Origin of the sequence: Fulvivirga ulvae (genome assembly GCF_021389975.1) — a bacterium.
Classification (GTDB): Bacteria; Bacteroidota; Bacteroidia; order Cytophagales; family Cyclobacteriaceae; genus Fulvivirga; species Fulvivirga ulvae.
Genome location: NZ_CP089981.1, coordinates 4,631,740 through 4,747,082, shown reverse-complemented (window position 1 = coordinate 4,747,082; position 115,343 = coordinate 4,631,740). Strand labels below are relative to the sequence as shown.

Below are 115,343 nucleotides of genomic sequence, written 5' to 3'. Positions count from 1 at the left end.
TACTCGTCTGGATGAAGAAGTGCTGGATGACACTATTGACGAAAGTAAGGATGAACTCACCTGGGTTCCTAAACACACCGGTAACTTAGGCCTTACGTACACATCCAGATATTTTTACCTCAGCACTGTAATTCACCATCAGGGAGAAGTAAACAGAAGAACTTCTGACATTACGACTGAAACTTCGTTATTCAGGCCTGAATCTATTGATGCCTGGACAGAAACGGACCTGAAACTTGCTTATACCCCTACAAATAAGATTGAGGTTGGTCTGTTGATTAAAAACCTGTTTGATACGGAAGGACAGCTTGTGAAGAACAATGCTTACACTTTTGATTACAACAGACCGGAAAGAAGTGTACTGTTTGATATAAAATGGACCTTCTAATGGATCAGGTGATATTCCGCAAACGGATTAAGCTGGTGCAGGTTACTAATGGTGAGCTGCACGTTGCAACCTTTATTTACCGATTGTTTATTTCACCGGTTTTGAGGCTGATTCTTTCAAAACGGCCTCGAACAACTCCGAGAAAAGAAAAGTTGGGATCAGGCGGAATTTCTGGGAGCTACTAAATTTTCACCTCATTGCTGACAGAAAGTTGTTAATAGTAACCGGCTAAAGCAGTAAGCAAATCAGGGTGAAATAGCAATGGGACAGTTTTATCATGTTTCACGGGTAGGCTTTACATTGAGAGTTCTTGTTTTTCCGATTCATTCACTCCACAGATTTTACGCTTGTTCCAAAAGTTGTAACCCCTAAAAAACCCAAAGGCGAGTAAAACTCGCCTTTGGGTTGGCTAGTGTATACAACGATGAACATCGTCATAAATCACTGTACAGCCTCCTGTCACTAAGAGATAATGATCTCAGTCGTGTAATATAAATTTACTCAAATTGATTTAAGAACTCAACATAATCAGCATTTAATTTTTCACCTCATCTACTCAGTTAAACCACCACTTTTCTGAGTTTTACCGAAAGATCTTTATAGACGAGAACCATATGATTATCAGGAATTTTTTTCCAGTCCTGAGCAATATCGGTCAGCTTTTCTGAAACTATCATCACTGACTTATCTACACCCTCGGAAGGGACCATATAACAGACTCCGTCTTCACACACATATTTACTTCCTTCAGAGTAATACAGGGTAAGCGGTTTTACATCCTTGCCTGTGGTATACCGGAGGCCAACCATCCTTTCTCCATCTACAAAAACCATGTTGAGGTATGCCGGTGCGGCAATGCCTTTGAGCCGCATCATTTCTTTTAAAGTAACTATCATTTGCTCGAACGAATCAGCCACATCATCAGCAGTAAAATCTTCCTTTTTCTGAGACAAGTACTCTAAAAAGAGGGCAAACAAATGTTCCGAATCCGTTTGCCCTTTTAACCAGAGATAGCGCTCATCTGAGAGTTTGTCTTTTAATGAACGTTTGATCTTATCAAACTCTTCCACACCTCCATTGTGGGCCATCAGGTAGTTTCTATAATGGAAGGGATGGCAATTAGACTCAGACACATCACCAACGCTTGCAGCCCTGACATGGGCTATCAGACAGTCTGACTGCACAAGTGAAGCCAGGTATCTCAGGTTGCGGTTGTTCCAGGCCGGGTATATGGATACGAACACTGCCGGCTGACGGGTGATGTGCTTGTGGTACCAGCCAACACCAAAACCATCCCCATTAAGAGGTTCCTCGATTTCTTTAGCCTCAAAACTCTGCTTGATCATGGAGTTATCCGGCTCATAAAGGAACTTATCCATTAACACCGGCTGACCAAGGTATGCTAATAATCTGCACATAATTCAGCATCATTTAATCTATATAAGTTAATGCTAAATTTTGATATTATAGCCGGCTCAGGTAATACTTTTTTACAGACTTCTTTGCTAACCGATGTACACTTCCAGCAACTCCAGGTTATTTTCGGGTTGTATTTTAATCTCTTTTAGAACTGATGGCACAAGAAATACATCTCCCTGGGTAATGGGCTGCTCTCCTCCATTGTATTTGATACTTCCCTGCCCCTCAGTGCATATGTAAATAACGAAAGAGTCTACCGCCGAATAATCCAGAACTTTTAACTGACTCAGACTAAACTTATTAGTGGTAAAATAGGGCGACTGAACAAGTGTAGATCGCTGGTTATCATGAAGCTCATAAGGTGTTTTATAATTTTCATGAAAAGTATAATCGAGGGCATCCAATGCCTCCTCCACGTGCAATTCTCGCTTGTTGCCCTGGGCATCTACCCTGTCAAAATCATATATTCTGTATGTCAGATCAGAGGTTTGCTGGATTTCCGCAAGCATAATACCCTTTCCGATAGTATGGATTCGTCCTGCAGGGATGTAAAAAACATCACCTTTTTCCACTTCTACCCTATTCAGGATTTCATCCAGGGTGCCTTTGCTGAAATAGTCATTATATTGCTCCTTATTCAGGGGACGGTTAAACCCGGCAATTAAAGAGGCTCCATTATCGGCCTGCATAATATACCACATTTCAGTCTTCCCCATGCCGTTGTGCCTTGCCTTAGCCAGGGTATCATCGGGATGCACCTGTACAGAAAGGTCTTGCTGGGCATCAATAAACTTAATAAGTAACGGAAACTCTGTACCAAAGGCAGACACCACTTCAGACCCCATGATTTCATCAGGAAACTTCTTGAGCAGCTCATCTAAAAGCATGCCTTTAAATTCGCCATTTGCAATTTCAGATATGTTGCCCTTTACGGTTGAAAGCTCCCAGGTCTCACCACAATTTTCCAGCGGGCTAAAATCTTTTTTTAGTATTGTTTTTATTTTATTTCCGCCCCATATCTTTTCCTTGAAAATGGTTTTGAATTTTAGTGGGTAAAAGCTATTCATCTGTTTCTGTTTATCTTATGCAATATTTCCGGGTAAGGCCGAAATTTACGTATCTTTTAATAATCAACAACAAACTTCATTATAATCTGCCTATTTTTGCGGTAAATTTTTAACTGATGAAGCTGGCAAAACTCAACGGGAAGGCAGAAATTTTTCATACTATTCAGGGAGAAGGAAAGAGCATCGGGCGTCCAAGTATTTTCATTCGCACTTCGCTTTGTAACCTTCACTGCTCATGGTGTGACACCGATTATACATGGAACTGGACAGGCACACCCTTCAGGCATGATAAAGATGTAGAGCCTGGTTATGAAAAATATGCTAAAGCCGAGTATATTGCTGAGCTTTCAGTAACTGAGATAGCAGCGGAACTGGAGCAAATAAATTGCAGAAATGTGGTATTGACCGGCGGAGAACCACTACTACAGCAAGCAGAGCTTGCTGAGCTTATGCTACTGCTTCGGAGAGCCAACTCCAACTATCGCTTTGAGGTTGAAACCAATGGTACTATTATACCCACCAACGCATTTGATAGCCTGGTGAGTCAATATAATGTCAGCCCGAAATTGTCAAACTCAAATAATTCCACAAAACTGCGTGAAAAGCCTGAAGTTTATAACTTTTTTGCCGGTAATACCAGGGCGGTTTTCAAATTTGTAGTAAGCGACACCGGAGATTTGGAAGAAGTGCTTACCCTTGTCAGCAGATATGACATAAAACCTGGTAATGTATATTTAATGCCCGAAGGCACATCTCCTGAAAGACTTAAAGAAAAACAACAGTGGCTGATAGAAGCTTGCAAAAAATATAATTTCAATTACACTGACCGGCTCCACATACACATCTATGGTAATAAAAGAGGTGTATAACATAACAAAGGCGAAGAGGCGTTTTACCATTTACATATAAAGCCTCGGTATAAGGAATGTCGCCAATATCCAGAATATAAGGCATAACAGTCCTCCCACCTTCAGAAAGTCTATGAAGCGGTAATTACCCGGTCCATATACCATGGCATTGGTCTGGTACCCCACCGGCGTCAGAAAGCTCGTATTTGCCCCGAACAAAATGGCGATAACCAGGGGCTCCGGTGGCATTTCAAGCCCCGAGGCTATCCTGATAGCAATAGGGACAAGCAAAACAGCAGTGGCCTGATTGGATATAATACCTGTAAGCAATGTGGTAAGCAGGAACAGCCCTGACACAACAAATGCAGGAGAAGTGCCCGATGTAAGCTCTATGAAGCCTTGTGCTATCAATGCATCTGCACCGGTTTTATTCATGGCTGTACCCAACGGAATAATGCCGGCCAAAAGAAATACCACCTTCCACTCTACATTCTGGTAGGCTCGTTTCAGCGTTATACAGCGTGTCAATATCATCAAAGTAACGCCAATCCAGGCTCCAATAAGTATGGGAAGGATATTGGTAACGGCAAGTATAATAACACCGAGAAGTATGGCAACCGATACGGCCAGCTTATCTTTCTGGTATAAATGCTTTTCTATTTCATCTTTAGCAATCCTTTGAATCGTGATCCAGTCATTTTTAGAGTAAAATGTTTTGGGTTCACTGTCTCCATCCATCAAAAGTATGTCACCCAGACCTATCTTATGCTCTAATAGTTTCTGATCGCCTATAATTCCCCCTTTTCTGACAGCCAGAGGATAGGCATCGTAAAATCTATGAAAGTCTACATCTTTAATTTTTCTGTCAATAAGATTGGAATTAGGTACCACCAAAGCTTCGAAAAGATTTGTTTCGATATTTTCATCAGTGTTTCCCGTTACTGCGCGATTGTTGGTGATTATTTTCACGCTGGGGTTATTGCTGAGTTTGATCAGCTCTTTAATGTTAGCTTTAACGACCAGAATGTCATTTTCCTGAAGCTTTCCTACATGTATGGATGAAAAAGTGGCCTCTCCCCGGATTACACGCAATACATTGAGGTCCCGAGTGGGAGCTAACGGCCCGCCATTAAGGCTTTTACTGATCAGTGTGGAACCGGGTGGTATAACTATTTCTGTAAGGTAGTTGGCCGGTCCATGTCCGTCATCAATTACCTCCTCCTGGTTACTGTCTTTTTTAAGCCAGTGTCTGCCTATCAGTATCATATAGAGCATGAGGGAAAGAAACAAAATCCCTCCCATAAGGGTAAGGTCAAAGATGCGAAGTTTGGCAAGTCCATAACTCTGCCCTAAGGAATTGATCAAAAGGTTAGTTGAGGTTCCAATCATGGTGGAAGCACCTCCTATCATGGCTGCAAAAGATAGAGGAACCAGCAATACAGATACCTGAATACCTGTTGACCGGGCTATTCTGAACATTACGGGAATAAATACGGCTACTACAGCCGTGGTATTGATAAAAGCTGAGGCAAAGGCAGAGATTAACATAATTACAATAAGTGTAAACCATTCATACCTGCCGGTAAGGCTGACCATTTTATCACCAAGCAACTCCACTGCCCCGGTATTTTTAAGGCCTTCACTGAGAATGAGCAAAGCCAGTACAGTAGTGGTGGCGGTGTTACTAAAGCCTGAAATACCCTCTTCGGGTGTTAAAATACCTGTGCCCATCAACGATACCATAACCAACAGGGCGGTAAGGTCCACTGATATAACCCCAGAAGTAAAAAGCACCAATGCGCCTAGTACAATGGCAAATAATAAGATAATTTCAAAGGTCATACACTCACTTCCTCAATATTTTTTTCTTAAACCTGAAATACCTTGTAGTACCATAGACTGCCATTGATATGCCCAGGATCAAAAAAATCAGTGAAAGGGCTGAAAACAGCCACGAAACAAAAAATTTAAAAATAAAGGCACTGATCCCCACCAGGGCCAGAGCCCCCCCTGTAGTAAGACATCAATGTCCTTTCATTCGCCAATTGGGTCCTGATCCTGGCAAAATAATGTCTTCTATCCCTCATAACTTTTCTTTTGCATAGAATATAATAAATTGCACGGTTAATTTTACTAGTTTAATGCAAGTATTAACCTACACCTATTATTTATGTTTAGTGAAATCTCAGATGCATCGGAAATAGTGGTGGACAAACTCCAGGGTTGGCTGGAGGCTCTCATTGTAATGCTACCCAATCTTGTGATTGCTATTTTGGTGATTGTTATAGCCTATATCATCTCTAAAGTAGTAAGTAATGTACTCAGCCGTGTACTGCACCGGCTCATGCAAAACGAATCGGTAATAACTCTTATCCGGTCTATTACCTCATTTATAATTGTGGTGATTGGCCTGATGATAGCCCTGGGTGTACTCAATCTTGACAAAACGGTTACTTCAGTATTGGCCGGTGTGGGTGTTATAGGCCTGGCTCTTGGTTTTGCTTTTCAGGATGCCGCCTCAAATCTCATCTCCGGTGTGATTATGGCTGTACAGAGCCCTATTAATGTTGGTGATATTATAGAATCAAATGATGTCTTCGGAACAGTTAAGGAAATTGGCTTAAGGGCTACTATAATATACGATCCGCAGGGTCAGGATGTGGTTATTCCAAACAGGTTGATCTTTCAGAACCTGTACAAGCATTATACTATAAACGGCAGCAGAAGGATTGATCTGGAATGTGGCATTTCTTATGGCGATGATCTTGACAAGGTTGAGGAAATTTCTTTAGCTGCCATCAAAAAAATACCATACTTACAAGCGGGAAAGAGTGTTGAGTTCTTCTATAAAGAATTTGGGGACAGCTCCATCAATTTTGTGGTAAGGTATTGGGTAAATTTTAAACGGCAGCCCGATTACCTTCAAGCTCAAAGTGACGGTATTAAAAATTTAAAAAAGGCATACGACCAAAATGGTATCACGATTCCATTCCCGATCCGTACACTCGATTTTGGCATAAAGGGAGGAGAAAAACTTTCTGAGGTTTTAAAAAAGAATTAACCGAATTATTTCAATATTTTTTTAAAACCTTCAAAATCAAGCGGGTTGGATGAAATACCAGCTCTGAACACCTCTACAGTTCTTGAAAATTGTATGTTGTAATAATCCTGGCCGCGATAGTATTGTACAAAAAAACCTAATTCGGATAGCCAGCCGGGGTAATAAAAATATGTAGCCTCGGCGATCAGCCGTTTACTGATATTATCCGCTGTGGCATTTCTCATATCTCCAAAGATCCAACCGGAATGAAGTCTTAACCTGGAGCGTGAGAAGAATTTTGACCACTGCTTTTCTGGCTCTCCCATCGGAATTTTGAACAGATTATACGTAAGGAAAAACCTGTAGAAACCATAGGTATCTCTGAGTTCTTTTGCTGACAATTTTGACGGATACATGCGGAAAGCGGCCCTCAGGTTAGTATAATAGTTCTTCTGATTTCCCTTGTTGCGTTGCTTAAAGGTGGAAAATGCCACTTCCAGATAGTTGGTGGAAAAGTTACCGTTATCATAGTTGATCTTTCCGGTGTCATTTCCAAGGCTATCTTGCACATAAAAGTTTTCAGCGTTGCCATTGGAATGATGCCCCACCGAAACCTCCCAGAAAACCTGATCCAGGAAGGTTTTACTAAGGAAGGACCCTTCGCCGGAAGGAATCTTTCTATAGTAAGTCAGTACCGGATTGTAGCTTGGGGGCAGAATGGGGAAAGATTTTTTGTCCCTCATCCTGATGGTAATATTCAGGTTAAGCTCCAGTGCCCAGTTTATCTTTTCTTTTTTGAGAAAATAGTCGCCTGAGAAGCGTGCCTCAGTGACCATGTCCGGCAGGTTACCGATGCCATCATAGAACGTAAGGTAAGTGAGTTGCCGGTTGGCATATATTAAAGGCAAAAATTCTGTTGCCTGGTCAGCAGCGGTAGTATCTTTCTGCCCATAGCAAAAGTTTATGACATGCATTATTCCAAAAACCAATAACAATTTCTTCATACAAACCCCTTTAGAACCGATATCGCCAGCGAACATTCTACCTTCTAACTGATGAATAATAACTTTGTTCATTACCAGGCACAATTACTCCGTACCTGGTGTAAACTATTCACTTACTGCCGTGTTGATCTAGTATAGATCCGAAATAGTATGCTCTTATCAATTTCATCCATTTTTCTTGGGGCAGCTTTAGCATCGTTTATTGCCAGAAAATTCACTAAAAATGTAGGGATTCTCCTGGCTATCATACCCCTAAGTTCACTTGGCTACTTCTTAAGCTTGTATGAAAAGGTTAGGCACGGAAAAGTATTTACAACTTTTTCACCTTGGGTTGATGCCCTGAATATCAACCTTTCATTTTACCTGGATGGTCTTAGCATGCTATTTACCCTGCTCATTCTTGGCATAGGGGTACTGGTATTGGTATACTCTAATGGTTATATGCGGCATCATGATGGCAAAAGTAAATTCTATAGTTACATGATGCTCTTTATGGGGGCTATGCTCGGCCTGGTACTGGCAGGTAACCTTATTACACTTTATGTATTCTGGGAACTCACCGGCATAACCTCTTTCCTTTTAATCGGTTTAAAACATACTCAAAAAGCTGCCCGTGCAGCGGCCTTGCAGGCTTTACTGGTCACTGAACTTGGCGGACTTGCATTACTCACCGGGTTTATTATTATTGGCAACATCAGCGGTAGTTATGAGATCAGTGAGTTGCTAACCGGGCATGAAGCTTTGACAAATAGCCCGCTGTACACTCCTCTGCTATTGCTCGTTCTACTCGGAGCATTTACCAAATCAGCCCAGTTTCCCTTTCATTTCTGGTTACCATCTGCCATGAAGGCTCCTACTCCCGTAAGTGCATACCTGCATTCAGCAGCTATGGTCAATGCAGGCATTTACTTATTAGCAAGACTTAATCCTGTGCTGGGTAATACTGAAATGTGGCAAAACGTTGTCACCTTCTTCGGAGGCATCACTATGCTGGCAGGCGCTTATCTCTCACTTACACAAAAGGACCTGAAAGCTATATTGGCCTATGTGACTATAAGTGCACTAGGCATACTTATGATGCTCATAGGCATTGGGACGTTCCTTTCCGTAAAAGCCGCATTGCTCTACCTGGTAGTGCACGCTTTATACAAAGCCACTTTATTCATGGTGGCCGGCACCATTGATGAAAAAACCGGTACTCGCCATATCGATCAACTGGGTGGTTTATGGTCAAAAATGCCTGTTACTATGGCAATCTCTGTGCTTGCACTACTATCAATGGCCGGCCTTCCTCCTATGCTGGGCTACATAAGCAAAGAGTTTATCTATGAAGCCGGCCAGCAAGCCCCGGGAGTTTCTGGTTATGTGCTTGTATTTAGTATACTCGCTAATGCATTTATGGTGGCTGTCTCTATTCTTTTCGGGTATAAGATTTTTTTCAAAAAAAAGAGCTGGACCAAACCCATATATGAAGCAGGATATACCTTTTGGGCAGGCCCTGCATTGCTGGCTGCCCTTAGTCTTATACTTGCATTGTTTCCCCAGCCTTTGGAACCACTGCTGGAAGCATCTGTAGGAGCTGTAAAAGCAACCCCTATCCGGGTAGACCTAAAGCTCTGGCATGGTTTCAATGTTGTATTTATACTTAGCCTGGTCACAGTGGCTATTGGCATATCACTTTTTTGGAGCAGAAAGTTGGCGTTACCTCTCTTTGAAAAATTAAACAAACGCCTGTTCTATATTGATCTGGCTCACGTCTTCAACAAGACTATCGATTATCTTATAACTATTGCAAAAAAGAACACCAGCTTTTTCCAGCACGGATACTACCGTATTTATATCATGGTGATCTTTATAGTGGCATCAGCACTTGTCTGGTATCAGCTATACAGCACATGGACATGGCAGTTTACGGCAGATCTCTCCCCGGTTTCCTATTATGCTTTGGCTATTATCATTATTATATGCATTGCCGGTATAGCAGTGGCTGTTTCCAGATCCAGGCTGGCAGCTATTATAACTATTGGTGTGGCAGGGTTTGGCATAGCTCTTTTATATATAATTTACGGGGCAATAGACCTTGCCATTACCCAGATTTTCGTTGAAGTTTTAACCTTGGTGCTCTTTATAATGGTGTTCCACAAACTACCGGTATTTTCAAAACATTTATCCCGGACTTCCAAAGCCCGTGATGCCTTTATAGCTTCGACCGTGGGCATTTTAATGGCTGCCCTGGTGATCAAAGCTGACCATCTTAACTTAAGCTACCCCGTATCCAATTATATCGCACAAAACAGCTTCAAAGAGGGGCATGGAAGGAACATCGTCAATGTAATATTAGTAGACTTCAGGGCATTTGACACTCTGGGGGAGGTATTAGTGATCAGTATAGCATCGCTGGGTATTTTCAGTTTGCTTAAAATAAAAAAGTCCAAAACATCACATTGAAAAAGCTTATGAATTCTATAATATTAAAAATAACAGCCCGATATCTAAAACCGGTTTCCATAATATTTTCCATCTATGTTCTCCTCCGCGGCCACAATTCACCCGGGGGTGGTTTTATAGCCGGACTCCTTGCCGGCTCGGGTATACTTTTCTATAACCTCACCTACGGTATTGACGCCATCCGTAACACCTACGTTAAACCTCAGACTTATCTCATACTTGGTCTGGTTATTATTCTAAGCAGTGCTACTATGGGTTTCTTATTCCTCAAACCGCTGCTAACGGGGATCTGGCACACCCTTGATCTCGGTTTTCTTGAGTTGAATCTGGGCACTCCTTTGCTATTTGATGCTGGCATTTATCTGCTGGTAATAGGAAGTCTCTTAACCATTACGTCATCAATTATGGAGGAAATCGAATGGAAATAGCATTTGCAATAGCAATTGGAGTTCTATATGCCGTATCTGTATATTTACTATTGAGGCGGAGCATAGTAAAACTTATCCTCGGCATAATGCTCTTAAGTAATGCCACAAACCTGCTTTTGTTTACTTCCGGAGGCCTGAGCAAAGGCCAGCCTGCATTTATTGAAAGAGGAAGTGAAGCGCCTGCACCGGGAATGGCAGACCCCCTGCCTCAGGCATTAATTCTGACTGCTATAGTAATTGGTTTTGGTATCATTGCATTTACACTTGTGCTTACCTACAAATACTACAGCAAAACCGGAACGGAGGACCTTGACCAGGTAAAAGAAACCGATCGATTTGAATGACAGGAATGATAACATTGCCCATTTTAATACCGCTTGTCGCTATCCCCTTTCTGCTTCTTATAAGAAACAACAGGGTCAGGCGTATTATTAGCATTTCAACTACCTTGACACTAATAATAATATCCATTGATTTATTAAACACCGTTCGCCAGGAAGGTATTCAGGTAACCAACATTGGCAACTGGGCCGCTCCTATTGGTATTCCTATAGTCATAGACCTGTACAGTGCTATAATGTTGATTATGGCTGCCATAATTGGCTTTTGCATATCCGTCTATGCCACTAAAAATATTGCAGAACAGCAGGAAAACCATCATTTCCACCCATTGTTTCAGGCCTTGCTCCTTGGCGTAAACGGTTCTTTTATCACCGGCGATATTTTTAACCTTTTTGTTTGGTTTGAGGTCATGCTCATGGCTTCATTTTGTCTGTTAATTCTCGGCAATAAACGTACTCAGCTGGAAGGTGCCATAAAGTACATTACGATGAGCCTTATTTCGTCTTTTTTGTTTGTGGCAGGGATTGGTTTGATTTACGGTGAAACAGGCACGCTCAACATGGCAGACCTTGCCCGTATTATAAAAGAAGACGATACCATGTTGATGAATACGTCGGCGATGCTGTTTTTCATAGCTTTTGGTATCAAAGCCGCAATATTTCCGTTTTTCTACTGGCTTCCTGCATCATACCATACACCGCCAATTGCTATAAGTGCCTTATTCGCCGGGCTCCTTACTAAAGTAGGTGTGTACGCCATGGTTCGTTTTTTCACTTTGTTCTTTGTTCATAACAATGCTTTTTGGCACACACTTTTATTGATTACCTCCGGTGTCACCATGTTTATAGGAGTTATCATGGCCGCCTCACAAAATGACATCAGACGTATCCTTTCATTCCATATTATCAGCCAGATCGGCTACATGATCATGGGGCTCGGTATATTTACACCGCTGGCTATTAGCGGGGCCATTTACTTCACATTTCACAATGTAATAGCTAAAACAAATACTTTTCTGGTGGCAGGAATTGTCAGCAGCCTCAAAGGATCATATCATATAAAAACCCTTGGTGGGCTTTATAAACATTTCCCATTGGTAGCTTTCCTATTCTTTATACCTGCTATGGCATTGGCCGGCCTTCCTCCCCTTTCAGGTTTTTTTGCCAAATTTATACTGATAAAAGCCGGACTGGAAAGCCACCAGTATCTTATCACATTTATTGCACTTCTGGTCAGTATTATTACTTTGTTTTCAATGATAAAAATATGGAGCAATGCATTTTGGAAAAAAACACCGCCTCATACCAGCACGGCTAATAAAAAACCTGCGATAAGGTTGGTTGTACCCTGTGTATTTCTTTGCTGCATTAGTATAGGTATGGGCATTGGGGCCGATTACTGCTTTAAACTTACTACCCATGCTGCAGAACAATTACTGGATTCAAAACATTATGTAGAAGCAGTGCTGAAAACCTCGAATCATGAAAATACTCGTTAAAGTCTGGCATATCGTAGAGTTTGCATTTTTTTACCTTCACAGGTTCATCAGCTCCAATATAGAGGTTGCCTATGAAATATTAACTCCTGACTTTGGTATGCACCCTGCCATTATCGAAGTGCCGGTTATTGTAAAATCAGATCATGAAATTCTTGCCTTGGTCAATTTGATCACCATGACTCCCGGCACACTGAGTCTCGACATTTCAGATGATAAGGAAAAGCTCTATGTACATGCCATGTATGCAGAAGACAAGGATAAGTTTATAAGTGATATTAAAAAACTGGAAAGAAAAATACAGAAACTACTAAATTGAAATGATAGAATATGCAGCACATATTATAATGGTGCTCCTGGCAATATCCCTTCTCATCAGCTTTATCAGGCTACTAAGAGGGCCTTCGCTACCTGATCGTGTAATTTCACTTGACCTCATATCTTCAATAAGCATGGGTATTATAATAACCTATGTCTTCATAAGTAAAAAAATAGTCTATCTGGATGTGGTTCTTATTGTAGCACTTATAATTTTTCTTGGCACCGTCACCATTGCGAAATATTTAAAAGAAACCAGTATTAAGGATGATTAAAGAATGGATAGCCATTGTATTGTTAGCATTAGGGGCGTTGTTTATCCTTCTGGCCAGTGTGGGCCTCATCAGGCTACCGGATATCTATACCAGGATGCATGCCACCACAAAAGCTCCTACTTTAGGCATAATGCTCATGCTGACCGGCCTATGCATTTACTTTCCATCTTTTCCAACGGTGATCAAATCTCTTCTTATTCTTATATTCATTTTCCTGACCATACCGGTAGCCTCACACATGATCGGACGATCGGCCCACATGATGAATACAAAAAAATGGAAAAGCACCAGCCGGGATGACCTTGAGAAATCCAGAAAAAAACCACAATAAAAACACCCTGGTCTTATAGATTTTTTATCCCGGATCAATTTCATTTTTGAGTTGATAAAAGTAACTTATAGAAAAAGCATGGATTAAATTGTTTCGGTATAAACATAACAAGGATAGTTACAGGCTGGGCTTAAAGTCCGTTCTCTTATTGTGTATCCTAATGCACACTGATGGTACAGGTTTTCTCAAACAATGGCCAGAGGTTAACATAGACAACTGATTAAAGCTCTGGCTTATTTCTTGTCCGCTTTTAAATAATGAGTTTACAGTTAAAGAGATCAGAAGATTTTTCTAAGGGTATAGTTCGCATGATCGATGAGGAAATAGCCAAGGCACACGATATGCTTAAGGGTAATCCTGCACAGAACAGGCACGAAACTATACATGAGTTAAGGAAGATATTTAAAGAGCTACGAGCAATCTTCCGTTTAATCAGGGACGAAATCGGAGAGCATGAGTTTAAACAGGAAAACATCTTCTACAGAGACCTGGGGCGGCAGGTTTCTGAAATCCGCGATCGCACGGCGGTGATTGAGACCGTGGAGCAGCTCCGAGCACAGTACGGAGATGAATTTAACGGCCATGTATTTAAGCCCCTCATTGATTATCAATTGCATGAACGGCAAAAATTAGAAGATGAGTATATCAAAAATGATGTGCCGGGTTACCTGCAGTCCCAGTTACACAACAAATTAAAAGAACAGCGCAGCTGGACACTGAGTGTCAAGGCTTTTGACCAGATAGCCCCTAGTCTAAAGCGGGTTTATAAAAGAGGTTTGAATAGCCTTAAAATAGCCATGATCAGCCAGGCTACGGAAGACCTCCACGAGTGGCGGAAAAGAGTAAAGTATCTAAGGTATCAGATAGATACGCTATCCAGGATATGGCCTGGTATACTCGGGTCACTCGAAGATGAATTACACGACTTGTCGGACCTCCTGGGATTTGATCATGATTTATCAATTATTCAAAAACAAATTTCCGACATGCTGGTTGTATTTGAGGATCCCGTTGACAAGGCGTTGGTAGTAACCATCATTGAACATTACCGGAGCCAGATGCAAAAGCATGCCTTCATCAAGGGTCAAAATTGTTATTACGAAAAACCATCGGTTTTCATAGACCGGATTCATGCTTATTGGTCAAACTATGAAAAGAAAATGTCTGATAGTGAATTGGTTAAAAAAGAAAATCTTGAATACTAAATTTTCAGACAAGTTTTAGCGGTTTTATCGCACCGAAAGATGCCGGTTTCCGTTAAGTATTTATATAGAGTTTTGAAATTTTAAATACCAGAATATTATGATTATTGATATCAGAAGACACCTTAAAGGATTCCCTGAATCCAGTAAGTATATTTCAACCAAGGAAATTGAGGAAAGGGTAAATAAAGTGCTTGCTTATATGAAAATGGAAATTGCAGCGCGAAAAATAGCGCTTAGCAAAATGAAATGATCAGGCAAGAACAACTATTTGATTATACTAACTAAACCGGCTGTAGCCAGCCAGTTTAGTATTTTTTTGCCTAAAAAATTATTATTAGTTTTTCTGTATAACTCCACACCCTACTCTCTTTCCGGCTGCACCTGAAGGCTGCGACACAAAATCGTCTGCCTGGGCATGTATAATAATGGCTTTATTGATAATATTGGTGCTGTCAGGTCCGCCAATTGTCCACCCTGAGACAGTAGCTGTCAATATGCCTTTGCCGTCTTCACCCACTTCAAGGTTAGCGATGTCGCCGGCATGGTATTGGTGATCCACCGCCCGCTTTCCATGTTTAACCTCAGCCGGGTTCCAGTGCCCGCCTGCTGATGTAGCATCCGGGGCGCTACAGTCACCCGTCTCATGCAAGTGCAGTGCATGCTCACCCGGGGTAGCATTTTCTACAGTTAATTTAAAAGTTACATCACCTCCACCCAGATCGGTAAAAGTCGCTTCACCAGTTAATGAACTACCACTGGCACTTGAGATAACGGCTTTGGCAGTATTTAAAACTTCCTCTTCAGCAACAGGCTCCTCAGTTTCTACTGCGGCAACTTCCTGCTCTTCCGTAGCTCCCTCTTCTTCTTTATTTGAGGGACTACATGCAGCCAATAAGGCAAAGCCACCAATTAAAAAGTGCATTTTTAGGTTTTTCATAATATATTTTAGTTAGTTTTTGTTTGATGCCAAATTAAAAGAAATTAAACTCTTATGCATTGAAATTGTATACGAATACACCTTAGCCTCGTTACTTCTCCACTAAATGCTGATATTCTTCCGATTTTCTGATCACATTTTGCACCACCGGGCAGCTGGGCTTTACCATTATGTCTCTGGCTTTGGCATACGCGAGTGCAGACTCTATCAGGTGCCGGGCCACTCCCATACCCCTTGACGGTTCGGGTACGTGTGTTTCCTTAAAATCAAGATGCTTTTCTCCCAGGCGTTCATAGGCAAGTTGTGCCATACCACCTTTTACTTTGGCGAAGAATAGTTTGTTGTTAATATCATGTTGAACATTAAGGTTATGCATAACTTACTTCATTTACATTCTATAACTCTTTCACTGCTGTTGATAATGTTGAGCATAGTCTTTTTGACTATTTCTGATCACCTCAAAAGCTTCTTCCTTCCCATAAATTTCAGCTATTTCGGTTGTTTTCTGAGGCACCTCCCCGGGCATCTGCTTATAGGTTAAAAAGTAGTGTTTCAAGCGGTTGATCAGAGAATCGGGACAGTCTTCAAGTGTTTTCCATTCCTGGTACACTTCATCTCCTTTTAGTATGGCAATAATTTTATCATCTGCCTCGCCCCCATCGATCATTCTAAAACCTCCAATGGGTATAGCCGGCACAAGTATGTAACCCTGCACAATATTCCGTTCGGTAAGCACACAAATATCCAATGGGTCACCATCTCCCCTGATTCCTTTACGGCCGGTATGTTTCTCGCAGATATGTGCCACATTTTCGGCACAGTAGGTCTGCGGTACAAACCCATATAATGCCGGCACAATATTGGAAAACTTCTGAGGGCGATCTACTTTTAAAAAACCTGAATCTTTGTCAATCTCATATTTCACGCCATCTGCCGGGGTCATTTCTATGAATGCATTTACCACATCCGGCGCATCAGTGCCAGTAGGTATCCCGTGCCAGGGGTGAGAAAGATAAGGTTTATATTGTTTTGTTGTCATTTGTAATTATAGATATGCTTTTAGAATTTACTAACACAAGCGAATTACCATTGTTTAATATAATGAGAATTCACAAAAAATATCGTCACCGCCACTTATCGTTATAAATTGTGATTTAACGATAATTATTTTGATTAACAAAATTTGGTTGATCTTTAACGAAAATGTTAGTTAGTTTAGAGTCTTATTTTTTAATCATATCAACGGCGCTTTTATGAAGAAACCCATATTATTTTTACTCATTTGTCTGGCCAGTGCAGGAGTTTCAGCTCAAAATACGGAAGACCAGACACAGATACCGCAACCTCAAAGTCTGAACGAACAGTTTAGAAAACTTAAGGATGATTCAGAGACTTTCAAAACATATAAAGTAATCAAAGAGTCTGACCTGAATGCATTTTGGAAAACAGTACAAGACTCTGTAAGCAATAAGGAGCAAAGGCTCTCTGATGCTCAAAAATTAATCGATGTCCAGGAGAAAGAACTGGCCAAACTGCGGGAAGTAATCAAAGAAAAAGACGTGCAACTAGAGGAAAAAGAGTATGCAGGGACACATATAACTGTTATGGGCATTGATTTTCTTAAAGACAGCTATGTACTTATTAACATTGTGATCATCTCCTTGCTGTTGATAGCCATGGCCATTTTACTTTATAAGTTTAAAGACAATAACAAAATAGCCCGTAAAAAAACTAATGATTACGAAAGGCTTGATAATGAATTTGAAAACTACAAAAGAAATGCACTTGAAAAGCAAATGAAGCTCAGAAGGGATTTACAAACAGCTAAAAACAGGCTGGACGAAATAAGGAGCACCTAACAGATGCTCCTTTTTCTATTATGGATATAAAACCTTTATTAATTAGCCAGGTAAGGCTTTAACAGTTCATTTTTAGGGTTCTTAGATAATTTTCTAAGAGCCTTTTCTTTTATCTGTCTAACTCGCTCTCTCGTCAGGCCAAGGTTCTCACCTATATCTTCAAGAGACAAGCTCGTATTTTCGCTCAAGCCAAAATACTGGCTGATAACGATCCTTTCTCTTTCTGTAAGGGTAGACAGCAACCTGCCAACTTCCCTTCTGAGTGAATCGCTGTATACGATATTTTCCACCTCGTTGCTATCCTCATCTTCCATTACATCAAGCAATGAACTACCTTCGTCTTCAGAGAATGGTTTATCGATGGACACCTGCTTGGTCTGTGACCTAACGGTAGTTCTAACCTCATCAACAGTCATATCCAACAGTTCTGCCAATTCTTCATCGGTCGGCTCACGTTCAAACTGCTGCTCAAGCAAAGAAGAAGCCTGGTCTATTTTAGAGAGTGCACCAATCTTATTGGAAGGTATTCTTACTATTCTTGAGTGTTCAGCCAAGGCCTGGATTATAGACTGCCTGATCCACCATACTGCATAAGATATAAATTTAAATCCGCGTTTTTCGTCAAACCTTTTGGCTGCTTTTACCAAACCAAGGTTACCTTCATTGATCAAATCGTTAAGAGGAATTTTATTTGAGTAGTGGTACTGCTTAGCAACAGATACAACGAACCTCAGGTTCGCTTTTACCAGTTTTTCCAATGCAGCCTCATCTCCCTCTCTGATCCTCTGAGCCAAATCCACCTCTTCTTCGGGTGTCAAAAGCTCATCTTTTGAAATTTCGTTAAAGTACTTTTCAAGGGTCCTACTATCCCTGTTGGTAATAGATTGTGTGATCTTAAGTTGTCTCATTCTCCTATAATCCTATATGTATTTCTAGCTATTTTTTGATATACAACCATTTATAACAATTAAAACGGCAATTCGTTCCCCTACTTTTTGTTTATCATAACTTTTTTCAGCTTTTTTACTGACCCTAATTCAAAAAGTGGCAAAATTTACCGCAATAACCCTCCTTTTCAGGAAATTTCGCATGATACAAAAAAAAATCGAAATGGCTTAGAACTATTTAGAATAATTCCACTATTCACTTTTATTACCTCTTCAGATTTTCTTTTTAACTTTGCACCTTAATCGCCAAAAGATGGTTAAACGTTAATTAAATCATGGCCAAACCTACCCCTGCCAAAATTCTTTTTCCCTTAATTTTTTTACTTACTTTCAGTTTATACTCCACCGCTCAGGATAACGCCAAACATTTCTTTAACAAAGGGTATTACAATATATCTGTGGACAGAACCGCGGCCATTGACTACCTAACGAAATGTATTGAAATAGATTCTATTTATACCGATGCTTTTTTTCATCGGGGCATATGTTTTTTCAAAGAGGGTCAATATGAGCTGGCTCTGGATGATTTTGACCGCGCCTTCGCCCTCAATTCTGACCTCGCCATTATATGGATGTACCGGGGCTTCACTTATAGAAATATGGGAAAAACCGATGAAGCTCTTAACAGTTTTTCCCGCTACATAACCCTTAACCCAAGAGACACTTCTGCATACTCTTATATATTAAGAGGTAAAATGAAGTATGAACTGGGGGATTTCACCGGTGCCGTTGAGGATTATGATATGGCACTCAAGCTTAAACCTTTCGAAGAAAAATACCAGTACTACCGGTTTGTGGCCTTATATGAAAGTGAAATGTATCATAAAGCACTTAGAGCAGCTGACCGCCTTACCAAGATCAACCCGGATTTTTACGGGTACTATTTCTATAAGGGAAATATATATACTAAATTGGACCGGCTGGACTCGGCCATTTACATGTATAATATATCGATTATTAAGAACTACCAGAATGCAGACGGCTACTTCTACAGGGCACAGGCCTACCAGCAAAAAGGCGATCTCAATAAAGCCCTCGAAGATTATAATACGGCCATAGAGCTCAATCCGGATGATGGCTCTTATTATTCAAAAAGAGGCAACTGCAAACTGGAAAAAAGTGACAAAACAGGAGCATGTAAAGACTGGGAGGAAGCTGGCAGTCTTGGATATTACGAAGACTTTGATAAAGTCAAAAAAGTGTGTGAGTAAGATTTGATTTGCTTGTTTAAATTATCAACTTGCCAACTTAAACAGTTTATAGCATGGACAATAGAAAATTTTTACCAATTATCATAATAATAGTTATTGCAGCCGTAGTCTTGATCGGGCTTTCGTCAAGCATATTTTATACAATTGATGCAGGCGAAAGAGCAGTGATATTCTATAAGTTTGGAGGCGGGCTCGATAAGGAAAACGTTCATACCCCGGGTTTTGGCATGAAAGCCCCATGGAACAACCTCCATGTTTACGAAGTAAGGGAGAAGTCCATTGAAGAAAAAATGGACGTATTAGACAAAAACGGGCTAAGCATTAATGTTGATGTTACCTTAAGATTCCACCCTATCTATGATCAAATAGGACATCTCCATGAAAATTTCGGAGTATCCTATATCAATACACTGGTGATCCCTGAAGTACGGTCTGCCGTGAGGCAGGTAATGGGAAGGTTTAGCGCGGAAGAGATCTACTCTACGAAAAGAGGTGAGGTTGAATCCATGATCAAAACAGAGACCGAAAAAAGCCTGAATGAAAATAATTGTGAAATGAGAGCGTTACTTATTCGTTCCATCAACCTTCCTGAGCAGATCAGGTTAGCCATTGAAAACAAGTTGAAGCAGGAGCAGGAAGCACTGGCCTACCAGTTCAGGCTGGATAAAGAGAAAAGCGAGGCAGAAAGAAAACGTATTGCTGCGGAAGGTGAAGCAGTAGCCAATAAAATTATCAATAACAGTTTAACCCCTGAACTGTTAAAAATGCGTGGTATTGAAGCTACATTGGAGCTGGCAAAGTCTCCGAATTCCAAGGTAGTGGTTGTAGGAAGCGGTAAAGATGGAATGCCCCTGATCCTGGGTAACAATTAGATCGAAAGAGGGTTTTTATTTGAACCTTTTTTTAGGTAATTTCACGGTCGATTTTGAATGTACGGAACTATAAACCAAAAATAAAATATGTCTAAAACGGCAGAACTTAAAATAGGAGATGCATCGTATCAACTACCACTGGTTGAAGGAACAGAAAATGAAACAGGAATTGACATTGGAAGCTTAAGAGGTGAATCAGGCCTGATCACTCTTGACCCTGGATTTAAAAACACAGGATCTACCAAAAGTGCCATCACATTTTTAGATGGAGAAAAAGGTATCTTAAGGTACCGTGGCTACTCTATTGAGGAGCTTGCAGAAAAATCGACGTTTATCGAAGTAGCTTACCTGCTTATCTATGGTGAGCTCCCAAGTATCGAACAGTTATCTTCATTTCAGAATGAAATAAAAGTTCATACTTTGGTTCATGAAGACATTAAAAAGATACTGGAAGGGTTTCCATCTAATGCACATCCTATGGGTGTGTTATCTTCTTTAGTTACTTCGCTTACTGCCTTTTACCCTGAATCTCTGGATCCAAACCGTTCTGCCGATAAGGTGAATCTGAGTATCATCAGGATTTTGGCAAAAATGCCAACCTTTGCTGCCTGGGCATATAAAAATGAAGTCGGACATCCGGTAAACTACCCTGACAATGAACTGGACTACTGCAGCAACTTCCTGAAAATGATGTTTGCGTTACCTGCAGAGAAATATGAAGTAGATCCGGTTATTGCCAACGCATTGGATAAACTTTTGATCCTGCATGCTGACCATGAGCAAAACTGCTCTACCTCTACAGTAAGAGTAGTAGGATCATCTCAGGCTAGTCTTTATGCATCTATTTCTGCAGGTATCAATGCTCTTTGGGGGCCTCTTCACGGTGGTGCCAATTCAGCGGTGATCAATATGCTGGAAAACATCAAAAAAGATGGTGGCGATACCAAAAAATGGATGGCCAAAGCTAAGGACAAGGATGATCCATTCAGATTGATGGGCTTCGGACACAGGGTTTACAAAAACTTCGATCCACGAGCCAAGATCATTAAAAAAGCTGCAGACGATGTGCTGGCTAAACTTGGGGTTAACGATCCCGTACTGGACATAGCCAAAGGACTTGAAGAAGTGGCCCTGAATGATGAATATTTTGTAGAAAGAAAGCTTTACCCTAACGTAGATTTCTATTCAGGTATCATTTACAGAGCACTTGGAATACCCGTAGATATGTTCACCGTAATGTTTGCCCTTGGCCGACTCCCGGGATGGATCGCTCAGTGGAAAGAGATGAGGGAGAATCATGAGCCTATCGGCAGACCTCGTCAGATCTATGTAGGTGAAAACCTAAGACCTTATGTAGAGCAAAGCAAGAGATAAAAACATCAATAAGTTTTGATACGAAGAGGCTGGATATTATTTTCAGCCTCTTTTATTTTACAACCAGATTTAACCCCTATAATAATATGTCTACAGAAGAATTTGACAGTGCAGTAAAGAGATCGAAAGAATTAACTAAGCGACCGTCTAATGAAGAGCTCCTTAAACTATACGCCCTGTACAAGCAGGCTACCGAAGGTGACAACAATGAGACTCGCCCTGGTGGATTTGACTTTAAAGCCATAGCCAAGCACGATGCCTGGGCTGAGCTGAAAGGCAAAACCCCGGAAGAAGCCAAAAGTGAATATATCGCCCTTGTAAAAGACCTGGAATCAAAATACGCCTGATGGCAATATTTTATCAACCGGAAATACCTGCCGGAGTACATTCCCTTGACCAGGAAGAATCCCGTCATTGCGTGAAAGTACTCCGTCATACTACCGGCGACACCATTAAGGTACTCGACGGTAAAGGCAGCATCTATGAAGCGCGTATAACCACGGCTTCCCCGAAAGCATGTGCCTTTGAGATCATCAACACCATAACTCAGGATAAACCTGCCCACTACATCCACATAGCCATAGCACCAACCAAAAATCTGGACAGGATGGAATGGTTTATAGAGAAGGCAGTGGAAATTGGCATACAGGAAATCAGCTTTTTGCTCTGTAAAAACTCCGAAAGAAGAATTTTAAAAACAGACAGGCTTGAACGCAAGGCTGTCAGCGCTCTCAAGCAGTCTCAAGGCGCCCATATGCCACGAATAAACGAACTACTGCCCTACCCTGACTTCATCACCAAAGTGCAGGAGAAGCGAAAGTACATCGCTTACGTAGACTTCAGTAATCCGGCCAAACTCTATCACATAGCTCCCCCGGATGACACCTACTGCATCCTGATCGGCCCCGAAGGCGACTTTACAGAAGACGAACTGGAACTCGCCATCCAAAACGACTTCCAAAAAGTAAGTCTTGGCAACAGCAGGCTAAGAACGGAGACTGCGGGACTGGCGGCATGTCATATGTTAAATGTGATTAATGATGGGTAAGAAGCATTGCGACAATTATTGATAAAGCTTCCTGAAGAGCTAAGATCAGATAAAAAAGTTTCCACACATATATTGAGACATAGCTTTGCCACTCACCTGCGAGGGAATAGCACCAGTCTTAGGGAAATTTAGATTTTGTTAAGGCACTGCTCAAGCTGCACTGCTGAGATCAATACGCATGTTGCAATTGACTCTTTGAAAGATATTGAAAACCCCTTAGATTAGGGGAGTATAGTGCGAATATGTGCAACGTTGGACATATACAATTTTTAGCATCAATCACCAGAACTGAAAAATGAATCCAAATTTATATCCTACATCACCTAAACTAGATAACTACGACTTTATTAAGCCATCTTCCGAGTTTAGAAACTCAGTAAGTGGAGTAATAGTAGCGATAGTAATTTTCCTTCTTTTTTACATGATATTAATAGCGATTGCAGCTGTGGTGATGCTAGCAGCCGGTTGGGCTGGGATAACCGTTATAGCAACCAAGCCTAGTTTTATTACCTTGGCTGCAGGGGCAGGGATAATAGCCTTGGGTATAATGTTGTTTATTTTCCTTTTCAAGTTCGTTTTTTCTAAAACCAGAGATGAAAACCCTTTCAGGCTTGAGATTAAGGAAAACGAACATCCCCAACTCTTTTCTTTTATCAGAAATCTTAACAAGGATACGCAGACAAAATTCCCAAAAAAGATTTTCCTATCGCCTGAAGTCAACGCTATGGTTTTTTACAAGTCTAGCTTTTGGAGCTTATTCTTTCCTGTCAGGAAGAATCTGGAAATTGGCTTAGGGCTTGTTAACTCTTTGAATGTAAGTGAGTTCAAAGCGGTTCTTGCTCATGAGTTTGGACACTTTTCCCAAAGAAGTATGAAAGTTGGGAGTTATATCTATACTGTTAATAAAGTAATTTATAATCTGGTTTATGAGTACGATAACTGGGACAACACACTTTCAAGCTGGGCACAAACTGGAGGTATTTTTGGTTTCTTCGCCAGAATAACATTTTGGATTGTAGAACGAATAAGAAGTCTTTTGAAAGTAGCTTATAATCTAATCAACGTTAGTTATATGAAGCTCTCCAGAGAAATGGAATACCATGCCGATTTAATTGCGATCAGTGTAAGTGGAACTGAATCCTTCAAAAGTGCCCTCAGGAAAATTGAGTTTTCGTCTTTCACCTATGATTACACTACCAGATATCTGTACTCATTAGCGTCAAATAAGAAAGCTTCAGAAGACATCTATCTCAACCATTCGTTTACAACATCTTTTATGGCAAGTCATAATAAGATTTCTGTTCAAGACGGAAGCCCTAACATTACTGATGAGGATATTGAAAACAATATCGTAAAGTCCAGAGTAAACATAAAAGATCAATGGGCATCTCACCCGACATTGAAAGAAAGAGAACAGAATATTGCTAAAGTGAGCATTGAGGCTGAATTAAACACTAATTCGGCATGGACAATCTTTACTAATCCCGATGGAGTTAAGAAAGAAGTCACAAGTAATCTTTATAAGATTGGATTTCCAAATGTTGAGTTCAAATCATTGGAGGAAAACGAATTCCAAGATTTTGTACAAGCTGAAATAAACAAGTACAAAATTTCAGAAGACTATAATGGTTTCTATGAAGACAGACATCTATCAACTTTTGAAGTTAAAGAACTAGTCAATTTTGATAGCGCTAAGGGGTTCGAAGAAATTTACTCAAAAGAGAATGTTGAGAAAATAAAGAGGCTGGAATCAAATAAAGTTGATTTGGAAGTTTTACAACAAATCAGTCTCAAGCAAATTCAAACTAAATATTTTGAATTTGATAGTAAGAAGTACAAAAGGAAAGATGCTGGAATACTCATTAATAGTCTAAAAAAGGAAATTGAAGAAGAAGAACAGTTTGTAATTGAGATTGATAAGAACTCATTCATCTACAATTACAATAACTCGAAGAGTACACATAAAGAAAAGGAATTAGTAGATCTATACCAGACTTATTTTCAAGTGCTCAGTACTTTAAAAGCAATTGATGTAATCAACATCAAGTTTCAAAACTTTGCGAACACCTTATATACCAAACCTAGATGGACTGAAGATGAAATCAGGCAATTGGCTGCAGAGTTATCATCACTTGAGAAACAATTTAAGGATTTTCTCAAAGACCAAGTCATTCAAATACTGACGGAACACATTGATTCAGAAGAACAGAAGGAAGCTCTTAGAGAATATACAGAATCGAATACATACTACTCTAAAATTTCAGATTTTGATGAACAATCATTTATCAATCTTTCAAATCTAGTGCATGATGTTTCAGGATCAATTGGAATACGATATGGGAATTCATTGAAGAAAATGACTGACTTTCAGCTTGAACAGAGAGATGTGCTCCATGCTGGTCGTAGCGTCCGCTACTGACCTACGATTGAACAAACGATCTTTATACTTTCAGAAGGATCAAATATCCGCCGAAACAGCAGTTAAAATCACTACTAAACTCACCTTAATTCCAGCATTTAAAATTAAAAAAGGCCGCCCCAAAACACTGGAAACGGCCTCTTTTCTTACCTATTCATTCCTTCCTCACCTATTAATAACAACCCTCCTCTGAGACTTTTGACCGCCCTGCTCTACCAGAACGATATAAACTCCTTGTTTAAGATTTTCACTGGTCTCTACTTTTATGCTTTGTAGCAATTCCTCAGAGGTATAGACCTCCTCGAAATAAACCCTTCCGTATACATCCATCATTCTCACTCTTACAGGTGCCGGGTCTCCGGTGGAAATATTTAGGTTGATGTTTGAATCATCAGTAGGGTTAGGGTAAGCCTCTAACGCTATTCCTTCCGTCAGCACTTTATTTTCAAGTACCACTATTTGATCTGAGACTGTAAATTCGCCATTGAAATCTACCTGCTTTAGTCGGTAATAATTTCTACCAGTGTAAGGAGATTTATCTCTATAACTATAGAAATGGCTGGTGGTTGAGGTACCATTACCGCGAATTTCAGCTATGGTTTCATAGGCTTTGCCATCTCTCGATCTTTGCAGCTCAAAGTAATCATTGTTCAACTCCGAAGAAGTGATCCACTGCAGGATATTCGACTCGTTGTCCACCCTTCCTGCAAAATCAACCAAGGTAACAGGCAATGGGTTATTAGAGAGGTCGGTTCCTCCCAGGGTGAAAGTCTGCTGGCTAAAGCCCACAGAGTTTGATACGAGGTATCCGCTTGTAGCGCTTCCTGCTCTTTCTGCATTGCCTTCTGATGTCCACTCAGAAGCGCCGGAGTTCCACCTCATTACCCTTAGCTGGTTTAGATTACCTGCCACGCCAGACTGGCTGTCCCAATGCAGGATCACCTGTCCTGAACCGCCGCTAACTTCAAGAGACCAGTATTCTGAATCGCTGAGACCGGCATTGGCACCGCCCATACCGTTTGTAGTATTGAAATTCGGACCATACGGTGCTCCCTGTGGGTTGGCATTAAAGTACTCCCCTACCCACACTTGTGAGCCGGTGGTATTGGTATTTTTAACACCGATGTTACGGACCCTGTCATCCTTGCCAACAGGGAAAGTAAAATTACTACCGTTATTGATGAGCTTGCCCATGGGTCCTTCTACGTAAGAACTGTTGGATCCATTGGTTGGGGTTGCATAAGCACTGATGGTACTCAAGGTTAAAAGATTGGCAGACGTGGTGATAAACTTACCATCAGTTAAAGCCAGTTCTCTTGAAACCTCTACATCGCCGCTCAGCACTACTTCCGTGTTATTATCGATCTCCAGGTTATTGAAAGCGCTGCTTCCTGTAAAGTTACCGGTGATCTGCTGCGGGCTGCTGCCTGCCAGTATGATACGGGCATTACTTCCTGAGCCACCCTGAAAACCAGCTCCGGACGCCAGCAATATGTCGCCCAATACACGAACCTCACTGTTGAAACCACCATAGTTGCCGAAGGTAGCTGTACCATTGATAGACAGGTCATTGCAAACTGTCATGTTTTCTCTCAGTTGCCTCTGCCCAGCCCCACTGAATGAGAGATTATATACTGTATCAGGAATAGAAATAGACACGAGCTGATAATCGGCTGAACCTCCGAACTCGAATGTTCCTCCACTGCTACAGTCAGAAAAATCACTATAATTACCAGCGGGCAAATAACCAATATTGTTGGTAGCCATAGTACCGCTGCCGCTGACCTCTCCCAGGATGTGTCCGTCTGTACTGCTTATGTTAAGTGTACCATCGATGACGGTTTTATATGCGGCCCGGTTATCACCATTGGTTGAAACAGTCAATCCTGCCGGGATCTCAACGATAACACCACTCGGTCCACCGGCAGGTATGTTCACACCCGGGCCAGTTCCGTCAGTAACATTTTCCCAGTTATTGACATTGTCCCAGGTATCTGACACATTCACTGCCCTTAAAACAGGGATAGTTGCAGGGAATGCCTCAGGCACCCCAGCGCTGTAGGCACGCGATAAGTCGCTGCTACTGGCAAAAGTGAAATTGATCTGATTACTTGCTGAGTTTACATTACCCGGGAATGTCCAATCATCCGAAGCATCGAGCCTTGCCCCTACATAATCGCTGACGGACTTGCCGTTGGCCACCGAAATATCTGTAGGATCGTAAGTCAGCACCATGGTGGCGTTAAGGTTTGAAATGTTGGAAGAACTCACCTGCCAATAGTACTGAAGTACATTGTTCTGATCATCAATCTGGGCAGAAGGGCCTCCCATTTCAGTATCCTCAATTACGGTCGGATGCCTTGAATCTATAGGCTTAAAGTTAAACTGGGATGTCCCGGCCGCTTTGGTGCTGATATTAAACGCTACAGGGGTGTATTTGGGAGTAGTACCGTTTACTCCAAGAGGAATAAAGAAACTTCCCGAAGTACCTGACATACTCTTCGTAACTCCAAGGTCACTGATAACACCGGTTGTCGCGATCATCCTGTTTATATTGAATGGTGCCCCCTCAATGCTGGAAGAAGCTAGTATTTGAAGCCTTCTGTTCCTGATGTCCAGTATACCATTGGTCAAAGTCAGGTTTCCGGCAAATGATGTATTCAGCAGGAATACCGCACCATTGCTATTATCCAGTTCTAGCCTTCCAAAAGTACCATTGGTACCTGATACCGTCTGTGCATTGGTTCCTGACATCAATATACCTCCCGAAGCACCTGAGCTTGTATGGGCAGCAAAGCTGAATATATCCTGCTTTACCTCTATGGTATTGCCTCCATCTATAAACTGTCCGGATTGCAGGGTCAGGTCATTGCTCACCAGTAGATCTGTTGCCGACTGCAAGGTCACTGATACAGAAGGGTTAATTTGCAGATTATAAAATTCCGTATTTCCTGTAATGCTTTGGGTACTTCCGCTAAAATATGTAGTGTTCCCGTTGGGCTGATAAGTACCGTTATTGGTCATATCTCCTTCAATAAAGAGATCAAGGCTGTTAGCATCAAAAGTCGCTCCTGCTTCAATGGATAAATCACCGTTTAAAGTTAATGGCCTAACCATCAAACTTGCGACTGGATTATTGCCCGAAGAATTATCAACGATCAGATTAGGCAATTCTACGGCACTGTTAATCGTAATCTCCTGCCCGGCATTGGTATCTGTTCCTCCAATGGTTATCACAGCCGACGGATCGGTATAGCTTGTTTCAGGCTCCAGAACGAGTGCTGCAGTACTTCCGGCAGGTTTTTCATTAGCTATTATGAAATCACCCTTATGCAACTGGAATATACTTCCTTCTCCAAGCACCTCAAAAATACCTCTGTTGCTATGCAGACCTCCGGTCTGGCCAACTACCAGTCGTGGAGTACCGGCTCCTTGTTCGCCCATGTTAAATTTCAAGGCACCATCATCACTCAGCAGGCTTCTTCTGATGTGAGACCCAACGATCACTTCCCCGCTTTCCCAAATGTTTAATATAGATTGATTGGACCCTGAATATTCTATGTAGTTGTTATTGCCTCCGTTGATATACGCATGGCCATTATCCCTGACCCTTAATTCTCCGTCCAGCCTTATCCCGGTATCATCACCGGTGACTCTTACAGTAGAGGCCTGCCTTACCACGATCATACTTCCATCGGGAATTACAAAATCATCTCCACCACTGGAAAGCGTAAAATCGAGGTTATCATCAAGCAGCCTTAATCTTCCGGCAATGATTTCAAGAGCCTTTTCAGATCCATCAGTAGGGCCATTAAGTGTGATTTCATCATTAAAGTCGATAAAATCGGCCGTTTCATTTTGCGTATCAATAATAAGCCTGTAAAGCTCCGGCACTGCTCCTGAGGTTACGGTAAAATCCATGTTTTCTCCCCTGATTTCAAGGATAGCATTATTCCCTCCGGAGTTATCCGACCACAGGTCCATGTCGCCATGGATAATATCTATGTTATTCTCAACGATAAGTCCGTGCTCCAGTCCCCCCGGCGTAGTGTTATCTACCGTTATCAGGTTAGCATTGTCCGAAGTATTGAACTTTGCAGTTTCAAGCCTCAGATACCCCGTCCTTACCGTTTGAGAGGAGGCTGATGAAAATAACAGTCTGCCTTTTCTGTTAGTGCCCAGTTGCAGCGTATCCGTAACGGTAAGGTTAGCTTCTACTTGCAATGTACCACCATAATCAATCAATAATTTCCTGGCCTTAATGTCATTTTGAAGTATTAAAGTTCTGTTAAAAGTGGTTGTATTACCACCCAGGATCCTCAATGACGGGAACTCGGTAATATTTGAAGGCACCACAATCTGTCCGTTTTCAGTGAGGTTATACAACCAGCTGCTCTTTTCGTTGGTAGTAAAATCACCAAAATCACCAGTCAGATCAGGGATTTCACCCGCTCCGGTACCCATTTGAAGATGGATCTCCCCATCGCCACTTACTGAACCAAGACTTCCATCCCTGTTTTTAGGGAATGTAAGTCTGGAGAGATTAACATCTTCTACTGTTGCCCCACCCTGTGAATCAAATACAAGGGCAGCTATATCTATATTTACATTTGCGCTATACCTGTGCGTAGCCCCGTCACCTGATGTTACCGTAATGCCCGTGGCACTGGCTCCTCCGCCCGGGTTACCGATATTTCCATAACCAATAACAGCAACATCACCGGCCTGCGGATAAGAAGCCGCTGCGGCTCCTCCATGTTTCAACGCAGCATCTGTTGACCATGCATTAACATTAGTCCAGTTATATTCAACCGCGGTGGTATTGTTGTCATTTCTACGGCTGTAGAATATGTCTGGTGACCCGGAAAATTTAGAAATAGTACCAGCAGTATAGCTGGCATTGATCATGGGGAAGCCCCCTCCTCCACTATTATCAAAGGTTAATATATTGGTTGAGGTGTTAATGTTACCGGATACTTCGGAAGAGCGTGTAAACGGCTGTTCGTTGAGTACAGACCCCGGAACATAGCTAACTTCATTGGCTGCATTATCATCGCTATCACTATAATTAAAAGTATACTGCACTGTAGGCACACTGGTAAAACCACTGTGGCTCACCCTCCAGTAGTAGGTCAATGCATTGCCCGCTGAAGCTAAAGTAGGCAACTCAGTATCAGCTACACTGATCCTTACAAACCCGTCATCACTAAAACCTCCCGAAGGTACGGTAAGTGTTGCCGGCGTATAACGCAAATCAGCATTTGCATTAGTACCCAAAGGGTACAATACCGTACCCACGCCTGTTACCGGCAGTTCCAGTCCTCCATCGGAAGCATTACCGGCAGTCTGGATCATTTTAGACACTGAGAAAGGTGCTCCGGTAAGCACATTGGTTACTGTAAGCTTGTGCGTATTTATGTTAACTTTTCCGGAAATCATTGCCAGGTCACCTACTGCCAATCCTGCTCCGGCCAGATTTACATCCCCGGAAGCTTTGTTGATATTGAGTTTATCAACTGAAGGACTTGTGCCCGCTGTAACGGTAATAGTCTGATCACCAGCAGTATTATTTATGTCAAGAGATCCGAGTGAGTTTCCAACTACGCTGAAAGCAAGATTTATATCACCTAATGCAGAAACCTTATAATCACTATAATCAAAATCCCCTCTTATGACGCTGAAATCGTTGTTGACGATTACTGCTGTTGAACCGGTGGCATATGAGCCATGGGGAGCTATTTCAACCGTACGGTCATCACGGGTTTTGTTGACCACGAGGTTGTAGAATTCCTGCTGATAGGCAGCATCTCTCAAATAAATAATTGAGTTTCTGTTATTATCGAAATAAGTTGTGTTATTTCCTGTAATATATTCTGCACCAGTCTGCATAACACGAAGATTTCCTCCAATATAAACATCCACACCTCTGGCATTGAAAATGGTGGAGTTTTCAATTCGGAGTTGGCTGAGTACCACAAGTGGCTGGGCAGTCAGGGTCTGCCCTAATACAGTACCCCCATCCAGATAAACCTCTGAAGTACCTCCACCTGTCTTAGCCATGTATAAATTAAAAAAAGGTGCGGTTGAAGTAATCTTAAAATTGGTATTGGTCGCCATCTCAAACCTCACATCACCTGCTGTAACACTGGTATTTATAGGATCTGAATTGATAAATATACCACCTGAGTCACTATCTGTTCCATTAGATCGCTGGATGGTCAGCGTACCCCCGGACATTCTGAAAATGTTATCGCGGTAAGGAAGGGTAAATACATAATGACTTCCATCGGTACCCGAACCGGTAAGGTTAACTGATCCGCCACTTTGTATATAAGCGCCCACATGTTGAGCTCCATACACTGAGGTTCTGATCTGACTAACGTTAACAGTGCCTTCTTCCACTCTTATAGTACCCGTTTCTCTAAGAGTAAACCCACTGCCACTGGTAATATTGACCAATGACTGGGTACCGCTAACTTTAAAAGTACCATATACAACAAGCGCTGTGCTTCCGGTCATGGTTAGTCTGCCATTATCCACCCATATTCTGGCGTTAATATTCAGATCATAGTTTCCACTTCCTGTTTTAAGCTCATCAATATAGACGTTAGGGCCAATCCTTATGGTACCCACATGCAATGCCAGGGCATGAGCCGGCCGTGAAGTACCATCGGAAGTACCCGCCTGATTGTTTCTTCCGTAAAGCTCAAAATTACCGGAACTACTGGCCTCAAAAGAAGCCATGTAGGTAGCATCTACACCCTTATCAATGATTATTCTGTAAAAATCAGTGGTACCATAGCAATAGGTATACTGATCGGCATAGTCATTATTATAAGTTACCTCGACCACCCCGGTGGTTGCACTATTTACATAATCAGGACTGGCCTGGTTAGTGAACCTTACCGTTCCATGGTTAGAAAAATCCCCACCAATTGCGAGCTGATGATAGGCATTAGCAGTACCAACGCTGATTTTGCCCGAAGCACCCACAATAAGATCACCCTTAATATCTATATTCCTGACAGTTGTACTGGAGTTATCTCCCACCTTCAACTCTCCGTCAGTCACATTCAGGTCTCCATTTAAGTTCAGATTCGCCAAAACCGTAAGGATGTCATTGGAGGATGAACCTGTAAGGTTAAGAATGACATCATTAAACGTGTAATTTGTACTTAAAGTGTAGGAACTTGTACCGTAGAACTCTACTATCCCTCCATCTGATGTACCAAAACCATTTGTCCCAAGAGTGGTACCCAAAGGAAAATCGGGGTTGGATAACCTTATTTTGCCTGTTCCTTTTATAATATTGAACAAATGTCCGGTAGTATTACCAATTTCAAGAGTAGCTCCGTTTCTGATCTCAACACCCTGGACTTCCTTTGCATTTTCAGAGATGGTAACATCTATACCATTTAGAATAACCACATTATTATCAGGTCCGGGAATCGCTGAATTTATCCTTATTGTTCCGGAGGGGTCTGTAGTCCAGGTGTTGGCATCGTCCCAATTACCTCCAGAGACATAACTGTATAGCGTGGTTACCCCAGGGGTACCCAGAGTGTAGTACCCTGAAGAAAGGTTGGCGTCGGCCACTTCAAATGCTATCGTATTGCCTGCTACCGTCGCATTGGATACCGTAACCAGGGTAAAACTGCTTGCAAGGTCAGGCCTGTATAACAGCTTATAGTCAGTAACTGCTCCCACAAGCCCCATGCCGGCCTCAGTAAAATCAAAACCAATGGTAATATCGATATCTCCTGCATCGACACTCCCCCCCTGCGACCTTTCCAGATACCATGACCTCATCCATCTGCTGGTAGCTGGCACAGCAACATCGGTATTTACTACCTCATTAACAGTACCATCATGCCCTGCTATCACATATTCATCGTTAATATCAATACTGGAATTGGCCTCTTCAAGATAAAGACCTCCGCCCATACCTATCGAACTCGCATATTCATAGCCTGATCCATCTCTGCCAATAGCGATCATATTCTGATCATAAGCTGGATCTCCAGAAGTAAAGTAAGCATTTGAAGCACTACCAAGAGTCAAATCATATTTTGAGCTCAGATAATTATGAACCCTCAATCGTTGAACATCAGATAAGATGCTGCTGAAAACAATAATCTCTGCAATATCTCCTCCATAACTATGACCTGAAGGATTGATCAAATCACCTATTACCTGTCTGGATAATGTTCTTTGTGCATTGAACTCCGCAAATACAATCTGGGTCTGATCATATGTCCACTGGCTGCTGTTATTGTTGGCAAACGGACCAATTTCATCATTACCATTGATAGCATACGCAGCCTGATTTGAACCATTGCCATCGAAGCTCCACCCCCTCAGGTTTCCGCTTCGTGCATCAAGGGCTACATGGGCACCTCCTTGATAGTATCCCCACACCTGACCAAGGTCAGAAGTTTGCTGCAACGATGAGCTGGCTTTATATACCACAAATACTGTCCGGGCAGTGATCCCTCCCACACCTGAATAATCATTATTGAAAGAGTCGTTGCTGCCATCGAACCTGACCACGGGCAAACCGTTAATTTCGCCTGTATGAAATGAGGGTTGTTCTCCTGCCGTAAGCTGGCTGGCGTTGAATCCATTGCCACTCAGGTCGTTCCACTGCTGGACCGGTTGGCCATCCGAAGCCGGAGTAACTCCTGCATCACTAAAAATGCTTTGATCTGCCTGTAGCCAAACCTCTAAGGTGGAGGAACCATCCGTGGTACCTACACCTCCCGGGCCGGTTTGCGCAGTTGTAAAAGAATAAATAAAAGAAGCTAATAAAGCTAGGAATATGGGGCTAAGCTTTTTCATGGGGTTATATACATGTGATAAAATGAAATAATCTACAATCGGGCCACTTAAATAATTACCTGATAATCAATATATTAAATACTAAATACGTCCCAATTTGGGAATACAAAGCAATTAAATTACAAAGTAATAAAATCAACATAAGATTAAATTTCTACATTAGGATAGTATTCAAAATAGCCAAATATAGTAATATTTACCACATTCATCCTATAGTTTGTATGTAACAAATTTATAAGAAAATAATAAATTGTTTAAAAAAATTAAATAATGATATAAAAGACATCTTTGTAATAAATGGAAGAAAAAATTAATGCTGTTAAAATTTAGCATTGCTGAGTCTTTGATTTCATTGCAGAGTCAATAATTTTACAGCTATTGCTTAACTGAAAAATCCGGGATGGTATTAAATTATATATGGGTTGGCTTCTTCCTTATCGCATTTGTTGTGTCTCTTGGCAAGCTGATTTTTTTACAGGACTATGAAGTATTTCCGGCCTTGGTCAATTCTACATTTGACATGGCCAAAACCGGGTTTGAAATTTCACTTTATTTAACCGGAGTGATGTCTCTATGGCTGGGGCTTATGAAAATCGGTGAAAAGGGTGGAATGGTAAATATTTTATCAAAGCTCGTAGGGCCGTTTTTCGTAAGGCTTTTCCCTAATATCCCCCGCGACCACCCTGCGACGGGCTCTATTATCATGAATTTCTCTGCCAACATACTGGGGCTCGACAATGCCGCTACTCCGCTGGGGTTAAAAGCCATGAATGAAATGCAGGACCTGAACCCAGACAAGGATACCGCCTCCAATGCACAAATCATGTTTTTGGTACTAAATACTTCAGGCCTTTCCATCATACCGCTTACCATACTGGTGGATCGCTCTGTACTGGGAGCCGCAAACCCTACTGATGTTTTTATTCCAATTTTGCTGGCTACATTCTGCTCAACTATTGTGGGCCTGATCACTGTGGCCATTTACCAAAAGATCAACCTGTTTGACAAGGTGATTCTCGCCTACCTGGGCGGCCTCTCTTTGATTATTGCCGGTATAGTATATTACTTCATGTCATTGCCTCAGGAGCAGATCGGTGAGGTTTCTACTGTTGCCAGTAATTTTATAATTTTCACACTTATCATAAGTTTTATCATACTTGGCCTGAGAAAGCGGATCAATCTCTACGAAACTTTTATAGACGGTGCCAAGGAAGGCTTTCAGATTGCCATTAAAATCATTCCCTATTTGATTGCCATTTTGGTAGCAATCGGAGTCTTCAGAGCCAGCGGCGCCATGAGCTACCTGATCGCAAGTATTGAATTCCTGGTTTCCCTAACCGGCGCTGATACTGATTTTGTTAAGGCATTGCCCACCGCCATTATGAAGCCATTGAGTGGAGGAGCTGCAAGGGGTATGATGATTGAAACTATTAATACACATGGGGTTGATTCCTTTGCCGGTAAGATGGCCAGCATTTTAAGAGGAGCTACTGAAACAACTTTTTATATAGTAGCAGTTTATTTTGGCTCAGTAAACATACGAAAAACGCGGTATGCCATTACTGCAGGCCTGATTGCGGATTTTGCAGGTATTATTGCAGCAATTCTTTTCGGATATATGTTTTTTCATTAAAATTCATTTAATTATATTTCAATTCTGATTAAACCCTATAAACGTTCTGCGCATGACGAATGACAAAAAAGCACACATACAGAAAACCATCTATGATAATGCCAAAAGCCACTTTCTGGGCAATTTTCCCGATTCTTTGCCTATAGAGCAGGCCTACGTGCATATTGGTATGTATCTGGGATGGGTAATTGAAAATGCTCTTTATTCCGAATATTTTGAAGATGAAGCTGAAATGCAGATTTTCAGGTTTAAAAGAAAGGAAATATCCTGTACAATCTTAAGTGAGATCTGGGATGGCTACCTGGGATATGAGTTATTCAGCAAACACGGCAATATGTTCACCTACTACTATTATGGTGGAGGCCTTTATAAAAATGACTACGACGAAGTGTTGGTGAAAAAACTTCCTTCTATTTACCATGTAAAAGACACATGGGAAAATTATGAGGCTATTAAAACCCGCATTGATACCCGGTTTCAGGACTGGAAAAAACTTACCGGAAATTTATAAGCCTTGTTTAACAAGGCTTTTTTTTATTCTTTTATATTCCCTTTTTTATCAAGTATCAACGATGTAGGAGTCAATGTCCCATTTGTACCTGTATCGTTTATTCCCTTTCTGTTATAATCTACAATGAAATTTCCGGAACTGGCATCATAAAGCAAATTTACCGGTTCAGCCGCCAAATCAACCCCCTTAGTCCAGGAAAGGCCATCGGAACTATATATTTTACTAATAGCCGCCATATACGCTTCCTGCTCCGGTTTAGGGGCATATATTATCACATAATAAATGTGGCCACTTTCATCAGCAAGGCTTTTACCGATTATATTGGTGATATTTTCCCTGTTAAAATACTCCTTATCAAGGTCAAACTTTACAAGGCTTTTAGGGATTCTGGTTTCGTCTATCTTTGCAAAATACCCTTGAACACTTCCTTTATCCGAATAGTATAAGCCTGTAGTACGATCCTCATCAATAACCAACGGAACATACCCAGACTTACCATCCGTGATCTTGAATAACGGAATAGAATCATTTTTATCAATTAACCATCGTGATCGTTCTACCAGATACTCCAGGTCATAATTTTTAGCACGCTTTTGTTCGATGGCATAGTCAAGTTTACTTTTTACAAAAGACTGAAACGACTCCACACTTTCAAATTGCGTTTCTATAAAATACTGATAGTTTTTACTCTCTTCCTGAAGGTTTTTACCTATCAGTATGTTTACTATACTGTCCATTGCATTTAATGCATTGAGACTATGATTTAAAACATCAAGTTTATAAAGCAAATTGATAGAATCCCTGAAACTCTTATGATCTATCAAAAGGGACTTATATTTTAGTTCGGCATCCCTGAGAGAAAAGACGGCAACAGGCAACGGTTCAGGGTCATACTGTGTGAGCTGATCTACAATCAGCTTGGGGGATAGCGCAGCCAAACCAGATGCCACTGATAAAGAATCGCTTAACAGCGTCTTCTCAAGGGCTGTGAGCTTCCGGTCATATGCTACCACTTTTTCCCGAAGTGGGAATATCTCATCTTTCATTATTTTCGCTGACTTTTCAACCCAGCTTCCATAATCCCAGAAGTTAATGATATCAGCCCTGTAATCGGGAGGTGTTTGACCATCCTTTTTATAATCAAGTATTTCTCTCTTAATCAGGGATTGGTCGTAACGGGCACCGGTAATTTTGCCCATGCTGGATTTGTATTTATCAAAATTTTCAACGGCATGCACGTAATCGGCCTTGAGTGCTTCCAGCTCTTTAAGGGTATTGGCATCAGCCCTCAGATACAGTGCCTTTATGGTCGGGCTTTCCCCATAAATGGATTTAAACTTCGCCTGGGCGGCGCCATAGGATTCCTCCATTTTGGAATGGTAGCCAACCACTTCCGATACTTTACTTTTTTGCTCATTAAGACCCTCTATCTTTTTTTCAAGGTCAAACTGAATATCGGCCAGCTTAATACCAAATTTCCCGGTCCTAATATCTCGTCGCTTATAGGCCTGGTAATATTCATCATTGCGTTTCAGCTCTTTTTCGTCAATATACGTGAGAGCATTTCGATAGAAGATTATAGCAGAATCAATATTAGCAGTTAGTATATCCGTTTCCAGGAGTACGTCATTTTTCTTTGCCTTTTCCTGGTACACCATGGCCATCTGAAAGTTGGCATTGGGATGATCGGCATTCTTGTCTTCTTTCAAAAACTGCCTGAGAAAAGGCTCTGCATCATCGTACTTTTTTGTATCCAGTAAAAAGAACAGGTCTTTGTACTTAACACTTTGCGCTTCTGCATAGCATACGGAGATACTAACTGCTATTACAAGTAGAATTGCTTTTTTCATAGATCACCAACTATTTATAAAAAGCAATTTAGTGATTTTTCAATCCATTTGCAGAAATTAACTATTAAATAGGCCTTTTAGCTTATTGAGTTTTTCCTGCAGGTCTCCCTGAGGCAGGTTCTCATCTCTTTTGCTCTTTTGTTTTGGAGGATTTTTACCGAATGGATCACTTTTCATCGATAAGCCAATCCTTTTTCGGTTGGTATCCACCTCCATTACAGTTACGGTCACTTTTTGCTGCACGGTAACTACTTCGGCAGGGTTTTTAACAAAAGAATCAGACAGATGGCTCACATGTACAAGACCATCCTGGTGAACCCCAATATCCACAAAAGCACCAAAGTTCGTAATATTCGTAACGATCCCCGGAAGTTTCATACCTATCTTCAGGTCGCCCATGGTATTAACACCATCCTGAAAACTGAATACTTCAAAGCTCTCACGCGGATCACGGCCGGGCTTGGCCAATTCCTGCATAATGTCGTTAAGCGTAGGCAGACCTACCGTGTCGGTAACATACTTTTTAAGGTCAATCTTATTTCTCAACGTCACATCGTTGATCATGTCATGCACGGAACAGCCGAGATCAGAGGCCATTTTCTCAACGATATGGTAGCTTTCAGGGTGTACTGCCGAGCTATCCAACGGATTTTCCGCACCGCGTATCCTAAGGAAACCGGCAGCCTGTTCAAATGCCTTATCTCCAAGCCTTGAAACTTTGGTCAGCGATTTTCTGTCTTTGAACGGACCGTTTTGATTTCTGTGCTCTACAATGGTTTTTGCAAGGCTTGGGCCGAGACCTGATACATAGCTAAGAAGTTCTTTACTGGCAGTGTTCAACTCTACTCCTACAGAGTTCACACAGCTCATCACCACATCATCAAGGCCATGTTTCAGCGCATTTTGATCCACATCATGCTGGTACTGTCCTACCCCGATAGATTTAGGGTCGATTTTTACAAGCTCAGCCAGCGGGTCCATCAGCCTTCTTCCAATGGATACGGCTCCACGAACCGTTACATCATAGTCAGGAAATTCGTCGCGGGCAACATCCGAAGCGGAGTATACGGAAGCACCACTTTCATTTACCATGATCACTAAAATGCTTTTGGGCAGGCCGAGGTCTCGTACAAAGCTTTCCGTCTCACGGCTGGCCGTACCATTACCGATAGCAATAGCCTCCACATCGTACTTTTCGCATAGGTATTTTACAAGTGCGCCTGACTCTGCTACCCTCTTTTGAGGTTCGTTGGGGAATATGGCATCATTATGCAGTAGCTTTCCTTGTTTATCCAGTACTACCACTTTACAGCCTGTTCTGAATCCCGGGTCTAACGCCAGCACGTTTTTCTGCCCTAAAGGAGCAGCCAGCAGCAACTGTCTCAGGTTATCTGCAAACACCCTGATAGCTTCTTCATCTGCCTTATTTTTAGAATTGATCCTGATCTCTGTCTCCATGGAAGGCTTCAGCAACCTTTTGTAACAGTCGGCAGCGGCTTCTTTCACCTGCTCTGCGGCTGCATTGGCAGATTTAACAAACTGTCTTTTTAAAAGATCAACGGCTACATCATCGTCAGGTGCTACATCAAGGGATAAGATCATCTCTTTCTCACCACGTCTCATAGCCAGCAACCTGTGCGAAGGTGTTTTGGAAATTGGTTCCTCCCATTCGAAGTAGTCTTTGTATTTCTGGCCTTCCTCTTCCTTACCTTTAATCACTTTCGATACGATCACGGCCTCTTTCTCGAACAGGTCCCTCATCTTCTTACGCACTTCCTGATCTTCATTCATCCACTCAGCTATGATGTCTCTGGCGCCCTGCAATGCTTCCTCAGTATTGGCCACACCCTTCTCTTCATCAATGTATTCTGAGGCCAGCTTCTCGAGGTCTGCTGACTCCTGCTCGAACAGCACTTTTGCCAATGGCTCAAGTCCTTTTTCCTTGGCCACGGAAGCCCTGGTTTTTCTCTTTGGCTTGTAAGGGAGATAAATATCCTCCAACTCTGCCAGTGTCTGGGCTGCGTTGATGGATGCTTCCAGTTCAGGGGTCAGCTTCTCCTGCTTTTCAATAGACTTTAATATAGCCTCTCTCCTTTTATCCAACTCCCTGAGCTGTGTTACCCTGTCCCTGATCGATGTAATGGCAACTTCATCAAGGCTACCTGTCATTTCTTTCCTATACCTGGAAATAAAAGGTACAGTGGCTCCTTCATCCAGCAACTCTACTACAGCAAAAGCCTGCTTCTCATTGATTCCCAGCTCTTTGGCTACTATTGAAATATTCTTATCCATTCTAATTATTTATACGTATTATTTTTTGAGGCCGACAAAAATATAAAATTATGAAATAGCCTGCTGACCCATAGGCCTAAAAGTTATTAACATTTTATAAAGTGATTATCAGGTCGGTCAGCAGACATTTAATTTACGAAAAAAGGGAACCTCATTGCAAAATCTTTACGTTATAAGAACTGGTTTTTCGGTTTTTAACTTTATTTTGAGTTAAAACCTTTCTTCTAATTTATCCTGTATGAAAAAGCAACTAAGAGAGTGGGGAATATTTTTGGCCCTAGGTTTATTTCTATATTTTACCGGCTTGTACACTGATGTGGCCGCCCTTGCACAAAGGGCGATTTTAAGCACAGGTCTGATCACCGCAGATACAAAGCTTGAAAATCCTGAAAAAGCTGATTTCAATTTTACACTTCAGGCACTGGATGGCCAAACAGTAAAATTTGAAGACTTTAAAGGTAAAGTGATCTTTCTAAACGTTTGGGCTACGTGGTGCGCTCCCTGCATCGCGGAAATGCCTGGTATTCAGGACTTATACAATAAGATTGACAACAAAGATATTGTATTTGTAATGCTCTCAATGGATGATAGTATTGAGAAGCCAAAAAGGTTTATTGCCAAAAAGGAATATACCTTCCCGGTTTACCTACCTGCCAGCCGCGTACCTGATGTATTCAGGTCCCCTTCCATACCCACCACCTATGTGATATCAAAAGACGGCAAAATTGTTGCGAAGAAGGTGGGAATGGCTAATTATGACACCAAATCGTTCAGGAAATTTCTGAATAAGCAGGCATCAAAGGTCAGCAAGTAAGCGCTGCCTTACCTTTTCAACACCTGTTGTTGCATTTTCTTCATACAGGTAGAGGTTCGATCTTTTTGATACCTGGGGTAATTTCGGGTCTATAACATACTTAGGTACATGATCAGCAACCAGATCGAGCAGGCCTGCAGCGGGGTACACCACCAGTGAGGTGCCTACCACCATAAAAATATCTGCTCCATAAGTTTCTTTGGCGGCAATTTCCATCATAGGTACAAGTTCTCCAAACCAAACGATATTTGGCCTTAGCTGAGAGCCCTTCTCACATTTATCTCCCAGCTTAAGCTCCCATCCATCCATTTCGTAAACCAAATTATCATCAGCAGTACTCCGGCACTGGAATAGCTGCCCATGAAGGTGGATCACGTTTGATGAGCCGGCTTTTTCATGAAGGTTGTCTACATTTTGTGTGACAATGGTTACATCAAAATCTTCTTCCAACTTAGCCAGGGCAAGGTGACCGGCATTCGGTTCTGCCTTTAGGGAGGCCTTTCTTCGCTCGTTGTAGAAGTTCAATACAAGCTCAGGGTTCTTTGCCCAGCCCTGTGGGGAAGCAACTTCCATCACATCATGTCCCTCCCAAAGGCCGTTGGAATCCCTGAAAGTGGCTATGCCACTTTCAGCACTGATACCTGCTCCTGTAAGAACAACTACCTTCATCATAATATTATTTCTTTTTTCTGCCTCCTTTTTTGGCAGGTGTTTTCTCCGCAAGCTCTATGCACTCCTCCAAAGTAAGTTCTTTAGGCTCCTTACCTTTCGGTATCTTCACATTCTTTTTACCAAACTTAATGTATGGGCCATACCTTCCGTTAAGCACCTGAACATCAGGATTCTCATCAAACGATTTTATAAACTTATTGGCATCTGCTTCTCTCTTTTGCTGGATGAGTTCGATAGCCCTGTCAGCCTCTATGCTGTACGGGTCGTCATCTTTAGGGATGGATACAAATTTGCCGTCGTGCCGGATGTAAGGCCCAAACCTCCCTATGGCTGCCTGCATGGGTTTGCCTTCAAACTCACCAATCTCCCTTGGTAGCTTGAACAGTTCCAGGGCATCTTCCAGGGTAATGCTTTCAATAAACTGCCCTTTTCTCAGGCTGGCATATTGAGGCTTCTCATCCTCATCATCCCCACCTATTTGAGCTATTGGTCCGAATTTACCTAGTCTGGCAATTACTTTTTTACCAGATTTAGGGTCGATCCCTAACTCCTTTGACTTGGGTACGGAAGATCGCTCAATATTTTCGGTATTTTCTACTTTGGAGTGGAATTCAGAATAAAATTCACCAATCATTTTATCCCACTCTTTCAACCCTTGCGCTACTTCATCAAAAAGCTTCTCTACTTCTGCGGTAAAGCTATAGTTGGTCACGTTAGGAAAATGTTCGACAAGGAAATCATTCACCACCATAGCCATGTTGGTTGGGAACAGCTTACTCTTCTCCGTACCTACCACTTCTGTCAGCGACTTCGGTGTAACCTTTTTATCCTTGAGTTCCAACACCGTGTATTGTCTCTCAGTACCTTCCCTGTTCTCTTTGATCACATAGTTCCTTTTCTGAATGGTCGAAATGGTGGGAGCATACGTTGACGGGCGTCCTATACCCATTTCTTCCAGCTTCTTCACCAGACTGGCTTCAGTGTACCTGGCTGGAGGCCTTGTAAAGCCTTGACGGGCTTTCATGGTATCAAGTATAAGCTCCTGCCCTACTTTAAGCGGTGGAAGCATTCCCTTTTGCTCTTCTCCTTCGTCTTCATCATCGGTAGACTCCAGGTAAACAGAAAGAAAGCCTTCAAACTTGACCACCTCCCCGGTTGCAACCAGTTGCTGTGGCACGGTAGAGATGCCAATGGTGGCAGTTGTTTTTTCTATCTGGGCATCGGCCATCTGGGAGGCAATTGCCCTTTTCCAAATCAGTTCATACAAGCGCTCTCCATTCCTGTCCACTCCCGGACTGGTAACAGCAAAGTTGGTCGGCCTGATGGCTTCGTGAGCTTCCTGGGCGCCTGATGATTTAGTTTTATATTTTCTGACTTTAACGAAATTGTCTCCGTAAGCTTTTTTGATCTCACTCACTGCACCGTTAACAGCTTCATCCGACAGGTTAACAGAGTCTGTTCTCATATAGGAAATGATACCTGCTTCATAAAGCTTCTGGGCTATGGTCATGGTCTGTGACACGGAGAAACCCAGCTTTCTGCTGGCTTCCTGCTGCAGTGTAGAAGTAGTGAACGGAGGTGCTGGTGATTTTTTGGAAGGCTTCTTTTGCAGATCTATAATGGAGAATTCTGCATCTTTGCATGCCTCCAGAAACTGCATCGCCTCCTCCTCAGTGTCAAATTTTTTCGGCAGCTCCGCGCTTAGCAGCTTTTTGCCTCCAAGGTCAAAGGTTGCCGTTATTTTATAAGAACTGACAGGATCAAATTTCTCCACATCCCTTTCCCTTTCTACTACCAGCCTTACTGCTACTGACTGCACGCGCCCTGCGGAAAGTCCGGTTTTAATCTTTTTCCAAAGGATAGGTGAAAGCTCAAAACCAACAAGCCTGTCAAGCACACGGCGTGCCTGCTGCGCATTAACAAGGTCTATATCAATTCCTCTCGGGTTTTTGATCGCATTCTCAATGGCATTTTTTGTGATCTCCCTGAATACGATCCTTCTTGTATTGTCATCGTTAAGGTTCAGGGCCTCTTTTAAGTGCCACGAAATGGCCTCTCCTTCGCGGTCATCATCACTTGCGAGGTAGATAGTCTCCGCTTCCTTAACCAGTTTTTTCAGTTCTTTTACCACCTCTTTTTTATCGGCGGTGATTTCGTAAGTAGGTTTAAAGCCATGCTCTTTGTCAATAGCTTTGTCTCCTTTTGGCAGGTCACGAACGTGACCGTAGCTTGATGTTACTTTATAATCCTTCCCCAGGTATCCTTCAATTGTTTTGGCCTTTGCAGGAGACTCCACGATGACTAAATTCTTCGGCATATGTTAAAATTCAACTGTTTTGAGAATTTCAAAGATCACTAAAATTTTCAAAAATAAAATTTTTGATCTAATTAAATAATTAGTGAGACATTTGTTAGGTAGGCAAATTAACAACTCTTATTTTAGAAAAGTTATGACTAAAACTTTATTTCTTGCACGCCATGCAAAGGCCTCTGACAAGCAACCCGGGCAGAATGACACAGACCGGGAGCTGAATTCCATCGGGCTTCAAAACTCCACCCGGATGGGCATTAACTTCAGCAACAAAGGTATACAATTCGATATTATTGTCAGCAGCCCGGCGGTCAGGGCACAGGCTACCGCATCCCTCATTGCGGAGCAACTCAAGTACGACACATCTAAAATACATCTAAATCCTGAAATATACGAGGCCTCAACCCGTACTCTTCTGCAGGTGATCAATCAGCTCAAGGATGAGTGGAATACCGTATTGCTGGTAGGCCATAACCCGGCCATCAGCTATCTGGCTGAGTACCTGACCAAATCAGAAATAGGTGACATGACCACATGTGGTGTGGTAAGTATAGAATTCGAGCTTGATCAATGGAATATGATCTCCGAAGGCACCGGAAAAATGGTCAGCTATGAGTATCCTGATTTGCTCAATTTTTAATTAATTTCGTCCCCCAATTTCGATAGAAAACTATGACGGAGAAAGAAGAGATAATTTCCAAGTTCGACCCCAATGCACCCGGTACCTCGGGCAACTTGTTCGGACTGCCTTTTAATAATGATACTGCTGAGCTGATCATCATACCCGTGCCCTGGGAGGTAACGGTATCTTACACCGCCGGCACCGCTGACGGTCCGGAAGCCATACTTGAAGCTTCTGCCCAGGTAGACCTTTTTGTAAAAGACATACCCGATGCCTGGAAACTGGGCATCAGCATGCTCCCGATTTCACCGGGGTTCAAAAGGGAAAATGAAAAATATCGTGACCTGGCTGCCAGGTACATTCAGTGGCTGGAGGAAAACGAGGAGGACTGGATTTCGGATGAGTTAAAGGTAATCCCTTCAACGGTTAATGAAATTTGCGAGAAACTGAATATATACGTTAAGTCACAGGCCTTAAAGCAGCTCGAACAAGGGAAAATGGTAGGCCTGCTTGGTGGTGACCACAGTACTCCGCTTGGTTTGATGTCTGCCCTGAGTGAGAAATACGACAACTTCGGAATATTACAAATAGACGCACACGCCGACCTGAGGAAAGCTTATGAAGACTTCACCTATTCGCATGCTTCTATTATGTACAATGCCATGGAAATCCAGCAGATAACCAAGCTGGTACAGGTAGGCATCCGCGATTTTTGTGAAGACGAGGCGGAATATATTAAAACATCCAATGGCCGGGTGGTAACTTTTTATGATGAAGACCTGAAATCTGCCTTGCTGGAGGGTTATACCTGGGAAAATATATGCAATAACATCATCACCCACCTGCCTGAGCAAGTGTATATTAGCTTTGATATTGACGGCCTCGATCCCAAGCTCTGCCCTAACACCGGTACACCCGTTCCCGGAGGTTTAGAATACCACCAGGTTATGTACCTGTTCAAACAGGTGGTAAAATCCGGCCGCAAAATCATTGGTTTTGACCTTAACGAGGTATCTCCCGGTGAAGATGAATGGGATGCCAACGTCGGTGCAAGGATATTATACCAGATGAGCAATTTGATGGCGGTGTCGCAAGGTAAGTTGAATATGGTGGTGTAGATCACCATACCACGTCATTCAAAACGAAGCGTAGCGGAGAAAATAAGGGGTAATCAGTGATCGGTGAAGAGGTAATCGGTGATTTCAGGAAAGGTTAGTAAAGCGATAACCGGTGACTGACTGGTGAACAGTAAACTGTAAATAAAATTGGATTTTGAATATTTCTACGACGCGACTGTCCCCCTGAGGGGATTATAGGGGTGTTTAAAGCCTGCCTCGGATCCGGGAGATTCCTGATATTTTCATTAGGTGTAGCAATGCGATAAAGTCTTATTTAAGAGAATTCAGGAATGACGGTGTGGGTGACGGTAATTTGGTGCCCAGTCACGGTTTAAAACCTATTACTAAAATATCATCCGTCTGTTCATTGTCGTTTTTCCAGTCTTTGATGGTTTGGTTTAGCTTTTGTCTCTGGTCAACTATAGTTAGTCCCTGGATTTCATGTAGTAATTGTTTGAATCGGCCTACCATGAATTTCTTGCCTTTTTCACCGCCGAATTGGTCTGCGTACCCGTCTGAAGTGAGGTAAAAGGTTTCATCACCTTTAAGGTCAATGATGTGGTTTTCGAAAAGCATTTCGGGCGCAGCCTTCTCTCCTATGGTTCGCTTGGTGCCTTTGATCTCTTTGAACTCACCATGCTGGAAGTAATATAACGGGCGGTTGGCTCCGGCAAATACCACTTGTTTTGAGACATGGTCAATCTTGCACAAGGCTACATCCATACCATGATCGGTATCTGATTTTTCTCTTTGTTTCAGGGCATTGCGTACCTGCTGGTTGAGCTGCATGAGTATTTGGCCGGGCTCATAAATTTTATCCCGGTTGATGATCTGCTCCAGCGATGACATCCCTATCACGGTCATGAATGCCCCGGCTACACCATGCCCTGTACAATCAATGGCAGCAACAATATCCACATCACCCATGTCGGCATACCAGAAGAAATCACCACTAACAATATCCTTCGGCTTATATAAAATAAATGACCTGTCCATCTTCTCCGGTGATACCTGAAACTGCAAAAGGGAACGCTGCACACTTTTGGCGTAATCTATACTTTCGGTGATATTCTGGTTCTTTTCCTCAATTACAAGCTTCTGATGCTCCAGCTTGTTGTTTTGCTTTTCCAGAAGCCGCTTATTCCTCCTTATCTGCTTGTATTTATTCAGGATAACCAGCGTGAGCCCCACCCCTATCACAAGAATGACTATACCAGATGTAATGATGATCTTATCATTACTTATCCGGAGTTGCTGCAGCTGGCTGTCCATCTGAAGCGACTTAATCTGGTTCTCTTTCTTTTCCAGCTCATAGGCACTTTCCAGCTCGGCTATGCGCTGGCTACTCTCCTGATCATAAAGACTGTCTTTGGCCTGATTGTGAAAACGTAAAAAGCTATACGCCAGGAACATATCTCCTTTTGAAAAATAGGTTTCGGCTATGGATTGGTAAATGATCGCCAGCAAGCGTTTATTGTCAGTTTCCTGTACAATAGACAATGCCTCATCAAATATCTCCAGGGCCTTATCATAGCGTTGTAAGGCCTTTTCAACCATTCCTATATTATGCAGGGCATTGGCCTGACCGTTGAGGTCGTTGTTAAACCTCTCCATGTCCAGGGAGCTCTCGTAATACGCCCGTGCCTCACCATATTTCCCTTGATTGTAATAGATATTGCCTATGTTATTGAAAGGCACAAAAGCCTTGGAATTATCTTCTATTTCACCATATATAGTCAGCGAACGCAGGTAGTATTCCAATGCCTCATCATAATATCCCTGCGCTTCAAATACATTTCCGATATTGTTTAATGAACCTACAATCCTGAGTTTATGCCCAATGCTTTCAAACTGATCATTGGCTTTATAGAAATATTGCAGGGCCTTATCATATTCCCTTTTCAGCGAATATACTGTCCCGATGTTGCTGTAGGTATAGGCCAGTGCATCTACAAATTTGTTTTCCTCCTGTATCCGTAGGGCGCGAATATAATTTTCCAGGGCCTTATCCAGCTCACCCCTGTTTTTGAATACTACCCCTATATTGTTGTAGGAGGATGATATACCACTTGCATCTTTTATTTCTTCGGCCAGTGCCAGGGCCTCTGTGGTATAGTCTAACGCTTTAGCTGCATCATTATTTACATATTGCTTGTACAACTCATTAAGTAAGATGACTTTCTGTTTCCCCGAAGCCGATGCCAGTGAATTTTCCAGACTATCAATTGTCGTAACAGGGACAGGAGTTTGAATAAAGAGGGAAAAAATAGCTGAAAAAATAATTGTCATTTAGCTTAGCATTAAATTAGCTACAAATCAGAAGTTAGCAAATATGTAAATAATTTCATCGACGAGCGTTAATAATTTATATCTTAGCGCTCTTACAAAACAGGATTGCCTTTGAAATACTTAGAAAGTATACTTGTAAACTTTGCAAATTGGATATGGGGAATGCCACTTTTGATGCTTCTTATGGGTGGCGGATTGTTTTTTGTTGTTTATTCTCGTTTTATTCCTTTCAAATACTTCTTTCATGCCATCGATGTACTTCGTGGAAAATATGATGATCCGAATGACCCGGGTCAGATCAACCATTACGAAGCGCTTTCAACAGCTCTTGCCGCCACTGTAGGCATGGGGAATATCAGCGGTGTGGCCGTGGCTATAGCTGTAGGTGGGCCGGGAGCCATTTTCTGGATGTGGATCAGCGCCTTTGTAGGCATGGCTACCAAATTTTTCACCTGTACACTTTCTATTTTATACCGCGGCAAGGACTCTGCCGGCGAAATTCAGGGTGGCCCCATGTATGTGATCATGGAAGGGCTTGGCAAAGGCTGGAAGCCACTGGCGGTTATGTTTGCCGTATTCGGGCTTATAGGTTGCCTGCCGATATTCCAGGCCAATCAGCTCACACAGGCTATTCAGGATATCGTGTTAATACCCAATGGCATCAAAGGTAATGTAATAGACTACGGCCCACTTCACTTTGTTGACACCGACCTTTATGTAGGGCTCGTTATTTTGGTTTTTGTTTGCCTGGTAATATTCGGAGGGATCAAAAGAATTGGTAAAGTAGCCGGAAAGATGGTGCCCATAATGGTAGTGTTATACTTCATTTCGGTGGTTATCATTCTTCTGATCAATATCAGTGATGTACCTCGTTACATCGGCATGATTATTACCAATGCCTTTACTGCGGATAACTATAATGGTGATGCTTTACTTGGCGGAGCACTTGGAGGGTTAATCGTACTGGGTGCAAGAAGGGCTGCTTTTTCTAATGAAGCCGGTATAGGTACTGCTCCTATGGCACATGGCGCAGCCAAAACCATGGAACCGGTACGAGAAGGACTGGTAGCTATGTTAGGGCCATTTATTGATACCATAATAGTGTGTACACTTACTGCTCTGGCTATCCTCATTACCGGAGTTTGGCAAACCACCGACAGCAACGGTGTGACGCTTACCGCCAACGCCTTTGAGTCTGCATTTCCTGGATTTGGTCATTATATTCTCATGGTTTGCATTTTAATTTTCTCCATAACTTCCTTATTCTCATACTCTTACTACGGAACCAAGTGTATGAGCTTTTTAATTGGTGCAGACAAAAGCCACTATTACAACTATATCTACGTAGTGACCATATTGTACGGCGCTATCTCTTCTCTGGCCGCTATTATCAGTTTGATAGATTCAGCTTTTGCGTTGATGTCTATCCCTACGGTAACTTCGGCTTTGATACTGGCACCGAAGGTTAAAAAGGCTGCTGATGAATATTTTAGGCGTCTTAATACAAAGGGCTAGCAATATATTGTGGGTAAATGGTAGCCCTTTTCTGGATAATTTTATAATTTGTTATTACACTTACAATTAACATGAAAAAGCTGCTACTGATTTTTATTGGCCTGTGTTCATTCTCTTTCGTATCTGGCCAGGGTTGTAGTGATGCCGGCTTCTGTACTATGGGTGCTATGAGTCCGGGACAGGTCTACACTAAAAAGATCAATTTTAAATTAAGGGCCCTTGAACTCAACCAATACAGAGGTACAACCAGGCTAACACCTGTAATTAACGTTACTACCCTTGATTTTACCTTTGGCATCACTGAAAACACCTCATTTCAGGTAAAGCTTCCTTACCAATGGGTAAAAGGGAACCTGGGAAAAACATCAGGTATGGGAGATATTTCATACAGCTTCACACACAATTTCAAGACTACTGAGAACTACCACATCAACGCTACATTGGGAGGAAAAATACCTTCAGGAAAATCTGATCTGGAAGGTGATGATAAACCTGAATTTACCTCCGACGGGCAGCCTCATGACTTGCCTATGTACTACCAGGTCAGCCTTGGTACATGGGACATCGTAGCTGGAGCTTCTTATATCAGTAAAAAGTGGATGTTTGCTACGGGAATTCAAATACCTGTAAGCCATAACAATCAGAACAACTTCCAATATGAGGAATGGAGCGGGTATCCGGATCCCGGTTATTTGCGAAGTCACCACTTAGCTAATGACCTGAAAAGAGGGACAGACGTCATGCTACGTGCGGAAAGGGCTTTTCACTTCTCCAACCTGGATGTCAGGCTTGGCGTATTGCCTATTTTCAGGATCACCAAAGACGAAATCACCGAAAATGGCGAGCGTGTAAAACTCGACGGTACTACAGGAATGGCACTTTCAGGAATCTTAGGTGTAGCCTATCATTTCAATGTGTATCATACCGCCAAGGTACTTTTAGGCCACAAATTTACTGACCGTGATGTGAACCCCGACGGGCTAACGCGTGAAAATGTGGCTTCCATAGCATACGTAATCCGTTTCTAAGATGCGTAGCCTGATTATCACAACTATTCTAACAGCAGCCGTTCTACATACCTCTTTTGCTCAAAGCACATGTAATGGGCTGAGAGAACTGCTGGATAAAGGGGAAATTGAGCAGGCTGCAGCCTTAGCCCAACAAGTACAAGCTACAGACAATGCTAACTGCAACAATCTGCTTGGTGAAGTATATCTACGAAAAGGCCGTAATGATGTAGCCCTGAACTATTTTGAAACGGCACTTGAGTTATCAAAAAACGGATCGGAAGACCAGGCTGCCAGCCTGAATAACCTTGGGTTGGTCTTTTGGAATACCGGAAGCAGCGCCAGCGCCAAAGAATACATTTCTCAGGCTCTGGCCATACGCAGCAAGCTCTTTGATGCAGGCCATGAAAAGCTGGCCGCTTCATACAACGACCTCGGGTTGGTCTCAACCAACCCTGATGAAGCCCTGGAAACTTACGAAAAGGCACTGGCCATCTATCAGGACATCTATGGGGAGAACCATCAGAAAGTAGCTCAGGCTAAGGCCAATATCGGCATAATATACAGGAACATAGAGATGTTTGGCGATGCCCAGAATTACTTCAATGAAGCGTTAAAGATCTGGCAGAACCTGCACCCTGACGGCCATCCCAATGAAGGCTTTATCCATACCAACCTGGGCAGAACATACCAGTTGATGAATAACCTTGGTGTGGCCAAAGAATATTATGAGAATGCCCTGGCTGTTTATCAAAAACACTATGGGACAAAGCATCCTGAAATAGCCAGAACACTGAACCTGATCGGCAACATCTATAATATTAAAGGTGAATTTGAACCTGCCCTCTCCTATTATCAAAAAGCCCTGATCGCCAATGCTAAGACTTTTGACAACCAAGATCTGGAGGCCAATCCTTCAACGGATGAGTATTTCAATGCCAACACTCTGTTGAATACGCTTTTTTATAAAGCCCAGGCTCTGGAAGACCTTCACCATAACCTTACCCTGAAATTCAAAGATGCAAAACTAAGCCTTACCACCTTGCAAGTGGCCGATACGCTGGTGGACAAGATAAGGCAGATCAGCACCAATGAAGCGGATAAGCTTGAGCTCGGGGAGATTTCTTCTCAGGTATACGAAAATGGTGTCCGCCTTTGCTATTACATGGCTGATGTGGCTGTAAAAAAAGACCCCTATTATGAACTGTCTTTTTATTTTGCTGAAAAGAGTAAGTCATCAGTTCTCCTGGAGGCCATTTCGGATGCGTCGGCCAAATCATTCGCCAACATACCAGATAGTAAACTGACCGAGGAAAACGAACTCAAATCAGAAATTGCCTACTATGAGCAAAAGTTGGCACAGAAACCTGAGGAAGCTGTAGCCTCCAAATACAGGGAAAGGCTTTTTACGCTTAAGCAGCGATACAATACATTTATTGCAGACCTTGAGAAGAATTACCCTCAGTACTTTAACCTGAAGTATAATGTACCGATACCTTCAGTAGCGCAGTTGCAGGAGACATTGAAGGAAAATCAGGCCATTGTCAGCTACTTTATAGCTGATCGCTCCAAAAGGCTGTATGTATATCAGATCAGCCCGGGTAAGTTCAATGCTTACAATGTACAGCAAACTGAGAACTTTGACCGCTACCTGAGTGGCCTTAGGAACAGTCTTTATTTTAAAGAGGATGAGATCTATGCGCTTACGGCGGATGAATTGTATGAAATTCTTTTCCCGGGCTCATTGCACAAATCGGTGGACCACCTCATCGTGATCCCGGCAGGCAGATTAGGCACAGTACCTTTTGAGGCCCTCCTCACCCGCTCTGCCAAAGGTTTTCCTTTAGATTATAAATCACTGGACTATCTGATCAATGACTATGCTATCAGCTACCAGTATGCTTCTGCTTTATATTATCAAAACCATTTAAACCTGAGGCAATCCAATCAAAAACCATCGGCCTTTCTTTGTGCTCCCGTAACATTTTCCCAGCTGGACGACCTTCCGGGAACAAACCAGGAGGTGTCTAACCTGCAACAGATCCTGTCGGGCAAGGGTATAAAGCCCGAGGTATACCTGGAAGCCAATGCCAGTGAGGAAATTGTAAAATCCAAAAACCTGAAAGATTACAGGTATCTGCATTTTGCTACGCACGGGGTGGTCAATGAAAACAATCCGGCTTTATCCAGAATATTCCTCAAGGAAAGTGAGACCAACGATGGCAACCTCTTCTCCGGGGAAATCTATAACCTTCAACTGGGCGCTGACCTTGTAACGCTCTCCGCATGTGAAACCGGCCTGGGCAAAGTCTCAAAAGGTGAAGGCATCATCGGGCTTTCAAGAGCCCTCGTATATGCAGGGGCCAATAACATTGTGGTGTCGTTATGGAGCGTTGCCGATACGTCAACCTCCGACCTGATGATCGACTTCTATGGCAACATTTCAGGCAACGATTATAGTGACGGACTGAGACAAGCCAAATTGAAGATGATCCGGACCGGTGATTTTTCGAAGCCATATTACTGGGCACCTTTTATTTTGATTGGGCAGTAGGTTATCGGTTATCGGCAAACACCGAAAATCCCCTTAAGGGGATTTTAGCACTCCACTGACTACCGACCACCGGTCATGGTCACCGATCACTTCTGACTCCGGTCTTCTGACTTCCAACCTAGCCACTCCAACAGTTTACCGCTCACCAAAAACTACTCATACCTCAACGAGTCCACAGGGTTCACTCTGGCGGCTTTTACGGTCTGGAAGCTCACTGTTATCAGTGCAGACAGTATTACTGCGGCGCCGGCGACTATGAATGTCCAGAGGGCGATGTTGTCGCGATAGGCGAAGCCGTTGAGCCACTGGGTCATGCCGTAGTAGGTTAAGGGCACAGCTATGATAATGGCAATTACTATGAGCTTGATAAAGTCTTTGGACAGTAAAAAGAATATACTGTTTACTGATGACCCCAGCACTTTTCTGATCCCGATTTCTTTGGTCTTTTGGCGGGCCGTGAAGGCCGAAAGACCGAAAAGTCCCAGGCAACCGACAATAATGGCCAGTACTGAAAATGAGGCAAACAGGTTCCCGAACTTTTGTTCGTTTTCATATTGCCTGTTAAAGTAGTCATCGAGAAAGAAGTAAGAAAAAGGATTGCCGGGGAAGGCCTTTTCCCAACTTGCCTCTACATGTTTAATGGTCTCGTCGAGGTTAGTGGTATTTACTTTCATGGAGTAAAATTCACCTCCATAAAGGGTGCAGTAAAATATAATAGGATCTTGAGCTTTCTGGAGCGACTCCTGATGGTAATCGTTCACGACTCCTGCAACTATGGCGCTCCAGTCATAACCAGGCACTACCAAAGTCTGGCCAATAGCATCTTCCGGTTTTTCGAAACCCAGAAGCTTGACCGCAGAGTTGGTAATGATCACCGAAGTGTCGGGATCGTTGGGGTATTGCTCTGAAAAAGCCCTGCCAGCCAGAAGCTCCATACCGAAAACATCAATGAAATTATAGTCCATGCTATTCATGCGAAGGGTCACCACCTCATCGTCCGGACTGCCATAGCGCTTGACTCCGGCCTTATATTCCCTCTTTTTGCCGGGAATGGTGATAGATGTGGAAACTCCCTGAACAGCCGGATGCTGCCCCAGTTGCTCACGGAACACATCAATATTGGATGAAAACGCCTGGCGGTCGCGTGGAGCAACTCCCGGCCGCTCTACCACCAACACCTGATCGATCTCCATGCCTAAGTCCATGCTTTGCATATAAGACAGTTGGTTGTAAACGATGATAGTGCCCGAGATCAGGGCTACTGATGCTATGAACTGGAAAACAACAAGTGATTTTCTTAACAATGCTCCTCTCCCCGAATTTCTCAACTTGCCTTTTAGAACACTAACAGGCCTAAACGAGGAAAGGAAAAACGCAGGGTAAAGCCCTGACAGCAACGTACCTAATACCCAAATCAGTAAACTGCAAAGGATAAACCACCCTTCAAAAAACTGAAAGAATGACAGTGAAAGGCCTGACGTCTGATTGAACAGTGGCATAACCAAAGCGATGATGATAAAAGAAAATAGCAATGCAGCAAAATTTACTATGGCAGACTCAATGAGAAACTGCCTCATAAGCTGACCTTTAAACGCTCCCAGCGCCTTGCGCACCCCCACTTCATTGGCTCTTTCCATGGCTTTGGCGGTGGACAGGTTTACGTAATTCACCCAGGCGATCAGCAGGATGAAGAAAGCTATTAAAGCCAGGGCATAGACATTTCTGCCGTTACCATTGGCTTCTGCTTCATCGGCCAGCTTCGAATAAAGGTGAATATCTGTTATAGGTTGAAGTTTCAGAACGTCCTCCCGGTTGGCCTCAATCAGGTCGGGAGAATACTTGCGGATCAGATCGGGCAGTTTCTGAGCTACCACATCAGGGTCAGTGCCCGGGTTAAGCTTTACATAGGTGTACATGTCCTTCCTTCGCCACGATTCATTGTAACGGGCCGGAGCCCAATCACCACGAGAGTACAGGGTCTCATACGAAAACAGCACATCAAATTTCAAATGGGTATTGGCTGGCAGCGTTTTGAATACACCGGTTACTTTGCATAATTCGTTATTGAAATCATCGTCTTGCAGGTGGAGCATTTTACCGATAGGTTCCTCCTCTCCGAAGTACATCCTGGCGTACTCTTCGGAGATAACTGCTGAAAGCGGTTCGGCCAGCGCAGTTGCGGCATCTCCTCTGACCATTTCATAGCCAAACATGGGCAGAAATGCTGAGTCTGCATACAGGAAGTGCCGGTGTTTGTACATAACCGGGCCGTTGGGTGCATCTTCATAGGTGATCACGAGGTTATTTTTGTAGCCCATGTTGTAAAGCCGTGCATATCCTGCTACCTCGGGAACCTCCTCCAACATGGCCGGGCCTACTCCGGGGTAGTTTTCCGCGGACTCCGTCATCATCTCATTGTTGAGATACTGCTCAAGAGTCACCCTGTAAATGTTTTCGGATTGAGGGATAAACCTGTCGTAGCTCAGTTCAAAATTGACGTACTGTACGATCAGTAAAAATGCGGCAATGCCTATGGCCAGGCCAAGTACATTGACAATAGAAAATACTTTGCTCTTCAGTATGCTGCGAAAAGCAACTTTGAGGTAATTTTTGACCATGGTTGTTGTGTTTTGAGTTTTATAGTAGACCTGCTTAATTAAAAGAAGTTACAAAAAATCCACAAAAAAACTTAGAATTAAGTCTTTATAAAATCAACACAACCTCTGTAAACCAAAGCCTTACAAATGACAGTCTGAATACAAAGATGGCTGTTTGTCTAATTCAAAAAGTACCTGGCCAGGACTTCTCCAACAAAATAAGCAAGGAATGCAGCCAATCCACCGAGTAAGAGTGTTTCCAGTACTCCTTTTACCCACCGGGTGTTGGTGACGATACTCTTCAAATAGCCGACAAACATGAGTGCGATACCAGTGGCTATGGAAGACATCATGAAAAGGTTGTCGGTGGCTATGTTAAAAATAGCAGCAAAAACATAAGCCAGCAACGGGATGATACCAATGATGCTAAACGAAACAAATGTAGCGAAGGCCGTTTTAAAAGGAGTTTTATCATCTTTGGTCATTTCCAGCTCTTCTTTCATCATGGTATCCACCCATATATCTTTATCTGCGGTTATGACTTCCACTACCTTCTCCAGCAATTCGCCCTCAAAGCCTTTGGCAGCATATATTTCACGGATCTCCTCTACCTCCCTTTCTCTAAGGTTATCTACTTCCCAATATTCAACAGCTTTATGCTTTTCAAAATTATCCCGATCGGCTTTGACCGAAAAGAAGTTACCTACTGACATAGAAAAGCCGTCAGCTATCAGGTTGGCAAATCCAAAGATCAGTACCCAGGTAAGGTCAGCACTGGCTCCCGCTGCCCCTGCCACTACGGCAAAGGTAGTGATGGCCCCATCAATACCACCGTAGACAAACTCGGCAATATAGTCTTTGTTGAAGACCCAAACCTTCCCTTCGTCGTGGAGTCTCTTTTCTGAAATCACCTTGCTCATAACCCCAAGTTAGCAAAGTCCCACGATTCCTCATTGCCATAGCAGATGTGGCCTGCTTCAATTTTTAAAGGGGAAGGAATATTGTTGTGGTATAACTGTCCGGTACCCAGCCCCTGATAGCCCAGTGCATTCAGATAGGGCGACATCTGGCAAACCGCATTGAGACCTATGTTGGATTCCAATGCCGAGGTGAGCCACCATCCAACCCCCATAGACTCTGCTATTTCTATCCACTCCTTACAGGAATGTATCCCTCCGACCAAGGTTGGCTTCAAAATGATATATTGCGGCCTGATCTGTTCAAGTAGCTGCTGTTTTGCGTCCTTGCCATACACGCCTATCAGTTCTTCATCCAGGGCGATATCCACAGGAGTGTTTTGACAAAGCCTGGCCATCTCAGCCGGCTGTCCGGCGGCAATAGGCTGCTCTATGGAATGCAACCTGTATTTGCTCAGGGCTTCCAGTTTATCCATAGCTTCGTGCACTTTAAAAGCGCCATTGGCATCGACCCGCAGCGTAATGTCACTTTGATAGTATTTTCTTCTCACATAATCCAGAATATCACATTCCTTTTCAAAATCGAGGCTGCCGATCTTCATTTTAAGGCAATCAAAACCGGCCTCCACCTTATTGGAAATTTGCAGCAGCATAGCTTCCATATGCCCCATCCAGATCAATCCGTTTATCGGTATTCTCATTTCAGACCGTACAAACCTATTGTTAAAGATCACCCGCTTACCACCATTCAGCAAGTCAAGAAGTGCCGTTTCTATCCCAAACCGGGCAGCAGGTAAATCCGCACCGGCAAGCTCATCGGCAATTCGGAATATTTCTTCTTCTGACGTGGGCAAGTCCATGCCATCGAGGTTTTCCAGGCATTTTTCGAGCCGTTCGCCCAGGTCTTCCAGGTCATCTATACTGAGCTTTTTCAAAGGGCCGCACTCACCAAGCCCATACACCTCAGGCCGGGAGGTGTCCCACACCTTTATGATCCATGTTTCTTTCTCTTTTAAAACACCCCTCGAGGTGCCGGCATCAAACTTAAAATTCAGGATATACTTCTGGTAAGATGTTTTTAAGGGCATAACGTGATCAGATAAGGCCACAATTTGATGGATTTATCCCATTTAATCAACAACCTCACCCTATATTTGCAGCATGACAGAAAAAGAACTGCCTCCAATAAGCCTGAACGACTATAAATACGACCTGCCCGATGAGAGAATTGCAAAATTCCCTTTGAAGGAACGGATGAATTCGAAATTGCTCGTTTATAATTCAGACAAAATTGAGCATGCCGTTTTTCGAAGCCTTAGCGACTACATTCCTGAAGATACTGCTTTGTTTTTCAATGATACCAGGGTTATACCCGCACGCCTGCATTTCAGAAAGGAAACGGGGGCACATATTGAGGTTTTTCTGCTCGAACCGCTGCAACCTACGCGCGATGTAGCACAATCCATGTGGATTAAGGGAAGCTGCCAATGGAAATGCATGGTGGGCAACCTGAAAAAGTGGAAAGATGAGCAGGTGTTGGAGCTTGTGCTTCCTATGCACGATCAACCGGTGACTTTAAAGGCCCGGGTTGTAGATCGCAGCACACAAATTATTGAGTTTACCTGGGATGATGATTACACTTTTGTAGATGTTATCCAGGCTGCCGGTAAAATCCCACTGCCTCCGTACATCAACCGGGAGGTAAGTGAAGAGGACAAGGAAAGATACCAGACCATATACTCTCACCACGAAGGCGCCGTGGCTGCTCCTACCGCCGGTCTTCATTTTAGCGATCAGGTACTCGAAAAGCTGCAGCAGAAGGGTGTAACGCTTAACTACCTGACACTACATGTCAGTGCTGGCACTTTCCAGCCCGTAAAGGAGGAGAATGTAATCAACCACCCCATGCACTCCGAGCAAGTGGTGATAACCATGAAAAATATCGATGCCCTGCTGGAGAATCCCAAGGTGGTGGCAGTAGGTACCACATCTATGCGCACGCTTGAAAGTTTATATTGGTATGGAGTAAAAATATTGTTGAAAAATGACACCGGTTTTAATATTGAAAAACTCCTGCCTTACCAGTTTGAGGGGTCTGCTCTGCCCTCAGCTCACGAAGCTTTTGTAGCCGTTAAAAAATTAATGACTGAGACCAACCGGCAAACTTTGATCGGACATACGGAGATTTTCATTTTTCCGGGTTATGAATTCAAGGTATGTAAAGGACTGATCACCAATTACCATCTGCCCGGCTCTACACTTATATTGCTGGTGGCTGCATTTATTGGTGAAAACTGGAAAAAAATATACGAGGAAGCCTTAAATAATGATTATCGCTTTTTAAGCTATGGTGACAGCTCTTTGCTTTGGCCATCAGCAACTTAGAACCCTGCATCAGATATAAGAAAAAACCTTCCGACTTGAGTACATACAAAATAATCGCTATTTTTCACTATCAATCAAAATCAGGACTACTTGTATGACCGAAAAAGTCTGCCATCTACCGGAGGAGTTTAATGACGGCCATCGAACCGTAAGCATTCATTATTATGAAGCAAAGCAATCTTCCCTGAAAAACAAAGTAAGGTTTAGCCAGAATTTACTGTGCCTTTTACTCAAAGGTGAAAAAACAGTTTACAGTGCCACCGCTAAATTCTCTTTTGATCAGAGCCAATTGATGTTGCTACGACCGGGCAACACTTTAATGACAGAAAAAACAACAGTTGAAAATGCTTACAAGAGCGTACTTTTCTTCTTTTCCAACGATTTTCTAAACGATTTTGTAAGGATCAACAACATCCCGATTGACCAGGCCAAAAAAGCTCCGAACTTCGATCGTACAAAAATTCTCGATAAAGACGAGTACATCACCACATTTGAAAGATCCCTTCTGCTGATGGGCAATAAGCCAAGTCCTCCCTTAATTCGGTCTAAACTTAACGAAATACTGCTATACCTTTTTGGCAGATACCCGGATGAACTTACTTGTTTTATAAAAGAAGCACTGAGTCACAACAAGGATGTAGTCTTCAAAAACATTATCGAACGCCCTGATAGCTTTAACCTGTCTAATGAAGAGCTGGCATTTTTGTGCAACATGAGCCTGTCTACTTTCAAAAGGAGGTTTAGGGAAGTATACGATACCACACCGCGGCAATATTATATATCCAAAAGAATGAAAAAAGCAGCATTGCTTCTTCAAAATGATTTACGTCCATCCGAGATTTATTTTGAACTGGGGTATGAAAACCTCTCAGCATTCAGCAATGAGTTTAAAAAGCACTTTGGCACTTCTCCAAAAAGCTACAGGCCGGAAAAGCTGGATCAGGCGGAGTTTATAGGGAGACACTAACTTTTCACCTTTGTGCTTGACGGACAGTTGTTGACAGCAGTTGGCAAAATGAAATAACAATAGGCGCGGTCTACTAATTTTCAAAGATTACTCCACAGATTTTAAGCTTGCCCCGAAAAGTTGAGCCTGTAGAAAAACAGTCTGGACTTTTAGCGCAACTTTTTGAAGCTACAACTTCTCACTTTTGTAAAAACTAAAAAATGATAATTATGAGAAGTATTTTAATCTTACTATTTGTACTTGCAACTGTTATGGCCGAGGCTCAGACTTTTACCCTTAAAAGCAATGAGCTTACCGGACAGGCCACAAAAAAACAGGTATTTAACGGCTTTGGATGCACCGGAGAGAATATATCGCCTCAACTTTCATGGACAAATGCTCCTGAGGGTACCAAAAGCTTTGCTGTTACGATTTATGACAAAGATGCACCTACCGGAAGTGGCTGGTGGCACTGGGTGGTTTTCGATATTGACAAAGACACTAACGAACTGTTATCCGGAGCCGGAGACCCTGCGAAGAACCTTGCCCCTAAAGGTGCCGTGCAAAGTTTGACAAATTTTGGCATGGCAGGCTACGGTGGCCCTTGCCCTCCGGAAAACCACGGCCCTCATCAGTACGTTGTTACAGTATATGCCCTTAAAGTGGATAAACTCGGGCTGGACAGCAAGGCCAACCCTGCAATAGTGGGCTACTATCTGAATCAGAATGTAATAGATAAAGCCTCTATTGTGTTCTATCATAAAAGATAAACTCAAATAACAACCGGCAAGGGCAGTAGGCAAACCAGGATAAAGAAAAACTCTACCAAATACACCAACGCTATGAAAGGTAATTATCTGGAAAGTATCATTAAGCAGTTTGAATATTACAAACTGCTGGGTGAGAAGACTTTTGCTCAACTTACTGATGAGCAGTTGATGTGGGAATACACGCATGATTGCAACAGTATTGCCACTATCGTGAAACACCTGTGGGGCAATATGCTTTCCCGGTGGACAGATTTTCTTATGGAAGACGGCGAGAAAACCTGGCGTGACCGTGATGCTGAGTTTGAAAATAATATTGCTGACCGGCAGGAGCTAATGGACAAATGGAATGAAGGCTGGAAGTGTCTGCTTGAAGCACTTAGGCCTTTAAATGACCATGATCTTGACCGTGAGATTTTTATCCGTAATCAGGGGCACACGGTGGTAGAGGCTATCAACCGCCAGCTTGCCCACTATGCGTACCATGTAGGGCAGATCGTATATATTGGTAAAATAGCCAAAAAAGATAGCTGGCAGACCTTGTCTATTGCCAAAGGCCAGTCCAAACAGTTCAATACTCAAAAATTTGCCGAAGAAAAGCACCGGCAGCATTTTACCGATGAGTTTTTGAAGGGGAAAGAATACAAGGTCTAGCTTCTTTATGAACAAGGTATCCCGTAATATCAGGATACCTTGTTGCTTTATAATCACATATTATCTCAGCCGTTTGCAATATGCACGGCCATTGGCACTTCCTTATGGATTCTGTCGGCTCCATGCAACTGATCCACTTCCCGAACAAACTTCATTCTTTGATCTTTGTCAACCCGGAGTATCATTATTGCCCGTTCAGATTGGGTAACTGCTTTTAGTAAAAAACTAAAAAACAAGTTAAAAACAATCAAATACCTGACAATCAATGACATAAAAATAAACCCCGACATTTATCTGAGTTTGATAACGAAAAAATAAAAAAATCCAATTCGTTTGACTTAACATTGATCTACAATCTATCTTTAACATTTCAGAACAAGCATACACGAACATGTCAAACATAGACCTGGTTATTGAAGAACGCGCCGCCGATATCGGCAACTTCATGGTAGGCAGGCTGTTGCCCTTCCGCCAAAAAAGAGCTGTAGGCCCATTTGTATTCATTGACCACATGGGGCCAACCACTCTAAAAGACCATGAAAACTTTGATATTCCCCCCCACCCTCACATCGGGCTTTCTACCCTGACCTATTTATTTGAAGGAGCCATCATGCACCGCGACAGCATGGGTTATGAGGTAGAAATACAACCCGGCGCTGTCAACTGGATGACGGCGGGCAAAGGCGTGGTACACTCGGAGCGTACCCCAGAATACCTCAGAAATTCTGACAAAAGTCTGCATGGCTTGCAGATCTGGGTAGCATTGCCCAAAGCTTTGGAAAGCTCCGAACCATCATTCTCTCATGTTGAAGCCAAAGATATTCCGCACTGGCAGCAGGATGGTGTATCTATGAAATTGATTGCCGGTGAAGCGTTTGGCCGAAAATCACCTGTTCCCGTACATAGCCAGCTATATTTTTTAGAAATCAAAAGCACCAAAACGGCAACATTATCTATTGGTGAACACCTCTTTGGTGAAAGTGCGCTTTATATACTCGAAGGGTATATCAAAAGCGATGGCCATACTTATGAGCCTAAGCATATTCTGATCGCAAAGGAAAGCAGCCTGTGCGAATTTGAGATTGGTGCCAATAGCACGGTCTACATTTTTGGAGGACAGCCTTTCGAGGAAGAGCGGTTCATCCACTGGAATTTTGTTAGCTCAGACAAAATTCTGATAGAAAAAGCGCGCAATGATTGGAGCGAACAGAAGTTTCCAAAAGTACCGGGAGAAACAGATTTTGTACCGCTCCCTGAAGCTAAAAAATAACAAAAAGCAATTTATAAAAATGGATATTCAACAGTTTAACAGGGAAACCAAAGGCTTTTTCAAAGCTGTAGATAACGGCAAAGAGGCCGGGCGAATGACCTACTCATGGGCTGGTAAGGATAAAATGATCATAGACCATACCGAGGTAAACCCGGAATTCAAAGGTCAGGGCGTAGGCTATAAAATGGTACATGCTGCCGTAGACTATGCACGTGAAAATAATGTGAAGATCATTCCACTTTGCCCCTTTGCAAAAAGTGTATTTGACAAAACCGAAGAAATAAGAGATGTCTTAGTAGGATGACGCGGTTTACTGGTTACTGGTTACTGCTCTCCGTTCACTGTTTACTTGTTTACTGTTCACCGAATACCTGGTCTCAATACTCAGTACTAAAATCTAAAGACTAAAATATGAAGCAAATAGTAGCCTTTGCAGGAAGCAACAGCAGCACTTCTATCAATAAGCAGCTTGTAAAATTTGTTCTGACTTACTTTCCTGATTTTGAAACCAATCTTCTTGATCTGAATGAGTATGAGATGCCTTTGTTTTCGGTTGACAGGGAAAAGACAGGTTTTCCTGAAGCTGTCGGGCATTTTCGGGAGGCCATGAGCAATGCCGATGCTATAGTTTGCTCTCTGGCAGAACATAACAGGAGCTATACAGTAGCTTTCAAAAACGTGCTTGACTGGTGCAGCCGTATTGATATGAACATTTTTGCAGGAAAGCCAATGCTACTCATGACTACTTCACCCGGAGGATATGGCGGCGGTAATGTGATGAACGCAGCAAAACCATTCTTTCCTAAATGCGGAGCGGAAGTCATAGAATCCTTCTCTCTGCCATCTTTCAGACAAAATTTTGAAAACGGCCAGATCATTAATGAAACCCTGAAAAAGGAGTTGGAGGATAAGATTGCAGTATTTAAAAGCAGGCTGTAGTAAAGTCTCCGCGGTCTGTCCCCCGACAGACCATCTACAAAATGCCTTTTATCCAAACAGTTAGTCATATCCATAGCGATGAATTTACTTACGAGGTGGCTGTCAGGGGACAGCCTCCGGGTGTGGTGATCACCTTACAGGAAGCACGAACGGCAGCCTGGCAGAGCTAAACACCGGCTTTACTAAACTTGCAAAAATTTGGTAAAGCTGAACTGTTCAGTAACGCCGGCTGAGGGTAATAGCCTTAAAGCAGAGGTTGCTACCTTTCTGAGCATCGCCTTCTACCGGCAATGGTCTCCTGCCATAATTAAAGATTGTAGCTTCGAATACCGTAGAGTCCTCTGCGAGAGACTCTACTGGAAGTAATATTGCAAAAGTGAAGAAATTCCGCCCCTTCGGGGTTTGCTTCTTATTTGGCTAGTTACAAAGGCTACACCTTTTGCTGATAGATAGCGCCCTCTCAGGGCTGAAGTTGTACTTGTACAGTATCGACACATCTCTATGGCCTTTCTCCTCTCCTCCGTGGTCTGTCCCCTGACAGATCATCCTCTATACATCTCTTTTATTTGCAACCAATTTATGGGTTTACAAGGCGGCTGTCGGGGGACAGTCCCCCAGGTGTGAATGAAAACAGAAGCCATTCCACCATCCACTGCAAAACATGTTATCCACTGCACTGTTAATTTTATATGCAGTCACTCAGACATATGGCCCATAAAGCCGACAAAGCGGTCGATAAGACTAAGATCCGTATCAAAGAAGCACTTAACCTGTTTGACCCGGTCATTATATTTCCATATCATGGTTATGCCAATAGCACCAAAGCCTATATCAATGGCAGAATACTCGAAAAAGAGCGGATGATCCATGAGGATAATGAAGTGGAGGGTTCTCTCTGGAACAATATTTACAAAGTATGGAAACGGTATGAAAGTGATGAAGTACCCGGTGTGGAAATTGAAGGAGAGCTTTATGGACTCACCGCCAAAACAAAAAGCAACGAAGAAGGTTACTTCATGCTGGTTTTTGATTTGGAAGGACAGCAGTTGAAAGATGGATGGCACAAGGTGAAACTACGGATTACTGATATGCCTTATGACCTGAAATATGAAGAAATCGCTGAAAGCGCCATACAGGTTTGCAATCAGCAAAACTGCTTTGGGATCATTTCTGATGTAGATGATACGATCATCAAGTCAGATGCCATGCATACCATAAAAAAACTGCGCATCATGCTCACGAAAGATGCCAAAAGCAGAGTGGCCTTTGATGGTGTAGACCACCTCTACCGCAATTTGACAGCCGATGGCAAAAACCCGCTATTTTTCGTTTCCGGTAGCTCCTATAACCTGTATGATATGTTGGTAAGCTTCTGTGAGCATCAATCCATACCACGGGCGCCATTCTTTCTTCGCAATATCGGGCTTGACCCCACAAAATGGTTTAAACAGGATACGGACGAGTACAAAAAAGAGCATATTGAGCACCTCTTTGAGGTTTTCAATAACCTGTCATTTATCTGCATCGGAGACAGTGGACAAAAAGATCCGGAAATATATCTGGACCTGTACAAAAAGTACCCTGGCCGCATCAAAGCCATATACATCAGGCATGTGCATACAGACCATCGGAAGCAGGCTCTGAAGGAAATGGCCAACTCCACAGACATTCCCTTCCTCATCATGAGCGACTCTAAGGATGCCCTTGATCATGCCACGGCACAAAGCTGGGTTTAGGCAAGCGCTTTACCATGCGAGACATTTTATCATTCATTTTAGTAATTTAGCTCCGCAAGCTAATATACCACCTCTTTAATCATCGATATCGATTATGAGTTTCCTGAAAGCAGAATGGGGAAAGCTGGCACTTGCCAACTATGAAACAGATCCCGGCATACTTAAACGATACGTTCCCCAAGGCACGGAAATTGACTTATGGAATAATACCTGCTACGTCAGCCTAGTAGGTTTCATGTTTGTCAATACGCGTCTGCTCGGCCTCCCTATCCCATTTCACCGAAACTTTGAAGAAGTCAACCTCCGGTTTTATGTTCGCCACAAGCAGAAAGGTGAATGGAGACGAGGAGTAGTCTTTATCAAAGAAATAGTGCCAAAGCATGCCATTACTGTCGTGGCTAATACCATTTATAAAGAGCACTATCAAACCATGCGTATGTCGCATGAGTGGCAGGAGCTTAAAAAATACCGATCGGTATGGTACGCCTGGGAATATCAGAATAAAGTCAATTCTTTGATGATCAAAGCGGACCTGCTGCCGCATGAAATTGCAGCAGGTTCGGAAGAAGAATTTATTACAGAGCATTATTGGGGCTACACTAAGGTAAACAATCATAGTACCATGGAATACGAAGTACGGCATCCACGGTGGAATGCTTACAAAGTCAATGAATACGAGATCAACGTGGACTTCAGAACGATATATGGTGAAGAGTTTGTAGAACTATCCCGGGCAACACCAAAATCGGTGATGCTTGCAGAGGGCTCCGAAATAAGTGTTGAGAAGAAGAGAAAAGTTGAATTTTAAAGCTTTATGGTATCTTCACTTGTGCTATCATATACAGTTCATTCGGTTATATTTGTCAGCCATGAAATGCTATATACTTCTGAGCTTTGTTTTTATACTATCCGTTTCATCCTGCAGCAACGAACAACCTGATAAATACTCTATATCAACCGAAGATGGCATTGTTCAGGTAACACTGCACAAACACAATGACTATAATGAGCTGGTAAGTATGTCTAATGATTCTGTTGTAAGCACATGGCCACTGCGTTACCCTGTATTTGCCTTTCAACATGGCGATATTAACAACGATGGCACCGAAGACCTGGCTGTGGGAGTAATTAAGCGTACAAGGTATGACACCTTGGTACGAAAGCGCCTTTTTCTGTTCCAGGTGCGCAACAAGAGCATCATACCACTCTGGTTAGGGTCATCCCTAAGTCACCCTCTGGTGGAGTTTGGGATCCTCAAAAATGAACAGGGAGGAGCTCTCATCAGAGCAATAGAAAAAGAGCCCGATGGTCAATACCTCATTGCTGAATATGAATGGTATGGGTTCGGCCTTGCCTTGAGAAAATATATCAGGCGTAAAATATCATTGGAAGAAGCTAAAAAATTTCACCTTCATTAAAGATTGTCTTAAATTGAGCCTCAAACTTACTTACAGTATATGACGCTCAATATATTTCGATTCAAATCAATAATAATATGTTGTTTATTCTTTGTTTTTTCATGTTCCCGGCAAGAAGAAAATAAGGAGCAGGATACAACAGGAGAGCAAGATAAAGAACAGGCCGCCGTTGAGAGCAGTGATGAAAGTGAAGAAACTGAAGAATATTACATAGACGAATTTTTACCTGAATTTGATACACTTACGTATGAAGAGCAAAGAGCCCAACTGCCTCCCTTTGATCTGGGGCAGGACCTTTCTGGCAAAACACTGGAAGAGCTCCGTATAATCAGAAATACCATTCCCGCACGTTACGGATACCTTTTTATGAAAGCCGATTTGAGGGGATACTTCCTTTCCAAAGGCTGGTATGTAAATCTTATGCATGCTCGATGGTATGGGAACTGCAAATATAGCGGCCTGCAACCGGCCCCTCCTATCGAATATACTCCGGAAGAAATTGCTTTTATGGAAAAGGTCAAAAACCTGGAAGATCAATGGAAGCAGGAAAATTATATAGAAAAAAACGGACTTAAATATCCTAACGTAAACAATATCATTAACCGCTGGCAGTACGGACAGCTTCCTGACAAGCTGATCACCGCAATGAGGGAGCGTGGGTATGCTATAATACCCAACAATAATGTACAGCTATTTCACCTGTACGAACAAAATGACTACAGCCAGACGCAGAACTTTGTAACCACTGACCTTTACCTGCAATTGTTCCACATGCACTTTTCATTTATGCTGCGCGGACTGGAGGAAAATAAGTTCATACCTGTCCTTAAAGAATTGCTCTCAGGCTACCTGCAGGAAACTGACCGATTGGCCCAAAGCTCATCTTCCGAGGCAAAATCAGCCCTGGAATATAATGCTGCATTCTACGCCATTCCGCTGGCAGTTTTAGAAGATAAAAAGCCTGCCGTACCTCAAAAATACAGTGAAGCAGTATCCACCGAGCTGAACAATATTAAGACTGCATCCTCCTCCCCTTCAAGTTTATTGCCGGGATATAAAGAGTTTGAATTCCCCTATGATCTATTCAAACCCAGAGGGCACTATACCCGCACTGATGACCTCAAGAAATATTTCAAGGCCATGCAGTGGTTGCAAACGGCGGCTTATTGTCTGAAAGATAATACTGATCTTAAAAGAGCAGTGATAGCTGCCTCTGTACTGAACCAGGGCCAAAACAAAACAGGCAAATCATTGCGGAGTTTATACGCTTCCATACTGGAACCCACCTCATTCCTTATAGGCCAGCCGGACAACCTTTCAATATTGGACATCTGCCGTATCATTGACGGAAAATACCAGAACATAGATGAACTATTAGAACCTGAGAGCCTTTCATCCATACTCAAAGACCTTGAGATTCTGGCTGCGAAAAAGAACGTCATCAAACCTAAAGTTGAAATGACATGTCCCGATAAAATCAACTTTATGCCGGCCAGATTCGTGCTGGACAACGAAATACTCCAGGAAATGACTGACCTGGATAAACGACCTTATCCACAGGGGCTTGACGTAATGGCCAGTTTTGGAAGTGAAGCAGCAAAAAATATCTTGCTTGAAGAACAGGATGAGGGCAAAAAATGGGGCCAGTTCCTCCCCTCTCTTCATAAAATGGAAAGCAAATACAGTAATTATGAAGACTGGGATGCCACGGTCTATGCCAAATGGATACAGGGGTTAACTGAGCTCCTTAAGCCGGATGACAAGTACCCATATTTCATGCAGTTGCCCGCCTGGAACAAAAAGAACCTGAATACTGCGCTGGCATCCTGGGCAGAGCTGAAGCACGATGCCATACTCTATGCCGAGCAGCCATTTGCCGTTGAGTGTGGTGGCGGTAGTGATTGCGAACCTCCTCCGGAACCTTATGTGCTTGGTTATGTAGAGCCTAATGTCAAATACTGGAAGTCTGCCCTTGAATTACTTGATCTGACTGAAAACCTTCTGAAAGAGCATGATCTACTGGACAATGGCCTGCAATCGAAGCAGAATGAATTGCGTGATTTATGCAAGTTCCTGCTTACCATAAGCCAAAAGCAGTTAAAAGGAGAAACACTTAGCGAACAGGAATACCGTACCATAGAGCTGATCGGCAGCTCAGTGGACTATATTACCCGCTCCATCATCGGTGTTTACACCTGGGATGAAGTATCCGGCCCCGACAAGGAAATATCGGTAGTTGCCGATATTTACACCAATAATCAGGGCGAAAAAGCAGGGATATTGCATGTAGGTGTAGGCTACGCCAATGACATCTATGTGCTCGTGGAAATTGAAGGCTATCTGTACATTACCAAAGGTGCCACTTTCAGCTATTACGAATTCCCGCAACCACTGAACCAAAGGCTCACGGACGAGCAATGGCAACAAATGCTGCAGAAAGGAAAGCGTTACCCGTTACCTCCATGGATGGATGAGGTGATCCTTGACCTTAACAAAACGATAAAACCTGAAATCCAGGAGTATCTTTATAGTTCAGGTTGCTGATGCCATACAAGTTCTTCCTACTGCTCATTTTACTATCCTCCTGCTCTGCTCCAGATCGCATGGAGATAGTATTTGGCGGAGATGTAATGCTTGACAGAGGAATCAGGGCCAGGATCAATACCAGAGGACTGGAATACCTGACAGAAGATATCAGCGAGGTATTTGATCAGGCTGATTATACCGTCGTTAACCTGGAATGCCCTGTAACTGACCAACACACTCCTTTAACAAAAGAGTATGTGTTCAGAGCTGAACCTGAATGGCTATCCGACCTCCGTGACGCCGGCATCACCCACTGCATCATGGCCAACAACCACAGCTATGACCACGGCCGTGAAGCGTTGGTAATGACCGCTGAAAATTTAAATACCGCAGATCTGGTGCCGGTAGGCTATGGCCTAAGCCAAAAAAAAGCCTGCGAACCGGTTTTGTTGCAAAAAGGTGATATAGAAGTTGCCATTTTCGCCAGTGTCACCCTCGGGCTGGAAGCCTGGATGTATCTGGAAGACTCCCCCGGTATGTGCCAGGCTACTATTTCCGACCTGTCAAAAAACATCCGGGAATACAAAAAGCAATTTCCTCAAAGGCTTGTAGTCGTTACCCTCCATTGGGGTGCCGAGTACCACCAAACCCCTACCTCCATACAGCGCGAAGATGCAAAAAAACTGATCCACGCAGGTACTGACGCCATTATAGGCCACCACCCACATGTAATCCAAAGCTTTGAATATATAGAAGGCAAACCCGTGTTTTACAGCATCGGCAACCTCATATTTGACAACCCCAACCCCAAAACCCATGAAGGGATACTGGTAAAGCTAACTTTTGAAAAAGACAACCAGGAAGTGCAGGTAATACCTTACAAAGCGGATAATAGTAAACCTGTACTGATGGATGAGGATGAGCGGGAGGAATGGTTTAAACGCTCAGTTTCAATGCAAGGAACAAATTATAACGGACTTTGAGGAGCCCCTTAACTTGTATCACAAAAACCCAGTATTTATCTTGAGAATACATTACATTACACTTCAATACCATGAAAGCAGCAAAAAGCATTTTCCACTACCTCAGCTATCTCCAGTACCCCTTCATTATTATAGCACTTTTCTATGCCTATAAGCCTCTTATATCTGACTTAAACACGATTTGGGATGACTTTAATAAAGTGCTGATATTTATGGGATTAGGCATCAGCTTATCAACACTACAGGATACGAAAAAGGTGCAAAACAAGCTTTCAAAAAAAATATGGGAAAATCCAAAATACTCCAGAGTATTCCTGATCTATTTGTTTTCACTCATTATAATTGTAATCGCCTTCGGTTTATACTCTTTGCTATTTACAAACAATAAGCACCTTCAGGAAATTTCCTCCGGGGTTGTGGTCTTTGGAATTGGCCTTATCGGACTTCTTAAAACAGCTATTGAGATGGCTGAAAATCATAGAAAAGACCAAACTATTCCTGAAACGTAAGCCACTGATATATAGCAGTAATACGCACGTGCTTCTCCGTGCACAACCTTATGATCAAACACCACCACTTCATCCTGTACAAACCCTTTGGTTATTTGTCGCAGTTCGTCAGCAATCAAAACAAGCAGAGGAACAAGAAAATGCTCGGAGACCTTTATAACTTCCCCGAGGGTGCCATGGCTATCGGCCGGCTGGATGAAAGTTCGGAGGGACTGCTGTTGGTGACCACAGATGGTAAGGCAAGCGAGCAGGTGCGAAGCAAAGAAATTGAAAAGGAATATTATGCCCAGCTTGACGGCGAAATAACAGATGAGGCCATAGAGCAATTAAAAACCGGGATAGAAATAGGCATGGGAAGCAACGCCTATACCACCTTGCCGTGCAAAGCCTTTCGCCTTGACCTCCCTCCCGACTTTCCACCTCGCGCCAAAAAAATAAGGGACGAAAGGCACGGCCCGACCAGTTGGCTGTCCATAACCATAACCGAGGGAAAGTTCAGGCAGGTACGTAAAATGACCGCAGCAGTGGGCTTTCCTACATTAAGGCTGGTCAGGGTTCGTATCGGAGCTATTACCCTGGATGGATTGGAACCCGGGCAAGCTATAGAGGTAGATAGTTTCGGGGTTGACTCTATCTGATATTACGCAGGCCTCTCTGCTGGTGCTCTTAACTTCGGGATTCCGGATATTTTCTCCGCTGCTCTGCGAAAATTCCGGAAAGACGTGGTATGGGCTCTGCAACGCTTTTGTTATATATATCTGTTATTATTTCCCGGCGGATGTCTCTCGAAGAGGACTCCACGGCATTAGTGTGTAGTCAAAGGCCTCATACACAGCTTCTGGTCCGGGAGATCCTGAATATTTTCTATGAAGCGCGGCAATGATATTCCGTGTATAGAAAGAAAATTTCAGAATGACGCGTAATTTTTTGAAGTCCAATCATACCTAAATCACAGATTACTTCTCACCGATTACTTTTTCGCCTTTACCCATCCTTCCCAGCAGATAACTCAGCATACGCTCTTAACTTCGGGGTGACGCAACACAACAACCCAAACACCCCCCCTCCCGTAAAAACATCATTGTCAATAATCATTTTTAATAGTAGTTTGCTGCATGAAAAAAATACTCCTGATTGTACTTGCACTCATTTTGGTAGTTGCTGGTTATATTTTATACAACACCTTTGCGTTTCCCTCAAAACAAATAACTGTTGAACCTGCTCCTGAAAGCGTAATACCGCCCTCAGCCAAAGAGCATCTGGCTAAGGCGCTATCTATTCGCACCATCTCTCATGAAAACCCTCAGGACTTTGATTCGGCAGCTTTTTATCAATTCCGGGAATTTGTTAAAAACACTTATCCGCTGGCAGATTCACTTCTGGAAGTAACTTACATCAATAAGTTCAGTATGGTATACCAGTGGCAGGGATCAGATCCATCGCTTAAACCGGTGATCCTTATGGGGCACCTGGATGTGGTACCTGTAGCAGCGGAAAACCTCAAAAAATGGAGTGTTGATCCTTTTGCAGGCACCATTAAAGACGGGATAATCTGGGGACGTGGTGCGATTGATGACAAGATCAGCGTAATCGGCAACCTTGAAGCGGTCGAACTGCTCTTGCAGGAAGGTTATAAACCTAAGCGTACCATCTACCTTTGCTACGGGCATGATGAAGAGCTTGGAGGCCTCAATGGGGCTGTAGCCATCGTTAAACATTTGAAAGATAAAGGTGTGGAAGCAGAATTTGTGCTTGATGAAGGCTTTGCCATTACCCAGGGTCTGATACCCGGCACGGATAAAGATGTGGCCCTGATCGGCACGGCAGAAAAAGGCTTTGTTACTTTAAACCTTTCCGTGGCCATCGAAGGCGGACATTCATCCATGCCCAAAGAGGAAACCGCCATTGATGTATTATCCAAAGCCGTAGCCAAGTTGAAGGACAACCCCTTCCCTGCTGAAATCACACAACCGGTGCAGGATTTTATGACCCACATTGGCCCTGAAATGCCTTTTATGCAGAAGATGGCCTTTGCCAATCCTTCTATTTTCAAGCCGATGATCATCAGCTCACTGGAAAAGACGGCTTCAGGCAATGCCCTGGTGAGGACCACAACAGCGCCCACTATAATTCAGGGAGGAATCAAAGAAAATGTAATCCCGTATGAAGCGCACGCCTCGGTCAACTTCAGGATACTGCCGGGCACCAGTATTGCCGATGTGAAGGACTATGTAATCAATACCCTTGCCGATGACCGCATAGAAGTAAAAGAAGGCTCCTTCAACAGCGAAGCCCCGGAATCATCCAGTGCGGATTCCTTCGGGTACCAGACCATCCATACCACTATAAAACAGCTATTCCCACAGGCTGTGGTCACTCCTAATCTCGTTATTGGTGCTACGGACTCACGTTACTACTATCCGCTAAGCAGCAATGTCTACCGCTTTACCCCGTTCTATCTCAATAACGATAACATCACCACGTTTCATGGTATAAATGAACGTATCCCGGTTAAAGACTTTGAAAATGCCATCCGGTTTTATGTTCAACTGATTCGAAATACTTCTGATAATAGCAACTAATGTTTAAATTTCAAAAGAAATACTTTTTCCTGACCATCGGTCTACTGATTACTGAAATACTGATCGCCTTGTATATTCACGACAGGATCATCAGGCCCTACATCGGCGACCTGCTGGTTGTAATTTTGATATACACCTTCTTTAAAAGCTTTCTCAATGTATCTGTTACAAGAATGGCTTTGGCGGTACTTCTCTTTTCCTATCTTGTGGAAGCCGGACAATATTTCGGGCTGGTTTACCTCCTGGGCCTTGAAGACTATAAAATCGCCAGGATCATTATTGGTGTTTCCTTTGAATGGCTGGATTTGATCGCGTATACCGCAGGTATTATCCTTGTACTGACTTTCGACAAACCCAGGCCCATGAAAGCCACAGAACAAAACTGATAACCAAAGTCGCTATGACACTACAGAATTTTAAAATCAGGCAACTCAGTAAGAACGATGTCCATTTATTCAAAAAACTGGTTGAGCTGTTTCGTGAGGTATTTGAAGATAACCAACCTCAGTTAACCGATGCCGTGCAGTTCAATCCCCTGCAAAGGCCGGACTTTATAGCCTATGCTATTTTAAATGAACATGAGGTGATCGGTGGCCTTACCGCATACGAACTTGCTAACTATTATTCAGGTATCCCTGAAATATTCATTTATGATATTGCCATTAAAACCGCGTACCAAAGAAAAGGACTAGGCAAAATGCTGCTTCGGGAAATTATGAAATATGCCGGTGACCAGGGTGCAAAAGAGGTATTCGTAATGGCACACACCGAGGACCAGCAGGCAGTAGACTTTTACACAAAGGCCGGCGGTAAAGACGAAGCCGTGGTTAGTTTCACTTATAAACCAGTGAAATGACCAATCTGCCGTTTGATACTTTCCTCATTATTAATCAATCAATTATACTTATCTTGCATCTTTAAAACAGATGCGTTGAAACGACAGTTACCTGCTATAGTACTCCTTCTATGTATGACGGCCCCCTTTTTGGGAACCTTCACATGGCTGAGTTATGAAAAAAAACAGGTGCGCAGGGTATTAAAAAAGCAGCTTGTCGCAGGTATAGACAGGGATGAGCTGGTGCTTCTAAAATTCACTCCCGAAGAAAGCAGCAAACTACACTGGGAACATGACAAAGAATTTGAGTACAACGATCAAATGTATGATGTTGTAAGCCAAGAGGTAATTGACGGAGTAATCCACTACTGGTGCTGGTGGGACCATGAAGAAACACAACTCAACAAAAAACTCCAAAACCTGCTGACCAATGCCCTGGGTGGGGACATGGAGCGAAAAGAAAAGAAAGACAACACCCTTCGCTTTTATAGCTCACTGTACTGCTCACCGCTCAATGCACTATTGTTTCAATCTATTGAAAAGGATATAGAAAATAACTGGGTTTATATCACAACGGCATCTTTGTATGCCCTGGCCCCTCCAAATCCACCTCCCAAAACAGCCTGATTTTAAGCTAAGGTGCTTCTGATATTTCCACTGTAGCAGTGGTTTGCTGAAGCTATTTCAAAAGCAGCTAACGCATGAATTAGCCATGCTGCTAACGTATGCCTTTCATCTCAGGTGCTCAACCCTCTGAGGTCACGCTCCTGTTCTCGAAAATGAAGTTTGAATGGCATCATGAATTTTTATCTACCCAAAACATTACAATGAAAAAGTTAATTTTCTTGTGTTTGTTACTGGGTGCGTCATGCTATGGATACACCCAGGTAATAACCATTAAAGACAAAAAAACCGGCGAGCCTCTGGAGATGGTCGCCATAATGAGTAAACAACCCAAAGCCTATGCAACGACCAATTCGGAAGGAAAAGCAGATATTTCTTCATTTAAAGATGCAGAAAAGATTGTGATCCACCTGCTGGGCTATAAAAGGGAAACAAAAAGTTATGAACAATTACAAAACGAATCATTCAATTTAAACCTCGCTCATTCGGAGTTCACCATGGACGAAGTGGTGGTATCAGCCACACGGTGGGACCAGTCGGCATCGGAAGTGCCGTCAAAAATAATTGCGATCTCTCAGGAAGAGGTGGCCTTGCAAAACCCCCAGACCGCCGCCGACCTGCTGAATATATCGGGCAAGGTATTTATCCAAAAGAGCCAGCAGGGAGGTGGAAGCCCTATGATCCGTGGCTTTGCCACCAACCGGCTACTTTATAGCGTAGATGGTGTAAGAATGAACACGGCCATATTCCGGGGAGGCAACCTGCAAAATGTAATTTCTCTGGATCCATTTGCCATTGAAAATGCAGAAGTGCTTTTCGGACCCGGATCGATCATCTACGGTAGTGATGCCATTGGTGGTGTGATGAGTTTTCAAACGATTACTCCTCAATTGTCACAATCTGACAATCCGCTCATTACAGGAAAAGCGGTAACCAGATACTCTTCTGCCAACGATGAAAAAACAGGGCATTTTGACATCAATGTGGGCTGGAAGAAATGGGCATCGGTAACCAGTATCAGCTCCAACAATTATGGAGACCTGCGTATGGGCAGCCACGGGCCTGACGAATACCTGCGGCCTTTTTATGTACAGCGACAGGACAGCATGGATATAATTGTTACCAACGACGATCCGCAGCTCCAGGTGCCTTCAGGATATACGCAGATCAATATGATGCAAAAACTCCGGTATAAACCCAATGATAAATGGGACGTTGAATACGGACTCCATTATTCTGAAACCTCGGATTATTCGCGTTATGACAGGCACATCCGCTACAGGGATGGCCTTCCCCGCTATGGAGAGTGGGGCTATGGACCGCAAAAATGGTTGATGAGTAACCTGAACATTAGCTATTCGGGAAAATCCCGACTGTTTGACCAGGCTACTTTAAGACTTGCCCAGCAATCTTTTGAGGAAAGCAGGATCAGCCGTGATCTCAACGATCCACTTCGTGAAACACGGGTCGAGGAGGTGGAAGCATATTCAACCAACCTGGATTTCATCAAATCTATTAGCGAAAAAGCCACGTTGTTTTACGGGATCGAATTGGTAGAAAATGAGGTAACCTCCACAGGCATCAATGAAGATATATCCACAGGCACCAGTTCACCAGGGCCTTCAAGATATCCGCAGGCTACATGGGCATCGTACGGAGTATATGCTTCAAGCCAGTTTGACTTGTCCGAGGAACTGCTTTTGCAGGGAGGTTTGCGATACAACCAGGTTAATATCGATGCCACCTTCGATACACGCTTCTACCCTTTCCCTTTTTCTGAAGCCGAGCTGAACAACGGCGCTTTAACCGGAAGCATAGGTACAGTATACCGTCCTTCCAACACCCTGGTGATCAGTCTGAATGCCGCCACGGCATTCCGCTCTCCCAATGTTGACGACATGGGTAAAGTTTTTGATTCGGAGCCGGGTTCGGTAGTAGTCCCTAATCCTGATCTTGATCCCGAATACGCCTATAACCTTGATCTGGGCATTGCAAAAACTTTTGATGATCTGCTTAAAATAGATGTTAGTGCCTATTATACAAGCTTGCAGAATGCTCTCACCCGCCGCGATTACACCCTGAACGGTGAGGACAGTATCATGTATGACGGCACCCTTAGCCAGGTACAGGCGATCCAGAATGCTGCTACGGCCCACGTTTATGGTGTACAGGCCGGCTTTAAACTTAATTTGCCCGATGGGTTTGAGTTATCATCCGATTTCAGCTACCAGAAAGGTACCGAGGAGCTGGACAATGGAGAGGAAAGCCCTTCAAGACATGCAGCTCCATGGTTTGGTGTAACAAGGCTTGCTTATAAGTTTGACAAACTCAACATGCAACTTTATACTAATTATAGTGGTAAAAGAGAATTTGATGACCTTCCGGAAGAAGAGCAGGGAAAAACTGAGATCTATGCCATTGACGACGACGGCAACCCGTATTCACCGGGATGGTACACTTTAAATTTCAAGGCTAACTATGAACTTACTGACCACCTGTCTGTAAGTGGAGGCCTGGAAAACATCACAGACCAAAGGTATCGTCCTTACAGCTCAGGAATAGTTGCACCGGGAAGGAATTTTATTCTCTCCCTCAGAGCCAACTTTTAATCGCTTTCAGAATCCCGCCGGTATGCCGGTGGGATTCTTTTTGGGTGCTATTGAATCCATTGCTATTTCATTCAGTTTGCCAACTGCTTTTGCGGATAGCCATCAACTGTCTATGCTTCCCCTTAGATTCAGTTTGCCCTGGTAAGCCTCCATACATTTCCGTTTCCCTGGTCTGTAAGTACATATATAGAGCCATCCGGCCCCTGTTCCACATCACGAATACGGGCTCCAAGGTCTATCCGCTCCACCTCTTTTGCCTAACCACCGCTCACAGTCACTCTTACAATGCCTTGGGCTGTAAGCCCGCCTATCAGTGCACTTCCTTTCCATTCTGAAAACATATCTCCCGTATAGAACCGCATACCTGAAGGTGATATCACCGGCGTCCAGTGCATCAGGGCATCGGTAAAACCGGGCTTTGTGGGTGGGTCAGGTATGTCGGTGCCATCATAATTTTCACCCCAGCTTACAACAGGCCATCCATAGTTTTCACCTTTTACCGGTTGGTTAAGCTCGTCACCTCCCCTCGGCCCCATTTCCGCTATCCATAGCCTGCCCGATGCCGGGTCAATGTCAGCACTTTCTATATTACGGTGCCCGTAAGACCAGATCTCTCCCCTGGCATTTTCCTGACCGATAAACGGGTTATTGTCCGGCACTGACCCATCTTTATTGATGCGTACAATAGTGCCTAAATGATTGGAAAGATCCTGTGCCGGATCAAATTTGAAGCGCTCTCCCATGGTAAGGAAGAAACTATTATCGCTATCAAAAACTATTCTTCCTCCGAAATGGTTTTCACCATCCACTTTAGGCTCCTGCCTGAAAAGCACCTCAAAGCCGGTAATGGTATTTCCTTGAAGTTTACCTCTGCCTACCGCTGTGGAGGCCGTGCTGTTGTCTCCGGGTTCGGCATAAGATAAATAGACGTACTTATTATCTGAAAATTCAGGGTCAAGCGCCACGTCCAGTAATCCACCTTGTCCTTTAGCAAACACTTCGGGAACTCCCTGCAACGGTTCTGAAAGCGTATTGTCATTATTTAAAATGCGTAAATCTCCGGCACGCTCAGTTACCAGTAAACGTCCATCAGGCAGAAAGGCCATTCCCCAGGGATGGTCAAGGCCATCGGCCAGATTTTCTACCTTTATTTGCCCTGCCTCAGTTTGTACCTGATCCTGGGAGCAAGCAGAGCCGAAAAAAAGAGCGAATATAAGTGCTATCGACACGTACTGCAACAAGTGTAGCAGCCATTGCTTACCAGACTTTTTCATGGATGTTTATCTGTTTAAATGATCTGTCTTTTTTGAGAATGCTATCACTTAAACAAGGTGCTGCCTGTTAAGTTTAGACAAAAATAAAAAGGTCAATTCTGATATTGCACATAGATGAAACTTTCCTATATTTCCTGCATATTATTAGGGCCAGCAAGGTCTGATAAACTTCCTTTTACTGAGGCAGAACAATTTCAAACAACTTCTGTTTTAGAAGGAAAGAGCCATCAGGCCAAATGCCAGTGGTCTTATTTTAACGTATAGAGGGGTCAGCCCTCCTGAAGTAGAATTTAAATTGTGCTAATATGGGGGTTTTTGATCACTTGCTACAAGAGTTTGAGCTGCCGCTAACCAATGCCGTTCCAATATTTTCCCTGATACTCTTTATTATCTTACTCTCGCCTATTTTATTAAAAAAAATAAAGGTCCCAGGTATTATAGGTTTGATCATTTCAGGAGTTATTATAGGACCCCACGGCCTGAATATACTTGAACAAAACTCAGCAATTAACCTATTCTCAACCATCGGGCTGCTTTACATCATGTTTATTGCTGGTATTGAGCTTGATATTTATGAATTTAAACGAAACAAGTATAAAAGCCTGGGTTTTGGTTTCTTCACTTTTATCATACCCTTGTCGCTCGGCATTCCGGTTTGCCATTATCTACTGGGCTATGGCTGGACAGCCAGCCTGTTGATAGCCAGTATGTTTTCAACACATACGCTTGTGGCATATCCTATTGCTGCCAAATTTGGTATCTCAAGAAATCAGGCTGTAGCAGTTACAGTTGGAGGCACCATACTTACCGACACTGCTGTACTCATCCTTCTGGCTGTAATAGTTGGTTCAGTGGAAGGTGGCCTCAATCCTCAATTCTGGTTAAAGCTGGTAGTATCATTAACCATTTTTTTGTTCATTATCTTCTTCTTAATCCCCAAAGTAGCCAAATGGTTTTTTCTTCACCTCGAAGAGGACAAGACCTCGCACTATGTGCTGATCCTGTCTCTTGTATTTTTGTCGGCATTTCTTGCCGAAGTTGCCGGTGTGGAACCTATAATTGGCGCCTTCATGGCCGGCCTTGCCCTTAACAGGCTTATCCCTCACTCATCTACCTTGATGAACAGGCTGGAATTCGTAGGTAATGCCATATTCATTCCATTTTTCCTGATCAGTGTGGGTATGTTGGTAGACCTAAAAATCCTTTTTCAGGGCCCTACAGCTATTATTGTAGCGTTGACCCTGTCCATCGTAGCCCTGGCCGGAAAGTTCGGCGCAGCCCTGGTAACCCAGAAGGTCTACGGATATTCGGCAAACCAACGCAAATTGATATTTGGCTTAAGCAGTGGCCATGCAGCAGCTACGCTGGCTGTTATATTGGTTGGCTACCGGGCAGATATTATCGATGAAAACATCTTGAACGGAACAGTTATTTTGATCCTGATAACATGCATAATCGCCTCGTTTGCAACGGAAAGTGCTTCAAAAAAGCTCATCCAGGAGCGGAAGGCCTTACCGGATGAAGAACATGAAATTACAGCCCATGAAGAAAATATAATAATCCCTATCGCCAACTTCGATAACCTTGAATCACTTGTCGACCTCGTAATCTTATTAAAAAGCAAACAACGTCCATCTGTCATTCATATTCTTTCCGTAGTGAAGTACGATGATGATGCAGAGCAGAAAATGCAGAAGATTAAGCGCGATCTTAATTATTTTGTCAGGTATGCCTCTGCATCAGAAACAAACCTTAAAACCGTGGTTACTTTTGACCTTAACTCCGCCAATGGCATAATAAGAATCAGCAGGGAGATCATGGCTAATATAATAGTTATGGGGTGGCCCAAGAACAGGACATTCCTAAGCAGAGTATTTAACCAGACAGTTGAAAGTATCATAAACTCTACCGACAAAGCAATTCTGTTTTGCAACATTCACGGTACACTCAACACTACCCGGCAAATTAAAGTACTTTGCCCACCGCACGCAGAACTGGAGCCCGGATTTCATCAATGGCTGAGCAAGATCAATATTTTAAGATCAGAATTGCGCACGAAGCTTTTATTCTTCTGCAACGGGCAAACGCAGGCAGCTATTAAAGGATCCGTCAAAAAGAAAAACCCTCCTATCACCTATTCACCGTTTGTTGATATGAAAGATTTTTTGGTATTGTCTAAAGACCTCAATGCGGATGACCTTTTTGTGGTTATATCAAGTCGTGAGGGGGGTATGTCTTATCAGCATGAATTAAAGAGCCTTCCAAAGAGGATCAATAAATACTTTACCGATTTAAATCTGATATTAATATACCCGGCCACTAAGATAGACGAAGCGGACCGGGTAAAAATATATAACTCTTCAAATAAAGGTAATGAGAGCCACGAAGAGGTGGAATCCATTACCTCTTAGTATTGCTTGTCATTTTACCTCTCTGCCATGTTCGTTGAGGTCAACAATCTGTATTTCAACACGTCGGCTTTCTTCTTTATTGGAGTTATCCGTTTTGGTAGCACCGTACCCTTTGGCGATGATCCTTCTCCTAACCACCCCCTTATGATTAATGTAGTCCAGCACGGCTATGGCTCTTTTATTTGACAGCTCTCTGTTAAATTTCTCATCACCTTCCGCTGAAGCATAGCCAGATATCTGCACCCCAAGTTCAGGGTATTTCTTCAGGGTCTCCAGTATCTTATTAAGCTCTGTATGATAAGAAGGTTGCAACTCACTCTTTGCTACATCGAAGTAAACTTTCACCACGTCCTTCAGCAAAGCCTGATCATATTTGGTAGACCTTTCCTTGCTTCGCATTTTTTGCTTCTCAGCCTCTTCTGTCACATACATGGTTGGCAACGAAAATATAGTTTTGCCATTTACCTCCTTTTGCTCAAACTTGCTTTCATCACTTTCATCATAATAATAAACCCTTGTGGCCGCCTCTACAACCCCGGCCTCATTAAAGTTTACATCTTCAATAGGATTTTTCATATTGATAAGGCTCACCAGGTAATCGATACCGGCCTGGTCTTCAGCTTCAATCAAATCGTTCATCAGGTCATACATATCAATGCTATCGCTTTTAACCAGGGTTGCTTCATGGGTTTTTCTGATATCGGTAACAGCATCCTCGTGAGTGTCGTAGAAAGCATTTTTAACTTCTACCTCCTGTCCCACAACTACTTCAAACTGCTTAATGGTTTTCAGGTATATCTTTTGATACAATTCGTAAAAGTAAGTTTGCCCGGGAATATTGATATTCAGAGTATATGGCAAAAAGCCCTCCGACTCAATGATCATATCGTAGTTTTTAGCCGGAGGTAAAATGATAAGGTAGTTACCCGTTTTGGGGTCCGGCTGGTACACAAAGTCCAGCTTCTTGCCAGACTCTACATCCACTATATAAATGGTGGTAGGCAACGGCTCATTATTCTCCCCGTTTAGTATTCGCCCTTTGATCATGGTAAGGGGTATATTGGCTTCTTCTTCAGGCATATTGATCGAATATATATCCTGGCCACCCTGGCCACCTTTTCTATCAGACGAAAAGTAACCTTTTCTTCCATCAGCAGTAAGCGTGAAGTAATTATCGTTTGCGGTAGTATTTATGGGATATCCCATATTTTCCGGCGTGGTCCACTTGTTATTAAATAACCTCGTTACGAAAATATCTCTGCCTCCCATGGTGTTGTGTCCGTCGGAAGTGAAAAAGAGGGTCCACTGGTCAGGGTGTATAAAAGGTGCATCTTCGTTATACCTGGTATTTATTTCAGGGCCGACATTTACGGGGTCTCCCCATTCTCCGGCTTCATTCTTAACTGATTTGTAGATATCAAGCCCTCCGTATCCACCGGGTCTGTTACTGGCAAAATACAGCGTTTTTCCATCAGGAGTAATACTGGCAGTAGTCTCCACATGTGACCTGGAGTTAATTTTATTACCCATAGTTACCGGAGTTGACCAGTCATTACCTGATTTATCTATGGTATACAGGTTACCAGTGCCTCCGGCTCCTCCGATAAAGATCAGCATTTTTTGTCCGTCAGCGGATATTCCGGCGGTTCCTACGTTGTAATCGGAAGCAATCCTGATCGGCTGCGGCTGCGACCAGTTACCTGAAGAATTATAAGAAATATAAACCTCTTCAATGAATTTATCTCCTGACCTGGTCTTACCAGTGTTAGGACGCAAAGCCGTAAATGCCATAACACTCTCATCGGCAGACACCACAGGATTATACTCGGTATACTGTGAATTGATGATCTGCCCAAAATTAATTACCTCAATGGCCTTTGGGCTGCTCATCATCGACAGGGCATTATTGGCAACTTCAAGGGCACGATTGACCTTTTCAATTTCTCCCTGGTCACCTTTAAGCATTCCTTTGTACTTACCGTAGTACTCCAGGGCTTTTTCGATTTGTTCATTTTTATGATAGGCATCAGCCAGATCATAATACACATGGACAGGTAATTGATCTGTCCCGGCATCTATTGCCTTTTCAAAGTAAGGTATCGCTTTAACCTGCTCTTCAATTTCGAACATATGCTGGTAGCTGACTGCCGTCCTGTAATAAACCACAGGATCTTTAACCCCTGCCTCGATAGCCTCCAGGTACAGCGACAACGCCTCTTTGTAGTTTCTTATTTTAAAATATTTGTCTGCATCGTATACTTTCTTATCCACATTTTGTCCAAAAGTGGTCGTTATGCCAACTAGCATAAACAGTGCTATTAGTAAGGTAACTGATGATCTTTTTCTTTCCATTCCTCTCAATTGTATTTCAATTTTTCTATAATAAAGCAATATCTATGGGATTTCAACATACAAATTTAATCATTTCTATTACATGTGTTTCCATTATTTTTTATCATTACCCGTTGGTTTATTTAATTTATCAGCAAAAAGAATCGTATTTTCGCTGTAAACCAATGGTTATCAGCAAATGATAGTGCCCCCATAGCTACTCATTTTTTGTATAATTGCTATTCCATTCTAATTATTAAATATTAAATTGTAATTTATTCTAGGAATGTAGTATGGGCTTTAACAAAAAAATCCTTGAGGTTTTAAATGTAGAAGAAAATGATGCCGCCAAGATATTCTTACTGCTTGGCATGGGTTTTTTTATCGGTATCTTCCTTGCTACACTGGATGTCGGGGCTTCTACTTTATTTCTGAATAATTTTGACGAGAAGGAGGAGCTTCCGTTGGCTATTCTCCTATCAGGTATCCTTGGTATTGTCACAACTGCCATATACAATTATTTTCAGGGCAGAGTTCCATTTCAAAAGCTGGCTATCGGTTCCCTGTTTTTAATAACCCTGATTCTGGCAGGAATGGAATTTGGTTTTAGAACAACAGAAGATCCTTTGCCATTATATTTCTTTGCGTTTACATTTATAGTACCCTCCAATTTCATTGTGCTTCTTATTTTTTGGGGTTCATTCGGCAGAATGTTTAACCTGAGGCAAGCCAAAAGGGTCATAGGCAGCGTTGATACCGGACAGCTCATAGCATCCATTATAGCTTTGTTTTCCATACCGTTCATGTTAAAATATATCTCCACACAAGAGCTATTGTTTGTCAGCCTGATCAGTATAGTGGGTTATCTTGGGGTGTTCTTTATTATCACGCAAAAACATTTATTTATAAAAAAGGGACATGAGAAAGCACAGAGAATAAACTATCGTATGATTATCAAAGACAAGTACATCGGCCTGATGTCACTCTTTGTCATCATTTCAATGATTGCCGTTAACTTCGTTGATTATTCTTTTCTGAACGTAACCACCACGCAGTTCAATGAAAAAGAGCTGCCAAAGTTTCTGAGTTACTTCGAGGCCACAGTGGTTATATTTAGCTTCCTTTTCCAGACATTCGTTACCGACAGGATCATTGCCATCTATGGACTGAAAGTTTCTTTGCTGATCAACCCGCTGCTGATCTCCATCTTTACCCTGCTGGCCATTCCGATTGGGTATACCTTTGGTTATTCAGGCCTCAGTGAAACATTTGTGATCTTCTTCGTGATCATATCCATGAGTAAATTATTTATAGCTTCACTCAAAGATGCACTGGATGGCCCGGCATTTAAACTGTATTTTCTGCCTATTGACGGGTCAGTCAGGTTCGACGTACAAACCAAGATTGAGGGTGTAATTACAGCTTTTGCAGGACTGATTGCAGGGGGTCTGATTATACTGATCAACAACGTCAGGGTATTCAGCCTGATCCATATCACCGTATTTACGTTGCCAATATTGGCTGTCTGGTATTTTATAACCAGGAAAATGCACCATAACTACAAAGATACCCTGCAGTCTACCCTTATTAAAAATAAAGGCAAGCACGGATTTCAAAAAGAATATTCTTTGGATAAAGTACTTGAGAATGAGATTAACAGCAAGGCCGATGAAAGTGTGCTATATGGGTTGAAATTGATGGAAAAGCTTGAGCCGGCCCTATTCGAATCCTCTATTATCAGGCTTAAAGAAAGTGACTCGGGGAAGATCAAAGCCTACGCTACCGAAAAACTCAAATCGCTCGACATTGAGTTTGACAGAAATAAGGAGCTCCACCAACTGGCCAAAAAAGCGGCCAGCGATTCGGAAGACTCGGAAGTTATATCTGTACCGGCAAATAAGCTGGCCAAGCTCAGTAAATCCATAAAAACTACAGACCGAATACTGGCGGCAAAGCTCCTCAGAAGACTGATCAACGACCATAATATATTTGTGCTGCTGGAGCTGCTCAGGGATATTGACCCTCGTGTAAAGATGGAGGCCATCATTACTGCCCGTAAGGTGAAGCGCCCTGAAACCTGGACTATACTAATTGAACTTCTGGACTCTCCCACCTATAGCAATGCGGCCTCCTCAGCACTTTGCGAAAATGGCGAGGCTGTACTTTTTACACTGGAGAGCGCCTTTCACAAATCCGGTCAAAGCGACCAGGTAATGCTGAAAATTGTACAGATCATGGGCAGAATAGGTGGCCCGGAGGCTATAGAACTACTATGGAAGAAAATAGAATATCCTGATAAAAAAATAGTAAAACAGATATTATTATCATTCCGGTATTTTAACTATCAGGCACAGAGCAGGGAAATCACTAACCTTACAAACCTGCTGGAAAATGAAATTGGCAAGACTATATGGAACCTTGCCGCTTTGATAGAAATACCCGGAAACGAAGTACGCTTTGATCAGCTCAGAAATGCCATTAAGGAAGAGATAAGTAACAATGAAGATACGATATACATGATTTTGTCCATCATGTATGACCCTCAGTCGGTACAACTGGTACGTGAAAACGTAGAGACCGGCACCAGCGATGGCATTGCCTTCGCCATAGAGTTGCTCGACCTCTTTCTTGCCCCGGAATTGAAGCCCAAGCTTTTCCCGCTTATCGACGACATTCCCATCCATGATAAAGTTAATCAGCTTCAAATCCACTTCCCTCGGGAAAGTTACAACCTGATACAGGTACTGAACTTTATCCTCAATAAAAACTACAATCAGATCAACCGATGGACCAAGGCATGTGCTATCCATTGTCTAGTCTACCTCCCTGAGTTCAGGATAAGTAAAGGTTTGATCGCACAGGTGTTTAATCGTGATAAGCTACTACATGAAGTGGCAGGCTGGGTGATGTATCATAAAGATCAGCATACCTTCGAAAAAATATCAGAACGACTGCCGGTCAAAACACAAAAGCTTATACATGAATCTATTCAAAATAACAGAATGCAGGAAGGCATGAAAGATGGATTCTTTCTAGGTATAGAGATGGTTATGTTCCTTAAAAACCTACCGGTATTCAACAATATAAAAGGTATACTACTTTGCGACCTTGTAGATAAAATGCATACAGCACACCTCAAAGGAGGCCAGTCGCTGCCTGTATTAAATGCCGAAGAGGAAGAAATAATTATTGTGGCCTATGGTGAAGCCCTGGTCATGCATGGAGAAAGAGACGTTCAAAGATTAAAGACCGGTGACGTTTTTGGTCATATTTTTAACCTGGAAGAACACATTGAAGCAACACATATAGTAGCCTTTGGAGATGCGGTGATCTTTCATCTTTCCGTGTTTAACTTTTATAATGTTATGGCCAACCATCACGAACTTGCCCAGGGGTTTATCAAAAACATTAATTATAACTACCAACTATCCTATTCATTAAACCAGGAAAATTAAAGCCAGTATGACCTTTAAGATTGACATATTGATTGTATACGCTGATGCAGATAACCAGCCCAATGATCACGGAAAAGGATGGGTTAACGAATTTAAAAGGTTCTTGGAATTAATGCTCATACAGGTACTTGGAGAAAAACCCAATGTACTGCTAAAATCTGAGCATGATAGTGTAACTGCCTCAGATATGAAAGAGGTAGGTACTCTTGTTCCGATCATGTCACCAGCCTTTATTGAATCCGGAGAGTGCCTTGATACCCTGGAAGAGTTTTACAAAACCGTAAATACTGAGCAACAAAGAGTATTTAAGGTCATTAAAAAACCTTTAACTATCGAGGAACAACCTACAAAGCTACGAGACCTTATAGGCTTTAATTTATATAACATTAACCTCGACTCGGGTGAGGCCACCGATTATGAAGACTTTTTTACCCTGGAGGCAGAGCAGGATTTCTGGATGAAAATGGTTGATCTTGCCTATGACATCCATGAATGCCTGATCTTGGTCAAACAAAAAGATTCACGGGCAGGAATAAAGCCTATTTTTTCAAGAAGATCAATATATCTTGCAGAAACCGGGCATGACCTTACAATACAGCGTAATATCATTAAACGCGAATTGCAAAGACATGGCTATAAGGTACTCCCCGACCGTAACTTACCCCTGAACATTACCAAACTAAAAAGTGAGATAAAGAGAGAGATAGAGGAAAGCAGCCTGTCGATACACCTGATCGGAAGCTCTTACGGTGAGATTCCGGAGGGCTCAGACCGCTCCATTGTTGACATCCAAAACCAGCTTGCCGCAGAAAAGAGTGCAACACTTAAAGATAAGTCTGAGTTTTCAAGATTGATCTGGATCTCCCCAAGGCTGCAAAATGCCAGTGAAAAACAACTGGCCTTTATTGAAAGTATTAAGCGGGACCTGTCCTCCACCGAAGGCGCGGAGATACTACAAACACCACTTGAAGATTTTAAGAACATAGTGAGAGAAGAACTGATAGAGGTAGGAATTGATAAGAAGCTTAACCGCCGTGAAAGCGGAAAAGCAGGTCAGAATGGCAAGGCAAATGTTTATGTACTTTACGACAAAACCGATGAGAAAGAAGTTGCCCCTATCAAAAAATTTATTGAGGATTCAGGGTATAACGTTTTGATCCCCTCTTTTAAAGGTGAGTTGCTGAACCTGCGACAACATCACATAGCGAACCTGCGTGATTTCGATGCGGCCATCATCTTTCAAAGCAATGTAAACGATCAATGGGTAAGAATGAAACTACTGGATCTGCTAAAGGCCCCGGGTTTTGGAAGGCGTAAGCCCATTCAGGGAAAAGCCGTTATAAGCACAAAAGACAAAAAAATGGATTGGAGCCCATATAAAAATCATAGCATTATGATCATAGATAGCATTGGTAAAGATGCCCTCAATGATGTAAAAATATTCCTTGAAGATGTTAAAGCGTAGCACGATGAGCGATATCGCGAAAGAAAAACCTAGCTTTACTCCCCGATCAACCACTACTTCAGTTAATCCTTTTCCAGGGTTAAGGCCTTTTAAAATTGATGAGAGCCACCTATTCTTCGGACGGGAAGGTCAAAGTGACGAAGTGCTGCTGAAATTGTCCAAACATCGCTTTGTAGGAGTTATAGGCCCTTCAGGAAGTGGTAAATCATCATTTATCTATTGCGGCGTGTTACCGATCCTATATGGCGGTTTCCTTACAGATACCAGTCCGGACTGGGAAGTTATTGTTACACGACCGGGAGCCGGCCCTATTGAAAATCTTGCAGAATCCCTGCTTCAATCTGATTCATCATACCTTGTAGCCGATCCTGAAGAGAAGAAGATCAAGAAAACCATTGTAACTACCCTCCTCAGGAGTAGTTCACTGGGGCTCGTTGAGGCGGTGCTTCAGTCCAAAAGAAGCCGGGATAAAAATTACCTTATACTTGTGGATCAGTTTGAGGAATTGTTCCGCTTCAAAGACAGTTCCGATGCCGGCACTGTCAACGAAACACTGGCCTTTGTCAATCTGCTGATAGAGGCTATTAACTACGCAGATGTGCCTATTTATATTGGCATTACCATGCGGTCCGACTTTATTGGTGACTGTGCGCAATTCCCGGATCTCACAAAAAAGATCAACGACAGCCATTACCTGATCCCTCAGATGACCCGGGAACAGAAAAGAAGAGCCATAGAAGGCCCGGTAGCTGTAGGTGGTGCAAAAATTACGCAAAGGCTAACGCAGCAATTGCTTAATGATCTGGGAGATAACCCGGACCAGCTCCCCATCCTTCAGCACGCCCTTATGCGTACGTGGAGTTACTGGAGCCACTACAGAGACTATGAAGATGAACTGGTTGACATTAAGCACTATGAAGCCATAGGTACAATGTCGGAGGCCTTGTCGATGCACGCCAATGAGGCTTACGACGAACTTAGTGATGCCCAGAAACATATATGCGAGTCGCTTTTTAAGGCTATTACTGAAAAACGCGGAGAGAATTTTGGCATAAGAAGACCAACAAGACTTGGAGAAATAGCGGCAATTTCTGATGTATCCGAGCAGGAAGTGATCGATGTTATTGACAAGTTCCGGGAGCCCAGCCGATCATTACTTACTCCCGCCCATCATGTGGAGCTTAACTCCAAATCCATCATAGATATCTCGCACGAGAGCTTAATGAGAATTTGGACAAGGTTAAAAAACTGGGTAGATGATGAGGCTGAGGCCGTACAGATGTACCTAAGGCTTTCTGAAGCTGCCAGTATGTACCAGGTCGGTAAAGCAGGTCTTTGGCGTCCGCCAGACTTACAGCTTGCACTGAACTGGCAGGCCAAGCACAAACCTACCCTTATTTGGGGGCAAAGGTATCATCCGGCATTTGAGCGAACGCTGGTTTTTCTCGAATATTCAAAAAAAGAGTTCGAAACAGAGCAGCGTATTAAAGAACTTCAGCAAAAAAGAAGACTTCGTAATGCAAGAATTACAGCACTTATACTGGCAAGTGCCACTGTAATTTCTATTATGTTTCTGATTTATGCTTTTATACAAAAAGCGGAAGCCGACTCTGAGAGGTTAAAAGCAGAACAAAATAAGAATGAAGCACTGGTCCAGGAAAAAATAGCCAAGGAAAACGAGAAGAAAGCTACTGCCAATGCCACACTGGCAAAAAAAGAACAGGAAAGAGCAGAACAGGAAAAAGAGAGAGCTGAGATTCAAAAGGAAAGAGCTGAGTCTGCTCTGGTAGAAGCTGAGGAGCAACGACTGAGGGCCGAAGCGGGTGAAACACTGGCAAAAAATAATGAAAAACTTGCTATTGACGCACAAAAAATAGCAGAAGATAACGCCATTATTGCCATAGAGAATGAAAAGGCCGCGATTGCTGCTAAGGCTAAAGCCGACCGTTTGAGGTATTTAGCTATAGCTAAAGCCATGGCTATTAAGTCGACACAGATGAGAGATGAACAGGCCACACTTAAGGGTTTGCTTGCTCAGCAGGCATACACATTCAATACCAATAATGAAGGCGACAAATATGATCATGATATATACGAAGGGTTATATGAAGCACTAAAATCATTGAAAGACCCTCTGGTAAAAAGTTTGGGAGGGCATGATAAGGGTGTTCGCGCTGTAGTATCCAACCCAAACGGCAACTACATTTATTCTTCTGATACCCAAGGCAAAATTCTGCGATGGAACCTGAAGGAAACAAGCAGAGTGGCCGACACCATCAGAAATAATAAGTCCGGCAGGATCATCAGAGCTCTTGCCGTAAGCAGTGATAACAAATGGCTGGCAGCAGGTGGCGAATTTGAAAAAGACAATAAAGGTTCGTTCCTGGAGCTGTTTGACCTGAGCAATATAAAAAGTGCCCCTAAAAAGATCAGCGGCTTTGAGGGTGATATCTGGAACTTATTGTTCACCCCTGATAATAAGGGATTAATTGCCCTGGATAATGAAGGTAAAAGTATAAAGTATAGCGACCTGACCTCTGTTAACGAGATTGTATCCGTACCCTTCAGGCTTAATGATATTGACCTGAGCAGTGACGGCAAATGGCTGGTAGGAGTTGGAAACAATGGTAAGGTAATGCTCTACGATGTTGAGAATAACTACAAAAGCTCTGAAATCTATAGTAACAACACCCGGCTGTGGGCTGTAGCCATAAGCCCGGTTGATCAGGTAGTAGCCATTGGAGATGAATCGGGGCTGATCAAAACATTTAGGCTTTTCTCCAGTGAACCTGTCAAATCGCTGATTGGCCATATCTCCCCTATAAATGACATCAAGTTCAGTAAAGACAGACGATTCATAGCCAGCGCCTCCAAGGATAAGACGGTAAGGTTATGGAACAGAGAAAATCTGAATGCCCAGCCTATTACACTTTCTGATCACCCCACCTGGGTTTGGACCATAGCTTTTAGCCCTGACGATGAACAGATTCTTGCCGGCACGCAGGAAACGGTAGTACGGGCATGGCCAACCAAAATAGAAACCATGGCGGATAAAATATGTGATCAGATTGAGCGCAATATGAATGATGAAGAATGGAAAACTTATGTGGGTGATGACCCGGACCTTAAGTATGAAAGGACTTGTGAAAACCTCCCATCAAACGAGTAAGTGTATGATTAGAATTTTACCATTAGCAGTATTTTTTTGTTTGATAAGCCTGTATTCCGAGGCACAGACTGTCTGTACCCAAACACTGAGACAGGCCCGTACCGTTTACGATGAAGGGCGTATTCACGAACTGCCCGCTTTACTGGAAAGCTGCCTGAAAAATGGATTTACCGATGATGAAAAAACTGAAGCCTATCGTCTGTTGGTTTTGGCCTATCTATACCTGGACGAGGCAGAAAAAGCAGACGAAGGTATGCTCGCCCTGCTCCGTCACAACAACCAGTTCCAAATCAATCCACAGGCTGATCCGGCTGAGTTTATTAACCTCTATAACACTTTCAGGACCACACCCATTTTTAGTTATGGAGTGAAAGGCGGAGGAAACATCTCCCTGGTTAACGTGATGACTAACTATGGCGTGCACGACCAGCGAAACACTATGGGTGAATATACACCTGCCCCCGGATATGTGGTTGGCGGCATGATAGAGATTATACTGAAAAAGAACCTGACCCTAAGCGGCGAACTCACCCTGGCAGGTTATAACTTGAATTACAACAATAGTTTCTCTAATGTAGATTCAGTAAACCGGTTTATTGAATCTCAGGAGATTACAGAAACACAAACCTGGATAGCCATACCTGTGACGGTACAATATCAGTTTGCAAAGGGAAGGTTTAACCCTTACGTTTTATTGGGAGGATCTGCCAACTATCTGCTGTCATCATCTTTTAAAGGAGAAACCCAAACCAGTATTGAAAACTTTGAGGGAGCCACCGTAGACCTGACAAACCAACGAAATCAGATAAATTTTTCTGCAATTGCCGGAGCAGGCATAAAGATAAAAGTTGGAAAAAACCATTTCATTACTGAGGCACGATTCAACTACGGCATTCTTAACCAGGTTAAGGAAGAAAACAGGCTTAACAATCAGGAGCTTATTTTTGATTACGGCTACGTGGATGACGACTTCAAACTCAACGGTATTTCTGTTTCACTCGGCTATTTGCTACCAAAATATAATCCCAAGAAACTCAATTAAGATTTAATGAATCGACTGTTTATTATATTGATCATAAGCACTTTGGCAGTTTCCTGCGCTAATGAAGAAGATGTTTCTGCCGGCGAGACAGAAACTTTCGTCAAATACTATGGTGGTATTAACTCCGATATAGCCTATGACGTGAAAGAAACCTCTGACGGAAGCTATATACTTTTAGGCACTACCCTGGCCGAAGCTGCAGGCGATGAAGAAATATCAAAAATCAGACTGGTAAAAACAGACGTCGATGGTAATGTGATTTGGGATAGAACCTACCCTGAAAACCAGACAGATGAAACGCACAACAATCTTATGGGGAGAGCAATCATTGAAATCAATAACGGTTACTTGGTAGTGGGCGATAGTATTTATGAGGAAGAAAACCAAGAGCTTACCAAGATGTTCCTCCTTACCGTAGACCAAAACGGAAATACCATTGCAGGCAAGAGTATCAGCTTTAGCGGTGCTTCGCTACATGGTTACACCGTAACGGCTACGGATCAGGGCAACTATTTTGTGCTGGCAACAATTGAAGGAAACACGGCGCCGGAAAACATGTACCTTGCTGAGATAAATAGTTCAGACCTTAGCGAGATCTGGTACCAGACCTATGGTATTGGTGATGATGCCAACATTTCAAAAACTATCATTGTTGATGAAAACAACAACGTAACCTGGGGTGGTACCACCACCCGGAACGGAGAAAATGACATCAGAGTCATAACCACGCCTCCTAACTCAAAAAATGCATTCTTTGATGAAACCATAGGCCTCAATAATGGTAAAAATGAATTGGGGTTTGACATTCAGCGCACCCCATTCGGCTATGCTATTATAGGGTCTACGAACAATACTACTGCCGGTGATCAGGATATTTTATTGACCCGAGTTAGCCAAAATGGTAAGCTATTGGGAACCATAACATTTGGTGGCCCAAGAAGTGATACGGGAGAAGCAATAACAGTAACTGATGACGGAGGTTTAATAATACTTGGCTCAACCGATAGCTATGGACGCGGAGAGCGTGATTTTTATCTTATTAAAACGGATATGTTTGGCACACCTCTCTGGACCGGTGGAGACGCCAACGGCAGAATTTTTGGCAGCGTTAATATGGATACCGGCAGTACAGTACTGGAAACCTCCACGGGGCATATCCTGGTGCTTGGCACTACTGAATTCGGAGACGTTGACACCATGGTACTTATCAAAACAGATAATCAGGGAAATATTTAAAAACAATAAATCAACCCGAAATTGATATTTTTCAACTTTAACTAACTGTGTTTGACCATAGCACGTGTTTATATGAAAAAGGCTTTATATTACTTCATCATCATATTTTTTATTTTCTGCTCCGCGGTGCTAAAAGCACAAACTGTTGACCTTTCATTATCAGCAAGTACAGGGTCAGAAGCTTCCTCAACAGTGATCACCGTTACTGCAACGGCCTCCGCTAATGTCACTGGTGACCAAACCGTGGATGTGAATGTCACAGGAACAAACATCACCGGAACCGACTTCACCCTTAGTGGAACAGCTATAACCATACCCGACGGCACAAACTCAGGTGACATTACCTTTACAATTGAAGAAGATCCCATATACGAAGGACCGGAAACAGCTATCATAACCATATCAAACCCTAGTGCCGGAGTCACGTTGGGCACAACAACGTCTGCAAATGTTGACATAGCAGACAATGAATCCCTTCCGGATGTAACTCTGGGAATTGCCGGCACTCCACTGGCAGAGAATGGTGGCATAGCCACTGTAACTGCAACCATAAGCCCACTATCAGAGCTTGATGTTATCGTGGACCTTGCATTTTCGGGAGCATCTTCGCCAGGTGATTTTACGGCATCAGCAACAAGTATTGTAATTACAGCGGGCAATGCCTCTGCCAACATGACGATAACCGGTGAGGATGACGCACTTGACGAAAGTAATGAAAGTGTAATTGTAGAGGTTAATGCAGTAACAAACGGCACAGAGTCAACTCCCCAGTCCGTAATCGCAATTATTAATGATGATGACCCTCCTGTTAACGTTAATCTGGGCATTTCAGGAACACCTTTGGCAGAAAATGGAGGAGTGGCCATGGTAACTGCAACACTGGCCACCGTATCAGGCAGAGTTATAACTATTGACCTGGCCTTTTCCGGTACAGCAACCGGAAGTGGTACCGACTATGATGCCAGTAGTAATAGTATAGTGATAAACCCCGGAGCCATGTCCGGAAGCATTACTCTTACAGGAGTTGACGATGGCGATGTAGAAGGTAGTGAAAGTATAATAGTAGATATTGATGCTGTCAGCAATGGGACTGAAAATGGCACTCAGCAGGTTACTGCCAGCATCACTGACGATGATGCACCTTCGGTATCATTCGATGTAACGTCAGGTACCGTACTTGCAGCTCCCGTAACTTCCAATATAACGCTTACTTTCAGCGAGGCCATGCAGAAATCAGATGGAAGCACGCTCACCGATAGTGATCTGGCTACAATGCTCACATTAAAATTCGATAATGCCGCAGGTACCGATGTTCCATTTACGGCCACCATAGATGCAGGAAAAACGACAGTCACCATCAACCCAACTGATAATAACCTGGGGAACAACTTTTTCGGATCCAGAAATTACTATGTAGCTATTGCAGGTGGTGCCATAGAAACTCAAGGCACAAATGTTGACCTACCTGCAGATAACTCGACCATTACTGCTGAAGTATTGGGAACACCCTCCAACCACCCGACCGCTTTTAGTATTACCAACACAACGGCAACATCCCTGGAACTGACCTGGACAGGTTCTGCCTCAGGTCAGTTACCCGAATATTACTTAATTGTGGCCCGGGAAACTTCCGGAGGTACATTTACCAGTGTTATTGATGGAACACCGGTTGCTGATGACTTTGACTTCTCAGGAGGAAGTGCTAATGGTGCTGTTACAGTCCTCCACCAGTCAGGCACAAACACATACACATGGACAGGCCTCGACGAATTTACTGATTATACCTTCAGAATCTACCCATTCACCAATTATTCTACAAGCGTTGACTACAGGACCAACGGTATGATCGCCGAAACATCCGGCATTACCGATTGTTCGGCACCTTCCGGGCAAGCCAGTAATATTACCTTTCCAGCCTTTAATGCTAATTCCATCCAGGTAAACTGGACACCCTCCGGCACATCCAGTGGAGCATTGGTACTTGTTAAAGAGGGAGCAGCACCAATCGCTCCAACAAATGGGACCAGCTACAGCGCCAATCCGAATATTACACTAGCAGAAGACATTGAATCCGGCGGTGGCACCTGGGCGGTTTTCCAGGGAGCGGGCTCTTCGGTAACAGTAACCGAACTAAACCCAAGCAATACCTATCAATTTGCCATTTACGAGTATAACAATACCAACCAGTGTTATAACCTTATCAGTCCAGCTAGCGGAAGCCGGGCCACCACCGCATCTGACAACAGTACCACCATTACCAATGGTTCTGGTGCTGTTACCATATCTTCACTGGCAGACACGGAAGGTGAACGTGTTGCCGCCTTTACATTTACCATCACAGATACGGGACCTGACGGAGAACAAACAGATATTTCTCAAATGACCTTCCGCCCGGTAGGTGGCAGTAATGAAATAACTGATTGGACACAGGCCATAGCAGGAGCAAAACTTGGTGACGGTGATGCGGCAGTATATGGTGACCATGGTGCAGCCATCATCAACAGTAACAGTATTATAATCCCAAATATACTAAGAGATGATGCTGGAGGGACCACCAACGAGCTGGGTGAAATATTCGAAGGAAATTCAAAAACTTATACACTCTATATATGGCTCAGATCTAATTTGGGAGGCACTTTACCTGCTACCATAGATGGCCTGCATTTTGCATTTTCACTTTCAAATGTTGACGTGATCACCGATGCAAACCAATCCGGAATGCAGGTGGGAAGCGGAGCCGGTACCTCAACAAACTCTAATGCCAGCGGTGGCACTAATAATGAAGTAACGGTAGTCGCTACCGAACTTCAGTTTGTAAATCAGCCTGGAAATACTTTTGTACAGTCACCTATGACCCCTGCGGTAACCGTACAGGCAGCAGACGATAACAATAACCGCGACCTGGACTACACCGGCTCCGTAGACCTGACTTCAACAGGTACCCTGGCATCAACTCCATCAGCTACTTTTACAGCTGGCTTAGGTACTTATAGCAACATTATTCATAGTGCAGCAGGATCAGGACATACGTTATCCACTACAAACCCGGCTCCTGCTCTCAGCAATGCTACTTCTGCAACTTTCAACATAACAGGTCCTGCAACTGACTCTGATGTAATCGCCAATGCGTCTTTTGTATCTCCTACAGATATTCTTTACACCAACCATCAGGCTGCTAACATTACCACAGCTGCAACAAGTCTGGAAATAGCAAGATTTGATGTAAGAGATGGAGGCAGCACCGCACCAGATGGTGATATTTTCGGTACACAACTCACTGATATCGCATTCACCATCAATAATCCAACCTTTATCAGAAGCGTAGCGCTTTATGTAGACAATAACCTGGACGGAAATTTTGATGATGAGATTGGTGAAGTAGCCCCGGTAGGCAATATGGTAACATTCTCTGCTCTTTCTATTACCGCTCCTGCTGATGGGTCCATTACTTTTGCGTTGCGGGTAAGCTTCACTACTTCTGTAATTGACAATACACAGATTAGCTTCACTGTAGCCTCGGCCACTGCCAGTTCTGCTTCATCAGGCTTTGCCACAGCCAATGCAGGAGGTGCTACATCATCGTTGAATGCAGGCGATAATACCATCGAGGTTGTGGCTACTCAATTGGTTTTTACCACACAACCGCCAGTGCTATACAGGCCTGATGTCAATGTAACTCCACAACCACAGCTTGAGGCAAGGGATGCTAACAATATTGTTGACCTTGACTATAACTCGGCTGTAACCGTCACTAACACTGATGCCCTTAGCATGATTAATTCTCCCACGGCATTTACAAGCGGCACACTTACTTTTCCTGCCAACTTTCAATATACCTCATTTAACAACAACCAACCCAACAATGGTGCTCTGACTATTGCAGATAATCCGGACCTGGGCGCTGTGGCCAATGCCATAAGTAATGATGTATTTATTGACGGTCAGGCACCGATCGCAAACATCGCAGACGATCAGAGCGATAACATCGTTCGAAATATTGATGACGTCAATATCACGGTAACTTTTACTGAAAATCATAACATTGACGAATCAGTCCCACCAGTTATAACCATAGGTACAGTTGTAACCAACAGCGCTATGGTAAAAGTTGACAATAAAACATGGACCTTCTTTTGGAACGTACCCGGATCAATCAACCAAACAGCTCCGGTAACTATTACAGCTACAGATGAAGCCGGGAACAGTGTCTCTTCCTCTACCGGAAGGACAACGTACATTATAGACAACAGTCCTCCCATAGTAATGCAGATCAATCGACTTGATCCCTCTCCTACTAATGCAGCCAGTGTATCTTTTGAAGTTATCTTCAATGAAAGTGTGGTAAATGTAGATGCCTCAGATTTCGTTGCCACGTTAGGCACCGTAGGTACAGTTACCGGGAGCGGAGATACTTATACGGTAACGGTGGATAACCTTTCAACCCTTACAGGCACACTAGAGCTCACCGTACCGGCTGCAGCAACTATAAACGACCTCGCCGGTAATCTGTACAATTCACTTTTTAACAGTGGTGAAACCTATGTAATAGACAGTACGCCTCCCCAATTTTTAACACTGAGCCCTGCTGATAACTCTTTTAACAACCCTACAGGTTCCAGCCTTGTATTCAGGTTTAACGAAGACGTACAGGTTGGCTCTGGTTTTATCAGACTGTTCAATGCTTCTGATGCACTGATACAATCCTTCGATATTTCATTGCTATCCTTCAATGCAGCCCTTAACCAGTTCACAGCCACTCCGCTGCTTCCTCTTGCTCAAGGTACAGGCTACTATATTCAAATGGAGGCCGGAGTAGTCACGGACATTGCCGGAAACGATTTTGCAGGCATCAGTGATAATACAAGCTGGAATTTCACTACCTATGCACCGCCCCAGGTAACAGGTATTTCTTCTTTTGGTTGTGTCGGTGGCACCATAACCATCACCGGATCATTCTTAACAGGTGTGACCACAGTAACTTTTAACGGAACGGGGGGAAGTGTCAACTCTCCTTCTATAGTTACCAATAGTGATACTCAGCTTACTGTGGAGGTGCCTTCTTATTCAGGCTCAGTAACCTCTCTTAGCGGCACGTTGGACCTTACAAAAAATGATGGCTCTGCCCCGGGCTCTAATCCTGAGGTAACAATCACTACCACTCAAACTGTGCAAATAGGACCATCACAGGCTGTGCTTTCAGTAGGTAGTATTAACAACAGTACGGTCTGTACCAGTGGCCCTATTCAAACGTCAACCATAAAAGTTGATATCAGGGGAGGCACCGCACCATATGATATAGTCTACTCCCTGGGTAGCGTAAACGGTTATACAAGCGGAACAGATATCACTGTGGATCCTGCTGCCATAGGGCTCAATACATATTCACTGATATCCGTTACAGATGCAAACGGGTGTAATGTTCCGGTCGGGCAGCTTACCGGTTCGTACAACGTAACTTTAAACCAAAGGCCTACAGTAGAAGCAGGTGGCAATGCGTCCGGCCAGCTTGAGTACTGTCTGGACGATGGACTGGACATCACATTAAATGCAGCAACATTGGGAACGGGTCCATCTTTCAGCGCGAATGCCGGAGGCGTTATCTGGTCTACAAATGGCAGTGGGAACTTTGATGGTGGTACCGCAACAAGTACTAATCTGAATGCGGTATATCATGTGGGCACCCAGGATATTTTTAACAACACGGTTAGCCTTACTATCACAACTACAGGTAACCCTACTGCCTGCTCCGAAGTAACTGATGTGTTAACCATTAATTTTGTTTCAAATGCTACCGCCAACCCGGGAGGCTTTGGGAACGTTCTTGATTATTGCTGGGACGGTTCAAATCCTGCCCAGGTTCAACTCAACGGGACAGTATCAGGGAACTCAACCGGATACCTTTGGGAAACTGTAACCGGTGCAAGTAATTCTCAATTCTCAGACCAGACCATTGCCAACCCTGTTTACACTTTCAGTCCAACAGAGCAGGCTAACCAGTCTGCGGAAGTAACACTAACGCCAACAGGTGGTAGCTGCGGAGCAGGGATAACCTCTAATCTGGTCATTAACCTTATCCCTCTCCCAACTAATTCATTTCAACCTCCTGTTAACAATGAGGTTTGTCTGGCAGAGTCATCGGTACTGTATAAGGTAAGTAATAATAGCGGCAGTACCTATTCATGGACGGTACCAACAGCAGGGGGTACAAGCTTTGTAGGTCAGGGTACCAGCACTATTATTGTAGATTGGGGCACTACTGCTGGCAGTTATAATGTTCAGGTGGTGGAAGAAGATGCCAACGGCTGCCTGAGCAATCCGATTATTTTACCCGTAACTGTTAATGAAGAGCCCGCGGCAACATTTACACCTCAGATCAACCATGCTCAGGGTGAAACAAATAAGTATCGCCTTGCCCTGCTATCCCCACCTGCCAATATTGATACTATTGCAGAAGGCACATTGAACGTGCCTCCTTATATAGAATTTTATAGCAATGACGGCGGTGTGATCAGAGAAAGCGGCAGATGGTGGTTCGACTCTAAAGACCTGACTCTTGGCAGCTATCTCGTAGAGTATGTATATGTTGATAACAACGGATGTGAAACCACTGGTAGTGAAACCTTTGAGGTGTTCGATAACAGCAGCCTCATCGGCAACCTGGACACCGAATATTGTGAAGATGAGCCGCAAACAGCTACGCTTAACCCGTTCCTGAATCCGGGTGAAACACTTCTTTCTATGCATATAAGGATTAATACAACCAGCTCACTCAGCTATGATGGCGGTACTGCAGAGGCAGAACGACTAGGGTTGATAAGCACGAGTGGCACTGCCTTAGGCCCCTTTGTATTTGTTCCTTCCAATGCTGCAGACAGTATTCCGGAGCTGGATAATTCATTGGAACTGGAACTTCGCTACAGGTATATGACCAGTTTGGGAAGCATACAGTCCCGAAGCCAAAAGACAACCGTTTTCAGGGCACCAACACCGCTATTCTCCATTGAAGGAAATCAAAGAGTTTATTGCTCGGCAGACGGCCCGGTGCAACTTATTCCTAATAATGACCTGGCCAGTGGTACAAATACATTCCATTTCACTTCTGATTATGACATAAACGATGGTACAAATACCGTAATTCAGCAAGGGGGCAACTTCTTCTTTCATCCGGAAAATTTCCCGATGAACGTCAACACTTATGTAGATACACTATCCCTTATCTATACATTCGACCAGAATATTGGAAATTCCAAATTCTGCTCCAACAGTGACACTTTGAAAGTTGCCATATTTAACCAGCCTACTGCGCCGGCTGTTAACGGAGATATGTCTCCAACCGTAAGTGCCTGTATTATTGGTACCGATATACCTGAAATAAGAGCTGAAGGTATTACCAATACAGTGCCCGGCGGAGTAGACTTTGCGTGGTTTGAAACCAACGATACCGACGGAACACCCATATGGACAGGCCCGGTACTCGATCAGAATATAATCGCTGGGGTTGGTACTGTTGATCAGTTTTATGTAGCCCAGGTATTCCGCGGCAACAACTGTTTCAGTCCCGCAGTTGAAGTTATTGTTGAAAAACTCGACGCATTTGATTTTACTGTAAATACCAGCTGCATTGAATCCGGTTCGCCTATAACCTTTACAAAAAATACCACAGGAATCAACCTGGAAGGTATAAGATGGAAAGTTAATGGTACCACGGAGAGCACACAAACAGCTCCGGGAATTACAGATAATTTCGATCACTCCTTCACAGCTCCCGGATTGTATACGGTAGCACTGGAAATACAAAGCCAGAATGGATGTGTAAATGAACTAAGCAAAAATGTGGTTATCACACCGCAGGAAGCAGCCAGCAATGCAGATGTATATTTCCAAAACTTCGAATCAAATGACGGCAGTGGATGGGTAGCCAATGGCAGTAATTCCAGTTGGGAATTTGGTACACCTGCTAACCAGGACATAGTACCTGGCGACAACAACGGCAATACCATCTGGATAACCGGCCTAAACGGCCCTTACAACAAAAATGAGCAATCATATTTATACAGCCCATGCTTTGACATTTCTGGTCTGGACCGTCCCATGATTTCCTTTGATAGCTGGACAAACACAGCTGATAAGGAAGATGGTGTAATACTTGAATACTCCATTAATGGCATAAATGGCCCATGGGTCAGACTGGGTAACTTTGATGACGGTATCCAGTCAGGAATTAACTGGTACAACCAGCGGGATATTTCATCAAACCCTGGCAATCAGGCTGTAGGTTTTTACGGTTGGTCTGGGGCTGATAACGGCTGGGTCAACTCTAAACACAGGCTGGACGACATTCCGGTGACTGACAGGTCGAATGTTATTTTCAGGTTCACTTTCAAAAGTACTCCGGGATCTGCAGAAGTTAGTAAACCCGATGGTTTTGCAATTGATAATGTTTTTATTGGCAACAGGACCCGAATAGTACTTGTAGAAAACTTCACAAATACTGCCCAAACCCAAAATACCAGGGCAGAAGCTGATTTCCTCAAAACCTTTAACCCGGGTGGTTTGGCAGAGCTGGTAAAAATAAACTACCATACTGCTTTTCCGGGTGATGACCCTTTTAATGCCACTAACACGGCTGACCCCAGTGCCAGAGCGCTGTACTACAACATAGCGCAAACTCCAAGAGCAAGACTTGATGGTGTGATCAGAGAAGACCTGGGTACCCTGTTTTCAGAATGGGGTGCTAAGGAGTATGGGATAAGGACCTTAAACAATGCACCATTTGATATCAGTATATCCTCAGCTGCAAATGGGGGCGCCGTGGATATTTCCGTTGCGCTCACTGCTCTTGTTGATATTGCTCCCAATTCGGTAGTTCATATTGCAGTAGTTGAAAAATCGGTCGACCTGACGCAGGCAGGACTAACCCAGGTTGCCAGTGGTGAGCAGGATTTTGAATTTGTACTTAGGAAAATGCTCCCCTCAGCCTCCGGTACAAAAGTTTCAAATTCCATAGCTCAGGGGGAAACTATAAATGTTAACCATTCCTGGATACCTCAATTGGATTTTTATAATCCCGCGTCAGTAGCTATCATAGCATTCATCCAGGATGAGGACACCCGTGAAGTATACCAGTCCAGTATTTTAGATAACATCACCATCCCTGATAAAATAACTGGTTTAGACAATTCACCAATAAACATAGGCTTCGAACTCTTCCCTAACCCTGCTCATGACAAGCTTACAATCATATTGCCACGCAGCTTAAAACAACCTGTTATAAAGGTATTTGACATGTTCGGTAAAGTGATATTTGATAAGCAGGCAGACTCAGGCAGGTTTGATCTTGACACTAAGAATATTGCTGCCGGCATGTACCATGTGCAGGTAGAAACAAAAGATGGATACTTTGAAAGGAAGAGAATAATGATCATCCATAATTAAAAACCACTAAAGTCAATACAAAGCGGCTGTTTCGAATCGAAGCAGCCGCTTTTTTTATCCCGTGATTATAATTAATTATAGCCCCATGTAAAAGTACCGCCGACCTCTCATGGAATGGCATGTTGTACTACCAACTCTTTCCGCTGCATTAAAAATTTTATTTTTTAACGAATTTCTCTTTCCTGTTCTGAATATTGAGGTAATATTCTCCAGGACTCAGGTCTGAAATATCGACCTGCATACCTTCCCCTTCTTTTACAAGCTTGCCATAATAATCAGTAATTGAATAACGGGTTGAGTCAGAAAAGGTAAGTTTGGTGGTGGCAACTAAAGGATAAAAAGTGACCGGAGTTTCTGTAGAAGTGTAATCCAGTTCCAACGAATAGATTACAGCCCCTTCAGGATCTTCATAGCGGATCCTGTACCTGTTTTCTCCGGTATAGTGATCAGCCAGTATTGCATACTGATTATTGTCCAAACGCCCCTTGGATAGCAGAGATCTGAATACCTCCCAGCGTTTTCTGCTGTGTTCATAGCGCTCAATAACAAACTGCCCTCCCGGTACCTCTCCGGCCGTAACCCAGCTGATTGACTGGTTGTCAGACTGGCTTGAAACAAATTGAAACCGTTTTGGGGTCTGTATTACCTGTGGGTTGACCACCCGGGGCATACACCCGTCATCGAAGGTTATTCTGATCACTACCAGATCATTGAGTTGCAGGTGGGTCAGGTCGATTTTAAAAGCTGATATTTGAGGGGCATCGAAAAGTTTTCTGTCGTTGACAAATACTTCCCTGGTGCAAAAGGTATTCCTACTATGATTAAAGGGGTTCTGCACAAACACTGACTTACCCTGATATGTACCGGAAAGCACTATTTCCCCGCCATATAGCGGACCACAAATCAAAAGCCAGATACTAAAGAAAACAAACCTTTTCATCAATAGTCAGGTACTATTTAATGAATAATCCAGTGTTAAACAAAAAGAACAGGTATCAATAACCTAAAAAATTAAAGAAAACCCGACCTGATTATAAATGTATCGAAATCACGTGTAATAATCTATTCAAAACGTAAAGATTCAATAGGGTCAAGCTTAGCGGCTTTATTTGCAGGATAATACCCGGATATCAAACCAACTACCACACAAACCACAAGCCCTACTAAAATCCAAACCCAGGGCATAACGAACCCATCAATACCCAGAATACTGGCAAAAAGGTTTCCAATTCCCACTCCAAGTATAATACCTGCCACGCCTCCCAAAAGACACACCACGATTGCTTCAATGATAAACTGCTGACGAATCCTAAGTGGTGTGGCTCCCAAAGCTTTTCTTACTCCTACTTCCCTGGTTCTTTCTGTAACGGAAACCATCATGATGTTCATCAGAGCCACGCATGCACCCAGCAAGGTAATAAAACCTATAACAAACCCGGCAATTCTTAATATACCTGACAGCTCTCCCATGGCATCTGCCAACGACTCACTTTTGGCTATTTCAAAAGAATTCGGCTCCCCAAGCCTGTCCTGCCTGATCTTGCGCATGATACCGGTAGCCTCTCCCATAGCCATGTCCATTTCAGCCGGATTATCAATGCCAACCGTCAGGCTATATTTAAGCATTCTGTCGGACGACATTTTGCTGGCGCTGATTATGGGCATAATAACAGAATTATCAGGCCCGCTTCCTCCCCCGATCTGCCCCTTTTCTTCCAGTATACCTATCACTTTATACTTGCCTCCAAGCATAGATATCTCTGTATTAAGAGGATCTTCGTCATCAGTATAGAGGGCATCGACCACATCAGGACCAATAATCGCCACATTGGTGCCATACTGTACCTCTATATTGGAGAAATTTCTTCCCTTTTTAATATTGAGCCCTTCCAGGGCCACATACTCCTCATTGGCACCTACCACCCATACATTGGGATTAGTCTTTTTAGATGCATGTTTTAGCTCAGCACTCCAGGATACTGATGTTGACAGGCTGACACTGGATGGGTACTTATATACTTCTGTAAACCTGACTGCCTCTTTCAAAGTTAATGGTGGAGCTACCCTCTCTGTTTTTCCCTGTTGCCTTCCACCCCGGTTCCTTTTGGAGTAGATGTCAAAAGTATTTACGCCCAATTCGGCAAGACTGTCTTTTACCGAATACTGGATTCCATCAACAGCCGTAAGGATCCCTACAAGACTGGTAATACCTATGGCCACGATCAATGCTGTAAGAATAGTCCTTAGCAGATTTGCGTTAATCGACTTTAATCCTTCTTTTATATTTTCTTGTAATTCCATGGAAATCCTACTTTTGCGAAACTAAAGTAATTAATAATATCGTTCATACATTTACAAATTATCTGATTAGTTGATAACGCGTTTTATCGGTAATTTAGAAAGTTGAAATTTCAACCCTCCATACAGGAAGGTTATAAAATATAGAATATGGTCCTGTCCGGCCGTTGAATAAACTCGTACACATGAAAAGAATTGTTTTCACCATCCTTCTGTTACTTACTATTTTTAGCCATACCTACGCCAGCTACATCTACATTCCGATGAATGAAAAACAATCCAATCACTTAAAAGCCTATGGTATAGCTTACTGGATACTCCAAAACGACATCGAAGTGGACTGGCTTCTGAATTATGAAGGCGGAAGTTTTATGTGTAAATATTATCAAAAGTTTGAGAATGAATTGATTATCAGAGGAGTTAGCTATCAGGTGATCTCCGATGCGCAGGCAAACTCAATTATTGAAAATATAGCAAGCCCTTCATCCAACACGGACATTATGAAATTGGAGAAGTTTCCTAAAATTGCCGTCTACTCCCCAAAAAGTAAATTGCCTTGGGATGATGCAGTAACCCTTGTGCTGACCTATGCGGAAATACCTTATACTGTGATTTTCGATGACGAGGTTTTGGCAGGAGACCTGCCTAAGTATGACTGGCTCCACCTGCACCACGAAGATTTTACAGGACAATACGGCAAGTTTTATCGTTCTTTTAAAAACATACCCTGGTATATAGAGCAGCAGCGTGAATTTGAAGAATCAGCCCGAAAGCATGGATTTAACAAAGTATCTCACCTTAAACTGGCTGTAGCCAAGCGCATTAAAGAATTTGTGAGTGGCGGCGGTTTCTTATTTGCCATGTGCTCAGCCACCGACACTTACGATATTGCTCTGGCTGCCGAAGGTATTGATATAGTGGAGCGTATGTATGATGGTGACCCGGCAGACCCTACGGCCCAGCAGAAGCTAAACTTTGAAAACACTTTCGCTTTTGATAATTTTAAGATATCCAGAGATCCCTACGAATATGAGTTCTCGAATATTGACAATCAGTTTTCTGAAAGAGGCCTTCGCGAAGAAAACGACTACTTCAACCTGTTTGAGTTCTCTGCAAAATGGGACCCCATCCCCACCATGCTTACACAAAATCATACACGGGTGCTTAAGGGGTTCTATGGGCAAACTACCGGATATAAAAAGAACCTTGTGAAGCCTGACGTAGTGATTATGGGTGAAAATAAATCAATTAAAGAAGTTAAATACATTCACGGCGTATTTGGGAAAGGCTTCTGGACTTTCTATGGCGGTCATGATCCCGAAGACTATCAGCACCTTGTTAACGAGGAGCCGACTGATCTTAACCTGCATCCCAACTCTCCCGGCTACCGCCTTATACTGAATAACATCCTGTTCCCCGCTGCCAAGAAGAAGAAACAAAAGACCTGATGGCGGGCTTCTGGTGGTGATCAATGACTGGTAAATAAACTAAAAACTACTTTTTACCGATTACCATTTAGCGCAGCCATTAATGCATCCTGTCCCCCCTTACCTCGAGCGTTTTAATGATCTCTGCCTCAGCGGCAAGTATTTCGCGCCACCTCTCCATTACTCTTTCTTCCGGCAGGTAGCTTTTGGCCAGCTGCAAAAAGTTTTTATAATGCCCTGCTTCAGAAACCATCAGTTCATAGTAAAATTTCTGAAGTTCTTCATCATTAATATTCTTCCAAAGCAGCCTGAATCGCTCACAGCTTCTTGCTTCTATAAGTGCATTTAACAAAAGTTTTTCAACGAGTTGCTCTTCCCTGCTTCCTCCTTTTTTCTCAATTTTGTTTAACCGGGCCACATATTCATCCTTCCTCATTGGTCCCAGGGTATAGCCCCGCTTCTTCATTTCTTCAATAACGCGCTCGAAATGACTCCACTCCTCAGCTACCACCGGGGTCAGCATTTCAACAAGCTCCTTTTTCTCCGGAAACTTCACGATGAGCGAAATACACGAGCTAGCAGCTTTCTGTTCACAGTAGGCATGGTCAATGAGTATTTCCTCAATATTCTTTTCTGCAATATTCGCCCATCGCGGGTCAGTAGGAAGCTCTAAGCCAAGTACGTGTTTATCCATTATCAATTAATCGTAAAAAGACCAGCTAAATCCAAAATCAAAAATATCATCCTGTGCCGGATAGTATGGTGTCATGAAATATCCCGTAGGGCGAAACGCTCTGACGATGTTATTATATTTAAGGAAGAACCTGCCTCTGTTGATCTTGGCGTTCAGAAAAACATCCCATACGGGATAGGGCTCAACCTTGAATTCATCCTGAATATAGTACTGCATAATTATAGGGTCATAAGCCTGGGCATAATATGCACTTCTCATGTGCAGGTCAAACCCTATTTGCCACTCCAGGTTTCCATCCAGCAAAATTTCATGATAATATACCTGGGCATTTCCAAATAGCTCGGGCACACTGATCGCGTCCGCCGACCCGCCGGATACATTGCTGTAAATAAGTTTGGTATTAAAATTAAATACCTTTAGGAAATCTACGCTCAGGTCAAGTTGCCCTTTCAACAGATTAATGTCACCCGAAGTTTGTACAGGCAAAACCCGCTGCCCTTCGGTAGCATTGTTGTCCCTGAAATAAATATAATTGGTCAGGAGAGTATACTCGGCGGAAGGCATCAGCCTTACGGGGCCTAGTTTCAGGTTCAAACCTGCCCGGAGGCTTGATGATATAGGAGAGTCAAAATCATTCTTCCACACATCATGACTTCCGCGGTATGCATTTTGAATATACGCCGGAGTGTACTTAACACTGATTGCCTCCGCATAAAACCATGGGGCTCTAATCTCACCTCCCAATTTGTACTCTCCTCCAAGCATGTACTCGCCATAGGCACTGATATAGCTTACAGAATCATTTCCAAAACGCAGATTAAATCCGGCATAATTTTCAAGATAATCCGTATCAAAGCCCAGTGTATCTTCTTCGATATACTTGTACTCAAAATCCACCTTTCTGGCCTTGTAGTAGAAATTGTAGAATGTTTTGCCAATATCACCTTTCACTCCCACTTCATTTTGAATATAAGTCAGTTTTGATCTGTCTTTTGTGTCAGTAGAATCAACCTCATAAAAGTCATAAAAAGCAGAGGTAGTGTCTGGTGTATCCAGAAAATCATTTTGTTGCTTATAGCGATCAAAGGAATGATACAGCTGAATAAAATCATTCAACTTATATTGGTGGTACAGGTGGTAATTAGTCCGAAGCTCGTCGGTACCAGCCTCCGTGAGTATGGTTTGCCTGTTTTCGTCAAAATATGCAGACCTAGGGAGCGTATCTGACTCCAATAAAATCCCACCATACTCATCCACCTGATGGCGGTTCCTGATGAAGTTTGCAAGTGCAGTGTATTTACCGTTTTTAGTACTGTAGCTGCCATAACCCCGGTAATAAATACCCTCAACATGCCTGTCTCCTCTCCTTACCCTTTGTATTTGCTTATCTATAAAGAGGCCTTTGAAGTCAATACCTATATTGGATCGTTCATCGATATTCCTGCTGTATTTCGCATCAGTAATAGCGCGGCCTTCGCCACCCCAGATCACACCAAACATAGAGTAGGGTGATTTAGTATCATAGTACCTGACTGCTTCAGGCCCTTCATAATACATATCATAAACAGTAAACCCTGAAGTAGCACCTATCCGGTGGGGCAATTTCGGATAAATAGGTGAAATAGCAGTACCTATATTACCCAGATCCTGGTATAAGTTACGTTCCCTGGCTACATATTGATACCTGTGAAGGTTCAGTACTGTAGTATCGATATTCCAGTAATGCGGATTATTATATTTGATATTTTCCTCAAGGGTAAAACGGGTGGTAGTCGGTCCGTATATTTGTTTGGTAGAGTCATCCAGTATACCGGAGCCAATGCGTTCAGTCTCTTCCTCTTCTTCGGGAATTACGATCTGTGAAAAACCAATATGGGCAACCAGGCTAAGGCCTGACAAAATAAGTACTACTTTTTTCAAATCCACACGCAAAACTAAGTAAAAACTACTAATAAGAATAAGCCTTCAGGGAATTCAAAACCGTTTCATCAAATCTCCTGCCACCTTTCTCAAACACCGTTTCAATCGGCAAATAAAAGACAGGAACATCTTTAATATGACCTTCTCTGATGAAAGGCAATAATTTGACCATATCCTTTTCCGTAGTGATCAGGCACCCACCCTCTCCCGATTGCTCATATGCTCTGATCAACATCGTGATATCCTCAAGCCTGTAACGATGGTGATCGCGAAAATAGTGCTCACCCACAAGCTGATATTGCGATGAAACATATGCACTCAATGACTCTGGATTTGCGATGCCGCTGAAAAGGAATACCTTACTGCTGAAAGGTTTACTCCCAGAGATACACTCCGGTTTCATATATTTTATTGAAGCAAAAGCTATATGAGCGCGGTTATTATACCTTCTGATGTTATCTTCATAATACTTAAAATCAATCTGTTGCGGGCATTTGGTGACCACAATCAGATCAGCACGCCGGGCTCCGCCGCGGCTTTCCCGCAATCTCCCGGAAGGCAATACAAAATCTTTAAAAAAAGGTTTATTATAATCTGTAAGCAAAATATTCAGGCTGGGCTTTACCGGTCTGTGTTGAAAGGCATCATCCAGTAGTATGACCTCTGTTTGAGGCAGCTCTGCCAGTATAAAAGGTATGGCAATGGCCCTTTGTTCCCCCACGGCAACACTAATGTCTTTAAACTTATTGTAAAACTGGTAAGGTTCATCTCCAATAGTTTTGGGAGAATCATCGTCGGAAGCCAGCCGAAAACCGCGCGTACTCCTGCCATATCCACGACTAAGAGTTACTATTTTTTTTTGCTCAAACAAACGGATCAGGTACTCTACCATAGGGCTTTTGCCTGTTCCACCAACTGAAAGGTTACCTACTGATATGACATTGGCCTCAAATTCAAACGACCTCTTATACCCGCTGTTGTATAGGTAGTTTCTAAACCTTGTGATCAGGTCATAGATCAAAGTAAATGGAAAGAGTAAAATCCCTAAAAAATTCATGAATGCCTTACCGGATATAATAATTTATATAACTTTGAATGACCGCAAAATTGGTTATTTATGACTAAAATAAAAGACATAATCCAATATTTAGAAAGCGTTGCACCAGCGGCTTACCAGGAAAGTTACGACAACGCCACGCTGATCACCGGCAATAGCAGCACACCTGTTACCAACTTATTGATAACACTTGATGTAACTGAGGAAGTAGTGCAGGAGGCCATTGATAAAAACTGCAATTTGATTGTTGCACACCACCCCATAGTCTTTAAAGGGTTGAAATCACTTACCGGTAAGAATTATGTGGAACGGACTGTTATCAAAGCGATCAGGCATGATATAGCCATTTATGCTATTCATACCAATCTGGACAATGTATTTAATGGTGTGAATAAAAAAATATGTGACAAGATCGGGCTTAAAAACACGCGCGTGCTAGCTCCAAAAAAGCAGATACTTTCAAAACTGGTCACGTTCGTTCCAAAAAATGATACACAAAAGGTATTGGAAGCACTGCACCGTGCAGGAGCCGGCCATGTTGGAAATTACACACATTGCAGCTTCAGGGTTGAAGGTACCGGTACATTTAAACCCAATGAAGAAGCTAACCCTCATATTGGCCGGGCTAATCTACAGGAAGAAGTAACTGAAGACCGTGTAGAAATGATACTTCCCTCGCACCTTGAAGGAACAGTACTGTCAGCACTTAAGCTGGCACACCCGTATGAAGAGGTGGCATACTTCATTACTTCGCTTACCAACAGCCACCAGGAAGTTGGCTCCGGGATGATCGGAGAACTTACTGAGGAAATGGAACCTTTTGACTTTTTAAAACATTTAAAGAATAGCATGGATTTAGCGTGCATCAGGCATACAAAAACATTGACCGGAAGTATTAGGAAAGTAGCTGTATGCGGAGGTTCCGGAAGCTTTTTATTACCAGGTGCTATTAGCAAAGGAGCAGATGTTTTTATTACTGCTGATTTCAAATATCATGAATTTTTTGATGCTGAAAATAAGATAGTGATTGCAGACATCGGGCATTATGAAAGCGAGGTATTTACAAAAGAATTAATTAATGAGATATTAAGTAAAAAATTTACTACCTTTGCACTCAATTTATCAGAAACTGTAACAAATCCAATTAGTTACTTATAGATTACATGGAAAACACTAGTGTTGCACAAAAACTCGAAGCTCTCGTAAAATTACAATCTATTGATTCGAAACTTGACGAAATAATCAAATTAAGAGGAGACCTTCCTGATGAAGTTCAGGATCTTGAGGACGAAATCGAAGGGTACAAAACCAGACATGGAAGGTTTAACACCGAACTGGAAGAGCTGGAACAATCTATAAAAGATAATAAGGCTGGTATCAAAGAAGCTGAAAAGCTAATCCAAAAATACAACGACCAGCAGAACAATGTAAGAAACAACCGCGAATTTGACGCTATTACCAAAGAAGTTGAATTGCAGGAACTGGAAATCCAGATACTGGAAAAGAAAACCAGGGAAGCTCAGGAAGCTATTGAAAGAAAGAAAGAGGAGATTGCCAGCATCCAGGCTTTAATTGATGAAAGAGGTGCTGACCTGGATAGCAAACAACAAGAGCTAAAGGAGATTCTTGAAGACAGCCAGGAAGAAGAAAGCCAGTTAAGAAGTGACCGTGAAAAAGCTACAAAGAAAATTGAGCCTAAACTTCTTAAGTATTACGAAAAGCTAAGAGCAAACCTCTCCAACGGACTGGCAGTGGTAACTGTAAAAAGAGGAGCCGCAGAAGGATGCAACATTGTTATACCTCCTCAAAAAATCGCCGAAATCAGAGAGAAGAAAAAGATTGTAATTGACGAACATTCAGGCAGAATCCTGGCGGATGTAGATATGGAATCTATGACCGAGGAGAAGCCTAAGAGAACTACGAGAAGAAAGAAAAAAGCATAATATTGGCTTTAAACAAACACATACTTTTAAAGAAGGTAAGTTTCAACGCTTACCTTTTTTTATGCTTTATACTTCCGGGCACTCTTTTGGCCAACGGTACGGATTGGGAATTTAACAAAGAGGAAAAGCAGGCCTATAATTATATCATTTCCCTGAAATTAGATAAGGCTACACCATTGTTAAACGATAAGCGACCTGCTTCGGCATATCTTAAAAACCTTAGCGAATCCATACGCCTGATCATCACAGAGGATCACTCACTTTTTGAAAATTATGAGGACTCATTTGATGACCGGCTGGACCTGATTGAATCCTTACAATCCGATAGCGGCTTTAAAAACTTCTACCTTGCAGAGCTATACCTTCAACGCGCATTTGTTAACCTTAAAATGGGATACGAATGGACCGCTGCATGGGATTTTCGCAGGGCCTACAAGCTGATAGACACCAACACGGATAAGCATCCCGATTTTCTCCCCAATTACAAGTCTCTGGGCTTGCTTCATGTTATGATAGGGTCAGTGCCCGAGCGTCACCAGTGGTTAATTGGCCTGATGGGTATGCAGGGAACCGTTAAACAAGGACTTACCGAAATTGAGAAAATTTCAAATTCCGATCATTTCTTTAGTGTGGAAGCCCAGGCAATCAGTTTCTTGTTGCAAGCATACCTGCTAAATCAGGGTGATAAGGCGGTTAAAAACTTCTCTAACATTTATAGCAACAATCAGAACAACTTACTTTTCGGCTACCTTTACATGTCACTACTGATAAAGAACGGACAAGGTCAAAAAGCATTGAATACCTTTCACCATCTTAAAAAACTCAAAGAAGGATACCTGGAGTTTAACTTTCTGAACTACCTCGCCGGAGAAATATACCTTCAAAAAGGTGAATATGAACTAGCAGAAACGTATTATCTCGAGTTTATAAAACACACTAAAGGGAGGAATTTTGCCAAAGATGCTCAATACAAATTATTCTTAGCCTATTGGTTAAGTGACAACACCAATAAAGCAACCCTAGCTCACCTCAAGGCTCAGCAAACAGGGCAGACAAAGGTTGAAGCAGATAAGCATGCAGAAAGGAGCCTGAGCCAGCCTCAGTTTCCTAACAAAACAATCATGAAAATAAGACTATTAACTGATGGGGGTTTTTATAGTGAGGCTAAATTATTAGCAGCCAAAGATCACACTTTTTTCTCCAGAAAAGATAAAATAGAATTTACTTATCGAAAAGCCCGGTTACTTCATAAAACCGGAGACATCGAGGATGCCATCAAGCTTTATACATCCACTATCAATGAAACCTCAGGAGAAAACTGGTATTATGCACCTAATTCTTGTCTGCAACTTGGATACATATACCATCAGTTGGGCGACACTCCACTTGCCAAATACTACTTCAATGAGGTATTGGGCTATAAACATCACGAATATAAGACAAGTCTGGACAACAAAGCCAAAGCGGCATTGGCTAATTATGAACAGTAGCCGTTTAAATGCCTGATATCATTAAAGCTCTCTATGAGAAACATCTCACCGGTATAAGCCAGCTTGTACATGCACAAATTAGAGTGCGAAAACAGGTCCATGCAATGGAGGGGATAATTTAACATCTGACAAAGCAACACACGCATGGCCCGGCCATGCATACAGATCAGTACATGCTCCTCCTCTTCCTGAGATAGTATTATGTTAAGCGCTTCTTTTTGTCTGTCATAGACATCCTGTGGGCTCTCCCCCCCCTTCTATTCGCAGTGTAATATTACCACTCTGCCACTGATAGATAACGTCATGGTAGTATGCATCCTCTTCAGGTGTGATCTCAATACCTTCTCTGGTACCCCAGTTAATTTCATTCAGACCACTAAGTGCCTGATGAGGAATGCCTTTTTCAATGAATTTCTCCACTGACTGGATACTTCTTTGAAGTGTTGAAGTATAAACCTTATCAAACGGTATCCCCTGAAAAGACTGGTAAAACCTTTCAGCCTGCTTCTTACCGGTTTCATTTAACGGCGCATCAATCCCGCTACCCTGAACTATTTTTTTCAGGTTATAGTCAGTCTGTCCGTGCCGTATCAAATATATTTTTTTGCTTTTCAATTTTGTCTGTATTTTTGGCCTGCAAAAATAACCTTTTTTACCAATTCGCATGATTAATCCGGAGTTAACCCTTGACGATATCAATAAAATGAACAAGAATACCATGATGGAGCATCTTGGTATTGAGTTTACAGGGATCGGCCCCGACTTTATCATAGCAAAAATGCCCGTAGATAACAGGCACCATCAGCCCTATGGCCTTTTACATGGTGGCGCCAGTGTTACGCTCGCAGAAACGCTTGGGAGCGTAGCAGCACACTGCTCCATTGATACTACAAAATATTTTTGCGTTGGGCTGGAAATTAACGCTAATCATCTGAAAGGGGTCAGATCAGGTTATGTTTATGGAAAAACAACTCCCATACACGTTGGTAAATCTACCCAGGTCTGGGAAATCAGAATAACCAACGAACAGGATGAACTGGTTTGTGTTAGCAGAATAACAATGGCCGTTCTGGAACAAAAAAAATAAGAAATTTGACA

84 protein-coding genes and 2 pseudogenes (2 of these 86 only partly in view) are annotated in these 115,343 nt (G+C 42.8%); 60 read left to right on the top strand and 26 right to left on the bottom strand.

Annotation, left to right across the window (positions count from 1 at the left end; all coding sequences use genetic code 11):
- Nucleotides 1-388, top strand: partial view of a TonB-dependent receptor plug domain-containing protein gene (locus LVD17_RS20120; protein ID WP_233760807.1) — the 3' end only. The gene continues 1,784 nt to the left of window position 1, outside the view; the window shows 388 of its 2,172 coding nt (coding positions 1,785-2,172); the start codon falls outside the window, past its left edge; the stop codon is at nt 386-388.
- Nucleotides 389-948: 560 nt separating this feature from the next.
- On the opposite strand, the gene LVD17_RS20115 is transcribed toward LVD17_RS20120, so the two are convergent.
- Both LVD17_RS20115 and LVD17_RS20110 read right to left on the bottom strand, forming a co-directional pair.
- Nucleotides 949-1,806 (bottom strand): class II glutamine amidotransferase, encoded by an 858-nt coding sequence (locus tag LVD17_RS20115; RefSeq protein ID WP_233760806.1) that lies wholly within the window; start codon nt 1,804-1,806, stop codon nt 949-951.
- Nucleotides 1,807-1,893: 87 nt separating this feature from the next.
- A complete protein-coding gene (locus LVD17_RS20110) occupies nt 1,894-2,874 on the bottom strand; it encodes a type I phosphomannose isomerase catalytic subunit (RefSeq protein WP_233760805.1) in 981 nt (326 codons plus the stop codon).
- A gap of 116 nt (nt 2,875-2,990) precedes the next feature.
- Here LVD17_RS20110 and LVD17_RS20105 point away from each other — a divergent pair, with 116 nt between their 5' ends.
- Complete coding sequence (locus LVD17_RS20105; protein WP_233760804.1) at nt 2,991-3,743, top strand: 7-carboxy-7-deazaguanine synthase QueE; 753 nt, start codon at nt 2,991-2,993, stop codon at nt 3,741-3,743.
- A 30-nt stretch (nt 3,744-3,773) separates the two neighbouring features.
- On the opposite strand, the gene LVD17_RS20100 is transcribed toward LVD17_RS20105, so the two are convergent.
- Together LVD17_RS20100 and LVD17_RS28730 are read right to left on the bottom strand one after the other, a co-directional pair.
- Entirely contained in the window at nt 3,774-5,564 is a 1,791-nt protein-coding gene (locus tag LVD17_RS20100) for an SLC13 family permease (RefSeq protein WP_233760803.1), read from the bottom strand.
- A 4-nt stretch (nt 5,565-5,568) separates the two neighbouring features.
- Nucleotides 5,569-5,715 carry a hypothetical protein gene (locus LVD17_RS28730; RefSeq protein ID WP_370688772.1) on the bottom strand — a complete coding sequence of 49 codons (147 nt, stop codon included), beginning with the start codon at nt 5,713-5,715 and terminating at the stop codon, nt 5,569-5,571.
- Between the two features lie 177 nt (nt 5,716-5,892).
- Here LVD17_RS28730 and LVD17_RS20095 point away from each other — a divergent pair, with 177 nt between their 5' ends.
- Nucleotides 5,893-6,783, top strand: coding sequence for a mechanosensitive ion channel family protein (locus LVD17_RS20095; RefSeq protein WP_233760802.1), 891 nt, complete (start codon nt 5,893-5,895; stop codon nt 6,781-6,783).
- Nucleotides 6,784-6,788: 5 nt separating this feature from the next.
- Here LVD17_RS20095 and LVD17_RS20090 read toward each other — a convergent pair whose 3' ends face one another.
- Nucleotides 6,789-7,766, bottom strand: a complete 978-nt coding sequence (locus LVD17_RS20090) for a hypothetical protein (protein WP_233760801.1) — start codon at nt 7,764-7,766, stop codon at nt 6,789-6,791.
- 150 nt (nt 7,767-7,916) lie between these two features.
- On the opposite strand from LVD17_RS20090, the gene mbhE reads away from it, so the two are divergent.
- The 9 genes from mbhE (at nt 7,917) to LVD17_RS20045 (ending at nt 14,858) form a co-directional block, all read left to right on the top strand.
- Nucleotides 7,917-10,214 carry a hydrogen gas-evolving membrane-bound hydrogenase subunit E gene (gene mbhE, locus LVD17_RS20085; protein WP_233760800.1) on the top strand — a complete coding sequence of 766 codons (2,298 nt, stop codon included), beginning with the start codon at nt 7,917-7,919 and terminating at the stop codon, nt 10,212-10,214.
- 8 nt (nt 10,215-10,222) lie between these two features.
- Complete coding sequence (locus LVD17_RS20080; RefSeq protein ID WP_233760799.1) at nt 10,223-10,642, top strand: MnhB domain-containing protein; 420 nt, start codon at nt 10,223-10,225, stop codon at nt 10,640-10,642.
- Nucleotides 10,633-10,986 (top strand): Na+/H+ antiporter subunit C, encoded by a 354-nt coding sequence (locus LVD17_RS20075; RefSeq protein WP_233760798.1) that lies wholly within the window; start codon nt 10,633-10,635, stop codon nt 10,984-10,986. Before LVD17_RS20080 ends, LVD17_RS20075 begins: the two co-directional genes overlap by 10 nt.
- A complete protein-coding gene (locus tag LVD17_RS20070; RefSeq protein WP_233760797.1) occupies nt 10,983-12,482 on the top strand; it encodes a Na+/H+ antiporter subunit D in 1,500 nt (499 codons plus the stop codon). Before LVD17_RS20075 ends, LVD17_RS20070 begins: the two co-directional genes overlap by 4 nt.
- Nucleotides 12,466-12,798: a Na+/H+ antiporter subunit E gene (locus LVD17_RS20065; protein WP_233760796.1), complete on the top strand. Its 333-nt coding sequence runs from the start codon at nt 12,466-12,468 to the stop codon at nt 12,796-12,798. Before LVD17_RS20070 ends, LVD17_RS20065 begins: the two co-directional genes overlap by 17 nt.
- Before the next feature lies 1 nt (nt 12,799).
- The gene (locus tag LVD17_RS20060) at nt 12,800-13,072 is read left to right on the top strand and encodes an MrpF/PhaF family protein (RefSeq protein WP_233760795.1); all 273 of its coding nucleotides are present in this window, start codon (nt 12,800-12,802) and stop codon (nt 13,070-13,072) included.
- Nucleotides 13,065-13,403: a monovalent cation/H(+) antiporter subunit G gene (mnhG, locus tag LVD17_RS20055; RefSeq protein WP_233760794.1), complete on the top strand. Its 339-nt coding sequence runs from the start codon at nt 13,065-13,067 to the stop codon at nt 13,401-13,403. The genes LVD17_RS20060 and mnhG overlap by 8 nt, the downstream gene beginning before the upstream one ends.
- Nucleotides 13,404-13,660: 257 nt before the next feature.
- The gene (locus LVD17_RS20050; protein ID WP_233760793.1) at nt 13,661-14,608 is read left to right on the top strand and encodes a CHAD domain-containing protein; all 948 of its coding nucleotides are present in this window, start codon (nt 13,661-13,663) and stop codon (nt 14,606-14,608) included.
- A 97-nt stretch (nt 14,609-14,705) separates the two neighbouring features.
- Entirely contained in the window at nt 14,706-14,858 is a 153-nt protein-coding gene (locus LVD17_RS20045) for a hypothetical protein (protein WP_233760792.1), read from the top strand.
- An 84-nt stretch (nt 14,859-14,942) separates the two neighbouring features.
- Here LVD17_RS20045 and LVD17_RS20040 read toward each other — a convergent pair whose 3' ends face one another.
- From LVD17_RS20040 to LVD17_RS20030, 3 genes are all read right to left on the bottom strand, one after another.
- Nucleotides 14,943-15,545, bottom strand: a complete 603-nt coding sequence (locus LVD17_RS20040; protein WP_233760791.1) for a superoxide dismutase family protein — start codon at nt 15,543-15,545, stop codon at nt 14,943-14,945.
- A gap of 91 nt (nt 15,546-15,636) precedes the next feature.
- Entirely contained in the window at nt 15,637-15,921 is a 285-nt protein-coding gene (locus tag LVD17_RS20035; RefSeq protein ID WP_233760790.1) for a GNAT family N-acetyltransferase, read from the bottom strand.
- 30 nt (nt 15,922-15,951) lie between these two features.
- A complete protein-coding gene (locus LVD17_RS20030) occupies nt 15,952-16,584 on the bottom strand; it encodes an inorganic pyrophosphatase (protein WP_233760789.1) in 633 nt (210 codons plus the stop codon).
- Between the two features lie 214 nt (nt 16,585-16,798).
- Here LVD17_RS20030 and LVD17_RS20025 point away from each other — a divergent pair, with 214 nt between their 5' ends.
- Complete coding sequence (locus LVD17_RS20025; RefSeq protein ID WP_233760788.1) at nt 16,799-17,404, top strand: hypothetical protein; 606 nt, start codon at nt 16,799-16,801, stop codon at nt 17,402-17,404.
- 38 nt (nt 17,405-17,442) lie between these two features.
- On the opposite strand, the gene LVD17_RS20020 is transcribed toward LVD17_RS20025, so the two are convergent.
- Nucleotides 17,443-18,312 (bottom strand): sigma-70 family RNA polymerase sigma factor, encoded by an 870-nt coding sequence (locus LVD17_RS20020; protein WP_155171902.1) that lies wholly within the window; start codon nt 18,310-18,312, stop codon nt 17,443-17,445.
- Between the two features lie 314 nt (nt 18,313-18,626).
- Here LVD17_RS20020 and LVD17_RS20015 point away from each other — a divergent pair, with 314 nt between their 5' ends.
- The 6 genes from LVD17_RS20015 (at nt 18,627) to LVD17_RS19990 (ending at nt 25,275) form a co-directional block, all read left to right on the top strand.
- Nucleotides 18,627-19,562 carry a tetratricopeptide repeat protein gene (locus tag LVD17_RS20015; protein ID WP_233760787.1) on the top strand — a complete coding sequence of 312 codons (936 nt, stop codon included), beginning with the start codon at nt 18,627-18,629 and terminating at the stop codon, nt 19,560-19,562.
- A gap of 53 nt (nt 19,563-19,615) precedes the next feature.
- Nucleotides 19,616-20,434, top strand: coding sequence for a prohibitin family protein (locus LVD17_RS20010; RefSeq protein ID WP_233760786.1), 819 nt, complete (start codon nt 19,616-19,618; stop codon nt 20,432-20,434).
- Between the two features lie 87 nt (nt 20,435-20,521).
- Nucleotides 20,522-21,808, top strand: coding sequence for a citrate synthase (locus LVD17_RS20005; protein ID WP_233760785.1), 1,287 nt, complete (start codon nt 20,522-20,524; stop codon nt 21,806-21,808).
- A gap of 86 nt (nt 21,809-21,894) precedes the next feature.
- Entirely contained in the window at nt 21,895-22,155 is a 261-nt protein-coding gene (locus LVD17_RS20000) for an acyl-CoA-binding protein (RefSeq protein ID WP_233760784.1), read from the top strand.
- Nucleotides 22,155-22,856: a 16S rRNA (uracil(1498)-N(3))-methyltransferase gene (locus LVD17_RS19995; protein ID WP_233760783.1), complete on the top strand. Its 702-nt coding sequence runs from the start codon at nt 22,155-22,157 to the stop codon at nt 22,854-22,856. The genes LVD17_RS20000 and LVD17_RS19995 overlap by 1 nt, the downstream gene beginning before the upstream one ends.
- Before the next feature lie 295 nt (nt 22,857-23,151).
- On the top strand, nt 23,152-25,275 hold the full coding sequence (locus tag LVD17_RS19990) for a M48 family metallopeptidase (RefSeq protein ID WP_233760782.1): 2,124 nt from the start codon (nt 23,152-23,154) through the stop codon (nt 25,273-25,275).
- 165 nt (nt 25,276-25,440) lie between these two features.
- Here LVD17_RS19990 and LVD17_RS19985 read toward each other — a convergent pair whose 3' ends face one another.
- Nucleotides 25,441-34,113 (bottom strand): T9SS type A sorting domain-containing protein, encoded by an 8,673-nt coding sequence (locus tag LVD17_RS19985; protein WP_233760781.1) that lies wholly within the window; start codon nt 34,111-34,113, stop codon nt 25,441-25,443.
- A 400-nt stretch (nt 34,114-34,513) separates the two neighbouring features.
- Here LVD17_RS19985 and LVD17_RS19980 point away from each other — a divergent pair, with 400 nt between their 5' ends.
- Nucleotides 34,514-35,746, top strand: a complete 1,233-nt coding sequence (locus tag LVD17_RS19980) for a spore maturation protein (protein WP_233760780.1) — start codon at nt 34,514-34,516, stop codon at nt 35,744-35,746.
- Between the two features lie 52 nt (nt 35,747-35,798).
- Entirely contained in the window at nt 35,799-36,257 is a 459-nt protein-coding gene (locus tag LVD17_RS19975; RefSeq protein ID WP_233760779.1) for a DUF7832 domain-containing protein, read from the top strand.
- A 23-nt stretch (nt 36,258-36,280) separates the two neighbouring features.
- Here the strand turns inward: LVD17_RS19975 and LVD17_RS19970 are convergent, their stop codons facing one another.
- Together LVD17_RS19970 and LVD17_RS19965 are read right to left on the bottom strand one after the other, a co-directional pair.
- On the bottom strand, nt 36,281-38,107 hold the full coding sequence (locus LVD17_RS19970) for a tetratricopeptide repeat protein (protein WP_233760778.1): 1,827 nt from the start codon (nt 38,105-38,107) through the stop codon (nt 36,281-36,283).
- Between the two features lie 57 nt (nt 38,108-38,164).
- On the bottom strand, nt 38,165-40,399 hold the full coding sequence (locus tag LVD17_RS19965; protein ID WP_233760777.1) for a Tex family protein: 2,235 nt from the start codon (nt 40,397-40,399) through the stop codon (nt 38,165-38,167).
- A gap of 238 nt (nt 40,400-40,637) precedes the next feature.
- Here LVD17_RS19965 and LVD17_RS19960 point away from each other — a divergent pair, with 238 nt between their 5' ends.
- A complete protein-coding gene (locus tag LVD17_RS19960) occupies nt 40,638-41,213 on the top strand; it encodes a TlpA family protein disulfide reductase (RefSeq protein ID WP_233760776.1) in 576 nt (191 codons plus the stop codon).
- Here the strand turns inward: LVD17_RS19960 and LVD17_RS19955 are convergent.
- Nucleotides 41,196-41,885: an SIR2 family NAD-dependent protein deacylase gene (locus tag LVD17_RS19955; RefSeq protein WP_233760775.1), complete on the bottom strand. Its 690-nt coding sequence runs from the start codon at nt 41,883-41,885 to the stop codon at nt 41,196-41,198. The two genes, LVD17_RS19960 and LVD17_RS19955, sit on opposite strands and share 18 nt — an antisense overlap.
- Nucleotides 41,886-41,889: 4 nt before the next feature.
- Nucleotides 41,890-44,202 carry a type I DNA topoisomerase gene (gene topA / locus LVD17_RS19950; RefSeq protein ID WP_233760774.1) on the bottom strand — a complete coding sequence of 771 codons (2,313 nt, stop codon included), beginning with the start codon at nt 44,200-44,202 and terminating at the stop codon, nt 41,890-41,892.
- 133 nt (nt 44,203-44,335) lie between these two features.
- Between topA and LVD17_RS19945 the strand changes: the two genes are divergently transcribed.
- Together LVD17_RS19945 and LVD17_RS19940 are read left to right on the top strand one after the other, a co-directional pair.
- Nucleotides 44,336-44,836, top strand: a complete 501-nt coding sequence (locus LVD17_RS19945; RefSeq protein WP_155176195.1) for a SixA phosphatase family protein — start codon at nt 44,336-44,338, stop codon at nt 44,834-44,836.
- A 32-nt stretch (nt 44,837-44,868) separates the two neighbouring features.
- Nucleotides 44,869-45,936, top strand: coding sequence for an agmatinase family protein (locus LVD17_RS19940; protein WP_233760773.1), 1,068 nt, complete (start codon nt 44,869-44,871; stop codon nt 45,934-45,936).
- Between the two features lie 324 nt (nt 45,937-46,260).
- Here the strand turns inward: LVD17_RS19940 and LVD17_RS19935 are convergent, their stop codons facing one another.
- Entirely contained in the window at nt 46,261-48,225 is a 1,965-nt protein-coding gene (locus LVD17_RS19935) for a tetratricopeptide repeat protein (protein WP_233760772.1), read from the bottom strand.
- Nucleotides 48,226-48,336: 111 nt separating this feature from the next.
- On the opposite strand from LVD17_RS19935, the gene LVD17_RS19930 reads away from it, so the two are divergent.
- The 3 genes from LVD17_RS19930 to LVD17_RS19920 all read left to right on the top strand — a co-directional run bounded on the left by LVD17_RS19930 (nt 48,337) and on the right by LVD17_RS19920 (nt 53,301).
- The gene (locus LVD17_RS19930) at nt 48,337-49,740 is read left to right on the top strand and encodes an alanine/glycine:cation symporter family protein (RefSeq protein WP_233760771.1); all 1,404 of its coding nucleotides are present in this window, start codon (nt 48,337-48,339) and stop codon (nt 49,738-49,740) included.
- A gap of 71 nt (nt 49,741-49,811) precedes the next feature.
- On the top strand, nt 49,812-50,768 hold the full coding sequence (locus tag LVD17_RS19925) for a hypothetical protein (RefSeq protein WP_233760770.1): 957 nt from the start codon (nt 49,812-49,814) through the stop codon (nt 50,766-50,768).
- A 1-nt stretch (nt 50,769) separates the two neighbouring features.
- Nucleotides 50,770-53,301, top strand: a complete 2,532-nt coding sequence (locus tag LVD17_RS19920) for a CHAT domain-containing protein (RefSeq protein WP_233760769.1) — start codon at nt 50,770-50,772, stop codon at nt 53,299-53,301.
- A 152-nt stretch (nt 53,302-53,453) separates the two neighbouring features.
- Here the strand turns inward: LVD17_RS19920 and LVD17_RS19915 are convergent, their stop codons facing one another.
- The 3 genes from LVD17_RS19915 to LVD17_RS19905 form a co-directional block, all read right to left on the bottom strand.
- Entirely contained in the window at nt 53,454-55,919 is a 2,466-nt protein-coding gene (locus tag LVD17_RS19915; protein ID WP_233760768.1) for an ABC transporter permease, read from the bottom strand.
- Nucleotides 55,920-56,077: 158 nt separating this feature from the next.
- A complete protein-coding gene (locus tag LVD17_RS19910; protein ID WP_233760767.1) occupies nt 56,078-56,818 on the bottom strand; it encodes a VIT1/CCC1 transporter family protein in 741 nt (246 codons plus the stop codon).
- Nucleotides 56,815-57,903: an o-succinylbenzoate synthase gene (locus LVD17_RS19905; RefSeq protein WP_233760766.1), complete on the bottom strand. Its 1,089-nt coding sequence runs from the start codon at nt 57,901-57,903 to the stop codon at nt 56,815-56,817. The genes LVD17_RS19910 and LVD17_RS19905 overlap by 4 nt, the downstream gene beginning before the upstream one ends.
- Nucleotides 57,904-57,976: 73 nt before the next feature.
- On the opposite strand from LVD17_RS19905, the gene LVD17_RS19900 reads away from it, so the two are divergent.
- From LVD17_RS19900 to LVD17_RS19810, 20 genes are all read left to right on the top strand, one after another.
- Nucleotides 57,977-59,200 carry an S-adenosylmethionine:tRNA ribosyltransferase-isomerase gene (locus LVD17_RS19900; RefSeq protein WP_233760765.1) on the top strand — a complete coding sequence of 408 codons (1,224 nt, stop codon included), beginning with the start codon at nt 57,977-57,979 and terminating at the stop codon, nt 59,198-59,200.
- Between the two features lie 94 nt (nt 59,201-59,294).
- Nucleotides 59,295-60,167, top strand: coding sequence for a helix-turn-helix domain-containing protein (locus LVD17_RS19895; RefSeq protein ID WP_233760764.1), 873 nt, complete (start codon nt 59,295-59,297; stop codon nt 60,165-60,167).
- 209 nt (nt 60,168-60,376) lie between these two features.
- The gene (locus LVD17_RS19890; protein ID WP_233760763.1) at nt 60,377-60,916 is read left to right on the top strand and encodes a YbhB/YbcL family Raf kinase inhibitor-like protein; all 540 of its coding nucleotides are present in this window, start codon (nt 60,377-60,379) and stop codon (nt 60,914-60,916) included.
- Between the two features lie 72 nt (nt 60,917-60,988).
- Nucleotides 60,989-61,567, top strand: a complete 579-nt coding sequence (locus LVD17_RS19885) for a DUF1572 family protein (protein ID WP_233760762.1) — start codon at nt 60,989-60,991, stop codon at nt 61,565-61,567.
- A 391-nt stretch (nt 61,568-61,958) separates the two neighbouring features.
- Nucleotides 61,959-62,837: a pirin family protein gene (locus LVD17_RS19880; RefSeq protein WP_233760761.1), complete on the top strand. Its 879-nt coding sequence runs from the start codon at nt 61,959-61,961 to the stop codon at nt 62,835-62,837.
- Nucleotides 62,838-62,856: 19 nt separating this feature from the next.
- Nucleotides 62,857-63,141 carry a GNAT family N-acetyltransferase gene (locus tag LVD17_RS19875; RefSeq protein WP_233760760.1) on the top strand — a complete coding sequence of 95 codons (285 nt, stop codon included), beginning with the start codon at nt 62,857-62,859 and terminating at the stop codon, nt 63,139-63,141.
- 107 nt (nt 63,142-63,248) lie between these two features.
- Nucleotides 63,249-63,776: an NADPH-dependent FMN reductase gene (locus tag LVD17_RS19870; RefSeq protein ID WP_233760759.1), complete on the top strand. Its 528-nt coding sequence runs from the start codon at nt 63,249-63,251 to the stop codon at nt 63,774-63,776.
- A gap of 41 nt (nt 63,777-63,817) precedes the next feature.
- Nucleotides 63,818-63,946 carry a hypothetical protein gene (locus tag LVD17_RS28520; protein WP_255702486.1) on the top strand — a complete coding sequence of 43 codons (129 nt, stop codon included), beginning with the start codon at nt 63,818-63,820 and terminating at the stop codon, nt 63,944-63,946.
- Between the two features lie 537 nt (nt 63,947-64,483).
- Entirely contained in the window at nt 64,484-65,512 is a 1,029-nt protein-coding gene (locus tag LVD17_RS19865) for a phosphatase domain-containing protein (RefSeq protein ID WP_233760758.1), read from the top strand.
- Nucleotides 65,513-65,606: 94 nt separating this feature from the next.
- Nucleotides 65,607-66,320: a YqjF family protein gene (locus tag LVD17_RS19860; RefSeq protein ID WP_233760757.1), complete on the top strand. Its 714-nt coding sequence runs from the start codon at nt 65,607-65,609 to the stop codon at nt 66,318-66,320.
- 61 nt (nt 66,321-66,381) lie between these two features.
- Entirely contained in the window at nt 66,382-66,930 is a 549-nt protein-coding gene (locus LVD17_RS19855; protein ID WP_233760756.1) for a hypothetical protein, read from the top strand.
- A 39-nt stretch (nt 66,931-66,969) separates the two neighbouring features.
- Nucleotides 66,970-69,474 (top strand): DUF3160 domain-containing protein, encoded by a 2,505-nt coding sequence (locus LVD17_RS19850; protein ID WP_233760755.1) that lies wholly within the window; start codon nt 66,970-66,972, stop codon nt 69,472-69,474.
- 59 nt (nt 69,475-69,533) lie between these two features.
- On the top strand, nt 69,534-70,439 hold the full coding sequence (locus tag LVD17_RS19845; RefSeq protein WP_233760754.1) for a CapA family protein: 906 nt from the start codon (nt 69,534-69,536) through the stop codon (nt 70,437-70,439).
- Between the two features lie 71 nt (nt 70,440-70,510).
- Nucleotides 70,511-70,948, top strand: a complete 438-nt coding sequence (locus LVD17_RS19840) for a hypothetical protein (RefSeq protein ID WP_233760753.1) — start codon at nt 70,511-70,513, stop codon at nt 70,946-70,948.
- Between the two features lie 50 nt (nt 70,949-70,998).
- Nucleotides 70,999-71,586 carry a pseudouridine synthase gene (locus tag LVD17_RS19835; protein ID WP_233760752.1) on the top strand — a complete coding sequence of 196 codons (588 nt, stop codon included), beginning with the start codon at nt 70,999-71,001 and terminating at the stop codon, nt 71,584-71,586.
- 477 nt (nt 71,587-72,063) lie between these two features.
- The gene (locus LVD17_RS19830) at nt 72,064-73,530 is read left to right on the top strand and encodes a M20 family peptidase (RefSeq protein WP_233760751.1); all 1,467 of its coding nucleotides are present in this window, start codon (nt 72,064-72,066) and stop codon (nt 73,528-73,530) included.
- Nucleotides 73,530-73,916, top strand: a complete 387-nt coding sequence (locus LVD17_RS19825; protein ID WP_233760750.1) for a ribosomal maturation YjgA family protein — start codon at nt 73,530-73,532, stop codon at nt 73,914-73,916. Before LVD17_RS19830 ends, LVD17_RS19825 begins: the two co-directional genes overlap by 1 nt.
- A 14-nt stretch (nt 73,917-73,930) precedes the next feature.
- A complete protein-coding gene (locus LVD17_RS19820; protein WP_233760749.1) occupies nt 73,931-74,386 on the top strand; it encodes a GNAT family N-acetyltransferase in 456 nt (151 codons plus the stop codon).
- 75 nt (nt 74,387-74,461) lie between these two features.
- A complete protein-coding gene (locus LVD17_RS19815; RefSeq protein WP_233760748.1) occupies nt 74,462-74,992 on the top strand; it encodes a hypothetical protein in 531 nt (176 codons plus the stop codon).
- A 200-nt stretch (nt 74,993-75,192) separates the two neighbouring features.
- The gene (locus tag LVD17_RS19810; RefSeq protein WP_233760747.1) at nt 75,193-77,598 is read left to right on the top strand and encodes a TonB-dependent receptor; all 2,406 of its coding nucleotides are present in this window, start codon (nt 75,193-75,195) and stop codon (nt 77,596-77,598) included.
- A gap of 128 nt (nt 77,599-77,726) precedes the next feature.
- Here LVD17_RS19810 and LVD17_RS19805 read toward each other — a convergent pair.
- Nucleotides 77,727-78,872 (bottom strand): annotated as a pseudogene (locus tag LVD17_RS19805) (PQQ-dependent sugar dehydrogenase).
- A 305-nt stretch (nt 78,873-79,177) separates the two neighbouring features.
- Here LVD17_RS19805 and LVD17_RS19800 point away from each other — a divergent pair.
- The gene (locus LVD17_RS19800) at nt 79,178-81,283 is read left to right on the top strand and encodes a cation:proton antiporter (RefSeq protein WP_233760746.1); all 2,106 of its coding nucleotides are present in this window, start codon (nt 79,178-79,180) and stop codon (nt 81,281-81,283) included.
- A gap of 9 nt (nt 81,284-81,292) precedes the next feature.
- Here LVD17_RS19800 and LVD17_RS19795 read toward each other — a convergent pair whose 3' ends face one another.
- Complete coding sequence (locus tag LVD17_RS19795) at nt 81,293-83,635, bottom strand: OmpA family protein (RefSeq protein WP_233760745.1); 2,343 nt, start codon at nt 83,633-83,635, stop codon at nt 81,293-81,295.
- Between the two features lie 272 nt (nt 83,636-83,907).
- Here LVD17_RS19795 and LVD17_RS19790 point away from each other — a divergent pair, with 272 nt between their 5' ends.
- From LVD17_RS19790 to LVD17_RS19765, 6 genes are all read left to right on the top strand, one after another.
- Nucleotides 83,908-87,069, top strand: a complete 3,162-nt coding sequence (locus tag LVD17_RS19790) for a hypothetical protein (RefSeq protein WP_233760744.1) — start codon at nt 83,908-83,910, stop codon at nt 87,067-87,069.
- 7 nt (nt 87,070-87,076) lie between these two features.
- Nucleotides 87,077-88,534, top strand: a complete 1,458-nt coding sequence (locus tag LVD17_RS19785; protein ID WP_233760743.1) for a hypothetical protein — start codon at nt 87,077-87,079, stop codon at nt 88,532-88,534.
- A 4-nt stretch (nt 88,535-88,538) separates the two neighbouring features.
- Nucleotides 88,539-91,703 carry an nSTAND1 domain-containing NTPase gene (locus LVD17_RS19780; protein ID WP_233760742.1) on the top strand — a complete coding sequence of 1,055 codons (3,165 nt, stop codon included), beginning with the start codon at nt 88,539-88,541 and terminating at the stop codon, nt 91,701-91,703.
- 4 nt (nt 91,704-91,707) lie between these two features.
- Nucleotides 91,708-92,745, top strand: coding sequence for a porin family protein (locus tag LVD17_RS19775; protein WP_233760741.1), 1,038 nt, complete (start codon nt 91,708-91,710; stop codon nt 92,743-92,745).
- A gap of 6 nt (nt 92,746-92,751) precedes the next feature.
- A complete protein-coding gene (locus LVD17_RS19770; RefSeq protein ID WP_233760740.1) occupies nt 92,752-93,981 on the top strand; it encodes a hypothetical protein in 1,230 nt (409 codons plus the stop codon).
- A gap of 72 nt (nt 93,982-94,053) precedes the next feature.
- The gene (locus LVD17_RS19765; protein ID WP_233760739.1) at nt 94,054-103,416 is read left to right on the top strand and encodes an Ig-like domain-containing protein; all 9,363 of its coding nucleotides are present in this window, start codon (nt 94,054-94,056) and stop codon (nt 103,414-103,416) included.
- Between the two features lie 157 nt (nt 103,417-103,573).
- Here LVD17_RS19765 and LVD17_RS19760 read toward each other — a convergent pair whose 3' ends face one another.
- Both LVD17_RS19760 and LVD17_RS19755 read right to left on the bottom strand, forming a co-directional pair.
- A complete protein-coding gene (locus tag LVD17_RS19760) occupies nt 103,574-104,356 on the bottom strand; it encodes a T9SS type A sorting domain-containing protein (RefSeq protein ID WP_233760738.1) in 783 nt (260 codons plus the stop codon).
- A 122-nt stretch (nt 104,357-104,478) separates the two neighbouring features.
- Nucleotides 104,479-105,717: an ABC transporter permease gene (locus LVD17_RS19755; RefSeq protein WP_233760737.1), complete on the bottom strand. Its 1,239-nt coding sequence runs from the start codon at nt 105,715-105,717 to the stop codon at nt 104,479-104,481.
- A gap of 182 nt (nt 105,718-105,899) precedes the next feature.
- Between LVD17_RS19755 and LVD17_RS19750 the strand changes: the two genes are divergently transcribed.
- Nucleotides 105,900-107,162 (top strand): asparagine synthetase B, encoded by a 1,263-nt coding sequence (locus LVD17_RS19750; RefSeq protein WP_233760736.1) that lies wholly within the window; start codon nt 105,900-105,902, stop codon nt 107,160-107,162.
- A gap of 79 nt (nt 107,163-107,241) precedes the next feature.
- On the opposite strand, the gene LVD17_RS19745 is transcribed toward LVD17_RS19750, so the two are convergent.
- The 3 genes from LVD17_RS19745 to lpxK are packed head-to-tail and all read right to left on the bottom strand — an operon-like array spanning nt 107,242 to nt 110,812.
- Entirely contained in the window at nt 107,242-107,835 is a 594-nt protein-coding gene (locus tag LVD17_RS19745) for a MiaE family protein (protein WP_233760735.1), read from the bottom strand.
- Nucleotides 107,836-107,841: 6 nt separating this feature from the next.
- Nucleotides 107,842-109,761 carry a putative porin gene (locus LVD17_RS19740; RefSeq protein WP_233760734.1) on the bottom strand — a complete coding sequence of 640 codons (1,920 nt, stop codon included), beginning with the start codon at nt 109,759-109,761 and terminating at the stop codon, nt 107,842-107,844.
- A 22-nt stretch (nt 109,762-109,783) separates the two neighbouring features.
- Nucleotides 109,784-110,812: a tetraacyldisaccharide 4'-kinase gene (lpxK, locus tag LVD17_RS19735; protein WP_233760733.1), complete on the bottom strand. Its 1,029-nt coding sequence runs from the start codon at nt 110,810-110,812 to the stop codon at nt 109,784-109,786.
- A 60-nt stretch (nt 110,813-110,872) separates the two neighbouring features.
- On the opposite strand from lpxK, the gene LVD17_RS19730 reads away from it, so the two are divergent.
- From LVD17_RS19730 to LVD17_RS19720, 3 genes are read left to right on the top strand one after another with little or no spacing between them, the layout of a single operon-like run.
- Nucleotides 110,873-111,970 carry a Nif3-like dinuclear metal center hexameric protein gene (locus LVD17_RS19730; protein WP_233760732.1) on the top strand — a complete coding sequence of 366 codons (1,098 nt, stop codon included), beginning with the start codon at nt 110,873-110,875 and terminating at the stop codon, nt 111,968-111,970.
- Nucleotides 111,971-111,975: 5 nt separating this feature from the next.
- Nucleotides 111,976-112,755: a zinc ribbon domain-containing protein gene (locus tag LVD17_RS19725; RefSeq protein ID WP_233760731.1), complete on the top strand. Its 780-nt coding sequence runs from the start codon at nt 111,976-111,978 to the stop codon at nt 112,753-112,755.
- Nucleotides 112,756-112,757: 2 nt separating this feature from the next.
- Nucleotides 112,758-114,245, top strand: a complete 1,488-nt coding sequence (locus LVD17_RS19720) for a tetratricopeptide repeat protein (protein WP_233760730.1) — start codon at nt 112,758-112,760, stop codon at nt 114,243-114,245.
- On the opposite strand, the pseudogene LVD17_RS19715 reads toward LVD17_RS19720, so the two are convergent.
- Nucleotides 114,233-114,911 (bottom strand): annotated as a pseudogene (locus tag LVD17_RS19715) (histidine phosphatase family protein). The gene LVD17_RS19720 and the pseudogene LVD17_RS19715 sit on opposite strands and share 13 nt — an antisense overlap.
- Here LVD17_RS19715 and LVD17_RS19710 point away from each other — a divergent pair.
- On the top strand, nt 114,910-115,332 hold the full coding sequence (locus tag LVD17_RS19710; protein ID WP_233760729.1) for a hotdog fold thioesterase: 423 nt from the start codon (nt 114,910-114,912) through the stop codon (nt 115,330-115,332). The pseudogene LVD17_RS19715 and the gene LVD17_RS19710 sit on opposite strands and share 2 nt — an antisense overlap.
- Before the next feature lie 5 nt (nt 115,333-115,337).
- Nucleotides 115,338-115,343, top strand: partial view of an isochorismate synthase gene (locus LVD17_RS19705; protein ID WP_233760728.1) — the 5' end (the start) only. The gene runs 1,179 nt beyond the window's last position; only the first 6 of its 1,185 coding nucleotides appear in the window; it begins with the start codon at nt 115,338-115,340; the stop codon falls past the right edge of the window.

Coding starts and splice junctions, on each gene's coding strand:
- LVD17_RS20115 (WP_233760806.1), bottom strand. CDS start 1,806: ATGTGCAGATTATTAGCATACCTTGGTCAGCCGGTGTTAATGGATAAG.
- LVD17_RS20110 (WP_233760805.1), bottom strand. CDS start 2,874: ATGAATAGCTTTTACCCACTAAAATTCAAAACCATTTTCAAGGAAAAG.
- LVD17_RS20105 (WP_233760804.1), top strand. CDS start 2,991: ATGAAGCTGGCAAAACTCAACGGGAAGGCAGAAATTTTTCATACTATT.
- LVD17_RS20100 (WP_233760803.1), bottom strand. CDS start 5,564: ATGACCTTTGAAATTATCTTATTATTTGCCATTGTACTAGGCGCATTG.
- LVD17_RS20095 (WP_233760802.1), top strand. CDS start 5,893: ATGTTTAGTGAAATCTCAGATGCATCGGAAATAGTGGTGGACAAACTC.
- LVD17_RS20090 (WP_233760801.1), bottom strand. CDS start 7,766: ATGAAGAAATTGTTATTGGTTTTTGGAATAATGCATGTCATAAACTTT.
- mbhE (WP_233760800.1), top strand. CDS start 7,917: ATGCTCTTATCAATTTCATCCATTTTTCTTGGGGCAGCTTTAGCATCG.
- LVD17_RS20080 (WP_233760799.1), top strand. CDS start 10,223: ATGAATTCTATAATATTAAAAATAACAGCCCGATATCTAAAACCGGTT.
- LVD17_RS20075 (WP_233760798.1), top strand. CDS start 10,633: ATGGAAATAGCATTTGCAATAGCAATTGGAGTTCTATATGCCGTATCT.
- LVD17_RS20070 (WP_233760797.1), top strand. CDS start 10,983: ATGACAGGAATGATAACATTGCCCATTTTAATACCGCTTGTCGCTATC.
- LVD17_RS20065 (WP_233760796.1), top strand. CDS start 12,466: ATGAAAATACTCGTTAAAGTCTGGCATATCGTAGAGTTTGCATTTTTT.
- LVD17_RS20060 (WP_233760795.1), top strand. CDS start 12,800: ATGATAGAATATGCAGCACATATTATAATGGTGCTCCTGGCAATATCC.
- mnhG (WP_233760794.1), top strand. CDS start 13,065: ATGATTAAAGAATGGATAGCCATTGTATTGTTAGCATTAGGGGCGTTG.
- LVD17_RS20050 (WP_233760793.1), top strand. CDS start 13,661: ATGAGTTTACAGTTAAAGAGATCAGAAGATTTTTCTAAGGGTATAGTT.
- LVD17_RS20045 (WP_233760792.1), top strand. CDS start 14,706: ATGATTATTGATATCAGAAGACACCTTAAAGGATTCCCTGAATCCAGT.
- LVD17_RS20040 (WP_233760791.1), bottom strand. CDS start 15,545: ATGAAAAACCTAAAAATGCACTTTTTAATTGGTGGCTTTGCCTTATTG.
- LVD17_RS20035 (WP_233760790.1), bottom strand. CDS start 15,921: ATGCATAACCTTAATGTTCAACATGATATTAACAACAAACTATTCTTC.
- LVD17_RS20030 (WP_233760789.1), bottom strand. CDS start 16,584: ATGACAACAAAACAATATAAACCTTATCTTTCTCACCCCTGGCACGGG.
- LVD17_RS20025 (WP_233760788.1), top strand. CDS start 16,799: ATGAAGAAACCCATATTATTTTTACTCATTTGTCTGGCCAGTGCAGGA.
- LVD17_RS20020 (WP_155171902.1), bottom strand. CDS start 18,312: ATGAGACAACTTAAGATCACACAATCTATTACCAACAGGGATAGTAGG.
- LVD17_RS20015 (WP_233760787.1), top strand. CDS start 18,627: ATGGCCAAACCTACCCCTGCCAAAATTCTTTTTCCCTTAATTTTTTTA.
- LVD17_RS20010 (WP_233760786.1), top strand. CDS start 19,616: ATGGACAATAGAAAATTTTTACCAATTATCATAATAATAGTTATTGCA.
- LVD17_RS20005 (WP_233760785.1), top strand. CDS start 20,522: ATGTCTAAAACGGCAGAACTTAAAATAGGAGATGCATCGTATCAACTA.
- LVD17_RS20000 (WP_233760784.1), top strand. CDS start 21,895: ATGTCTACAGAAGAATTTGACAGTGCAGTAAAGAGATCGAAAGAATTA.
- LVD17_RS19995 (WP_233760783.1), top strand. CDS start 22,155: ATGGCAATATTTTATCAACCGGAAATACCTGCCGGAGTACATTCCCTT.
- LVD17_RS19990 (WP_233760782.1), top strand. CDS start 23,152: ATGAATCCAAATTTATATCCTACATCACCTAAACTAGATAACTACGAC.
- LVD17_RS19985 (WP_233760781.1), bottom strand. CDS start 34,113: ATGAAAAAGCTTAGCCCCATATTCCTAGCTTTATTAGCTTCTTTTATT.
- LVD17_RS19980 (WP_233760780.1), top strand. CDS start 34,514: ATGGTATTAAATTATATATGGGTTGGCTTCTTCCTTATCGCATTTGTT.
- LVD17_RS19975 (WP_233760779.1), top strand. CDS start 35,799: ATGACGAATGACAAAAAAGCACACATACAGAAAACCATCTATGATAAT.
- LVD17_RS19970 (WP_233760778.1), bottom strand. CDS start 38,107: ATGAAAAAAGCAATTCTACTTGTAATAGCAGTTAGTATCTCCGTATGC.
- LVD17_RS19965 (WP_233760777.1), bottom strand. CDS start 40,399: ATGGATAAGAATATTTCAATAGTAGCCAAAGAGCTGGGAATCAATGAG.
- LVD17_RS19960 (WP_233760776.1), top strand. CDS start 40,638: ATGAAAAAGCAACTAAGAGAGTGGGGAATATTTTTGGCCCTAGGTTTA.
- LVD17_RS19955 (WP_233760775.1), bottom strand. CDS start 41,885: ATGATGAAGGTAGTTGTTCTTACAGGAGCAGGTATCAGTGCTGAAAGT.
- topA (WP_233760774.1), bottom strand. CDS start 44,202: ATGCCGAAGAATTTAGTCATCGTGGAGTCTCCTGCAAAGGCCAAAACA.
- LVD17_RS19945 (WP_155176195.1), top strand. CDS start 44,336: ATGACTAAAACTTTATTTCTTGCACGCCATGCAAAGGCCTCTGACAAG.
- LVD17_RS19940 (WP_233760773.1), top strand. CDS start 44,869: ATGACGGAGAAAGAAGAGATAATTTCCAAGTTCGACCCCAATGCACCC.
- LVD17_RS19935 (WP_233760772.1), bottom strand. CDS start 48,225: ATGACAATTATTTTTTCAGCTATTTTTTCCCTCTTTATTCAAACTCCT.
- LVD17_RS19925 (WP_233760770.1), top strand. CDS start 49,812: ATGAAAAAGCTGCTACTGATTTTTATTGGCCTGTGTTCATTCTCTTTC.
- LVD17_RS19920 (WP_233760769.1), top strand. CDS start 50,770: ATGCGTAGCCTGATTATCACAACTATTCTAACAGCAGCCGTTCTACAT.
- LVD17_RS19915 (WP_233760768.1), bottom strand. CDS start 55,919: ATGGTCAAAAATTACCTCAAAGTTGCTTTTCGCAGCATACTGAAGAGC.
- LVD17_RS19910 (WP_233760767.1), bottom strand. CDS start 56,818: ATGAGCAAGGTGATTTCAGAAAAGAGACTCCACGACGAAGGGAAGGTT.
- LVD17_RS19905 (WP_233760766.1), bottom strand. CDS start 57,903: ATGCCCTTAAAAACATCTTACCAGAAGTATATCCTGAATTTTAAGTTT.
- LVD17_RS19900 (WP_233760765.1), top strand. CDS start 57,977: ATGACAGAAAAAGAACTGCCTCCAATAAGCCTGAACGACTATAAATAC.
- LVD17_RS19895 (WP_233760764.1), top strand. CDS start 59,295: ATGACCGAAAAAGTCTGCCATCTACCGGAGGAGTTTAATGACGGCCAT.
- LVD17_RS19890 (WP_233760763.1), top strand. CDS start 60,377: ATGAGAAGTATTTTAATCTTACTATTTGTACTTGCAACTGTTATGGCC.
- LVD17_RS19885 (WP_233760762.1), top strand. CDS start 60,989: ATGAAAGGTAATTATCTGGAAAGTATCATTAAGCAGTTTGAATATTAC.
- LVD17_RS19880 (WP_233760761.1), top strand. CDS start 61,959: ATGTCAAACATAGACCTGGTTATTGAAGAACGCGCCGCCGATATCGGC.
- LVD17_RS19875 (WP_233760760.1), top strand. CDS start 62,857: ATGGATATTCAACAGTTTAACAGGGAAACCAAAGGCTTTTTCAAAGCT.
- LVD17_RS19870 (WP_233760759.1), top strand. CDS start 63,249: ATGAAGCAAATAGTAGCCTTTGCAGGAAGCAACAGCAGCACTTCTATC.
- LVD17_RS28520 (WP_255702486.1), top strand. CDS start 63,818: ATGCCTTTTATCCAAACAGTTAGTCATATCCATAGCGATGAATTTACT.
- LVD17_RS19865 (WP_233760758.1), top strand. CDS start 64,484: ATGGCCCATAAAGCCGACAAAGCGGTCGATAAGACTAAGATCCGTATC.
- LVD17_RS19860 (WP_233760757.1), top strand. CDS start 65,607: ATGAGTTTCCTGAAAGCAGAATGGGGAAAGCTGGCACTTGCCAACTAT.
- LVD17_RS19855 (WP_233760756.1), top strand. CDS start 66,382: ATGAAATGCTATATACTTCTGAGCTTTGTTTTTATACTATCCGTTTCA.
- LVD17_RS19850 (WP_233760755.1), top strand. CDS start 66,970: ATGACGCTCAATATATTTCGATTCAAATCAATAATAATATGTTGTTTA.
- LVD17_RS19845 (WP_233760754.1), top strand. CDS start 69,534: ATGGAGATAGTATTTGGCGGAGATGTAATGCTTGACAGAGGAATCAGG.
- LVD17_RS19840 (WP_233760753.1), top strand. CDS start 70,511: ATGAAAGCAGCAAAAAGCATTTTCCACTACCTCAGCTATCTCCAGTAC.
- LVD17_RS19835 (WP_233760752.1), top strand. CDS start 70,999: ATGATCAAACACCACCACTTCATCCTGTACAAACCCTTTGGTTATTTG.
- LVD17_RS19830 (WP_233760751.1), top strand. CDS start 72,064: ATGAAAAAAATACTCCTGATTGTACTTGCACTCATTTTGGTAGTTGCT.
- LVD17_RS19825 (WP_233760750.1), top strand. CDS start 73,530: ATGTTTAAATTTCAAAAGAAATACTTTTTCCTGACCATCGGTCTACTG.
- LVD17_RS19820 (WP_233760749.1), top strand. CDS start 73,931: ATGACACTACAGAATTTTAAAATCAGGCAACTCAGTAAGAACGATGTC.
- LVD17_RS19810 (WP_233760747.1), top strand. CDS start 75,193: ATGAAAAAGTTAATTTTCTTGTGTTTGTTACTGGGTGCGTCATGCTAT.
- LVD17_RS19800 (WP_233760746.1), top strand. CDS start 79,178: ATGGGGGTTTTTGATCACTTGCTACAAGAGTTTGAGCTGCCGCTAACC.
- LVD17_RS19795 (WP_233760745.1), bottom strand. CDS start 83,635: ATGGAAAGAAAAAGATCATCAGTTACCTTACTAATAGCACTGTTTATG.
- LVD17_RS19790 (WP_233760744.1), top strand. CDS start 83,908: ATGGGCTTTAACAAAAAAATCCTTGAGGTTTTAAATGTAGAAGAAAAT.
- LVD17_RS19785 (WP_233760743.1), top strand. CDS start 87,077: ATGACCTTTAAGATTGACATATTGATTGTATACGCTGATGCAGATAAC.
- LVD17_RS19780 (WP_233760742.1), top strand. CDS start 88,539: ATGAGCGATATCGCGAAAGAAAAACCTAGCTTTACTCCCCGATCAACC.
- LVD17_RS19775 (WP_233760741.1), top strand. CDS start 91,708: ATGATTAGAATTTTACCATTAGCAGTATTTTTTTGTTTGATAAGCCTG.
- LVD17_RS19770 (WP_233760740.1), top strand. CDS start 92,752: ATGAATCGACTGTTTATTATATTGATCATAAGCACTTTGGCAGTTTCC.
- LVD17_RS19765 (WP_233760739.1), top strand. CDS start 94,054: ATGAAAAAGGCTTTATATTACTTCATCATCATATTTTTTATTTTCTGC.
- LVD17_RS19760 (WP_233760738.1), bottom strand. CDS start 104,356: ATGAAAAGGTTTGTTTTCTTTAGTATCTGGCTTTTGATTTGTGGTCCG.
- LVD17_RS19755 (WP_233760737.1), bottom strand. CDS start 105,717: ATGGAATTACAAGAAAATATAAAAGAAGGATTAAAGTCGATTAACGCA.
- LVD17_RS19750 (WP_233760736.1), top strand. CDS start 105,900: ATGAAAAGAATTGTTTTCACCATCCTTCTGTTACTTACTATTTTTAGC.
- LVD17_RS19745 (WP_233760735.1), bottom strand. CDS start 107,835: ATGGATAAACACGTACTTGGCTTAGAGCTTCCTACTGACCCGCGATGG.
- lpxK (WP_233760733.1), bottom strand. CDS start 110,812: ATGAATTTTTTAGGGATTTTACTCTTTCCATTTACTTTGATCTATGAC.
- LVD17_RS19730 (WP_233760732.1), top strand. CDS start 110,873: ATGACTAAAATAAAAGACATAATCCAATATTTAGAAAGCGTTGCACCA.
- LVD17_RS19725 (WP_233760731.1), top strand. CDS start 111,976: ATGGAAAACACTAGTGTTGCACAAAAACTCGAAGCTCTCGTAAAATTA.
- LVD17_RS19710 (WP_233760729.1), top strand. CDS start 114,910: ATGATTAATCCGGAGTTAACCCTTGACGATATCAATAAAATGAACAAG.